The sequence below is a fragment of the Neobacillus sp. genome, from assembly GCF_031988165.1.
Taxonomy (GTDB): domain Bacteria; phylum Bacillota; class Bacilli; order Bacillales; family Cytobacillaceae; genus Neobacillus; species Neobacillus rhizosphaerae.
Genome location: NZ_DALZYO010000006.1, coordinates 1 through 115343 on the forward strand (window position 1 = coordinate 1; position 115343 = coordinate 115343).

Genomic DNA, 115343 nt, shown 5'->3' on the forward strand with positions numbered 1-115343 from the left:
AGCGAACCGATGTTGACTTATCGTAGGGAGAAGAGCGAAGTACACTAGCCGATGGCGCCTGGAGCTGGACATTTCTCGAAGTCCAATGTTATAAATTCTTAAAATATGAAAAAGCAATCCCCCCATAATGGAAGAATTGCATTGAATTATTTCTGTTAAAGTTATAAAACTTTTGGTTCTTTTTTCACTGATTCATTGGCTTTATCTTTAGAGAAAAACCAGCCTGCTGCGGCAATTCCTACTAACACGACGTAAAAGCTCACCTTCCATTCAGTTGAATGCGCAAATTCCTCATTAAGAATCGATAATGCCGGATGTGAAAGTGTGTAGACGGCTAGCTTAACACCAACCCAGCCAACAATCGTAAAGGCGGCAATCTCTAGACCAGGCCTTCTTTCTAAAAGCTTTACAAATTGGTTTGCAGCGAAGCGCATAATTATTAAGCCAATAATACCCCCAGCAAAAATAACTAGGAATTTACCTCCATCAAGTCCACCGATATTTGGCAGTGGTGTATCTGGAAGCACAACCGCCATCGCTACGGCAGCAAGAATGGAATCGACCGCAAAAGCAATGTCTGCCACTTCCACCTTTAAAACCGTCGACCAAAAGCCACTATGTTTTCGAACTTCTTTTTCCTCTTTTTCCTCCTCTTTTCCTTTTATAACCTTTCGAAAAACATGATTGCCGGCCATAAATAACAAATAAAGAGCTCCCACAGCTTGAACCTGCCACACATCAACTAAAAACGAAATCACAAACAAAGAAGCAAAGCGGAACACAAACGCCCCTGCTAATCCATAAAACAATGCCTTTTTCCGTTCCTGTTCAGGTAGGTGCTTCACCATAATCGCGAGTACCAAGGCGTTATCAGCTGCTAAAAGCCCTTCCAATGCCACCAGAATGATTAAAACCCATCCGTATTCAAGTAACAGAGTTAAATCCATAAATAATTTCCTCCTCAATAATAGGTGTTTTTCTAAAATACTCCTTTTACCCATAAAAATAGGCCTTTACTGATTACAGTAAAGGCCTAAAAAACGCAGAAAAGACCTTTACTGTAGTGTAAAGGTCTTGCTAACAACGTAATGTTGCCAATAAAGCCGGAGAAAGATTTCTCGAAATGACGACTTTATTGTAGCAGCTACTCCCCTTTAAAAAGGAAATATTTTATTACTATTACTATATTATACTCTTAATCCGATGTCAATGTCAGTTTAGCAGATAACCATTATAGTTCATAGACCCTAGCATATTTTTTTTCAAGATACTCGGCAAGGTAGTCAGCATTTAATTCCTCACCTGTTACCCTAACGATCAATTCATTCGGAGTGTAAAGCTTTCCGTACTGATGAATATTTTCCTTTAACCATTCTTGAATCAAATCGAACCTGCCACTTTCGATATGGTGAGAAAAATCAGGAAGATCTTTTTGAATCGTACGAAGAATTTGCGCAGCATAGAGATTACCTAGTGAATAAGAAGGGAAATAACCAATGCCCCCAAACGACCAATGTACATCCTGCAATACACCAACTGTGTCATTGCTTGGTGTAATACCTAGGTAATCCTGCATTTTCTGATTCCATATCACCGGAAGGTCTTTCGCTTCAATCTCTCCCCCAATTAAAGCCTTTTCAATTTCATATCGGAGCATAATATGAAGATTATAGGTTAACTCATCTGCTTCCACACGGATAAATGAAGGCTCTACTGTATTAACGGCACGGTAAAACTCCTCAATAGAAACATTTTCTAATTGCTTTGGAAAATACTCTTGGAGCTTAGGGAAAAAGAATTTCCAGAATTCCATGCTCCGTCCGACCATATTTTCCAAAAATCTTGATTGTGATTCGTGAATTCCAAACGAGGCCCCCCTTTGTAGCACAGACTCTTCATATTCCGGATTTACATGCTGCTCATATATTCCATGTCCCGCTTCATGAATGGTTCCAAAAAGGGCGGAACGGACATTTTTTTCTAAATAACGGGTGGTTAACCGCACATCTCCAATGTTAACCGTTTGAGCAAATGGGTGAACCGTTTCATCTAAACGTCCTGCTTCCATATCGAATCCAATGATTGGCAAGATAAAACGGTTAAACTCTTTTTGTTTTTCAATTTCGAACGATTGGTCAAAAACTTCAACCTGTGTTGGTTTTCCATATTGTTGAATCCGCTCTAATAGTTTTACACTTGATTCTCTTAGTTTAGCAAATAAGGGATCTAATCTTTTCACCGTTAAACCTGGTTCAAATTCATCCAGCAGCGCATCATACGGATGGTCCTCGTATCCATAGATTTCAGCAAATTTTCTTTTGAAATCAACTATTTTTTCTAAAGCAGGCAGGTAGTGAGCAAAATCATTGTTCTCCCTTGCTTCTTCCCAGGCATCATTCGCCTGCGCTGTTAAAATACTGTATTCCTGAAAAAGATTAGCTGGAATGCTTTTAGATTTTTGGTAGTACTCTTTGTACTCTCTAACCTTTGCTTTAGTCACACCGTCTAATATCTCGAAATTTTCCGGGGAAGATAATGTTTCTAAAAGATTGCCCATTTCCTGTGAGACCGAGAGCTTAAACACTTCTGTCCTCAAGGTTCCGGTTGCCTTGGCAAAAACACTTCTCCCTTTTTTCGGTGCCATAACCTTTTGATCCCAATCCACTAACCCTATGATACTTGAATAATGAGTAATTTTTTCATCAATTGCCTTAAATTGTTCCAATGCCTTCTGTACAGTTGCATTAATCATTTTCTGTTTCAAATGTAGACCCCCTATTCTTTATTCTGTTCTCTAACGGATGTTTGTTTATGAAACAACTACATCCCTTTTTGATTATAAGTTAAAAATTCAAATAAGGGAAAAAATTAGAAAAATTTTCATTAGACAAAAATACTCCATCAAGAAAAAGAATGTCGATTACGTATCAAAATATACGATTCTAGTTTTCGTCTACTTCTAAGATGGCTAACCTGTATAAATTTAACATATTTATGTAAACACTAAAATTTAATAAAAAGGATGTGGAATCATGATGGAGAAACAAAAAAAGAAACCTTCCCATTTTTCCTTTCGAATGAATTTACTTTTTTTCAGTGTGTTTTTGCTATTCTCTATACTTATTTTACGATTAGGGTTTGTTCAAATAGTTTATGGGGAAAATTTCAAAAGGGATTTGGAAAGAAAAGAAGAGTTTACAATCAGTAATCCGGTTCCTAGAGGACATATGTACGATCGTAAGTTCAAAGTGATTGTCGATAATAACCCGAAAAAAGCGATTACTTTTACAAATGAAGGATTTAGCCAAAAGGAAATGCTTGTAACAGCTGAGAAATTAGCCAAGTTGATTAGTAAAAACACGGACAAGGTGACGGAAAGGGACATGCAGGATTTTTGGATAATGAAGCATCCGATGCTTGCCAACGAAAAAATTACTCTAAAAGAAAAAGACTTGTATGATGCCAAAAAAATAACTGACAAAGATCTTTATAAGTTAAAATTGGACCGAATCACCAAGGACGAATTAGGTCTATCTGATGAAGAACTTGAGGTGCTAGCGATTTATCGGGAAATTAGCAGTGGATATAAATTCACACCACAAATCATAAAAAATGAAGATGTTACAGAAAAGGAATTTGCGGTTGTAAGCGAAAATCTTCAATTCCTCCCTGGGGTTGATACCACAACCGATTGGGAACGGTCCTATGGTTTCGGAAATACTTTGAGATCCGTATTAGGGAAAGTGACAAAATCTGACGAAGGGCTTCCTGCTGAGCAATTGGATTATTATTTGGCACGAGGTTACAGCCGAAACGATCGCATTGGAAAAAGTCAGCTGGAACTACAGTATGAGGATGTTCTTCATGGTAATAAATCAAAAATAAATAGTAGTACAAATAATATGGGGAATGTCATTGAAACAAAGCAAATTACCAATGGAAAAAAGGGTAAGGATCTGGTCTTAACGATTGATATGGATTTGCAAATGGCGATAGATAAGATTGTCGAAGAAGAGCTTTGGACCGCAAAGAAATCACCAGGTACTAACCTAACAGACAGAGCCTACGTCGTCTTGATGGATCCACGAACAGGTGAAGTCTTAACGATGTCAGGAAAAAAAATCGTTAAAAACAACGAGACTGGCGCATCAGAAATGGTAGATGACGCACTCGGAACCTTTACCACTACATATAACGTTGGTTCTGCAGTAAAGGGGGCAACCATTTTAACCGGTTATAAAACAGGAGCAATATCTCCTGGTACTCCATTCGATGATGCCGGGATAAAAATAAAGGATACCCCGCTTAAAAAGTCATATGCATATTTAGGAAAATTAAATGAAATCGAAGCATTAAAGAAATCTTCCAATGTTTATATGTTTCAAACGGCGATTAAAATTGGAAAAGGGCGATATGAATTTGATCAGCCATTGAGTTTTAGTAATAAGAAGGCCTTCGAGGATATTAGGAACTCCTTCTCATCCTTTGGTCTTGGAGCAAGAACGGGAATTGATTTGCCAAATGAACAGACCGGATTTAAAGGTCAAAGTAAACTGCCCGGTTATTTGCTCGATCTTGTCATCGGTCAATACGATACCTATTCGACGATGCAGCTAGTCCAGTATGTTTCAACCATTGCAAATGGCGGCTATCGAATGCAGCCGCATGTGGTGAAACAAATCCGTGAGCATGCATTTGAAACCAATGAACTTGGAACGGTCGCCGAAGAAATCCATCCTACCGTCCTTAATACGATTGATGTTAAGAAGCAATGGATGAATCGTGTCCAAATTGGCTTTAAAAAGGTGATGCAGGAACCAGGGGGAACTGCTTATAAATTCTTTGAAGGTGCCACTTACTCACCTGCAGGAAAAACGGGGACGGCCGAAGCCTTTTATGATGGTCCCTTTCGCAGTAATTATGGTAAGGAGCCGCCTCCTGTTATGAATTTAAGCCTAGTAAGCTATGCCCCAAGCACAAATCCCGAAGTAGCTATGGCCGTTTTGGTTCCTTGGGCATACGAAGGAACAGTAGATAACCGTGCAAGTCTCAAGATTGGCCGTCGGGTTATGGATACCTATTTTCAATTGAAAAGTCAATAACAGAAATGGAATTGGGCGCCATGTTCGGCGCCTTCAATTCTTTTTTAACACTGATTTCACAGCTTTCTCAATTTCGATATAGCTCGTGCAGCGGCAGATATTCGATTCCAGCCACTCTTTAATGGTTATATCATCGGCATCTGGATACTGCTCTATCAATGAGTGGCAGTTCATGATAAAACCCGGTGTACAATAGCCGCATTGAAAGGCAAAATTTTCGATAAACGCCTGTTGAATGGGCGTTTGTTTCAGTCCTTCAATCGAGGTTATCTTTTTCCCCACCGCCTCCACGGCAAGCATCAAACATGATTTCATCGGCCAACCATCAACATTCACCGTGCAGGCACCGCAATCACCATTTAAACACCCAGGTTTTGCTCCGGTTAACCCAAGCTTCCCCCTTATGGCATATAATAGGGTATCGGCAGACCTGACTGTAACAATTCGACTGTCACCATTTATATCCAACATAATTGTATGAGATTTCACGTTCTACTCTCCCCCCAAATAAGAAGCTATCTAACCCTCACGCCATCCAATGCTGCCAACACATCCAATAACAAATTTTTGAGCACAAAGAGTCTATATTTTGCCGATCCCTCGACATCCTCTAAGATGGGCGTTGGCATTACCGCAAGAGCCCTATCAATTCTTGCTTCAACCGACTGCCCCCTGTTATTTAAGGAAGCCTCTACCTCCTTGGAGCGAAATGGAAAAGGACACAACCCACTTATAGCAACACGTATCTCCCGATCAATTTTCAATGCAGTCATCGTAATCAACGGGTATCCAGTTTCCCATTGCTGACGGCGTTTGACACTAAAATAGGGTGCTCCAATAAACTGGGTCGCAGTTGCTACTTGAACAAGAAATTCACCTTTCTTCAACCTGAGCTGTTCTTGAAAGATCTCATTAATTGGGATGATCTTCTCTCCATCTGGGCCAATAATTAATACGTGACTGTCTGCTAGTAAAAACGGCAAAACGGCTTCACGGTAAAAAATCTGTGCACAAATATTTCCGCCTAAAGTTATTTTTACCCGGGCTGTATGGTCAGCAACTTCGCTAACCGTTTTCGTTAATAAAGGAAAAAGATTGGCTTCCTCAATTCTTGTAAGGGAGAGGCTACTCCCTAGGAGCAAATGATCTCCACTTACCTGCATCACCTTACATTCTGCAATATCCTTAATATCTATGACGGCTTCGGTATAAGCCAAATTGATTCTACCTAGGGTAATTAATTCTGTTCCACCTGAAAAAAACATTGGCTGTTTGCCTTGCTGGTCTAAATACTGATATAAATCGACGGCCTCCTTCATTGTTGCAGGCGTATAATAATCAAAGTTAAAAGGCAGCATTACTAGTTCGCCTCCTTTGCCTTCCAAATCAACTTGCCCTGCCTGTCACCTTTTCGAGCGACTCCTTGCGGATAACACCCTTACCAATTACCTCCATGGTCACCCCCCCTACCTATTAATGAAGCCCAAATATCAAGCAAATCCTGATAATCCTCATTCGTATCGACATCAAAAAAAGACAAGTCTTTCTCCGATTCCATTCGTTTACCGCTAAATTTATCAGCACCTCGAATCAAATCCCTTGCACCTTGATCCCCCTCTAATTCAGTAATGATGGGAAACAAGCAGTTCGAAAAATAGACAGGAGGCTTCGGAATTCCTCTGTGCAAATACGAAATATAGGCATAGTCTTGAAAAGTTCGAGATTCATCCACTAATTTATTTATCATTTCAATGGTGACAAAAGGCTGATCCGCTAGCAGAACCACCACCCCTGTTGCCGCTAAATCCTCCGCGGCCTTCACCCCTGCTTTAAGCGAAGCACTTTGCCCTTTATCAGCATCCTCACATGCTAACACTCGCAAATTTTTTCTTTTTGAAAAAGGAGTCAACCAGCGAAGCGAATCTCCCTTTCGAGTGACGGCGATAGTGACATCCAGCCATGATTCAAGCGCCGCCCGTAATGCCATACTACCCAAATAATGATTAGCTAATGGTAAATTCAACTTCTGACTGCCCATCCTGCTGCTCTTCCCTGCAGCAAGATAAATACCGACTAATCTGAAATTGTCCATAAGAGCTCCACTCTTTCATGCACTGGCTTTCTCCATACTTCAATCATTTCAGCCATAATACTCACTGCAATTTCAACTGGACCTTTTGCTCCAATCGCGACACCTATTGGTGAAAAGATTGAACTTGGAATATGGTCAGGATTAAGTAGTTTTTTTGTTCTTTTCCTTGGACCTAGAACACCTAAATATCTAATATTCTCGTTTAATAATGACAATAATATTTCTTGATCCCTTAGAAAGTGATGCGACATGATTACCACAAAATCATAGGGTAAAAAAGATATTTGTTTTAAAAGCGCATCTGGAAAGCCAACGATAATCCTGTCCGCCGTTGGAAAGTGTTGTTTCTGACAATACTCTTCCCGCCAATCGCAGACGGTTACCGAAAACCCCGTTTCTGCGGCTAATGATACAAGGGGGCGAGCATCGGGCCCTGCCCCGAAAACAATCAACCGTGGCTTGGGCTGGTACGTATGCTGATAAAAGGTCAATGCCCCATCTGCCATAATTCCGCTTTTCAAGGTGAATTCGGTAACAGGAATTGGCCCAGACCAATTTCCAAAGGCTTCACCTTCCTCCTCAATAAAAACATACTCCCCCAATTTATCTAGTTTTTTTAAACCTATCACAGGTTTATTTCTATCCAGTAATCTTTTTACTAATAGAAAATCCTCTGTTAATTTTTCCGTAACCAGCTCAAGTAAAATATCAATCGTTCCATTACAACCTGCGCCCTGACCCCAGCCCATATCGTCTTCCTCAAACATGTCATATTGAAGGATTATAGCCTCATTCTTTTGAAATACCTCCGCCGCTCGTATCGCTAAATCTGTTTCTAGGCAGCCGGCACTTAACAAGCCAGCGTGGCTTCCATCTTCAAAAAACATCATCGAAGAGCCTTCCCTTTTATATGCAGACCCTTTCACACCAACGATCGTCGCTAACACCTTTTCCCCTGGGTGTGCCATTACGTCTAACATTTGATAAAAATCCTCCACGCTGCTCCCCCACCTCAAACACAAAAATTCCTACCATATTTATATTAATGAGGAAGCTATTCCTAGAATGACTAATTTTTCATGAACCGATTACATAAAATTATTAATATAAAGATCTGAAGGGGGGGTTATGATGAAATTGACAGAATTTAAAGACCCACTGCCAATTCCTCCAGTATTAAAACCAACGTGGAAATCAGGAGAATATACGTATTATGAAGTAACTATGAAGGAAACACAGCAATTGCTACATAGTGAATTACCTGAAACAACAATTTGGGGATATGAAGGGATATATCCGGGACCAACCATTGAAGTAGAAACAGGGGAAAGAGTATATGTAAAATGGAAGAATGGACTGCCTAAAAGACATCTTTTACCAATTGATCACACTGTACATGGTGCCGAAAAGGAGAAACCAGCTGTTCGCACCGTTGTCCATCTTCATGGCGGAAGAACAGAGCCCCATAGTGATGGTTACCCTGATGCATGGTTCACAAATGGATTTGCAGAAAAAGGTCCTTTTTTTCAAAAAGAAATTTATCAATACATTAATCAGCAAAGTGCAAGGGCGCTCTGGTACCACGACCATGCCATCGGGCTGACTCGATTAAATATTTATGCAGGACTGGCAGGATTTTATTTCATCAGGAATAGCCATGAACGTTCATTCAATCTCCCTAGCGGTCCTTTTGAAGTCCCATTACTGCTTCAAGATCGATCATTTCATGTAGATGGTTCATTATCGTATCCAGAACAGCCGGAAAACAATGGTTCTGGCATCTATCCGTCCATTATTGCGTCTTTTTTTGGTAATACAATTGTTGTCAATGGGAAGGTGTGGCCATTTCTTGAGGTAGAACCGAGGAAATATCGATTTCGACTATTAAATGCGGCAAATGCTCGCTTTTTTCGTTTGACCCTTGATTCAGGTCAGTTGTTCTATCAAATCGGAACAGATAGCGGTTTTCTTGAACGCCCGATTGGAGTAGGCTCATTACTGCTCGCACCTGCAGAACGACTGGATGTCATCATTGATTTTTCTAATATGGAAGGAAAAGCAATTGTTGTGAAAAATGATGCCCCGACACACTTCCCTAATGGTGATCCAGTTGACCCCAAAACGACTGGAATCGTCATGGAGTTTCGAGTATCGCAGTCTCTTTCGGGCATTGATACGAGCGTCATCCCTGCCTATATGGGGCCAATTAAATGGATGCACGCAAATACTGCCCAAAGGCAGAGATTTCTAGAATTAAGTGAGGAAAAGGACCAATTTGGAAGATCGCTTTTTCTACTTGACAAGAAAACCTGGGATGACCCTATCACTGAAAATCCGCTTGCCCACTCAACCGAGATTTGGAGTTTTATCAACACGAATGAGGATGATCATCCTATTCATGTTCATCTTGTTCAATTTCAAATTCTTGAGCGACGCGCATTCAATGTTGAATATTATAAAAAAACGAAGAATATCAAATATACAGGAGCACCAATTCAGCCAGATTTTTCCGAACGTGGTTGGAAGGATACTGTAAGATGCCCTCCAGGTCTAGTTACCAGCATCATCATCTCGTTTTTTCCTTACACCGGGCAATATGTTTGGCATTGTCATATGTTAGAGCATGAAGATTATGAGATGATGCGGCCTTACCGGGTGCTTCCGCCACCATGACTAGATTTATGTAGGGATTCCTAAAGACTTATTATTTGATAACTATTTCTTAAACTATTAATCTTTCTTTCATAGTTTGTTCATATTTATTGGTTAAGATATAAACAGGTTCACAGATGAACCTTTAACCTCCGCCCCCCTTTATATAGATTAGTTTGAATGCCCGGCATAATGGCCGGGTAATTTTTTGTTCTATTGTCATCTGTACTCCCAACAAACATTGTCAATAACAAAAGAATTCAGCATTGCTGTAAAACAAAAATGATTTCAATGTCCCAAATAATTTTTAATTAATTTGATTTTTTTGCGAATTTCGATATACGATTATTAAATTAATTAGGAAAATAAACAGCATATAGAGACCATATAAACCAATAGAATAAAGCTTATTGCTGTTAAATGATGCTCCTGCATAGGACAAAATGAGAATATTAGGGATCTTCCCAATTGTAGAGGCGGAGAAAAAAGTGAGCCATCTGACGTTACTTAATCCACAAATAAGATTAACAACTGACGCTGGGATAATGGGAATAAACCGGCAGGTCAAAATAGCCATAAAGGAATGACGATTCAAAAATCCTTGATACTCCTGAACTTTCGGATATTTTACTATCTTTTCCTGGGCAAAATCCCGAAAACCAAACCTGCTTAAAAAGAAGAAGCCCATCGTTCCTGCCATCGCTCCCGCCAATGAAATGGCCACTCCCTGTGCCACACCAAAGACAGCACCAATTATTCCCGCTAATATGGGAAATGGAATAATAGGAAAAAAGACACAAATCGCAACCAATAACATGCTGAGATAAATGGATATGGTTCCACCTTGTTTAATAAGAAAGATCAATTCATCCTTTTGAAAAAAACCAAACACAATAATCAAAAGGACTAAACTAAAACTAATTAATTTTTTCATCGTCTCTCTCCTTTTCCTATTAGCGAAAAAATCTATTAAAATGCGGTTCTAGCACCAAGGTATCTTGGTTTCCAATAGGAATTTGTCATGTCTGCAATCGACACACCTGATGACCCGGCCTGAATGAATTTGTTATTCCCTAAATAAATTCCCACATGAGACGCCCCAGCAGCGTATGTTTCAAAAAAGACAAGATCGCCAGGATTGGGGGTAGCACTAACCTTTAATCCAGACCACTGTAAAGCAGCTGTTCGTGGAATAGTGATTCCCACTTTATTAAACACATAGCTGGTAAATCCACTGCAATCAAAACCCGCAGGAGTATTTCCTCCCCATAGGTAAGGTGTCCCAATATATTTATTTGCTTCGTTCATCACCAATTGTGCCTTTGAAACTGTTTTTACAGAGGACTTTACCAATAGCCTATGTCCCACATATATAGTATCCGAGGTTAATCCATTTAAACTTTTTATATCTGTTACAGTAGTACCATACGTTTTAGCAATTCCTGATAAAGTATCGCCGGAATTTACCAAATAAGTAATAGCTGTATTACTGGAATCAGGTGTGGCAGTTGTTTGTGTTTCATGGCTGTGTGGCGCGAGTAATGATAGTTTCTGATTTACATAGATGGTGTCAGTGGTTAGCTGATTCCATAACTTTACATCAGTAATTGATACTTGTTTTGCTTGCGAGATTTTCCAAAGGGTGTCGCCTGGTTGGACTGTATAAATATTCTCATGTGCACTTGCTGACCCTGCAAAAGTGGAAATCAGGATTCCTGCGACTGTAGTGGCTGTCAGTAGATGTTTTTTCATAGATTGTAGCTCTCCTTTGATTCGTAGTTGTTAACTCCATCATAAGGAGATTTCTAATCTATTAAAATACCAAAGTTATGGCTTACAAGGAAATAATTCCCTCACTCAGGGATGAAATCATTCATTTAACAAATATTTAACGGTGCCAGTCCTTGTCATTAAAGGTCTATTACGGATTCCTCTAAATATTCTCTTCTATTTTTCCATTCAGTTTTAACATAATTGTAATAATTAAACATTTTATAGATTCACACCAATAGTTCAATAATCCCTTCTTGTAATGTAGAAATATTGTAACAAACCATCCATGCACTGGAATCTGACAAATTTATAATAAACCTATAGAAACATTTTAAATAGTTTTTAAAATAATAATGAAGTTTGGTGATGATGATGGAAGGAATCGGTAAAGGACATCCACACGCTATGGGTAATGGCCCTCATGGACATGGAATGGGAAAAGGAATCGACTATGATGTTAACCCATTTATCGTTATTTGGGAAGTGACGCGTGCTTGTCAACTTAAGTGTGTTCACTGCCGTGCAGATGCACAATTGACACCAGACCCAAGAGAGCTGACACATGACGAAGGAATCAATCTAATTGATCAAATTTATGAAATGGATAATCCAATGCTTGTGTTTACTGGTGGAGATTGCATGATGAGGGAAGATCTTTTTGATCTTGCTGATTATGCAATTAAGAAAGGTATGCGGGTTTCCATGACACCTAGTGCCACTCAAAATGTAACAATTGAAAAAATGAGGATGGCAAAAGAAGTTGGTTTATCACGTTGGGGCTTCAGCCTAGATGGGCCAACACCAGAAATTCACGATCACTTCCGTGGAACTCCTGGTTCATTCGAGCTTACACTTGAAAAAATTAAATACTTAAACGAGCTTGAAATGCCGCTACAAATCAATACGGTTATTTCTCGCTATAATTATGACTCACTTGAAGAAATGTCAAAACTTGTGGGTGAAATGGGTGCAGTCATGTGGTACATCTTCTTGCTTGTGCCAACTGGCCGTGGACAATTAGATGCTTGTATTACACCTGCTGAACATGAAAAAGTTTTCCGTTGGTTGTATGAACTAAGCAAAACGGCACCATACGATATTAAAACTACGGCAGCACAGCATTACCGCCGCGTTGTTCTTCAGGAGAAAACGCGCGATCATTTAATTGATAAAGGTGAAATTCATTACGAAGATACAATCACAACCGATTTTGCTTCGATGCATGATGGCTTAAAACGTGCACCAAAAGGAGTTAACGACGGAAACGGCTTTGCCTTCGTTTCTCATATCGGTGATGTTTTACCAAGCGGCTTGTTGCCAATTGTAGGCGGGAACATTCGTGACACTCCGCTTGCGGAAATTTACCGCGAATCAAAAATATTTAAGGAGTTGCGCCAGCCAGACAACTATAAAGGAAAATGCGGTGTTTGCGAATATAATAAAATTTGCGGCGGTTCCCGCTCAAGAACCTATGCGGTTACTGGCGACTATTTAGAGAGCGAACCATTCTGCGTTTATATTCCGCAGGCAATGAGAAATAAAGAAGCTGCTCCGCTTGTATAAATATTAGAAGGAAATAGGCATTCCAACTTGTTGGAATGCCTTTTATGATTAAGAATAAAATCCTTGAAGCAGCAATAAGTTCAGCCAAGGGAACTAGAAAAAGCTTTTCTATCATTCCTTTGATTTTCACCGTCTTTCTTATTCAATTAAACCAGTATCTTCAATTTGCACTTTAGATCTCACCATAAATTTGATGGTTGGGTAGATTCGTTTCCACTCTTCCCAATCATCGTTATTGAAATGACGGGAACGGTAGCGGAGGCCGAATCCGATAGGATCGAGATTTGCTTTTTGGATTTTCACAAGGAGTTTCTCAATTTCCTTGTTTAACGATTTTTCAGCGATTTTTTCATAGTCGGATAATTTTTCATTTGTTACACGGCGAGTTGCTTCTTCTAGTATCCCCTCAACCGAAACATGTACCTTTATATAGGGAGCTTTACCTTTAGGAGTATGGATTTTATATTTCGTTTTCACTTTTTGTGTATCAATAATGATAACTGTTTTTCCTTTGGTAACTCTATTCGCACTTTTTTCCTCACGATTTCTTAAGAAATTTAGAATCTTTGTCTCTTCTGGTTTAAGTACCAACTTCATCTGGCTTTTATTATAGAGGCCAACCGTGTTTATTTCAAAAATTTCCTTTTCAGCTTTAATAATCGGCAGGAGCGGATCTAAGCCGCGTTCACTTAATCTATATTTAAAATCAAATAGATACTCCGAAATGATATATGGGGTCTCAGACCCATCCCTCCCTAACGCTAGGAACAATGCATTTGAAGGGATATACTCTGATTTAGGTTGTACCTTTAATACTTCTAATGCACTTGGTTTACCAATGGCCACCCAGGCAATTGATTGGATATCTCTTCTTCTAATAAACCAATAATTGATCCCGGAATTACCCTTTTGGTTAGCAACCTCGTCACCAAATACAATGACTTTTGCATGACTGAAATCAATCTCTTTATCCACTTTTGTTTTAATAATTCGTACCGCTTCAGACATAGTATCTGCATTTTCCGAAACAATCATGAATTGAGTGGGATTATTCTTTGATGAACTTGGAACAGCAAATTTAAGGCTGACGAGGTATTTCTTAGAGCTATTCTTGGCAGTATCCACACCGATACTTACAACAAAAAAACGCTTATCAATGTCTTTAAAGCCGCATCCATTTAACAACATTACAGAAAGGAGAACGAGTACAAGCGATTTCCAATTGTTAATGGATTTCAAGCTGTCCGCCTCCTTGCCCAAATGAAAAATATTACAACCAAAAAGATTTCAAACCCAAGACGAACAATCATCCAATAAACGGTTATTTTATTTAACAGAATTGTATTTAGAAAAATAACACCTGCAACCGAACAACCCGCATAGAAAATAAGAATCAGCAAATTCTTTTTTTTACTTATTTTTTCCTTAAAGGTTCCCTTAATTAATTCAAACGAAACATGCCAATGGACTGAGATACTAATAAGAGTAATACTCATGTAAAACATTAAAAATAAGAAGATTACTCGTTCTATCGGACTATAAGCTAACCGGAGTGAATCTGCTGTTGAAATCCACGGATACTGAAATTCTTGTGCACCGTCTGACCCGTGAAAACCAATCGGAATGAAGAAGGTAGTAAATAAATTGAATATCCCCAAAAGGAAAATAGCAAAAAAATTCCAAATCTTCAATCTCCCCTTAATCAGCCGATTAAAAATAATCAGGTTGGTGTAACCAGAAAAACAATACGTAGCCGCAGCGATTGATTTTAAGCTTGGCCTTTCAAATATATGGGTACCAACTTCGAGCATTGAATCCCAGCTAAGGTAATCATTTGTAAATGCCTTAAAAATAATAAAAGCGATTAATGGCGTATTGAGGAATAGAACAATTTCCAGAAAATACATAACCCTATCGGTAGGGAGCTGGATAATTAGAAAAATCGCTGCTAAATATATAACAAGCAAGGCTATCTTTGGCATTTCCGGATTAATAAATCGATCTAATATATCGATAAATCCAACCAAGGTTATCAGACCAGCCGTGAACCATATCCATTGAATACTGCAAAAATGAATGATTTTTAACCAGCGGTGCTTTGAATTGGCGATTATTTCTGGCATCCCTTGTTCGGGAAACTTATTGAAAGTAGTGCTTAATAAATAATTCAGTGCAACGCCAATCGGAATGGCGATTAACACCCCCATTACGGCACCTTCATAACGGTATTGGATTAAAATATTTGGCACAAAGATGATAACATTAACAAGCATATTTAATAACACTAAGTATAAAAAATATCGGTTCAAAGCCCTCCCCTCCTCAATTTCCTACTATTCTTTACTTGGTTTGCTTTGAATTATAGTTAGAAACGGCTCACCGAAGCTATCAAGTTTAACCATATAGGCGAGGAGCATAAAAAAGCCTATTACGACGCCAACCAATCCGAATATTGTTGCTAATAATAAAATAAAGTATTTCAACACTCTAATAGTGAAACTAAAAGCGTTAATCGGCACGACAAAGTTAGAAATAGCCACAAACGATACAATCACAATCATAATATTACTAACAAGTCCAGCTTCTGCAGCAGACTGTCCTAATATCAAACCACCTACGGTTGTGGCTGTAGGACCAATGGCTTTTGGCAGACGGATACTCGCCTCAGTTAAAAGCTCCATCATAAATAACATTAACAGCACTTCAACAAAGGATGGATAAGGGATACCCGTCCGACTTCCAGCAATTGACATAGCTAGATGAACCCTAAATAGCTCAGGATTATAGCTGGATACTGCCACATATAAACCTGGAAGAATCATGCTTATGTTAAAGGCTGTATATCGAAGGATTTGTAAAAATTTAGCAATCCAATAAGTTTGATAAATATCCTCCATTGAGGACATCAAATCCTTCATGACTGTCGGTAGAATTACAGCATAGGAAGAGCCGTGAACTAAAAGGACGACTTTACCAGAAGCTAAATTTACCGCTACTCGATCAGGTCTTTCAGTAACTAGCATCAAAGGAAATAGTGCCCTGTTGGATTTTTTAATAATATCGAACAGTTGCTCCCCTGTTTGGAACATATCGATATCGATAGCATCTAAAAATTTTTTGACTCTTTTAAGAGTATCTGGATCAACAAACTTTGTATCATGTAGAATCATCACCTTTGTTTTGGAAAGATTACCTACTGTTGTTGATTCCACTTTCAATGAAACATTTGGATAACGTTGGCGGATAAGCCCAAGATTAACGGGTAAACTCTCACTAAATCCCGCTTGTGGACCTTGAATAGTTGTCTCAACGGTTGTATCCATAACTGCATTATTTCGGTCCATTTTACAATCAAATAAAAAAACGAAATCCTGATAAAAAAGAATGGCTACCCCTCTCATTACCACATCAATCGTTTTTTGTTCACATTCATATTCGCTTGCCTTGGGGTGTGATTGCAGGAAATCTAAAAATTCCTTTGAACTAGTTATTTCAAAAAAAGGCTTAAGAACGTTTTCGAGCAAGACCGCTTCATCACTAATTGACTTAATATAAAGTACTTCCATATATTTTTCTTTTGTATGATTCTCTTTAAAAACCAGGTCTTCCGGCTGTTGTAACTTATGTATGAGACTTTCTTTTATTGATTGAACATTATTAGTTGGCATTTTTCTACCTCACAGGCATGCTTCTTTCATCTTAGTTTCCTCGATGGTTGGAATTTTATTCTAGAAAATTAGATTCCACTGGAGTTACTGTTAAGAGAGCATTTTTCTTCTGATTATGTTTAAATTATTTAGATAATGTCTTTTTATCTATCTTAAATAATTAAAGATTGTAGGGAGTTATATGTTAAGAACGATTGCTATCAAAAAAAATAATCAACTTGTGAAGGACATAGACATTGTGCAATTGGTATCAGGTGATTTCAAGTGGTACTGGATAGATTTTAATCAACCTACCGACAAGGAAATCGAATATCTTAGGGATCCGCTATCCTTCCATCCTCTAGCGATCGAGGATTGTATCCATCATTTGCAACGTCCAAAGATTGATTACTATGAAGACTATGCCTTTTTTGTAACCCAGGCATTGAACCAAAAATCAATTAAAAGAGAAGAGATTAATTTCTTTCTCAGCCGAAATTATATTGTTACGTTTCATCATAAACCTTCGACTGAAATTGACGACGTTTGGAATCGTTTTAGTCAATCTGCAAATGCCAATCAATGGGACCCATCCCACGTCTTTTATCATGTTCTCGATAAAATGGTGGATAATTATTTTCCATTAGTCAATCAAATTGATGATAAGTTAAATGAAATTGATGAGAATTCAAAGGGAAGATCGATGGAGGCTTTGCTTAGGGATTTATTCGACACAAGGCATGACCTTTTATCTTTAAGGCATACGATTTCACCGATGAGAGATCTTTTGTACAGAATTCTTAATTCACAACGATTAACTAGTATTCAAGGGAAAATAGTCTATTTCTCTGATATTTATGATCATTTGCTTAAATTAACGGAAATGATTGAAGCAAGTCGGGAACTTACCACCGATATACGCGATAGTTATATTTCCATCAATTCTAATGAAACGAACCATGTCATGAAAGTCTTGACGGTCATCACGACAATCTTTATGCCACTAACCTTCATTGTTGGTGTTTATGGTATGAATTTTACTCATATGCCCGAACTAACGTGGAAATACGGATATTTCGCGGCCATGATCCTCATGTTTTTAATCGGAGTAGGAATGACAATTTGGTTTACTAAGAAAGGGTGGTTTAAATAGTGAAAAGACTAGCCATGCGAAATGGCTAGTCTTTTTTGAAAGTCCTATTCCCAATCTTGATAGTCAACTGTTCCTCCAGTTAAATCGATCGTGTTCCGCTCTCCCTTATAATAGGTCTTCCCATCTTTTTCAAAAATCAAATTTTCATACGTAAACACCTTTTGTCCGTTTGGCAGATGAATCACAACCTTTTGTCCCAATTTCTCAGTTGGTGCTTCAATTTTTATGGTGGTCTGATAATAATAACGAAAAACGAAAAAGCCCATTGCAAGAATCATGCACGCTATCATGAAAAAAAATAGACCCTTCCATGAGGATTGCCTCGGCTTATTTTGATATAGTTCTACTCTGGTCAATTTTTCTCCTCTCACTTGTCATTTTTGGGCAAAATTTTTAGCACTCCTTATTTTTCAAATAGTTTGAATAATAACATTTATCTCCAATGAAAGAAGGATTTAACCATTGCTACATCAAATTTCATCATTAGATAACCTATGCACTCAAACTTAAAAAGTTGACCAAAACAACAAAAACGATTATTGACATGAACTTTTCAATTAGCTGTATAATAGGAAAGAATGAAAATTCAGAAAGGGGTACATAAAGTGGCTTATATAAATACAGAAGAAACCATGAAATTATTAACGAATTTAGTTTCCATTCCGAGCCCTTCTGGCAACACAAATGAGGTTATCACCTTTGTCGAAAAATTCCTTGCAGAACTGCAAATTAAAACAATAAGGAACCGAAAAGGTGGTTTAATAGCTACAATTGAAGGAAAAGATTCGAGCAGACATCGGATGCTGACAGCCCATGTCGATACACTTGGCGCGATGGTAAAGGAAATAAAATCTAGCGGCAGATTAAAAATCGATTTGATTGGTGGTTTTAAGTACAATTCAATTGAGGGTGAATACTGTCAAATTGAAACAAGCGCAGGCAAAAAATATACAGGAACCATCCTAATGCATCAAACTTCTGTCCATGTATATAAGGATGCTGGAAAAGCCGAACGAAATCAGGATAATATCGAGATTCGGATTGATGAAAAAGTACATACAGCCGAAGAAGTCCGCAAACTTGGTATCGAAGTAGGTGATTTTGTTGCGTTTGATCCCCGGGTAGAAGTAACTCCAAGCGGTTACATTAAGTCCCGACACTTAGATGACAAAGCGAGTGTGGCCATTCTCCTGCAATTAATCAAACAGCTTAAAGCGGAGAATATTATCTTACCTTATACAACTCACTTCCTCATTTCGAACAATGAAGAAATTGGCTACGGTGGCAACTCCAATATTACCCCAGAAACAGTTGAATACTTAGCTGTAGATATGGGGGCAATGGGCGACGGACAATCCACAGATGAATATACGGTTTCCATCTGTGTAAAGGATGCGAGCGGTCCTTATCACTATGAATTACGGAAAAATTTAGTGCGCCTGGCTGAAGAAAATAATATTGAATTTAAACTAGATATTTACCCTTTTTATGGTTCAGATGCATCTGCAGCCATCCGTTCAGGGCATGATATTGTTCACGGCCTCATCGGTCCAGGAATTGATTCATCACATGCCTTTGAAAGGACACACAAGTCATCAATCGAAAATACAGCCAAACTTTTATATCATTACCTTCAATCTGATTTAATTTTATAAAAACAAGTGAACTGGTCAACCACTTCACTTTTTGTTCAATAATTAGACAAAAAAAACTCAATAAATGCTCTATAGGGCCCAGATAAGATGAATATTATTCAAGACCGATTGGACATCCGTCGGTCTTTTTTTAATTTGATTTTATGGGTGAAAGTGAAATTTTAATTATTTTTAATCATATTTTAATTGCATCAAACTAAAAAGCACATTATGATAGTTAAGGCAGTTAAAAGGGAAAGAAATGGCAAAATGAGAGTTCTTCTGACTCAAAATTCCTTTATTTTTTCTTATTTGTTAAGAAATTGGACTATTTACAACAATACTTCTTTGGGGGTTAAACCGCCATGATTAAAAGATTACTAGTTTTTTTTACTAATCAAAAGCTAAAGTGGATGGGCCGATTTGTTTACTATTTGCTTATTCTTCTTTTATTATTTTTTATGTACGGATTTAACGATGCAAGCGCAGGGTCCTATATTTACAACGATTTTTAAGGGGAGGAAACCAATATGAAACTGTTAGAAACAATAAGAAACACAGCAGTTACACTTCCGGAAACATTAGCATATATTTCTCCTTCAGAAGAAATCACTTATGGTGAACTTTGGAGAAAATCAGAACAAGTTGCTGCTTATCTATTAAAACAAAATAATGAAAGACATCTGCCAGTCCTAGTTTATGGTCATATGGATGCATCCATGATTAGCTCCTTCCTAGGCTGTGTAAAGGCAGGACTACCCTATATTCCTGTAGATACCTCGATTCCAATCGAAAGAGTAATAAAAATTATTAATAGTTCACAAGCTGGATTGGTTATCAATGCTTCCGGGCAAGAGATGGGGATGGATAATCCCACAGTTTCTGTTGTGAATTTTGATAAAATCTTGGAAAATCAAGAAACTAAAGAGCCAATTGATCCGTCTAATTGGGTATACGGTGAAGAAAATTTTTATATTATTTATACATCTGGAAGCACAGGAAATCCAAAAGGTGTGCAAATATCTGCTAAAAATTTGCAGAGCTTTGTCGATTGGATGGTTAAAGATTTTCCAATAACGGGCAATCTTCGCTTTTTAAATCAGGCGCCATACTCGTTTGATCTTTCTGTCATGGACCTTTACCCTGCGCTTGCTACAGGTGGGACCATTTTTGCGATAACAAAGGAAATGATTGAAAGACCTAAACTTTTATTTGAAGCATTAGAAAAATCGAGGACCCAAGTATGGACTTCGACTCCCTCTTTTGTCCAGATGTGTTTAATGGATCCAACGTTTACACAAGAACTATTGCCTGAACTTAGCGTGTTTTTATTTTGCGGGGAAATCCTGCCAGTTGCGATTTGCCGACAATTAATGGATCGGTTCCCTAAGGCAAAAATATTTAATACCTATGGACCTACAGAAGCAACGGTAGCTGTCACTTCAATTGAAGTAACAGCTGAAATATTAGCAACGTATCAGAATCTCCCAATTGGTAAACCAAAGGGAGATACACATATACTATTTATTGATGAAAATGGCTTAGCGGTCCAGCCTGGAGAAAAAGGTGAAATGATTATTGTTGGTCCAAGTGTAAGTAAAGGTTACTTAGGGCAACAATCGCTAACCGAAAAGACCTTTTTTCACTATGAAGGTGAACAGGCATATCGAACTGGTGATGCCGCCTATATCAATCAGGAGGGGTTAATTTTTTACAAAGGCCGGATTGATTTTCAAATAAAACTTCATGGCTACAGGATGGAATTAGAAGAGATTGAATACCATATTTCCAATTCAAAATATGTTAAATCAGCTGCAGTCGTTCCTGTCTATCAAAATGACAAAATTGACTATTTACTGGCGGCGATAATCCCTTCAAGCCATGAGTTTGAAAAAGAATATCAATTAACGAGCGCAATAAAGAAAGAACTTTCTGAAGTAATTCCCTCTTATATGATTCCGAGAAAGTTCTCCTATTATGAAGAACTTCCGATGACACCAAACGGAAAAATGGATCGAAAAAAATTCAGGGAAATGGTATTACAATGACACCATATGGTTCTTTTACATTCTTTTTCATCCTTGCGGTTCTTTTAGCACCAACGGTTATTCTTGGTTTAAAGGGAAAAAGATTTCATACCTATAATATGTTTGTGACGATTATTGCTTTAGGGATCATTTTCTCGTCATCCATTAATCAAGCTGTCGCCTTAATCGTATTTACAATTTGGCAAGTTGTTCTAATAAAGGTATATATCGCCTATCGAAAAAAGAACAATGGGAACACGATCTTTTATTTTGCAGTTATCCTTTCGATCCTGCCATTGGTCCTTTCGAAGGTGCTGCCTTATTTTTCAGTAGTAAATTTTGTTGGCTTTCTTGGTATTTCATATTTAACTTTTAAGGGTACGCAATTAATTATGGAAACAAGGGATGGACTGATAAAAAAGGATCTACCCCTATCCCGCTTACTCTATTACATTTTATTTTTCCCGACTATCTCATCGGGTCCAATCGACCGTTATCGCCGTTTTGACAAAGAATTGGAAGTTGGCATATCAGGGGAACAATACCAATTATTGCTTTATGAAGGAATCAACAAAATTTTTCGCGGGTTTTTATATAAGTTCATTATCGGCTATTCAATTAATCACTTTTTTATCACCAATCTAAGATTTATTGCACACAGCCATTTTGAGAATCAACTTTATTATATGTACGCTTATAGTCTTTACCTCTTTTTCGATTTTGCGGGGTACAGTGCTTTTGCGATTGGTATTAGTTATATTATGGGCATTAAATCACCAGAAAACTTTAATAAGCCGTTCCTTAGCCGGAATATTAAGGACTTCTGGAATCGCTGGCACATGAGCCTATCCTTTTGGTTCAGAGACTATGTGTATATGCGATTCGTCTTTTGGATGACCAAAAAGAAATGGATTAAAAACCGTAACCTCCTCTCCAACCTTGGCTATATTTTACTGTTTTTATTAATGGGAATATGGCACGGCTTAGAGGTACAATATATAATTTATGGGGTGTACCACGCATTATTAATGGTAGCTTACAATTCATTTGAACGGTTTAATAAAAAGCACAAATGGTGGCCACAAAATAAGGTTACACATATTATTGCTATTATTATTACCTTCCATGTTATTTGCTTTGGGTTTTATATTTTTTCAGGACAATTATTTCATAAAGGAGTTTGATCACTATGGATTTCAAAAAAGAGGTTATATCTTTACTAGCTGAAATTTGCCAGGATGATATTGTAAAGGAAAATCCAGATATTGATTTATTTGACGCTGGTTTATTAGATTCATTCGGGACAGTTGAATTACTCGTTCAAGTCGAAGAACGTTTTGGCATACTTGTTCCGATCACTGAGTTCGATCGTGACATCTGGAACACACCTAACAACATCGCTATTCAATTGGCTGATATGCAATGAAAAAAGCTGTATTCTCACCCATTATCCTAGCCTTTCTTGTTATGGTTATTTTGGTAGTGATACCAAATAAATGGATTGAGAGTATGATTCCAAAATCCAGAGTCACTCAGGCTGCAACAGAATTAAATCCATTTATGTTTCAAGGTAAATATGTTCAGCAAAAAATGCTGGAGGATCAACAATTTTTGCCAATATATGGATCATCTGAACTAGCAAGACTTGATCGTTTCCATCCGGCAAATTATTTTAAAGAAACAGGAGAAAATTTTACCCCTTTTCTCATTGGCCGAGGTGGAACGGAATCATTAATTCATTTATTAAATTTCTCTGAACATACTAGTAAGCTTAAGGGAAAGAAAATTGTTTTCGTCTTGTCGCCACAATGGTTCCAGCCGAATGGGACTGACGAATCCCATTTTGTTCCTAATTATTCATCCCTACAAGGATACGATTTTGCTTTTAATAAAAGGATTGATCCAACAATCAAGAGAAAAGCAATACATCGGCTGTTGAAATTTTCACCCATTAAAAACGACCCACTTCTATCAATCATGTATAAAGCAGAGATAACCGATAATCTTTGGACCAAAAGAAAGGCAGCGCTAGTTCGGCCTATTGCCTTTGCCTATCGTGAATTGATGGTGAAAAAGGATCTTTATTATACTTTGGTAGGCGGCATTCCTCATAAGAGGGAGTTCAGCTCAAAGGTAAGGAACAAAACCTGGGAAGAATTAGCTGATCAAGCCAATCATTATGGTAAAAGAAGATCAACAAATAATCAATTTTATGTAACTAATGGCCAATATAATAAAATTCGAAAAATGGTACCGTCATTAAAGGATAAAAAATCAGGAGCATCCTATGGTAAGTCTCCTGAATACAATGATTTCCAATTGGTGCTTGACCTTCTTAAACAGTCAGGGGCAGAACCATTATTTATTTCTGTTCCAGTGAACGGAAAATGGTATGACTATACTGGTTTTCCTAAAGAAGGCCGTACCGCGTATTATGATCGTATAAAGAAGCAAATCGAGTCCGAAGGTTTTCAAATTGCTGATTTTTCCAATCATGAATATGATCCATACTTCATGAAGGATACTATTCATATTGGCTGGAAAGGCTGGGTTTATACCGATAAGGTAATAAAGGATTTTTATGAGGGTAAAAAAATAGATGTTGAAGTTGTTAGGGCAAGATAGCCCTAACAACTTTATTTTTTCATTTAGAATGTTTTAATAGCCTTTTTATAAAAATTTAATATTTATTGGTTATACTACCATTAAATTGATTATGAAAGGTGTGTGATTAAAATTATTCAATCTTCACCATCGACTAAAAAATCTGGTTTTTTATCCAATATTATTCCTAATCCAAAAGAACGAAAAATCATTATTCTATTTTCTCTGGTTACGATAATTTTAATTATTACTGGGATAATAGTAATCTTTCTTAATCGCCAGCAATTGTTTGCTCAAGATTTTCGACATTACAAAGGGATATTTAAACAATTTGGTTCCATTTCAAGAATTGGTTATTTTTCCGTTTTGTCCATTTATCCGATTTATCTATTATTAAAATCTAAAAAGATAAAGAATCTTCATTTAGGAGATTTTCAGGCTAAAACTCCTCTTCAATTCCTTGCTAAACTGGCTAGGAAATGGCATGTTCCTGTCGCTCTCATATCAACTGGTATCGTTGCACTGCACGGACTTTTAGCCATTATCAGAGGATTTAAATTTAACTTTACCTATTTATCTGGTATCGCTTCAATGGTTATTTTGTTATTTCTCATCTTAATGGGTTTAAAGCGCTTTAAGAGAGTAGATCATCAATGGCATTTTAAACTAGCCATCGGCTTTTTAATTCTATTTATGATTCACGCAACATTCGCTTAATCAAAGTAGAATAATGTTGTACAAAAAGTTATAATAAACTTGATGATATTATTCGTTTTGGGAGATGAAAAAATGTTTTCAAATATTGGTGTACCTGGATTAATTTTGATCCTTACTGTTGCCTTAGTCATTTTTGGACCGAATAAACTCCCTGAAATTGGACGTGCTTTTGGTAAATCACTCCGTGAATTTAAAAAAGCAACCGAAGGAATCGCTGAGGATATTAAAGAAGAATTAAAAGAAGATATAAAAGAAGTAAAACAAGATAAAATAGAGTTGAAGAAATAATAATTTATTAATAATTCCTAAGAAAGAGCCAATTCCAGAATTAGAATTGGCTCTTTCTTCTACCGTTATTCCTTTTTTAACATTTCTTTTATCTGTCGATTATGCTGTTTGGTTTGAACCAATAGTTGGTTTAAAAGAACCTTTGCTTGTTTTTCGTCTTTTTTCCCAACTGCAATTCTTAAATCATGGAACGTTTTCCAATGCCCCATTTCTTTTCCACCATGTGCCTTTTTAATAAATTCCTCTTTCGTTAACTTACCTTCATCAAATTGCTTTTTTAGCTCTTCCATTTTGGCCAACTTCGCTTTTTTCCACTGTTCCCGTTTTCCGGCATTTTCCGGACTCATCCATTCTTTGCTGAGAGTTTTCTTTTCAGCAAGAACCTTAGTCCATTCGGCCTTTTTATCAGGAGAAAATTGGTCAACCCATAAAAGAAGTTTTTGCTCTTTTTCAGCCATATGAGATTGCCAATCTCTATGCATATTATGATGGTGCTTGCCTTCCTGACAATCACAAGGTGCATTTTCCGGATTCCCCCCCTTGGTGTTAGGCAGTTTACCGTTTGCTTCAGAAAAACCAGGAACTGATACTAAAAACCCCAGGGTCAATAATAACATTTTCATCTTCATAAATTCACCTTCCATACTTCATGATTAGAATATCATTTCAATTTTTTTCGGCACGAAATTATCATTCCCCTTTTTCAAAAAAAAATTTACCAATTTGACAAAATTTTAGTGATAAAATACTTGAGATTTTATTTTAATTATCGTATCCTATGAATATAGAAGATATGTGAAATATTTCACAAGAAAAAAACAAGAGCATATGCTCTAATTTTTAAGTACACAATTGTGAAATGCTTCACAATATAAATCGTAGAATATACCTATTATTAGGTGTTAGGAGTGGGGAGTTATGACAAAGCCAAAAATTGTGATCCTTGGTGCAGGCTACGGGGGATTAATCACAAGTAAAAGCCTAGAAAAATTATTAAAATCTGGTGAAGCCGATGTTACCTTAATTAATAAACATGATTATCATTACCTTACAACACAGCTTCACAAAACAGGAGTGGGCACAGCTGCAGATCGTCAGATTGCGCTCTCAATTCCTGAACTAATCAATTCTAACAAAACACAGTTTCTTAAAGCATCCGTATCTTCGGTAGATATCAAAAGCCAAGTTGTGCACCTTGAAGGCGGGGATACGATTAACTATGATTATTTATTAATTGCACTTGGATTTGAGGTTGAAACGTTTGGTATTCCTGGTATAAAGGAAAATGCGTTAGAAATCCGAAGCTTTAGAAGTTCAAAAGCTATTTATCATCATATCATTAATCAATTTAACCTTTATAAAGAAGATCATGATCCTTCACGACTAACCTTTGTCGTTGCTGGCGGCGGTTTTACTGGAATTGAGATGCTCGGAGAATTGGCTGATGGCTTGCCTAAATTATGTAAAGAGCACGATATTCCATTTGAAAAAATAAGAATTGTTGCCATAGAGGCTGCACCATCTGTGATTCCGTTTTTCCCTAAGCAGTCCATTCAATATACAATGGACGTTTTGGAAAAGCGAAATATTGAATTAATCACTGGAACGAAAATTCTTGAATGTACTCCTGAAAAAGTTGTACTTGAAAAAAATATTGAAGTTCCTACAAGGTCATTAATTTGGTCATGTGGTGTAAAAGGAAACACGATAGTTCATCAATGGGGGTTACCAATTGTTAAGGGCAAAATCGCAGTAGATTCTTATCTTCGCGTTAAAAGCATGAACAATGTCTTTAGTATTGGCGATTGCTCTTTATTTTTGAAAGATGAAAAGAATGCTTTAGCACCAACAGCACAAGTGGCCCTTCAACAAGCACCTTTGTGTGCGAAGAATATTGTTTCTACCATACGAGGTGAATCGTTAAAAGCATTTGAATATCACCATAAGGGTTCAGTTGCCTCAATTGGTCTGATGGCAGCTGTTGGGAAAGTAGGTAATTTCCGCTTATCCGGCTTATTTGGAGCATTTATGAAGCAAGTTATTGAGGCCCGCTACCTGTTTAATCTTGGCGGCCCATCTCTTATAATTAAGCAACACGTTGGTGTTAGCCGTGAGCAAATAAAAGTTACGGTAAAACAATAACGAAGATTGTGATAAAAGTGTTTTTTCACTGTCGGCAGGATTTCCCTCCCCCTGCCCACCAATTGATTAGAATTATCCCTAATAGCACACGCCTTACATCCCCTACCTATAAGGCGAACAGCCCTATTCCGATTATATGGAATTGGGCTGTTTTTTTAACTGCATTTAATTATTTCCACTCTAAAAATTCAAGACGATTACCAAATGGGTCGAATAGATGAATTCTGCTTGCTCCCGGGAGATTGTCGTCGCTAGTAAAAGCAACCTGCTTCTCGCTAAGATAAGTTTTTAATTCTTCGATATTTTCAACCACAAATGCAGGATGAGCTTTTTTGGCTGGTAAAAATGGTTCTTCTACCCCAATATGAAGTTGAAAAGTCCCGAATTCAAACCAAACCCCACCCCGTTTCTTTAATTCCTCTGGCTTTTCAACCTCTACTAGCCCGAGGATTCCGGCAAAAAATTCTCTGGCAGCTTCCTCACATTCCTTTGGCGCGGCAAGTTGAACATGGTCAATTTTTTTCAATGTAAATGCCATTTTTCACCCTCCTTTTTTCTTTCTACTCAACTATTTTATAAAATTTATAATTTTCTATCAAATACAAGTGCCGATTTACCGTATCTTTTCTTTAATAAACGTCTTTCTTAGTAAAGACAAAAAATGAAACGAATAAAGCGACTGCCCACCAAACGAACAATACCATCATCGAGAATGAGAGATTCATTCCCTCTATTGGAGGAGCCGTTCCTTTCATATAATCAGTTAACCGCAAATTAACCATAAAAAAATATTTGGCAGATTCCCATGAGGATACCATATTACTCAAAATAGCCCCAGAGATTAAGGCAGCGAGCATTACTCCCATTCCTGCAGCAGTACTACGGATTAATACAGATAGCATGAAGGATAATGTCCCCACTACAATAGCCACAAACCACACAAGCCCAAAATCCATTAACAAAAACTTCCACAGGCTCAAAAGTTTAACTTCTGAGGTGTTTAACCCTGAGTCCGTTACATTAAAACCGGTTAAGATTGGTGCGCCCCAGCCTTTATATCCAAATACCACTCCTGAAATTATATAGGACAGTATACCTGCTATCGCAATGACCAATGAAATCGCTAAGCAAAGGGTGAGATATTTACTTAATAATACCTTCCACCTTTTCACCGGCCTCGTCAACAACAGCTTAATCGAACCAAGACTGTGCTCCGACGAAACCAAATCGCTGGCGATGACCATAACCATTAATGGGATGAATAAATCGATGGAGCTTTCCAAGAAAATTCTCATAAACGTTGGTGCACCCGGCTCAGTGGGATTGATATCATGGTCAAGATAGTATTTTTGTTGCTGTAGGGATATTTGCAGCTGTTTCTTCCATTCGTCAGTCATTCTGCTACTACTTAATCGATTAGTGGTATCAACAATCTGTTGTTGTAAAATGGTTCTCCAATCACTCGTTCCGAGTTTTTCACGTTGTGTTTGGACTTGCTTGTATTGTGCATATGTAAATAACATTACGAGAACGCCTATGATAATCGCTATCACAATTAGACGCTTTTTGGCGATTAACTTCATCATTTCATTTTGAATCAGCTTATTCAATGGTATCACCCCCCGTTAATTCGAGGAACAAGTCTTCGAGCACAGGCATTTTTCGATTGATTTCAATAACCGAAACACCCGCTTCAACCAGTTGTTTATTCCATTCTGGTGTTTTCTTCTCATCGAACGCTGTCAAGATGGTACCATCCTCTTTTTCTTCAATTGTTGTCAATATGCTTAAAACCTGTTTTCCTTTTTCAAAAGGAGAAAGGCGCCAAACCACTCGTTCCCGATTTTCAAGCAGATGCTGGACGGTGTCAACACGAATAATCGTCCCTTTTGAAATAATGGCTACCCTGTCACATAGTAATTGTATTTCACTTAATAAATGACTTGAAACAAGGACGCTTAGCCCTTCCTTTTCTGCCAGAAAACGAATAAATTGTCTCATCTCTCGAATTCCTGCCGGGTCTAGTCCATTAGTCGGCTCATCGAGAATTAGCACCTTGGGTTCACCTAAAAGTGCCTGGGCAATTCCGAGTCGCTGTCGCATTCCAAGTGAATAGGTTTTTACTTTATCATGAATTCTTTCTGTTAAACCCACGAGTTCAGTTACTTCGCTAATTCGTTCTTCCCTTACCCCTTCAATCATCCGAGCAAAATGGAGAAGATTATTATAGCCAGATAAATATGGATATAATTCTGGATTTTCAACGATACAACCAAGGTTGCTCATTGCTTCCTGAAAATCCTCTTCAATATTGAATCCACAGATGTGGATATCACCTGATGTTGGTTTGATAAGACCGACAATCATACGAATCGTGGTTGTTTTACCGGCACCATTTGGACCTAAGAATCCAAATACTTCACCTTCTTGTAAATCAAAAGTTAACCCTTTAATGATTTCTCTTTTCCCAATTTCTTTTTTAATATTTTTAACTGATAACGTAATTTTTTTCTCCATCGATTTCCTCTCCTTACCAGGTGAGCAATGAGGCCACTCTTTCGGCAATTAAACGATATCCTTTTGAATTTGGATGAAATTTGTCGGTATATAAATAATCATTCACTCTTAATTCAAATAAGTCAAATGTTGGTACAAATACGATTTTAGGATAGATGGCACTTACTTCTGCACTATCATAATTCCATTGACGAACGACCTTTGACATTTCTTTTCCCTGATCTAATTCAATAAATGGGTTATACAATCCAATGAAAAACACATTAGCATTGCTATTGTATTTGCGAATTTGGTCAAAAATATATTTCAAGTTATCAAGATACTTTTTTTCAATCGTTGCAATTTCATCTGTTTTAAAATCTGATAATCCTTGACCCCCGCGGAACAAATCGTTGCCACCAATCGTCACCAATACGATATCTGCCTTTTGAATCTGACGACCAACTTCTGTTTCCTGCACTTGACTTCGAAGTTGATCAGATCTTTGACCAATAATACCAAGGTTGGTAAGCTGTACTGGACGCTTTGTTTTATCCTTAATTTCATCAATTAAGTCACCGACATAGCCTTTTCCCGTTTCATCACCTGTTCCTCTAGTTAATGAATCACCTAATGCCACAATGGTTAATCCTTTTTTATTTTCAACCTTCTTGCTAACCTTTGCCTCGGGAACTTTCTCCGGTTTTCCAGCATAATATTCACCGACTGCCCAGCCAAGCCCGATAAGCCAGAGGAGGCAAAATAATACGGCTATGGCAGTAATCGAACGTATGACATTTTTATTCATGAAATTCATCCTTTCTGGCCTTTTCTTTAATTTAATCATAGTTAAGATTTGAATCAAACTTTCAACTCCTACATATTACTACAAATACTTTAAGGTTCGAAATTTCTTAACATTTCCAGGGATGATAAAAGGAATCCACAAGTGGATTCCAGATTATGTTCGTACCGATGATTCTTTCCTATTGGATTGGACAACGGATCGGCATGCCCTTTTTTTTCCTGATTTAAATGTTTAATTGGTATTTTATCCTACCTTAGCTAATCATAGTAATTTATTTATGATAATTCATGATGAAATTCAGAACAAAAGGCGCAAGCGCCCGTTTAGCGGCGTATGGACTGGAGCGCTCCAACTGAGATAAAGGAAACACGAAGAGCGATAGCGATTCGATGTTGACTTATCGTAGGGCGGAGAGCGAAGTACACTAGCCGCTGGGCGCTGGAGCTGGATTCAGAGAACTATTTCAATTTATCCACAATTAATTATTTTATAATTTCCTATACAACAAAAAAAGCCAGCTTTCTGTTAGAAGCCGGCTTACTGTTTCTTATTCTTCTAAATTCCCCTTAGGTCCAAAGAATTCAAAATGAATTCTTCCGTCCTTAACTCCTAGTTCTAATAATGAGCGATTAACGGTTTTCATAAAAGGAACCGGTCCACAGAAATAAAAATCTGCATCCTTGATGGACAATTTCTCTTTCAGCCATTCGCGTGTTACATAACCTTCAACATCAAAGCGATTGTTCCGTCGGTCCTCTTCAGTAGGCGAATCATAGTAGAAATAGGAAGTTACGTTTTCAAGTTCAGACAAATCCTCTACTTCTCCTCTTAGTGCATGAACATTCCCATTTGCAGCTGCATGGACGAATGTAACACTACGTTCTGGCTGAATTTCAACAACAGTTTTTAACATGCTCATCATTGGTGTTAAACCTACTCCACCACTAAGTAACACAACAGGAGTATTTTTCTCCGTATCTAAAACAAAATCACCTGCAGGGGCACTTACTTTTAAAACATCTCCAACGTTCACACCATCATGTAAATAATTGGACACCATTCCATCAGGATTTACGGTTCCTGCCTCTCTCTTAACACTGATCCGATAATAATCCTTACCAGGAGCATCAGAGAGGCTATATTGGCGAATATGTGTGTACTTTTCACCTACAATTTCTAGTTTAATACTAATATATTGACCCGGGATAAAATCAGCAATTCCCCTATTATCCTTAGGCATTAAGTAGAAAGAGGTAATAACATCGCTTTCGACCACTTTTCGGTCCACAACGAAGTTGCGGAAACCGTCCCAGCCTCCCTGCTTATTCGCCGCTTCATCATACATTTCTGCCTCAACACTGATAAAGGCATCAGCGATTACAGCATATGCTTGTCCCCAGGCATCAATGATTTCATCTGTTGCTGCTTCTCCTAACACATCCTTAATCGCTAATAAAAGGTGTTTACCAACAATTGGATAATGTTCAGGCTTAATTCCAAGACTTCTATGTTTATGAGCAATTTGTTTTACCACTGGAAGAATCGCTTCAAGATTATCAATATACATGGCAGCGGCATATACCGTTCCTGCAAGTGCTTTTTGCTGTCTGCCTTGTTTTTGATTGGCATGATTAAAAATATTTAATAATTCTGGATGGTTCCCAAACATCAATTGGTAAAATCGAGTGGTAATTGTTTCTCCATGTTTTTCTAGTACTGGTACCGTTGATTTAATGATTTCAATTGTTTTTTGATTTAACAAACTAAACACTCCTTGTGTGTTTTTACTATGTGCATAGTGATTATATGAAATTTAACGCAATGGATAAGTGATTTAAATCACATATTGTTATTTTTGAATAATTTGATCTAAACCAATCATCCTGAATTTCTATGAAATCGAAGATGTTATTGCTTTTTACCAAAAAGAAACCTCATTGAAAATTAGGTTTCTAACTGGGGATTCCTTTAGATTTCACCTTCTTTTTCAACCACAAAACTTCACAAAGTTTTCATTTTTCAACATGACAAATATAACTAGTAGGAAAGTATTCATTCTTGTATTGTTGAATCTGGTTAACAAGACAACATGACCTCGGTCATTATTTATGTAATGAATAAACGAACATGTGTTACGGGCACTATTTAGAGAATTCTACTGAAGGAAGAGGATTAATATGAACAATGCAAAAATTGCGTGGATTACCGACACAACGGCTTCGCTCAGCAAAGAATTTATTGAGCAGCATCAAATACATGTTATTCCCTTGCACGTTGTCATTAACAATGAATTCTACAAAGAAACGGTTGATATTACTGAACAGGAATTTTATGAACGAATGAAAGATGAAGAAGGGAAATTCCAAACCTCCCAGACGTCAATTTCAGACTTTGTGGATCTTTATAAGGAGTTAAAGGAAAACTACGATTTTGGTATCGCCATTCATGCTTCTAGTACTTTAACTGGTACCTATCAATCATCGGTCATGGCTGCTGAGATGGAAGACTTTAAACTGTATGCCATTGATTCACAAACAGGTTCTTTCCCACTTTCATTTTTAATAAAAAAAGGCATTGACCTAGTAGAACAAGGGCTTGATGTTAATAAAGTGGTTACACAATTAAAGGGATTACGCGAACACACTCGATTGTATTTAGTTCCATCAAATCTAGATCAGCTTCAGAAAAGCGGTCGAGTATCCGGAGGTCAAAAAATATTAGCTTCTCTTTTTAATATCAAGCCGATTTTATCGATTGAAGAGGGAGCAGCAAGGATTAAAGATAAAGTTCGTACCGAAAAAAAGGCCATAGCCTGGCTGGTAAATAAATTAAAAGAAGACCTTGAAACAAAAACGGTCAGTAAAGTAGCCATCGTCCATGCTAATGACCTTAAAAAAGCAACCGAGCTTGAAAAATATATTAAGGAAACACTTCCAAATTTAGAAACAGAAATCTTGATGCTAATAACCGTTGCCGGTGTCCATACAGGTGTTGGAACACTAGGACTTTCCTGGGTTTGTGAATAAAAAACTAATATCGATGGCTTAAAGGCACATGAAAGTTTATGTGCCTTTTTCATTTTTTAAAAAAATATCAAAAAATGTTATTTTATGGTACTATCAAAATATGATTGTACTCTTAATGCGATTGCTAATAATAATGTAGAAATGGATTGGAAAAGATGAAGAAAAAGAAAAGAATGATATCAACACTTGGTTTTCTAGTGGCTTTTGGAGTGATCTATGTTGGCCTGCTGCAATTTAAAATAAGTCAGTATAGCCATGTGGAAGCACCAAAGAACGCAGATTATTTAATCGTGCTTGGGGCAAGAGTGAAAGGTACGGTCCCTTCACTGGCATTTGCTAGCAGAATTAATGCCGCAGCTGCGTATTTAAAGAAAAACAAAGAAACACTCGTCATTGCATCAGGAGGAAAAGGTCCTGGAGAAGAAATTTCTGAGGCGGAATCAATCAAAAGAGAACTAGTAAAGCAAGGGATTGGTGAGTCGAGGATTATTTTAGAGGATCGTTCCACTGATACCTATGAAAATATTAGTTTTTCAAAAAAGCTGATCCCACAAGATGCTAACCTCGGACTTATCGTTACTAATAATTTCCATCTCTATCGAGCGATTTCAATTGCCCGTGATCAGGATTTAGCTGTGAATGGACTACCGGCAAAAACCCCATTGAAGGCAGTGTTCAAATCCTATACCCGTGAATATTTGGCGATTACAAAATTCTACTTGAAAAGATATCTCCTTGATTGAAAGAAGAGCTCGACCTCCTAGTCGGGCTCTTCTTTCATTTATCACTTTATTTTTGCATATATACATGTATCGCGAATTTCTTTGCCATCTGCAGAAGTACCATCATTTTTTAAAATTCCTTCTAAAACAAAACCTAATCGTTCAGGAATAGCTTTACTTCTTATATTTCTAGGATCACAGCGAATCTCAACCCTTCTTGCTTTTAACTCACTGAAAGCAAAATTCATGATTCCCTCTACTGCCTCAGTCATGTAGCCTTTTCCAGTATATCTCGTATCAATCCAATAACCAATTTCAAACTTTGGCACATCCCAGTTGATTCTATGTAAACCAGAAGAACCGATGAATTCTCCTGTTTCCCGATTGAATATGTGCAGTCTTAAATCCTCTCTGATTAAAAACTTGGCGTGTGCGTCCCGAATATTTGCCTCTACATCCTGTTGTATTTGTTCTTTGTGTGCAAACGGCAGCCAAGGCTTCAGTTCATTTAATGATGCCTGAATTGCCTTATATACCGCTTTCCCATCTCCAGGCATTGGCTTTTGTATGAACAATCTCTCAGTATAAAACTCTTCTGGAAAATCATTTAGGATCGGTTTCATAATCTTTTCCTCCTCTGATAGTAATACATTCGCTAGAATTATTGAAAATCCTTTACACTTTGGGAGCAAAAATAATTTGACTATAAAAACCTTTTCGCCTATTCCTTTCGAAAAAAATGAAGGTTTTGATAAAAAAGTCTTTGTTGAAGGCTGTTTTCGCAAATATTGTTGCTTTTTTTACTAAATCTGCCTATTTCCATTGATTCGGATGGCAATTTTTATTCTCTTCATGATTATAAATGCGAAATCCCCCAATTTTTCTCTAAAAAGAGCTTGCTATATTTAGCTTATTCAGGGGTTTTGTTGCTTTATCAGCGACTTTTTATGATATATCAGCTAATCGAAGGGTAGTTGTCAGATCATCCATACATTTCAATAAAAGTAACAATCTATGAAAAAAGAGCTTTGTTGAAATATTGGTTTATAGAGGTCTGCTTCTACGCTACCCTATCCATGGAAAAACAGAGAATCTGGTCACTTAGATTGGGGATAGGCGACCGTAAAGGTGATTAAATCTCTGGTCCAATTACCATAAACAAAAATAATAATTAACAGAGTCAAAAAAGACTCTTCCAGTATGGAAGAGCCCTGTCAAAAAGTTATTTTTAGTATGCTTTTGCCCAATAAACCATTTGTTTCGCGTCTTTTCCGCAGCAAACACATTTATCTGAGACCTGTTCTTGCTCAAATGGGATACATCTTGATGTTGCTCCTGTATCTTCCTTGATTTTTTCCTCACAGGCTAATTCGCCGCACCACATCGCTTTGATAAAACCAGGTTTTGCTTCTAGAGTTTCTTTTAATTCCACAAGGTTTTCAGCAATTGATGTTCTTTCTTCACGATGCATTAATGCTTTGTTATATAAATTTGATTGAATGTCATCCAATAATTCCACAAGCTTTGTATCTAATTGCTCTAAAGGAACGATTACTTTCTCAAGGGTATCTCTTCTTACCAGCACAACCTGTTTATTTTCGATGTCTTTTGGTCCCACTTCAAGTCGGACTGGGATTCCCTTCATTTCGTATTCGTTGAATTTCCAGCCTGGCTTTTTATCACTTGCATCAATATTGACACGTGCAACCTGTCCAAGCGACTTCTTCAAATCATAGGCAAAATCAAGGACCCCTTCTTTATGCTGGGCAATCGGCACAATCATGACTTGAGTTGGAGCTGCTTTTGGTGGAATCACAAGTCCGCGGTCGTCACCGTGTACCATGATTAAGGCACCGATAATCCTTGTTGTAAAGCCCCATGATGTTTGATGCACATATTGCAGTTTTCCTTCTTTGTCGGTGTATTGAATTCCAAACGCCTCGGCAAATCCAGTACCAAAATGGTGAGAAGTACCTGATTGCAGTGCTTTACCATCATGCATTAAGCTTTCAATCGTGAAAGTTGCTTTTGCACCAGCAAATTTCTCCTTCTCCGTCTTTTGCCCTTTTACAACTGGAATAGCAAGAATCGTTTCACAAAGTTCAGCATAAACATTCAGCATCTTAATCGTTTCTTCCATGGCGTCCTCATCAGTCGCGTGGGCTGTATGTCCTTCCTGCCATAAAAACTCTAAGGTACGAAGGAATGGACGAGTTGTTTTTTCCCAGCGGACAACATTTGCCCATTGGTTATATAGTTTTGGTAAATCACGATACGAATGAATGATATTACTGTAATGCTCGCAAAAAAGAACTTCTGACGTTGGGCGGACAACCAATCTTTCTGCTAATGGTTCAGACCCACCATGGGTAACCCATGCTACTTCAGGTGCAAAGCCTTCAACATGATCCTTCTCTTTTTGCAGCAAGCTTTCTGGAATAAATAATGGCATATAAACATTTTCATGCCCAGTTTCTTTGATACGGTGATCAAGTTCATTTTTAATATTATCCCATAAAGCATATCCGTATGGACGGATGATCATCGAACCGCGAACACTTGAATAATCAATTAAATCTGCTTTCGTAACTACATCTGTATACCACTGGGCGAAATCCTCGTCCATCGCAGTGACATCTTTTACAAATTCTTTAGCCATTTTTTGACACCTCATTATTTTTTTGAATATAAAAAGGCCTTGATCCTAAAAAGGGACCAAGGCCTGGCGGTACCACCCTAAATTCATAAAGCCATTGCTTTATACTCTTTCCATGATAACGGACTTTATCCGCATGTATCTTCAATTTAATCCGATACAGAACTCGGAGGCAGGTTCAAATGATCGTCTTAAGAAACCTCGCACCAGTGGTTTCCTCTCTTGGTAAGACATTTTCAATTTACTAATCCCCGTCATTGTTTCAATAGTATTTTTTGAAAATTATATAGTTCCCAAGTTCAAAAGTCAATTCTATCGTGGAAAATTTTTATCAATTGCCTCAAATACTCACCATTCTCCTCTTTAAACTAAACAATAAGTAGGTTAAAATGCAATTATTAGAAAAAACGGGGTGATGTGCATGAAGAAAGATGAAAAGAATGAATTCGAGCAAGAGGAAGAAGAAAAAGAATTTTTACTTGATTACATCAAAATGCAAAATGAAGCCCTAAAGAGAATTTATAAAAATACACTTGATAAAGAAATAGATAAATAGCCTTCTCCCAATATTCTTCCTGAACAATTATCTTCAGCAAGATTCATAAAAAATTCATATTAATCACGTAATATACAAATTTGAATTGGGTATTTGCATTTATAATACTCTTATGTTGTTTATTTTATTCAATCTATTAAATTCACATAAGAGGAGCTATAAAATGACAGTTTTTTCGATTATTTCAGCAGCGATCGTTGCTATTGGCACCGGTTATTCTATTTATCTTGTATACCATAATAAAGATAAACTGACGAACCTATCAGGAATTATGATCAGCATGGTTATTGCGGTCATAACTGGACTTCTTTCCGGTAGTATCACCGGAATTCTCTCTGGTGAGATGTTTCTAGTCGTTGGTGTTAGTATGATTATTGGTTTTGTGATTGGATTCTTAGCTGGACATCCCGTCGGAATTTTGGCCATCCTCATGGGATCTATTTCTGGGTTGATGGGCGGAATCATTGGCGCAATACTTGGTGTCTTTATCCAATTTATCAATCCGACAATTTTGTTGGGTATTTTATTAGGCTTTTATGTGGTCATTATTGGATTCGTGATAGCGTTTATTTTCGTGGAAACGAACAATAAATTTACCCTTGATACAGAAGAGCTTTCGCCTTTTGCCATTATTGCAGGAGGAGTTGTGATTGTATCTTTGTTTTTATTTATGTATAGCAGTGATATGGTCAAAATTCCTGGTAAAAATGATTCAGCTCAAGCACAAACACAAGTTAACCAAGATGCAAGCGGTTCAACCGCTGATAAAACGGAAGTGGATGTTACGAAAGAAAGTACTCCAAAAATCAAGATGCAAGTCACTAATAAAGGGTACACTCCTAACGTACTCCGCGTAAAAAAAGGTGTACCAGTGGAACTTGAAATTGAAAATCCCGGTAATAATAGCTGCTTTTCAACCTTTATGATGCCAGATTTTAATTTAAACAACATCAACCTTAAAACCGGTACAACGAAATTAACCTTTACTCCTGATAAAACAGGCGAATACACCTTTAGCTGTGGTATGAAAATGTATAAAGGAACAGTTATTGTTGAATAGAAAAAAAAGGAAATCATCATTTGGATAGAAATATTTCACATGCATATTGAAGCCAAAATAATAGCTGCCGATGATTCTCGGCAGCCTATTTTTTAGTTTGATATTCCCTCTAGGTCATCGTTCTGACGGTTCTTTCTCTTCCTCTCCGCACGGAGAACCTTTATCGATAAATAAATACCTGAACCAGTTAGAAAAATCATCGCAATGGCAGCTAAGTCCATTATCCACTTAATGTTTGTATTGCCAATTCTTCCTTCGTGGAGGCTACGAATAGTGCCTAGCATTCCTTGAGACTCCCGTGCTCGAAATCCTCCGTTAAAATTTCCGTTGCCGCCAAATCCTCGCTGGCCCTGAAATTGTCCACCTCCATTAAAACCATTCTGTCCCTGCCACTGACCATCAGTTTGGCCGTTAGCTTGGCCTGAATCTGGTGTCGTTCCTTGGGTAGCTTGTCCTTGATTAAATTGTCCCGGTTGGAAATTACCTCTTCCCACTTCAATTTGTGATTGACCAATTAACCACGGCTCATTCATCAACAATCCAGTCACAGACTCGATAAAAATTAATACGGAAGCAATTAAGCCGATCCATAAATGTGCCTTTCTCATTTTTTTCATTAATATATTTCTCCCTTCAGATATTCATGGTGCACAACATTTGTTTGTGCCATTGATACACTCATTATGAAAGGAATTCCTTAAGATTTTCTTAAAAAAAGAACCCAAAATTAACTTTTTTGGGCTCTTGGAAAAATTATTTCAATTGTTGTTCCCTGACCAATGGTGCTTTGGACCTTCGTTTTTCCGTGGTGTTTCTCAATGATCCATTTTGCAATCGATAATCCAAGCCCTGTTCCTTCTGCGGCAGTCCGGGCTTTATCACTTTGATAGAAACGATCAAAGATTTTTGTTATGTCTTTTTCGGGTATGCCAATTCCATTATCTTTAACCTGAAGATAAATCGAAGAGTGACTTTGTGTACATGAGAGAAGGATTTCTCCGCCTTCCTTCGTGTATTTCATGGCATTGTCCAAAAGAATAACAATCAACTGGTGAATCCTTTCTTTATCTGCCAAAAATCTAACAGGCTCATCTGCATCTAAACGTAACAACTTTTCTTGATACATGGCTATTTCTTCGTAATCTTGAATAATTTCTTTTAAAAGCTCGTCTAGTTGGAAAATATCCTTCTTCATTTCAATTTGATCAGAATCAGATCTAGCTAGTGTTAACAAATTTGTAACCAATTTAGAAAGACGTCTCGATTCCTTTGAAATCGTTGAAACATCTGTAATCTTTTCTTGGATTGTTGCTGCTGGAGCACGGAAAAGCAAATCTGTTTTGGCTTGGATAACCGCCAGTGGTGTTCGTAACTCGTGCGAGGCATCAGAAACAAACTCCTGTTGCTTTTGCCAGGCATTCTTAATCGGGACGAGCGCCCTGCCAGCTAAGAAATATCCTGAGGCTACCGCACAAAGTACCCCAACACCACAGCCAATCAGCATGATTAATAAAAGCTGATCCAATAATTCCTGTTCTGAATTCACATTGCGAATGAATTGATAAGTTAATTTCCCATATACCGGATGTTCGACTTGGAAGGCTAAATACCGATAAGAGAAATTTTCTACTTTAATATCTTGAAAAGTATCTATTTTTTGGGGCTTAACGATCTTTTCGTTACCCTGAAAAATGGCTGATTCACGGTTTGGCTCAACTATATGATCCTTATCCCATAATAATATCATGATCCTTGGATCTCTCTGCATGAATCTTGGACCTGGTCCAGCATCATTTACACCTTGTCTCGTCAAGGACTGCTGTTTTTGATAAGCTGATTCAAGTAACGACTGGTTAACATTCTTATATAATCTATTCTCCGTATAAATATAGATGATGCTCCCAAGGATACTGATTAAGATAATAAACACAAGTGAATTTAAAACTGTAAGTCGGATATGTGTTTGTCGAAACATTTGCGACTCCTATTCTTCATTCAGCATATAGCCTACTCCACGTATGGTTTTAATATCGGCATGATAGCCAAACGGTTCTAATTTTTTGCGGAGATGGTGCATGAACACTTCAACAATGGCAATGGTTGTATCAGAGTCAAAGCCCCAAACACGATCATAGATTTGCTCTTTTGTTAATATGGCTCCTTTATTTTGAATCAGGTATTCCAACAATTCATATTGCTTGGAGGTAAGTTTAATCGGCTCGCCATCAACGAGAATATCTCGTTCCTTCCCCAAGAGTTCTATCCCTCGAAATTGAATCGTTTGATTGGTTGTTAAGCTCCCACTTCGTCTTAACAGCGCGCGGATTCGCGCTTTTAATTCGGCAGCCTGAAAGGGTTTTACTAAGTAATCATCACCGCCACTGTCTAATCCTTTTACACGATCCTCTAAAGAATCTCTTGCAGTAAGGAACAGAACAGGAATTTTCAAGCCTTCCTTTCGAATCGTCTGTAATACTTCAAAGCCATCGATTTCCGGAATCATCACATCTAAAACTAAACAATCATGTATGTTTTGCATCGCCAAAAAAAGAGCATCCTCTCCGTTCGATGCTTGATCCACCTCAAACTCGTCCGACAATAACTGTACAATGGATTCCAATAATGGAAGATTGTCTTCTACCACTAATAAACGCATCTCTACCTCTCCCTTAAAAGGACTACGATAATTTTAATTATATAGCAAACAAAGCGGCCGCGACAGGAGCGTTCCGCTGTTTAATATTTTATGCATGTCTCAATGCTTGAATCGGGTTTAATTTCGAAGCTTTATTGGCAGGAAATACTCCAAATACAATTCCGACGATAACCGAGAAGATAAATGCTAGCAAAATAACAGATGTCGAATAGGTTACTGTTAAGCTCAATGCCGTTGAAATGATTTTACCAAGCCCAATTCCGGCAAGAATTCCAATTATTCCTCCCATCGAGCTTAAGACGGCTGCTTCGATTAAAAATTGCAACAGAACATCCCGCCTTTTGGCACCAATTGCCTTTCGGATTCCAATTTCCCTCGTCCGTTCGGAAACGGAAACGAGCATGATATTCATAATTCCAATTCCACCGACGAGTAAGGAAATCCCTGCGATTCCACCTAACATCATTGTCATTGTTTGGGTAACGGAGCTCATAGTGTCCATTAAATCCTTCTGATTGGTAACGGTATAGGAATCACTTTTATTTGGAAACATCGATGCCATTTTCATTTCAACCTCAGTCATCACAAGATCCATTTGCTGCTCGCTTTTTCCTTGAATATATACCTGATTAATATTTGTTGTTTTTACTAATCTTTCTCCGGTACTAAGTGGGACGATTACTACATCATCACCGCTTTGGCCAAGTGAACTGCCTTTTGAGGCCAATACACCCACTATTTTGAAAGAAGTCCCATCCACCTGAATATATTGACCAACAGGATTATCCGTTCCAAAAAAGGTAGCGGCTGTATTTGCGCCAAGAACTGCTATTTTCTGTCTGTACTCGATGTCAAGGTCAGTCAAAAATCGCCCTTGACTAACCTTTGCATCACGAACAGAAGAGTAAGCCCCGGTAGTTCCTGTTAAGGTTACTTGGGAAGACGTTCTATCCTTTTTTACATTGACTCGACCTGAAATGACCGGCGCAATGGCCTTTACACCACTCAATTTACTTAAGTCGCCTATTTTATCTTCCGTTAATGCTAAATCTGTTCCAAAGGTATTTACCGTTAATAGGTTTGTACCTAATTGGTTAATTTGATTGGTAACATTAGTAGCCGACCCCTGTGCTATGGACACTAAAACAATTACCGAAGATACACCAATAATAATTCCCAGCATCGTTAAAATCGATCGGAGTTTATTGCTTTTAATACTGCGAAGTGCCATTTTAATAGATTGAAATATTCTCATGGAGATCCCCCCCACTCTCAAAAAGCTGGCCATCCTGGATACTAACCATTCTTTTTGCTTGTTTTGCGATGGATAAATCATGTGTAATTAATATAATCGTGTTTCCTGCTTCATTTAATTCGTTCATAATTTGAAGGATTTCCTTACTTGTTTTGCTATCAAGTGCTCCTGTAGGCTCGTCAGCTAGCAGAATGGAAGGACTTCCAACAAATGCTCTTGCAATGGCGACCCGCTGTTGTTGACCGCCTGACAGCTGGGTTGGCAAATGACCGGCCCGCTCAGACAACCCTACCTTTGATAGAGCCTCTAAAGCAAATTCTCGGCGGGCTGCTGTTGAAGCCCCTCCATATAACAATGGCAGTTCTACATTTTCAAGCGCTGTTAATTTCGTTAAAAGGTTAAAATTTTGAAAAATAAAGCCGATTTTTTGATTTCGTATCTCTGCCAATTGGTTATCATTCATTCTTCCGATATCTTTTCCATCTAATAGATATTGACCTGAATCTGGTCGGTCAAGACAGCCTATCATATTCATCAAAGTGGATTTACCTGAACCGGAAGGTCCGATAATGGCTAAAAATTCACCTTTGTTAATATCCAATGAGACATTATTTAAGGCATGGACGGATTCACCACCAAGCTTATAGGTTTTCATAAGATTGCTTATTTTAATGATAGGGGTGCTCATTAATTACCACTCCTTCCAGTTGTGGTGCCACCAAATTGCCTATTTTCACCTCCAGTACTATTTCGGAACTGACGATTCATGCCTCCCATACCGCCAAATCCACCAAATCCACCTTGCATCATTTGTCCATTCGTTTTACTGTTTGCCAATTGTGGCAAGCGAATAACTTCTCCTTCTGTTAAACCTTCTGTGATTTCAACAAAGTCTTCATTAGCTAATCCGGTTTTAACCGTTTTCTGTTCCGTAGTAATATTTTGATTATTGGAGTCTGATGAAGCAACAATAACGAATTTTTGATTATTCATTGAATGAACCGCATCGACTGGGACATATAACGCATTGTCTTTACTTGCAGTTAAAATACTCGCTTCAGTACTCATCCCAACCTTTAAGTTACTTCCTTTATCAAAATGAATAGTCACATCAAAGGTAGAAACCCCATTTGCTGCTGAACCTTCATTAGCTATCGCTGTAACTTTTCCCACAAATGTTTGCTCGGGAAAAGCATTTACTTTTATCGTAACAGGTTGATTTAGTTTTATTTTCGAAATGTCTAACTCATCAATTTGTACTATTGTTTGCAAATCGTTGTAATTTGTTATATGGGCAACAACTTGGCCAACTGTCACTCGCTCTCCGGACGAAACTGATAGGGTAGTAATAATACCATCCATAGGTGCTGTTACCGGGTCACTTCCATCTGTAAATGTAATCAGTACATCCCCCTTCTTGACTTCTTCTCCAGCTGAGAAAAGTACCTCATCTACGTCATTATTATTAATATTCGATTTAACATCTTCACTTGTAACCGGCTGCACGGTTCCCGAGCCGCTTATTTTTACGTCTAGTTTCCCTTTTTGAACAACAGCAGTTCGAATTTGTGTTGTTCCTTGTTGGGCATTTGTTTTTGAACCATACCATTGGTATCCCACAAAACCAATTACCACTACACCAATAACGATAATAATCCACTTTTTCATGTTCACTTACTCCTTTTTGATCCAAGGGACCCGATGTTTTTTTTGAATAAGCCTATTATTAAATTCATTCCTTAACTTTTCCTTAAAAAAAAATTGAACCAAGTAATTAATTGACACTATTACTTAATCCGTTATATAGTTTAACAAGTGAATAGTTAAATGGTTTAACTAATTTTCCGAGGAGGTAAAAATCACAATGGACAACAAGATTATTCAAGAATTAATTGACCGCTATGTAACCGTTTCCTTTCAAGTACATAAAAAAGCCGAGTCGTTAATTAAAGGACAGCTTAGCAATGAATTGACAAACGATCAGCACTTCACATTAAGGTATATCCATCAGTCCGGGGAATGTACTTCGACGGAACTAGCGGATGCTTTTCAGGTGAATAAAAGTGCGATTACAGCGATTATCAATCGGATGGCCGACAGAGGACTGATTCTAAGGACGCGTGATGAAAACGATCGAAGAGTTGTTTATTTAACTTTAACCGATGAAGGGATTAATCTTTACCAAAATTGCCAAGAAAAAGTTACACTATTAGTCGAGTCGATTATTACGCAATTTAACGAAACTGAAATTACCACTTTTATCAATACTTATGAAAAATTGGCCCTGATATTGGACAACAAGAAACAGGAAGAATTGGGAGGAATTGAAAAGTGAGAGCGATAATTAAAGGAAAATGGATTATCTTAGTCGCTTGGATTTTCGTTATCACTACTCTTTTTATGGTAGCTCCGAATATGGAAACTCTCGTGCGTGAGAAAGGACAAATTTCCGTTCCACAAGGGTACACCTCTACGATTGCGCAAAAAATTCTTAAAGATGTACAGTCAAGTGAAAACAAAGGCAACTATTTGCAAACAGCACTCGTATTCCATAGTGATAAAAAGCTAACGAATGGAGATTTTTCGAAGGCCGAAAAAGCTGTTAAGCAGCTTGAAAAGAACAAAAATGAACTCGGCATTACTGAAATTCTTACCCATTTCAATCAGGAACAATTGAAGGGTCAGCTTGTGTCAAAGGATGGAAAAACGATCCTCGTATCGCTGAAAGTGACAGCAAATGGGCGAGAGGCAAAAGATATTTCAAAAGATTTATATCAAGTGATTGACCATGTCAAACTTGATCATTATTATACTGGCAGCTGGGTGATTAATGAGGATCTTGTTACTAATTCACAAGAAGGCTTGAAAAAAACCGAAGGCATCACTGTTGGATTCATTTTGGTTGTTTTACTCTTAGTATTTAGATCTGCTGTTGCACCAATTATACCGTTAGTGACAGTAGGATTCAGTTATCTTACCGCCCAATCCATTGTTAGTTTATTAGTTGATAACGTTAATTTCCCCATATCCACCTTTACGCAAATTTTCTTAGTCGCAGTACTTTTCGGGATAGGGACGGATTATTGTATTTTGCTTCTTAGCCGTTTTAAGGAGGAACTTGCTAAAGGTGAACATGTTATTGAAGCCATTATTACCACGTATCGAACTGCTGGAAAAACTGTTTTATTTAGTGGTTTTGCGGTTTTAATTGGATTTGCATCTATTGGTTTTTCAACCTTTCAGCTTTACAAATCGGCAGCAGCCGTTGCTGTTGGGGTTGCGATTCTGTTAATTGCCCTCGTTACAGTAGTTCCATTTTTTATGGCAGTACTTGGAAAAAAACTATTTTGGCCATCCAAAGGCAAACTTGAGCATGGTGATAGTAAATTCTGGGGATTTGCCGGAAAATTTGCACTAGCACGACCGTTGATTGCTTTAATCATTGTCGCCATTATTTCAGTTCCATTCTTATTCACCTATAAAGATCAATTATCATTTAATTCTCTTGAGGAAATAAGCGATGATTATCCTTCGATAAAAGGCTTCAATATCATTTCTGACTCCTTTGGCCCCGGTGAATCGATGCCGACGCAAATTGTCATTAAAAACGATGATAAAATGAACACATCCGACTATATAGCCCTTACTGAATCAATTAGCCAGGAGCTGAGTAAAGTAACTGCTGTTAAAACGATTCGTTCTATCACCCGCCCGACTGGCACTCCGATTGATGATTTTTACCTTTCAAAACAAGTGGGAAGTCTTGGGGACGGACTGGGCAAAGGAAATGATGGGATTAAAAAAATCAGAGACGGTCTTTCTGAAGCTGGCGGACAGATGGCCGCAAATCAGCCCAAAATCCAGGAAGCAACAAATGGAATTAGTCAGTTAATTACGGGGACGAACCAATTAAAAACGGGTATGGGTACCATTCAAGGTCATCTTTCAGAAATTGAACAGGGACTTAAAGGAAGTTCGAGTGGCACTACCCAAATTCGAAAAGGTCTTTTTGAAATCAAAACTAAATCTCTAGAGGTTTTATCGGGTAGTAAACAATTGATTGGGGGCTATAATAAAGTTAGCTCAGGGATAACGGCACTTAAAGAAAATTATACTGGGATTGCTCAAGATGTAGATTCATTAAACCAAATTTTACTAACAACGAATCAATCCTTTTCTAATCTTGAAAAAGATTATCATGATATCGGACAAAACCAAGACTATCAAGCTATTAAAAAAGTAATAAATGATTCACAAACAAACACAGCAATAATCAGAGAAAAATTGAAAGGATATAATGTTGGACTACAAGGTGCGATTGATGGAATTAATTTTACAAATAGTAAATTTGCAGAATTAACTTCCGGTCAAGAACAACTTGTAAAAGGTATGGAACAGCTATTAACGGGAATCGAAGAGCTCGAAACGGCTCTTAATAAAATGGAAAACGGTCAAGGAGAAATAATTTCTAAAGGGATACCTCAGGTTTCCGGCGGATTAGACGGCTTGAAGAATGGGCAGCAGCAACTCCTCACAGGCTTTGAAAACATGGGTAGCCAAATCTCACAGCTTTCAGACGGCCTAACCCAAAGTGCTGATGGGTTATATCAAGTATCTGATGGTCTTAATTCTGCCCAAGATTATCTGACGGATGTATCAAAGCAGAAACAAAACGGGTTTTATATTCCGCAGAACGTGCTGGATAGCAAGGATTTTGAGCATGCACTCAACGCCTATTTGTCCCAGGATCACAAAGTAATGACGATTGATGTCGTCTTTAATAATAATCCCTATTCCAATGAAGCAATTGATCGAATCCCAGAAATAAAGCAAGCAGTCAAACGAGCAATTAAGGATACTAAACTTGAAAATGCAAAAGTGGCCATTGGTGGTGTGTCTAGTATGCACAATGATCTTGAGATGATTTCCAAGGCAGATTATACACGGACCGTTGTGCTTATGCTTATAGGGATTAGTATCATTTTAATTATTTTACTTCGTTCTATCATTATGCCACTTTACCTAATTGGTTCATTAATATTAACCTACTATACTTCGATGGCAATAACAGAATCGATTTTTGTCCATTTATTGGGTTATTCAGGAATTAGCTGGGCCGTACCATTCTTTGCCTTTGTCATATTAGTTGCGCTTGGTATTGATTACAGTATTTTCTTAATGGACCGGTTCAATGAATACCGGCATTTACCGGTTGAACAAGCGATCTTGCAATCGATGAAAAAGATGGGCACCGTCATTATTTCAGCTGCCATCATCTTAGGTGGGACATTCGCCGCAATGATGCCATCTGGCGTTTTATCATTGCTCGAAATTGCTACAATTCTATTAATCGGTCTTGCCTTGTACGCATTAATTGTCCTTCCATTGTTTGTACCAGTCATGGTGAAAACATTTGGCACAGCCAACTGGTGGCCATTTAGAAAAAATAACGACCGGGTAAATCAACTTAATTAACGAATCGGCACGCTGACCCAAATCGGTCAGCGTGCTTTTTTTTCATTTATTCTTCCATAAAGATCTATTTATTATCGTAAAAAATTTTTAATATAAATGAAAATTGCAAAAATGAGTCGGAAGATTCTTTTTTTAGATAATATTCTGTTATATATTAATAATCAGAAAAATGATAAAGGGGGAAATTTATGGAACAGTTTGTTAAATGGCTCAGTGATATCATCTGGAGCCCGGCACTTATTTATTTATGTTTAGGGGTAGGTTTATTCTATTCACTTGCAACCAGATTTCTTCAAGTTAGACATATGAAAGACATTATTCCTTTGATGTTCAAAGGCGGGAAATCGGACGCGGGTATTTCATCCTTTCAGGCGTTATCACTGGCATTGTCCGGCCGAGTTGGAACTGGAAACATTGCGGGTGTTGCTACCGCAATAGCTTATGGCGGACCAGGTGCGGTTTTCTGGATGTGGGCAATCGCCTTCTTGGGTGCAGGATCAGCATTCGTCGAGGCCGCTTTAGGACAAGTCTACAAGGTAAAACAGGATGGCCAATTTCGCGGGGGCCCTGCCTATTACATAGAAAAAGGCCTAAAATTGAAATGGTACGCAGTTTTATTTGCGGTTGTTACTGTCATTGCCACTGGCGTGCTATTACCTGGAGTACAGGCGAATAGTATTGCATTAGGAATTAAAAACGCCTTCGGAATTTCACCTGCAATCACTGGGGCAGCTTTAGTTTTTTTCCTGGCAATCATCATCTTTGGTGGAGTAAAACGGATTGCCCGCGTTGCTGAATTCGTTGTCCCCTTCATGGCTACTGGTTATATTATCGTAGCATTAATCATTGTATTCTTAAATATTTCCCAGTTACCTGCTGTTTTAAAACTCATTTTCTCAAGTGCATTCGGCGCAGATGCTGCTTTTGGCGGAATTCTAGGTGCGGCAATTTCATGGGGAGTGAAGCGCGGGATTTATTCCAACGAAGCAGGTCAAGGAACTGCTCCCCATGCGGCAGCAGCAGCCGAAGTATCCCACCCTGCCAAACAGGGGATTGTTCAAGCGTTTTCCGTCTATATTGATACATTATTTGTTTGTTCTGCAACAGCGTTTATGATTCTGATTACGGGAATGTACAATGTTACGCCTGATAATGGAAAAGCGATTGTTACCACACTCGGCGATATGCAGCCGGGCCCTGGCTATACACAAGCAGCTGTTGAATCAGTAATGCCAGGTTTTGGTGCACCGTTTGTTGCGATTGCCTTATTATTCTTCGCCTTTACGACAATCATGGCCTATTATTATATGGCAGAGACAAACCTTGCCTATATTAACCAAAAAGTAAAACGTGTCTGGTCAGAATATATTCTTAAAGTAGCTATTCTTGGAATGGTATTCTACGGATGTGTGAAGACAGCAAAGCTTGCCTGGACGTTAGGAGACATTGGTGTAGGAAGTATGGCATGGTTAAATATTATCGCTATTCTCCTTTTATCAAAACCAGCCTTCAAGATATTAAGAGACTACGAAGCACAGCTTAAAGATGGGAAGGATCCAGTATTTGACCCTGTAAAGCTGGGCATTAAAGATGCAGATTTCTGGGAGCATGAATATACGCAGCCGTTGGAAGAAGAAAAAACAGGCTGATGCATAGAAAAGCGCAAGCGCCTTGGTCAGGGGCGTTTGGCCTGGAGCACTCCAACTGAGATAAAGGAAACACGGAGAGCGGAGCGCATCCGTGCTTGACTTATCGTAGGGCGGAGAGCGAAGGACACTAGCCCCTAGGCGCTGTAGCTAGACAATTCTCAAAGTTCATTGTTATTAATTCTGATAGTATAAGAAAGGGACTGACTTTCATCAGAAGTCAGTCCCTTTCTTTCTAATCAACTAAATAATCATAAATATGTTTTCCCATTTTATTCAGCGTTTGCTTTCCAGCATGTAAATCTTCTAGCTGGTCCATCAAGACTGACACAAAAGCGGTTTTCGCTCCATATTGAATCACTGCACAATCATGTTCCACTTTTGGAAGTTCACCCGTTTTATTGGCCACTAACACCTGATTATGATCCATCTGTGCCGGCAGCTTATCTTTAAACTGCTGGTTTCGCATGATTTCTAGCGCAATCAACTGACTATCCTTAGAAAGAACAGTCCCTTCCGTCATCCACTTCAAACATTGAACAATGTCTAGCGGGCTCGTATAATTGTCTCTTCCCTGCTCTATTGCCTGAAAGTCCATCATTTTTCGATTAAGTTCAGTCCGTGTTAGTCCAAACTGCCTCATAAAACGATTAATCACATTCATTCCCAATAGATCTATTAATAAATTTGTTGCCGTATTATCTGAGACAATAATCATTAATGTCATTAAGTCCTTTACTGTTAACAATGCATTAGGTGACAGGGTCTGCAAGACACCTGACCCGCCCACGATTGCTTCCTTTCCTATTGGGACAGGATCACTCTCACTCATCTTCCCATCCTCACATCGCCTTAGTGCTTCTATTAAAATAGGAATTTTGATCAAGCTTGCGGACTGAAACACATCAAGACCATTCACTTGAATTTGTTCCTCTCCAATCTCAATAACCAAACCTATCCGACCTTTTAATCCTTTAATTTCCTCTGTTATCTTTGCTTCTAGGATTTTCATGATTAAATCGTCACGGCAACCTGAGAATAATCGTGCCCGCCAGTTTTGTTTTTATTATATAGGTGACATGCTACAAAATGACCAGCATCAATTTCCTGCCAATTTGGTTTTTCTGTTGCACAAATTTCCATTGCCATTGAGCAGCGCGTTCTAAAAACACAACCGCTTGGTGGATTGATGGGGCTTGGTAACTCACCAGTTAATATAATTCGCTCCCGTTTATCCTCGATGTCAGGATCAGGAATCGGGATTGCTGACAGCAAGGCTTGTGTGTAGGGATGGAGAGGATTCTTATACAATTCCTTACTAGCTGTTAGTTCGACTAAATTCCCTAAATACATAACACCGATGCGGTCACTAAATTGCTTTACCATTGAAAGGTCATGAGCAATGAACAGATAGGTTAATCCTTTTTCCTGTTGCAGCCGCTTCAACAAGTTCACTACCTGAGCCTGGATGGATACGTCTAAGGCAGAGATCGGTTCATCGGCAATAATAAATTGGGGTTCTAGTGCGAGAGCACGGGCTATTCCAATCCTTTGACGCTGGCCGCCGCTAAATTCATGAGGATAGCGATTCGCATGATCTTTATTCAAGCCAACATCCTCAAGTAATTGATAAACTCGCTTCAAACGATCCTTTTTATTAGGATACAGACCATGGACCTCCATCGGTTCAGAAATGATTTCACTGACGGTTGATCTTGGATTTAGCGATGCATACGGATCTTGAAAAATCATCTGCATTTGCTTGTGAAAAGCAAACCGGTCTTTCGAATTTAAGCTGTGAATGTTTTTTCCGTTATACAAAACTTCCCCTTCGGTCCGATCATATAGACCAATGATTGTCCTTCCAGCAGTAGATTTTCCACATCCGGATTCACCCACAATTCCGAAGGTTTCTCCCTTATTGATATGAAAGGATACTCCGTCAACTGCTTTCAAGACCTCACCATGGCCCAAATGGAAATGCTTTTTCAAATTATTAACCTGTAATAATTTTTCCATCATTATGCCTCCGTCTCATGCCAGTAGCGCCTTGCTGCACAAAGCTCACGTTCATAAATCGTTCCTGCCAACAAAATAATCTCTACCGTTTTGCCAGTGTTTGGAGAGTGAAGTAGCTTCCCATTTCCGTAATATATGCCTACGTGATGAATACTTCCTTTCCCCTCTTCATGGGCAAAAAACAATAAATCACCTGGTTTTATTTCTGATAATGGAACTGTTTTTCCTGTATTTGCTTGATCATGGGCATCGCGGGGAATAATAAAGCCATTTGCCTTACACATCGAGTAGCTGAAACCAGAGCAATCATATCCATAACTGCTCATGCCGCCCCAAAGATAGGGTAGGCCAAGAAATTGTTCTCCTGCTGAAACAATATCGCTTCCCATCCCTTTATAACGTGCAGCCATTGTTTCAAATACAACAATATTTTCCCAACCTAACTCACCAATTCCTTTCGGAGTTTTGACGTATACCTTTGAATCCTCTTCATTAATGAGTGGCAGTGTCGTTTGAAACGATAGTTCTAAAATGTTTTCTCCAGATAAAATCGCTTTGGGACTTGTTACAACTACCACTGGTCCATCATGTAAATTCCACTCCGCTTCACTTCTAACCAATTGTGACTTTGGCACCCATCCAGGATAGCCGCTTTCATTTTTTGAAGACGGCTGGCTGGGAATAATGATATGTGCCCAATTCTCCTTTTCTTCCATCAGCAAGACCTCTTGACCGAATAAAACTTGCGTTTGGACAAGGTTGTCCTCACATAAACCTAGCCTTGTTTCATATGTTAAACCATGTAACCAAGCAGCCATATTAACGGGATTAGTTACGGCATCCCAATCAATATCCCTGGCCGAATCGAAAGATGTCCAAACTGTTGCAACCGGTACATTTACGAGCCATTTATCCAACAGAAACTCCCCCTTCAATAATTACCTCTTTAATCCCAAGACCAGACTCTGTTGGCATCGTGATAAATCTATTATTATATTGAATTCCCCCATCAATAATTTCCTTTGCAAGCATAAGCGGCGCATCAAAATCATAACGGGTAATATTTTGCTTACTTGCAGCAAAATGGGCTGCGGCTGTAATGCCAAGACGGGTTTCAATCATGCTGCCCACCATGCACTCGACACCACAAGTCTCGGCGAGCTGATTAATAATCTGAGCTTGATAGATTCCGCCCGCTTTCATCAGCTTAATATTAATTAAATCAGCACTTCTTGTTTTCAATACCTGAAAAGCTTGCTTTGGTGAAAAAACACTTTCGTCTGCCATAATAAGCGTAGAGACATTGTCAGTCACTTGTTTTAGTCCTTCAATATCGTCCGCTTTTACAGGCTGTTCCACCAATTCAATTCGTAAGCCGCTATCCTCCATTTTACGGATAGCGCGAATGGCATCCTTTGCGGTCCAGCCCTGATTCGCATCCAGTCGAATTTTGATTTCGTTACCAACCCGGCTCCTAACTTCGCGGATTCGTTCGAGATCGGTGCTAATATCATCTTTACCGACCTTTACTTTTAATACATTAAATCCTTGCTGGATGTAAGAAACAGCATCGTCACCCATTTCCTCCGGTCCATTCACACTTACGGTATAATCGGTCTCCAATTCTTTTTTGTGGCCCCCAAGGAATTGATAAAGCGGCAACTTGCAATATTGGGCAAGACAGTCATAAAGAGCCATATCGACTGCTGCTTTTGCACTTGGATTTCCTACTAAAATCGTTTTCAGGCCCTGAAAAATCATTTCATAGTTTAAAAGACTTTTCTTTTCTAAAAAAGGTTTTATTACATGGTGGATGGCGAATTCAATACTTAATAAACTGTCACCCGTGATAACGACGGTTGGGGGAGCCTCTCCCCAGCCTACGATTCCGTTATCACAGTCTATTTTCACTAATATAGCCTCGGCAGTTGTAACGGTCCTTAGTGCTGTTTTGAAAGGCTTAATAAGGGGGACAGCAACTCTAAATGTTTTAATTGTTTCAATCTTCATTATTTATCAGTCCTTTACATGATGCTGCTTTCGATAAATAGTCTTTTTTCAGCTGTGTTTAACTTCGCATTAACACCAAAAGGAATGGTAATATGCGGGTTGCAGTGACCAATTTGAAATCCACTTAGTGCAGGTTTGTTTGCTAGTTTTATATAATGACTGATGACTTCATCTAGTGTTAACGAAAGACTTCTTTTTGATGTACAGTCCCAAAAGTCTCCAAGGAGAATTCCGCTAGCCTCTTCAAGCTTACCAGCCATATAAAGTTGGTTCAGCATCCTGTCCACTGAACGTGGTTCTTCATTTATATCCTCAATAAACAAAAGCTTTCCTTTTGTGTCTATTTCAAACTTAGTACCAAGCGTACTAACTAAGAGGGACAAGTTCCCACCAGCAAGTTCACCCGTTGCTGCACCATCAACTAACACCTCTAATGGTGATAGTTGCTCAGTATAGGTCAACTCCGTTGGTTGAAACAATTGCAAAAATCCATCTTTTGATAATCGATGGGTATCTTCCTTTCCGATATCAGACCCCAACATTGGACCATGGAAGGTGACTAGTCCGGTTTCTTGCCTTATAGCTGTATGTAAAAAAGTAATATCGCTATAACCCCAAAAAATTTTCGGGTTATTTTTAATAATTTCGTAGTCAATGTTTGCTGCAATTCTTCCTGTTCCGTATCCCCCGCACGCACAAATGACTGCCTTAACCTCTTTGTCTAAAAACATTTCATGTAAATCCTCAAGTCTTTCTTGATCGGAGCCCGCTAAATAGCCATATATATTGCTAACATTTCTCCCTTTCTTGACTTTTAAACCTACCTCCTGTAAAAAACCGATTCCTCTTTCAAGATTATCTAGATTCGGCGGGCTGGCAGGAGCAATGACACCAACAGTATCTCCTTTTTTTAGGCGACTTGGCTTTACTAGATTCATCCTAAATTCCCCTTTCATGTTTTTAGGAAAAGGGATGTTCAAACGAACATCCCCTTCCCAGTTTTATTTTTTATCTGCCCACTTTAATTCTAAGTAACCAACTGGGTGACGAACGATTCCTGTTACCTGTTTATTTTGTAAGTACACCTGGTTGTAGAAGTGAATTGGAATAATTGGTGCTGCACTAAATAAAATCTTTTCAGCTTTATACATCATCTCAAACCGTTTCTTTTCATCTTTTTCATGTTTTGCATCTTTAATCAATTGATCAAATTCAGCATTGCTCCAACCAGTACGGTTCATTGGAGAACCGGTGATAAAATTCTCGATGAAGTTGATTGGATCAGCATAGTCAGCTAGGAATGAACTACGTGAAAGCTGGAATTTCAATGCTTTTTGGTCCTGTGCAAATACATTACTTTCCATATTCGCTAGTTTCACATCAACACCTAAATTTTCCTTGAGCATTTGCTGTAAGGCTTCGGCAATTTTCTTATGCGTATCACTAGTACTATAGGTTAATGTAACCTCAGGAAGTTTCGTATACTTTTCCTCTTCCATTCCTTTTTTCAAAAGCTCTTTTGCTTTCGCAACATCTGTTTTAATTAAGTCTCCATTTTTCTTACGGAAGTCTTTGCCGTCAGGGTCTTTAAATCCGTAGGAAACAAAGCCATAGGCAGGCTTTTCCTTATTGTTTGTGACATGCTCAACCATTTGTTTCTGGTCAACAGCCAATGCGAATGCCTTTCGGATATTCTCATTTTGGAAAGGCTCCTTTGTCAAATTAAAACGGTAGAAATATTCACCTGCTTGATCTTCTACCTTTACGTCGCCTTCTTTAAACAATTTATCGGCTAGCTCTGCTGGAACGGGAGACGTATCTAGTTCACCAGTTGTATACATCTGGTATTCAGTATTGGGATCATCAACCATAGCCCAATGCACTTTATCCACTTTCACATTTTTTGCATCCCAATATTTATCATTTTTGACCATTGTAAACTCACTGTCATGTTTCCAATCGGCTAATTTAAATGGACCATTAGCAACAAATGTGCTTGCTTCAGAAAACCATTTTGGATTTTCCTTTGCTACTTTTTCATTAATTGGGAAGAAACATGGATTTGAAATGACACTTAAGAAATAGGCCTGCGGGCTGATTAAGGTCACTTCGAAGGTCTTTTTATCTACAGCTTTTATCTTCACATCATCGGCAGAACCCTTTCCGTTGTTATAAGCCTCCCCGCCTTCAATAAAATAAGCTAAAAAGGCTGCTGGAGAACCGGTATTCGGATCTAATAACCGTTTCCATGCAAATACAAAATCTTCCGCCGTGATATCATCACCATTGGACCATTTTGCGTTGTCACGGATATGGAATGTATAGGTTTTTCCATCCTTTGAGACATCCCAGTTTTTTGCTGTCGCTGCTTTGGGCTGATGGGATTCATCTAATCGTGTTAGACCTTCCATTAAATTGTTCAAGGAATTCCACGATACAGCATCAAACCCTATTGGCGGGTCAAATGAAGTGGGTTCTTGCCCATTATTCATATAGAGAACCTTTTCTGTCTTTTCGTTAGTCTTTCCTTTTCCGTCATCCTTTCGCTCGCTTCCGGCATCCTTATTTGCTGTACAAGCCGCCAAAGCAAATAGCATCATAACGGCAATCAGCATGGTAGTAAACTTTTTCATCTTCTTCCCCCTAGTCATTATATTTATAAATAAACTTATGATGATGCCAATTTTTGCGCCCGTTCATCCTGCAACCAGCAATCTACATGATGCTTGTTGCTCATTTGTGTTTTAAACGGGTATACTCGTTTACATACTTCCATCGCAAATGGGCAACGCGCTGCAAAAGCACATCCCAGCGGCGGTGAAAATAAATCTGGAGGTGTGCCTGGAATTGGAATCAGCTCTTCCATTTCTATATCTAAGCGGGGGACAGATTGTAACAGCCCTTGTGTATATGGATGCTGTGGCTGATAAAAGATTTCTCTTCTTGTCCCTAATTCCACAATTCTCCCAGCATACATGACAGCAATTCGGTCAGCAACCTGTGCGACCACTCCTAAATCGTGAGTTATTAATATTATGGAGACTCCTGTTTTCTTTTGAATATCCTTAAACAACTCCAAAATTTGTGCTTGAATCGTTACATCTAGGGCCGTTGTCGGCTCATCAGCTATTAATACATCTGGCCGGCACACGAGCGCCATGGCAATGACAATCCGCTGCCGCATCCCTCCGCTAAACTGGTGCGGATACTGTTTTAGCCGTAATTCGGGATTAGGAATACCAACTAGTTTCAACATTTCTAGGGCAACCCTTTTCGCCTGAGTCCTTGTTAGTTTCTCATGCTGTACAATCCCTTCCATAATTTGCTCACCAATGGTAATGGTAGGATTTAAGGCCGTCATTGGGTCCTGGAAAATCATCGAGATATTAGCACCGCGAATTTTTCGCATTTCGTGTTCTTTTAATTTGATTAAATCATTGTTTTTAAAAATAATTTCTCCGCCGTGTATTTTACCAGGTGGTTCAGGAATCAATCTCATAATACTTTGGGAGGTGACACTTTTTCCACAGCCCGACTCTCCAACTATCGCTAGTGTTTCTCCTTTATGTAAGTCAAAGCTTACCCCTCGAACCGCTTTCACCTCCCCTCCATATGTTGAAAAGGATACGTGAAGATCCTTAATTTGAAGGATTTTTTCCATGCTGCTACCTCCTCAATTTTGGATCTAGGGCATCCTGGAGTCCATCACCTAAAACATTAAATGCAAACATCGTTAATGAAATAAATAAAGTCGGGAAGAACAAACGCCACCAGTATCCTGATAGAATCGTAGATAAGCCATCATTCGCCATAACACCCCAGCTGGCATGCGGTGCTTGAATTCCAAGGCCAATAAAGCTTAAGAATGCTTCGGCAAATATGGCAGATGGAATCGTTAATGTCATTTGAACAATAATCGGTCCCATTGTGTTTGGCAGCAGATTCTTCCGGATAATCCGGGCAGTTTTCGTTCCAAACGTTTTTGAAGCTAGTACAAATTCATAATTTTTAATTTGCAAGACCTGTCCCCGGACAATTCGCGCCATCCCAACCCATCCGGTTATCGAAAGGGCAACGATAATCGTGGTTAAACCAGGGTCAAGGACAACCATCACTAAAATGACAACAAGCAAATAAGGCAATCCATATAAAATTTCTACAAATCTCATCATAAAATTATCGGTTCTTCCACCCTTGTAACCTGCAAAGCCTCCATAAACAACACCTATAAGAAAATCAATAAGGGCAGCCATTAAACCGACAAATAGAGAGATTCGTGCACCGTAGCAGGTTCTTGTAAACACATCTCTTCCTAAATCGTCTGTTCCAAACCAAAACTTACTCGATGGGGGTAAATTCTGCATCGTTAACTTTTGTGTTTCAATCGAATGAGGTGATATCATCGGACCAAAAATGGCTAGAATCGTAAGAAAGAATAAGAAAACCATTCCAGCCATGGCTAATTTATTTTTTAAAAGCCGATACCAGGAATCCTTCCAGTACGATAAGCTAGGTCTCACGACTACATCTGCTTCTGAATTTCTCTTGATTAAAGGAACAAACCATTCATCAGGTACATCTGGCGAAATATTCTGTTTTTCATATTTGCGCAGTTCCATTATTTCGCCTCCTTTTTATGAAGCTTAATTCGAGGATCTAGCACTCCATATGCTAAATCCACTAATAAAAGCATAAATATCAAAATGGCGCTATAAAAGATGGTCGTCCCCATAATGACTGGATAATCACGATTATTGATGCTATCAACAAAATATTTCCCCATTCCAGGGATGGCAAATATTTTTTCAATAACAAACGTTCCTGTTAAAATACTTGCGGCTAATGACCCTAATACAGTTACTACTGGTAACAGCGCATTCCTTAATGCATGCTTAAAAACAATTTTGACTGGTGAAAGTCCTTTGGCTTTTGCCGTTTTTATGTAATCCTGGGTTAAAACTTCAAGCATACTTGTTCGGGTTAAGCGAGCGATAATCGCCATCGGTCCAGTTGCCAGTGCCAATATCGGTAATACCATATGTTTTGGACTAGACCACGTAGCTACTGGGAAGATTGGAATATTAACAGCTAACTGTTGAATCAAAAAAGTTGCCAATACAAAATTCGGAATCGATATCCCTAAGACAGCAATGCTCATTGACAGGTAATCAATGATACCATTATGGCGAAGGGCGGCGACCACACCTAAGGTAATCCCGGATATTATCGCAACAATCAACGTATAAAAGCCGAGTTCAAACGAAACGGGAAAGCCTCTTCCAAGCAAATCATTGACCGTTTGGGATGACTTTTTAATCGAAGGTCCCAAATCAAACTTGACCAGAGCCATTAAGTAATTGCCGTATTGAACTAAAAGTGGTTTATCGAGCTGATAGTAGGATTCAAGGTTTTTTTGGATTTGCTCATTTGTGGTCCTCTCTTCATTAAAAGGTGAACCAGGTACCGAGTGCATTAAGAAAAATGTCCCGGTAATGATGAGCCATAAGGTGATAATCATAGCAATCAATCGTTTAAAAAAGTAAGTTTTCATGCTCGACCACTTCCTAACAGAATGTTGTTCTCATCGCTAATTCGGTCATTACCAGCATTGCTTGGTACGCTTCTAAAATATTTTTGGCTTGAAAACGGACCGTTGTTGTTCCAGGGATAATCTCTGTTCCTGGCATTAAATTTGCCCACTCTGCTTGTCCATAGTTGGCAAATTCAATCCCTAGTAAAGGTCTATCAGGAGGAGTAAACGGTTTTATTAAACCTTTATTTTTAATTGCAAGAGCCGTTTTTTCTCTGAGGATCTGTCCGGCTTTGATCGGTGTTAACGATTTTGCTGCAGACCGAGAGATTGTCTCTTTCACAATCGCTGTTGTAATATTAGGAATAAGCTGCTCTGCCTCGATTGCCGCCCGGTCATCACCAGCAACCATTAAAACAGGGACATCATAATAACCTGCAACATAAGCATTAAATCCCATTTCACCAACAGCAACATCATTTATGTACATATTACGAACTCCAAAGATCATCGAATGCGACATAACTCCCTGTAGTGATGCCCGTGCATGATAGCCAACAAACATGGCACCAGCAAAAGACCCATCTAATCCTTGAACCATAGAAAATGGCTTAACATCACCAGTAATTAATTGTGTTTCTGGATGGAGTCTCTCAATTAATAAATTATTCATTTTCGAGTGACTATCATTTACAACGACTTCCTTACACCCTTCCTCAAAAGCAGTAGTGATGACATAATTGGCCTCGTCTGTCATGATTATTCTACTGCGTTCATAATTCAACTTGTCGGAATCAACGTGTGTATGGTCAACAAGTCCGGTTATTCCTTCCATATCAACTGAAATGTATAACTTCATAGACTTTCCCCTTTACAATTAATTCAAATTTTCTTTCTATTATAAAATAATATTTCTCTTTATTCAAACTCTTTATAAAATTGCGTTAATTATAGTATTATAGTCCCATCCCTGCTAATGATCAATTAATACATATTTTTTGAAACTTTTCATTTCAATACTCGTATTATTTAACAGTAGAAAAACAGATAAATATTTAGAAATTCGCCTTGAAGTTTTTCCCTTTTTAAAAAATAGATTTATAATGTACATATATACAATGGATGAGGAGTGAAAAGTGTGGGTGTTACTCTTAGCAAGGGGCAAAAAGTTGATCTAACAAAAGCTCACCCCGGCCTGCAAAATGTCGTTGTCGGGTTAGGTTGGAATGTAAGTCATTTAGGATCCAATTTTGATCTGGATGCCTCGGCATTTTTATTAGGGCAAACTGGAAAGGTACAAAGTGATCAGGATTTTGTTTTCTATAACAATCCATCAGGTGGAAATGGTTCGATTATTTATAGCGGAGACAACCGAATCGGATCAGGTGTGCGGGATGATGAACAGATAAGAATTGATTTAAACAGAGTTCCAGCCCATATTCACCGGATTGCCTTTACCATTACTATTCACGATGCCCAAGTTAAACGGCAAAATTTTGGACAAATTGCGGATTCGTATGTACGTATTTTTAATGAATTAACCAATGAGGAATTATTAAGATTTAACTTAGGAAAAGATTTTACTGTAGAAACGGCTATAGTATCGGCAGAACTTTATCGTCATAACGGCGAATGGAAATTTAATGCAATTGCCAGTGGATTTCAAGGTGGATTAGCTGCTTTATGCCGCAACTTCGGTGTCACGGTTGATGACCCGCCTGTAAGTGCACCATCAACACCACCGTTAGTGCAGCCGACTTATCAGCAAAGCCAAAGTAACCATAACTCTTTTCAACAAAGGAATTCGTACCAGCAGAATCAGCACCATCCTAATCAAAATAATCCTTTTCAGCAAAACCCAAATAGCTATAATCCATCCCAACAAAACCAATCTAGCCTGCCTTCATACCAGCAACCATCCTATGGTTATCCGGCACAGTCTACTTATCCTTCAACACCAAGTTCACAGAACACATATGGTGGAGATGATATTATTTGCCCGCGTTGCCATTCCTCAAATGTTCGAACAGGAAAAAAAGGATTCGGTCTTGGCAAAGCAGCAATTGGTGGGTTAATCCTTGGTCCTGTAGGCTTACTTGGCGGTTTTGTAGGGCAAAATCAACTTAAGTTAACTTGTAACAACTGTGGAAGCACGTGGTCCCCTTCACAAACGGATTATGCGGAGTGGGCAAATACTCAAAAGAGAAAAGCCCAAGATGTGTTCAATCGTTATAAAAGCCAAGATGTACTTGAGGCAGTGGTGGCAGGCTGCGCCCTAGTAGCAATGGCTGATGGTTACTTAGATGCCTCGGAACGGCAAAAAATGCTTGAATTTGTTCACCAAAGTGAAGAATTACGTGTTTTTGATACCAATAAAGTGATTCAAAAATTTAATATGTTCGTATCAAGGATGGAAAATGATCGAATGATGGGACGTGCAGAAGCATTCCGTGCACTGGGAAAAGTAAGGACAAAACCTGAGATTGCCCGGTTAATTGCCCGCTATTGTATTGCAATCGGCTATGCTGATGGAAATTTTGATAATAATGAAAAGCAAATGGTAGCAGACATTTGCCACGAGCTCGGCTTAAACCCTGCTGAATTCCTGTCGTAATAAATAATAAAAACCCTCCATTCAGATTGTAAGTAGTCCCGTTAACTTGGAATGAAAGCTAAATCACAATATAAATGTCATATGATTTTAACGACATAAACAACAGGTTAAATAACAATGTAATTATCACACAAAAACGCTTGGGGTCACTTCACTTTGAAGTGACCCCAAGCGTTTTTGAATTAAATGTGGAGTTCTTATTGAACTAAATCATGTTACTTTAAGTACAATCTTTAACAATCTATTCGTTTTGAGCAATTAATTCTTTTCGATGACTTTGTAATCAGAAAGTTTTTCAAGGAGTGCACCACACTTTTTACATTGGTTTTGATCTGGATTTATCTAAGTTAATTTTTCTCCTCCACAATAACCACAAACAAGAATTTTCATGATCTCACCTTGCAATATGAGTTAATTTCTCGTTTACTTTTTGGCATTATTATTATTATCAGAATTGAACCTAATTCTTAATCATATATTAATAAGAGGTGATTAAAATGGATAACCATCTTCAACAAACATTTGATATTAGTACTTTGAAAATTGGTGCGATGGTCAATGGTGGAGCTTTGCAAATTGGTTGTGGGGCTGGTAAAGCTCCACGAGTCTATCCTGTTGGATTTACTACAGTTGGAACTACATTAGTTCCTCTATCAGCTCCTCTACAATTTGCTGTCCCATTACAAGCATCAGTACGTCAGAAATTATAAGATTTGACCCTACTTTAGTTTAATTACCCTCTTTAAGTAAAAGACCTCTCCTAATGTATGACTTCCTGTTGGAAGTCATTTTTTTATTGTTAAGCTTCCTTTAAAAGGAATACATCCCCTTCAAATAGGAGTTTTTAGAACCTTCAACTATTCTGCCAATTAGTGCAATAAGAAAAAAGGGATAGCCGCAGCCATCCCAATCTTTCTCTATTGAACCTGTTAGCCATCCATGCAGCACAAAATCAGTGCTGTACCACAGAGAATGAAAATGGTTAGGAAGTGTCAATACTGATACTGACCTTAATCCAATCAACGGTAATCCATAGACTTTTTTAATTATCGCTCTCCTCTTTTTTTAACGATTCAGCAGGGTTTTCTTATGTATTGTCAATTTTTCTTTCTTGAAGAAACTTATTTTCATAGTAGTAGTTAATTATGCATCGGGACGATATGTGATGTTCTGGATTTGAGTTGAGCGAATTATTAGTTCTTGTAGTTGCTAAAACGACAAATAAGACGAAACCGACTAGGAATGTCATTTTTGTTTATAGACATATAAACATTCTTTTGAGATCTAGGTTTAGGTTCGCCTTGCAAAAGCAATTATATGTCCATCGATATCTGAGCCGTAAGCTACATAATCTCCCCAATTACGTATTTCTCCTTTACTAATTTCCATACCACCCAATTCAACTAGGTTACTTAAATATATATCAGGATCATTTACATAAATATATATTTCACTCCGTGGGATTCCTCTTGCATCCTTAGGATTTTGAATTTTACCATCTAATAACCTCACAATTCCATCTTCAGGCATGATTCCTAACGTAAAATTATTATTTAATTGAAACTCCGTCATACCAGGTACATCTAAATATGGTTTTAAACCTAGTAATTGTTCATAAAATTGCTTACTCTTATCTTGATCTTGCACATAAATAATCATGATAATTCTTTCTTCATTTGAAATAGTCAAAATAATCCCCCTAATTATTTATTATTTTAATGAAATTGAACATAAAAAAAGCCTTCCTTCTTGAAGTAATGCACCCTTTTAGTTCAAGAAGAACTGCTTTAAGTTAAATCGATTGTACTCCATCCAGTGGCTGCAATAGTATCTCTAAACTGTTGAAATGCGTTTTTAGATTCAAATTCAATTCGCGTAAAGGGTCTTGTAAAAAACTCAAAATAGGCAGGTTCTGCATCACTATCTCTTTGTCCAATGGTTTTGTCTTTTCTTATAACTTCTCGTATTTCATCATCCTTTAGGTTCTCAGTTCTTCTTCTGTACTGTATCCAGTTCTGATTGCATTCCTTAAAATCAATAATCCTAGACTCCCCTAATTCGTTAATGTACCTAACTCCCTCAACAGTAACACCTTGGATTTGTTTCATAACCACCCCTTTAATCCCTCTTCAGTTAGTGATTATGATATATTTCACCAAAAAGGTTTATTTCTCCTTCTTGAACAAACCTGATCCTTTAGTTGAATAACAAAAAAGATGGTCGCAACCGCAATCCCATCTTGAAGTAAAGCCCCCTATAGTTAAAGAAAGGCATGATTTATTTCCAACGTTAACTTGTTGTAGCGTTATCAATCAATTGTTTAAGTACTTTGACAGTTATTTCATATTCCTCGTTTGTAATACCCTGAAACAATTGCATTCTTGTTTTTTGTTGACCTTAGCTGAAATTGATTTATCTGCTTCTTTTAACCAATAACCAATAGGTTTTTCTCCTTTACTCATAGATACACCCCCAAAATGCTCCAAATTTAACAACCCTTTTCACTCTACTTTCTTAGTGTAAATTTTAATGGTATTTACCCACTTTTAACATCAGTCTTGAGGTTGATTGTTCATTGGGTTTAGAATTGATTAATTGTATTCCTTATTCAAGCTGACCCGTTAGTTTAAGTTCAAATGTTCACAATTTTTATACATTTTAACATAAAGTGCCATTGACCCTTCTCTTTTTTCACAATAAACTTAGAATTAATATAGCAAATACCGAAAAAATTAACACCCCAATTCACACGATGACAATAGATATTGTCACTTTGTTATTAGGTTATTTGCTATGCGATTTTATACTAATTTTCTTTATAAATGTTGCTATATCAACAAAAAAGCATACCAATAACTATGTTATTGATATGCTAATTTATAAGCTATTTAAAATGTTTCTCCTCGAAAACGGAACTACTTATTCCGATTGATGGAGGCTGTTTATTTTATATTTTCCAAGCTCGTTTATTCTCTACTCTTTTCGTCAAGCCCTTGGCATCCAATCTCTCTAAAAATGGAATCATGTATTTTCGAGATAATTCAAGTACATCTTTCGCATCTCCGACTTCAAACTCTAAACCTGTTTGGCTACGAAGTTTATCGACAGCTTCACTAAACACTTCTCCGTGATAGGCAAACTGCTCATCTAGCAGAACAAGCAATGATTGGTCTTCCAGAAATCTTTTTAAATCGAATTCTAGAATTTCCGGAATTCCAGCCTTTGAAAAATAGTCCTTTAGGTAACGTACCTTTAATCCATCCTTCTTCAATTCCTCGAGCATATTTTCTGTTCGCTTCTCCCAGCTTTTCGGAACATGGGGAACAAAGTCAGCAAGAGAGACAAATTGCTCTTTGCGCTTAAAAACACCCTTGTCCATTCCGTTTTCAACCACAAAATCAAGCAAAGACTTAGGGAATCTATTTTGCATAGATTGTAAAAGTTCTGCCTTATTTACACCAGGCTTCATTGAATGAGTAAGGTGGTAGTCCTGTAACCGATCAAAAATATCTTCTTCAATAGAATTGATTAACAGCTGAAGAGTATATTCCTTTCCATTGTAAAATACAAATTCCGCATCATTTAGTTGCTCAATTAATGTTGCTTCATCAAGAGCTGTCCGTTTTATCAACTCGTTTAACGGCAAGCTTTTCGCTTCTATCAAACTAGCTGTAATTCGTTCCTTAGGTGACCCCACTTTTTTCTTCTCTAGCTCTTCAATCGTTTGATTTCCAAATCGATACTTATTTCCACGGGGATCAATCACCCAGCCGCCACCAATAGTCTCTTGCGGGCTGGGCCTGCGTAAAATAAAGCGGTCGCCTCGCTTCGTAAGAATTTCTTCCTCGAGCCGTAGCTGACAAAGTATTTCACCATTTTCTTCTTCAATTTGGTTACGATCAAAGAACACAATTCGCCCCATTACCTCTGCCGTCCCAATATGAAGCTTAATCGGCATCCGCTGCTTGACCATATGTTCAAGATCCTCGACTACACAAATAGCAACATCTAATGTTTTCGTTACAATAAAATGCTCCGACGAGACAAGAACATCCCCGCGTTCTAAATCTTCCTTGGAAACATTCGAAAGGTTAATCGCGGTCCGCTGTCCAGCATAGGCCTTGCCAGCTTGTTTATGATGGACCTGAATCTGTCTGGCTCTTACCTCAAGCCCTTTTGGCATGATTTTTAGTGCTTGACCTTCCTCTACAGAACCTTCATATACGGTTCCACGAACAACCGTTCCTTGACCCTTAACCGTAAACACTTGGTCAATTGGAAGCCGGAATGCCCCCTTTGCATCCCGCATTTCTTGGTCTTTTAATGTTTTAATAATTAATTCTTTTATTTCCTCGATACCTTTGTTTGAAAGGCTATCAACGAGTACAAATGGAACATCCTCAAAGACTGTGCCGGTTAGCTCTTCTAAAATATCATCTTTAACAAGCTCAATAAATTCTTCGTCAACCCTGTCAATTTTCGAAATCGCGACTAAACCATTTTTCACACCTAAGAATTTTAAGATATCCAGATGTTCCTTCGTCTGCGGCATCACGCCTTCATCAGCGGCGACAACTAATACAACCAGGTCGATTCCGGCAACTCCGGCAATCATTTGCCGGATAAAGCGTTCATGTCCTGGAACATCTATAACAGATATTTGAATTTCAGTATCTTCATATAACGGTGCAAAACCGAGTTCAATCGAGATTTGCCGCTCCTTTTCCTCTTTTAACCGGTCCGTATCGACATTTGTTAACGCTTTAGTTAACGACGTTTTCCCATGGTCAATATGTCCCGCCATGCCAATCGTAAAATATCGTTTTTCCAAGATTGCCACCTTCTTAATCGTTTTACCATTCTACTGTAGCCTTTATGACTCATTTGTTCAAGAGAACATTTTTAGACAATGCTTTCTTTTCACGATTCCTCCACATTCATTACGTCCATAGTTTTCATTAGTGTGCTATGTTTATTAAAAGAACATTTTTACAACAAAGGAAGATTGCATATGCAAAAGATGGTTTGGTCAATGATAGCAAGTTTAATTCTCTTAGCAGCTTGTCAGAACAGCGAGCCAAAGAAAAACGAAGTAAAGCAAACACCCGAAAAACTAAAACAAACCGTTGAACAGAAAACAGACTCCACCTTTCCATATCCGAATTTGTTAGCTGAGAATGCCCAGTCCTATTCTCTTTTGGTTATTGGTGAAGAGGATGACAAAACACCCATTGAGAAAGACCAAAAAATCATCAAAAATGTCAAGAACATTTTGAGCTTACCTACAAAAGAAATGGCTCAAAAAGTTTATCCCAAGCTTGCCGTTAAGAGTAAATCAGCCTACATTCTCTTTGATAATAATGGCGTTGTTTATCAATCTAAGAACCTAAATGAACTAACTAGGTTCCTCCAAGAAAACCCAGCAAAATAACAAAAACCAGAACTTAGCTTCTGGTTTTTTATTTTTCCATTAATTCATTTCACACAAAAGAAGGAATTAGTGGGTGTACTCACAAACAAACCATTAACTACTGTCCTTTCAACAGGATTTGCAGTCCTCATTTTAGCCTTAAATGTTTGGTGGTTATCAAACCTTTTTGGCCTAACAATAAAGAATAATGAAAAACACCATCCTCAAAACGAAGATGGTGTTTTTTCAAATTTTGATCATTTCTTAAGGAGACTAGATGACCCCTACTGTACCTTCACCGCTTACTATGAGTTGTTCTGTATGCCCATTATATAAATCCCAAGCCCAATCTCGAACTCTGGAAGAATCCACAAACTTCCAATTTTCAAGGGTCTGAATCTCTTCTATTCCAAAAGCCAGTTTAGACAATCTTGTCATTAGGATATAGGAAGAATAGGGATGGGGAAAATTCGGGTCATGTTTAGCTTCATAAGAAAATTTCTTTAGCAATCTAATCGGTTTCGATTCATAAATTAGTTCAACCAGCTTGGCACGGTATTCCAAATCTTTTGGCTGCAAATTTGGAAAGCGAGAATAATCACTAAGATGCTGGGCCTCATGCTTTAAATAACTGATTTGGAACTCACTGCTATCTAGTTTCATTCTCTTATTCTTAGAGCCTTCATTTACAAAATAAAGTCCATCTTCTTTAGCCCAACCACCGGCAAATTTTTCACCAAATGTAGCAAAATGAATCCAGCTTTGCATAATGAAATTACTTAAGAAGTAAACCGTAACCTCCTGTGTTTGGTTTGGTAACTCAACCCTAAAGTTCTTTTTATTCGTTATCTTCCAAATATAGGGACCTCTGAACGGAGACGTCACACCACCTAAGAAACGATAGCCCTTTTCTTGAAAAATTCCCTCTAATCTCTCCTCGATTAAATCAAGGTTAGTGTTAAAATCTTTATCCGAAATTAATCCCACTAACGACTGTACAAGCCGGGTTTCCGCTTCTTCGACATTCCCTCTGGTTAAAACGGAAGTGAAGTATTGATTATAAGCTAATAAAACTTTTCTAATCCAGGGGTCGTCCGTTTTAAATCGATAAATTGGCTTTCCACCAAAAAAACGGTGATAATACTTGGATTCTAACTGCTGATATTTTTTACTTTTATTCGGCATCGAGCGAAGGTACTCATAGGCAGCCGTTACATCCCCAAGAAGACAATAAGCATAGAATTTGGACTCGTCCATCCTTTTCTCCTCTCATCCTTTATTGGCAATCTATCATTTGCAAATCCTTTATCAGCATTTCTTTTGAGCTTTCATCTTTTACTTTTTGCGCATATTCAAGTGCTTGTTGAGCTTGCTCCTTTGATAAATCATGACGATCTAATAAAGCATTGGCTCGGCTTAATGCCTCATATGCATAACCAATATAAAACGGCTCAATCTGGTTGTCTATACTAACTGACAGACAACGTCCGGCATAATAATGCGATCTTTCACCCAGTTCAGCAATTGCATATACTCTGGATAATTGCCAATAACCGATTGACAGATTTCTAGGAGTGTGACCCTCCACTTGTGTCCAATGCCAAAAAGAAACATGGGTAAGATGAATCATTTCCTCTTCCTCTTCTTTTGTTCTTTCATTAAGGTCCATTAGATCCCAGGTAGCATTAAAAGAGTTTATTGCTAGTTGTTTATGCGAGTATGTTGGAGTTTCATTAATTGTCAACTAGGTTCATCCTTCCTTTTTTCAAAATTACTAATATATAAACCTGGTACAACCTCAAGGTCACCTACTAATATAAAGCCATTTTTCAAGTAAAAACCTTTGGCAGGAGCATTATCCTTACCAGTTGAAACTTTGATAATTGTTAAATCCGGATGTTCTTTTTCGATATACTTAAATAAAGCTTCAGCAATTCCCTTACGAAAATGATTGGGATGGACAACCATCCGGCAAATTGTCAATTCTTTATTGTCGTATGTATAGGAGAGGGCACCAGCTAATTCCTCCCCTATAAAATATCCGAAAAAGGTTTCGCTACTTTCTAAGAGCTCCTCCATAGACTCCTTTAGTGGGGGGATTTCGAAAAAGTTGATTAATTTTGCTTCGACGAGATAAGATACTCTTTGCAGATTAAACAGATCCCTGACTAGATTCATATTTTGAAAATCAAGCTTTATTATCATGCTACTATTCCCTTCTATTATTAATTTCTCCCAACATACCTCAATTCTTCATTTCTGTGGAAAAGGGGCGGAGCGCCGCAAAAATGAATAACTTTAACCAGTTAGAGTGAAATACCCATTTCACTAGACGAAAGATGTGAAGTCTAGCTCTGCTCTCACCGCCTTTATTAGGTGACTACGGCTTGTTCTCTACATTTATTTCCATGGTTGGGTTGGGAGTTGAGGCTAATGATTGTTTTTTATGAAAAGCCATTATTTTTCATGAAATGTATATGTTTTACATTTGATTTATCTGTTACTATTAAATTAAAGTGAAAATATAATTATTGAAGATTTAAATAATAATCTTCATAAGTTCGATAAAGTTTAGGAGTTGTAAGTTTGAGAACATTACGATCAGTTATTTTGAAAATACTTTCATTTATTGCTCTTTTAATTGTAACAATAGGTATTTTTATATTCATTTCATTTATTCAAGTTATACTTTTTACGACTAGTGACTATATTATGTGGCTTACTAAATACCCTGCTTCAAGATTGGAATTTATTTATGAGTTATATATATTCTTTGTTTTTTTCTACTTTTTTAATAAGGATATAAGAAAATTAGTTTTAGTCTTCCTTAAAAAAAACAGGAAACTTTTTCTTCCTACATTTGGGGTATTTAATATCATATTACTCTATGCAATACTCACAAATGTTACAGTTGTTTCCAATAATAAAATCGTAGACCATTCTTTTCTTTCACCACAGGGCAAGGAATACAGCTTTAAAGATATTATTAAAATTACAGCAGGTGTATATGGAGAAAAACAATTTTTCGGTCACTCAAAAGGTGATTTTTTTTACATAATTGAATTAAACGACGGCACTAAAATTGATTTAGCTGCAACAGAATCCAGTGGAGCTAAAAATGATGAGGATTCCCGCTTTATTCTTGAAAAGCTTGATAATCAGTTTGTTAATATGGGTATTCCTAAAAAGGCAAGTATGGAAAATTTCAAATATTCCACAAAAAATTTAGATAAAATTTATACGGATAAAATTCGCATCATCTTAGAAAATACCCCTTGATACCACCCTGATAATAATGTGTCTAATAACCTTTCAATCGATCTAACACTACTTGGGTGAATTTCTCCAGTTCTTCATAGTTAGGTGAATGGGCTGAATTTTCAAAGGAAATCCATTCTTTACTCGGTGCTTCCAATTGGTCAAAGAATGCTTGTGTTGGGGCGTGAGGCACTGTTAAGTCATGTTTACCCATAATCATGGTAATCGGCACATCAACTTTTTGAATAATATTTTTCAAATCAAGTTCTCTTAATTCATTAATCATTGTTTTCATACTAAATAGCTGTCCTTTTAAATGGCTAATTGCATCGAAAAAGGTGTATTCTTTACTCTTAAGTAGCTTTCTGATGAATTCGTTTACTAACTTTCCGTCATGGGAGATACCGCCTCCGAATAACTCTAGATATTTCTGGTGTACCTTGTCATGTTTTAGACTGTTCCATGGTGGTTTTCCTATTTGTGTTAACTCTTTTATCGCCTTTTGGTCGTTTAATTCCGTTGCCTTTTTCAATATTAATTCGTATGACAATTCTTCAGTCGCTTTCATGCTAGCAACCTGAGCAACACCAAAATAGTGTGTAAAATGTTCAGGGTGCGTGTGAATTGCTAACAAACCCAGCATACTTCCCCAAGAATGACCTATTAAGAAAATGCCCTCTTTTTGATATGCTTTTTTCAAATAAGTTGTTACCTCAATCGTATCGGATAAAAATTGATCAACCGTCATCGTTTCCTTTGGAAGATTTTTGGAATATGATAATCCAGCTCCCCTTTGGTCCCAATTCACAACAATGAAATGTTTTTCAAGCTCTTGTTGATAATCTCTATTAAAACCAATTTGTGCTGCACCAGGTCCACCGTGTATCATTAACAATAACGGATTGTTTTTATTTTCCCCTCTTATTAACAGCCATTGGTCCACACCACCAATAGGAAGCTTCATTAATTCTGCTACTGAGTTACTACCTTCTATCTTTGGTGTATATCTTTTAAACATATAGGTTCCCCTTTTCCGAATTAGTTCTATTTTCTCATGCTCCGGCATTAAATTGAAGCTAAATGATTGATTTTCGGTAGGAGGTTAATAAATATATGGATGGAAATTATGTAAATATTATTTACGTTTAAAACGGCATCCATTTATCACTTTTTATCAGTTTACGTATTTCATTTTCAGTTTTAATCAAAATAAAACTCTCCTTAAAGTCTTAAATTTCAAAAAAATTCAAAAATCCTTGTTTACTACGTTGTTAATAAAAAAATTCTCTTTTCCACTTCCCAAACCCTTCTTCTTCAAAGAAAAATAAAAAGGCCACTCCTTTATTAGAGGAGAAAGCCTTGTCTTAATAATTAGTCATTGTTGTTATATTCCCTCTTTTCCTTCAAGTATTCCTTTTCACATTTTAACAGCTTATATTTAACAGCGTTACCTCCTTTCTTTTTCTTCTCAATAACTTCCCATTTAAAATTGTTGAGCTTTAAATGCACAGCGACATTCGTATTATCCGGCTGTTTATAAAGCAAATAGGCTTCCGAAGGTTTGACAAACAATGTAGGCTTACCGCGAGAGGCGACAATAAATTGTTTATGTAATGACTGGTAATACTCGTCTATATCTTTTCCACCATAGATAAGATTTGCTGCATCCAAATTTCTATCCGTTACCTCATGGTATGTATGATCATCAATATCCAAATTAAAACTTGAAATTATATCTTTCATTAACTCTTTATTGTAGTGCACATCTCGATTTTTCATATTTTCAATACATTCAGTTGATAGTCTGGGTAGTACATCAGCCTGGGCATTAAAGGAATTAAAACAAAGCGATACGTAAAGGCCTGCAATAATAAATGTTGTTTTTTTCATCAAAAAAAATCACCCCTAACAATGTATGAACATATTATTCTACATCACGGGATGATCTATACGATTTGAAAGTCTTTCATGAACTATAATTCAATATTTTTTATTATTCTTGCCGGATTTCCGCCAACCACAACATTATCGGGTACATCCTTTGTAACCACTGCACCTGAAGCAATAACGACATTATTACCTATTTTAACCCCAGGGTTAATAATTGCTCTCCCGCCAATCCACACATTATCACCAATTTGTACTGGAGCCCCAAACTCAACACCAGAAATTCTCTCGACCGGGTTCAATGGATGCGTTGCTGTATAAATGTGAACACCCGGTGCTACCATACAATTCTTACCTATCTGAATCTCACAAACGTCTAAAAAAACACAATCGAAGTTTGCATAAAAATTCTCGCCAACATGAATGTTGTAACCGTAATCACAACGAAAGTTTGGCTCTATGTATATATTTTCTCCTGTAGAACCAAACAATTCTTTTAAGAGTTCTGTCCGTTTAGCACCCTCTGTCTCTAATGTATAATTGAATAATCTAGTAAGTCTCCGTGCATTCTCACGATCTTTTACAAGTTCTGTATCGGCAGCCATATAAAGCTCACCGTTGATCATTTTTTCTTTTTCTGTTTTCATGATTCGGTCTCCTAAAGTTAAATTTTGCCTTCCAAATTATCAAACTTATCATAATTCCATTAAATGTACTTTTGTTACGATTTAAGGAGCAAAAGGGACAAAATATCTAAACATAAAACTTATGAACGCAAATACTGAAATCACACATATAGAAGCAAGATGTAAAAATATAAATAGGATTTTTATTTTTCCTTTGACAAAAAACGAGTAAATTAAACCAAATACTGGATTCAAGATTAAAAACGGTAAGGCAATTGCAATAAAAACCTTTCCAATCAGATGGATGATTTTTGAATCAAAACCTGCCAAATTTAGCAAACCCAATAATAAAATTGTCACAATAATCGTTGCAATCAGAGATGTAAATGAAACCTTTAAGGCATTTTTGAAAAAAACTTTCATAAAATACTCCTTTCCTACAGTGCACTATTTATTTATTCTCCAATGAGGAAAGGATCACCTCTTTATCCCATTATTTTTCCAGTAAAATAAAGAGCAAAAAGAATGGAATCTCCACTCTGGCCTTTGCCCTTTATTTTCAACCAACCCGCTTTTTTAATCGCCCGTAATACATCCATGTCCTGATTGAGAAACTACCAAAAGTCAAAATTGCTAACAACATAATAATCATGCTATAAATTTGCATTTTATCAACTTTTTTAATACTAATCAATTCTATGCTCAAACCTAAGTTTAAAATATAGGCAATAATTAATGGAAGGAACAAGCATGTATAGGCGATAGCAATCTTTCTGGCATGTTTTAATTGATTAGTTTTATCGCTATAAATTTCTGGCCGTTCTTCGTCCTCTGAATATTCACGGCTCCAGATCGACCATTTTTGTAATGATCCAATTGAGCTGAAAACATTTTTCCAGCCCGCATCTCTGTGGATATCAAAGTAGCTTTCATCGGCAATGTTCTGATAATCTGCACAATAACTTACCTTTCGCGGGTGCCCAATTAGAAAATGAAAGGTCGTTCCTGCTTTACTGACTCGGTAGAGATTATATCCTTCTTCCTCCATTTTTTCGAGCCACTGCTCTAGTTTATCCGGAGCATACATCCATCCAAGCTTTCTTTTTTTAACCAGTTGTCCGGAACTCTTTAACTGCTTTTCTTCCAATTTGGTTAATTTTTTTTCACCTTGAGTCTTCCCGAAAAATACATCTCTATTTATTTTTTCATTCATTAATTTTTTATTTGTCCGATGAATTTTAATTACAGAATAAAGTGAAAGTGCGAATGTGGCTATAACGGCACCAAAATATAAATAAGTGAAAATCCAATATGGACTTTCTTCAACCTCAACTTGGGAATCTCCAGAAAATAGAATTAGTCCAAAGATACTTAGAAAAAATACTGCCATAATTGAAAAATAGAATACTATACCACCGAAAATATACATAATGATTCGATTATGTTTAATAATTCCTTCCCGGACAGGGGAGGTTTTAATTTGCTCCAGTGGCTTTTCATTAACCGTTACAAACCAGTTGCCAGTCCGTAAAACCTTTGTCCATCCCTCTGCTATTAGCCCTTTCGAAAGTGACTCCCCTTGCATTTTATCGTACCCGATTCGGTACATTAGCTTCTTAGGCTCGCCTTGTTGAAAGAAAAAGCAACGTGTTACGCGATTGACCTTTACTAAAAAATAACCGTCTTCTGCCATTGACGAGAGCCATTTTTCTGTTTTTTGTACATCATAGCTCCAGAATGGCCTCAATACTTTTTTGATCATAAAAAATCCCCCTCAAATTTCAATGCATTCTGGTGCAGTTCCTTAAGTCTCTTAATCTCGGCTGTAATTAAACTTTTTCCTGTTTCCGTTACTTCATAAACCGTTTTTCTTTCCTCATCGGCAAATACCGTAATGATTCCATCTTTTTGCATTTTCGTTAACGTTCCGTATACGGTCCCCGATCCCAATAAGATTCTTGAGTTTGTAATGTCTTCTACATGTTTAACAATTCCGTAACCGTGGCGCGGTTCCGTTAGCGATAAAAGAATATAGAACGCCGTTTCTGTCATCGGTACATATTTTTTCAAGACTTTATCAATATCCAAAATCCTCACCTCCCAATTCTTGGTTCTATGTATGGTGAAATGGTTGAAACTATGTCATAAATAGATATGTCTCGTCATGACTATATCACGTTGTGACTTATTAATCAATACCTTAATTTCCAAAATATTCATGAGAAATGTTACTTAACGCTGAGGTAATCGAATATTTTTAAAAAGTCATGGTATAATTAAAAATATTGATTTTTCAGAAAATAAACATACCATCTTTTGGAAAAATCGTTTTGAAATGGGGGATGAAGTTTGAAATTTGACGTGATTGTGATTGGGGCCGGACTTGCTGGTTTAGTGGCAACTGCTGAACTTGCAGATGCAGGTAAGAAAGTGCTCCTATTAGATCAAGAACCGGAAGCATCTTTTGGTGGACAGGCATGGTGGTCGTTTGGTGGATTATTCCTCGTCGATTCACCCGAACAGCGAAGGATGGGCATCAAGGATTCCCTTGAACTTGCCTGGCAAGACTGGTTAGGAGCAGCTGGTTATGACCGAGAAGAGGACGAGGATTACTGGGGAAAAAAGTGGGCTGCGGCCTATGTTGATTTTGCTGCGGGTGAAAAGCGCAAATGGCTATATGAAATGGGAGTTCGTTTTTTTCCAGTGGTGGGCTGGGCAGAGCGTGGAGGTTACCTTGCAGAGGGGCATGGCAACTCTGTACCAAGATTTCACATTGTTTGGGGAACAGGCCCTGGAATTATCAAACCCTTCGAGGATCGAGTTCGTAGAGCGATGGAAAAGGGTCTTGTCGACTACCGTCCACGTCATCGTGTGAATGAATTATTAACGGAAAATGGTACTGTTATTGGAGCCAGTGGAAATATTCTCGTTCAAAGCTCCGCTGCTCGTGGAGAAGCAAGTTCACGTGAGACGATAGGAGATTTTGAGTTTCATGCTCAAGCTGTAATGGTTACTAGCGGTGGCATTGGTGGAAATCACGAACTGATTAGAAAAAATTGGCCGGCACGACTAGGCGATGCACCAAAAAAAATGATTTCCGGTGTTCCTGAACATGTAGACGGCCGAATGCTGGCCATCACTGAAAAGGCAGGTGGCCGAATCGTCAACCGAGACCGGATGTGGCATTATACAGAAGGCATTAAAAACTGGAATTCAGTTTGGCCAATGCATGGTATTCGTATTCTTCCAGGTCCCTCTTCCCTATGGATTGATGCAACAGGAAAGCGGTTTCCGGCACCGAACTTTCCAGGCTTCGACACATTGGGAACTCTTGAAGCCATTATGCAGACTGGTTTTGATTATTCGTGGTTCATTTTAACAAAGAAAATTATTGAAAAAGAGTTTGCCTTATCAGGGTCCGAGCAAAATCCTGACTTAACGGGAAAGAGTATTAAAAAAGTGTTAGGTCGCGTCCTTCCTGGCCCGACCGCTCCTGTAAAAGCATTCATGGATAAAGGTGAAGATTTTGTTATTGCCAATACTTTGCCGGAACTCATTGCCGGAATGAACAAGCTCACCGGTGAAAACTTACTCAATCTTGCTGACATTGAGCGGCAAATTCATGCTAGAGACAGAGAGATAGAAAATAAATTTACAAAAGATTTGCAAATAACCGCCATGCGCGGTGCACGGAATTATTTGGGCGACAAACTGATTAGAGTAGCACCTCCGCATAAGATTCTTGATCCAAAAATGGGTCCATTAATTGCTGTCCGCCTAAACATCGTCAGTCGAAAAACGCTTGGCGGACTGCAAACTGACTTATCCGGTAGAGTCCTAGATACATCTGGAAACCCAGTTCCGGGACTCTATTCTGCTGGGGAAGTTTCCGGGTTTGGCGGGGGCGGCATTCATGGTTATCGCTCCCTAGAAGGAACCTTCGTCGGTGGCTGCCTGTTTACAGGAAGGCAGGCTGGGCGTGCTCTTGCGAAGGAATTAGAGTAACATCCTTAAACAAGCGAAAAAGCTGTCTTAAAATGAAAAAATCACTTTACGGGAGTCCTTTCTCTTGGAGTTGATAGGTCAAAATGTTCATAATAGTACTCTTTTTTCATATGTCATTCTTATCAAATTAACCGCCATTTTCTCTTAAAATATAAAAAAGAGTATTCCCAATGACTCACCTTTATTAGGGACATACTCTTATTTTTTCTGAGGATTTAATTTGTAAACAGAAATTCCGTCTTACTACCAGCCTGATCTGCAATAACTTCGAGTCTGACATCCATTCTTTCTTTTAATTCCGGAACGTGTGAAATTATTCCGACCAAACGTCCGCTGCTCTGGATATCCATTAATGCTTCAATAGCTTGATCAAGTGATTCGGGGTCCAGCGTACCAAACCCTTCATCGATAAACATCGTCTCCAGTGATACCCCCCCTGCATAATTTTGTACAACATCAGCTAGACCCAATGCTAACGATAAAGATGCCTTAAAGCTTTCACCACCCGATAGGGTTTTAACGTGGCGTTCTTGGCCAGTATATTGGTCAAACACAAGTAATTCTAAACCACTTTGTGCATTTCCTTTAGACCGATCTGTTTTTCTTAATAACTGAAAACGTCCAGATGTCATTTTTCTTAAACGAACATTCGCTTCTCGTAAAATATCATCTAAAAAGGCAGCTAGTACATATCGTTCAAAGGTGATTCGGAAATTATTTTGACCCTTTGTTATCTCATATAAATGGCCAATAAGTTTGTAACGCTCCTCAAGCACCTTCATATTTTCATTCAATTGTTTCACCCGGCCATAAATTTCTTCGTTGTCCCGCTTTTTTACAAAAAGATCATTACGGTTTTGATTAAGTGCTTCAATTTCATGTCCCAGTTTTGAAAGCTCAACCTTCAATCCCTCAACATCCGGCGTTTTCACGTCTATCAAAAGCTCCGTTAATTCATTCAATCGGTCGGAAACCGAGCGCAATTCTTCACGATAGCTGCGGATTTCAGTCTCAAGACTTCGGATTTCTCCTTCACTAAGTTTAGAAGAAGCATACATACCATATTTTTCAAAGCCTTGCTCTGACAATTTATGAATAAAGCTTTCACGTTCTGTAGCAAGCTCCTGCTTTTTGTCGGTTAAGTGCTTTTCTGCATCTTGTAATCTTGCAGATTCATTGGAAAGCTTTTCTCTGACTTCCTGCAATTGCTTCTGTGCAACTTCAAGCTGTTTCACCAGTCTTTCATGCTGGTTTGTGGCAGCTAATAGTGCTTTTTCATATTCCGCTTCCGAACGAAGATTCTCAGGAATGACCTTCATCATTCTTGATAAATTCGTTTTCTTCTCTGTGAATTGCACCGTTAAATCTGTTACTTCAGCCGTAAATTGTTGAATCGATTTTTGTAAAGTTCCCCTTTCGGATTCTCTTTTATCTAGGTCAATTTTCACTTGGTCCAGTAGCTTCATCTGTTTAGCAAGGTCCGTCTGAATTTGAAGAAACGAGTTTTTGGCTGTAGCAACCTCTGTTTTGGCATAAAGTAAATCCGTTTCGGTAAAATCGGCCCGGTAGGTGCGAATTTCTTGCAGGATCTCTAATGCCGCTTCCTTTTGCGTTTTTTCAGCTGATTGGCTCTGGTAAAGCTTTGCTTCATCTGCAGACTTTTCCTTTTCCCATTTGGCAACCTGATCTTTCGCGGCCTTCATATCCTTTTCATTTGGAATCCTTTCATCGTGCTGTAATACAGGGGAGGGATGGTGTTCGGACCCACAAACTGGGCATGCTTCTCCCTCGTGAAGTCTTGAAGCTAGGAGTGTGGCCTGACCATGAAGCCATTTTCTCTCTAAATCCTCAACAAGTGCTTTCGCATCTATTAATCCCGCTGTTGTATTTTCATAACGCCCGGTTATCACCTTTAGATTTTGCTCTGTCGATTGATGACGAACAAATAGGGTTTCGTATTTTTCAAAGCGATCAAGTTCAGCTTGCAGCTTTTCAACCTGTCTCTCATTTTCTAAGTAGGTTAACTGTCCTTTTTCAATCTCGGACTTTTGTTGTAAAAGGGATTTCATCATTTCTTCATTTTGTTCAAAATTTCTTTCTGTGGTTTGCAGCTTTTCCTTAGTCGTTTTTAAGAAAGCCCCCTTCATTGCCGTTTCTTTTACCAAGGCAGCATAGGAATAAACATCCTCTTTGATCGTAACTAGATGATTCACTTCAGCAAGGGCTGCTTGCCGCTCATTTTCCCGTTCCATTTCTTTTTGCTGCTGCACCTCGTGCTGTTTAACAAGCCCGTTCAAGTTTTCTATTTTCACTTTTAAAGTATGGATATCTTCTGTCAGCTTATCAGAATCCCGCTTTAAGCGATGGCAAAGCTCCTCTTGCTGCACCAATATTGCGGCTTTTTGCGCTCTCTGCACCTGCTGTTCTTTTTCAACAATGAGATTCTTTTGAGATTCAAGATGTGCTTTTTGTTCTTTCAATTTTTCTTTTGCTTGTAGCTGTTTCAAAATCGCTTCAGCTTCAAACAGTTGCTCCTTTAACAGGTCTTGCAGCTGAAGTTTATCTTTAAATAGGTTGTTTAATTGTTCAAGCATGTCACCCATGGTGGCAATTTCTATTTGTAACAGCGGCATAATAATCGTGTCATTCACACTGTCAGCGTCAATATTGTCGCGGAGCTCACCATTTGTCATTGTATGAATGCGGCGAATGGCCTCATTTCGGGATTGAACCTGATCCTCAACTGACCGTTTCAGCTCAGTCGCTTCTTCCTTCAGCTTGTCTTCGACCATTTTATACAACTGAGTATGGAACAATCGCTGCAGAATTACTTCTTTATCCTTACTATCAGAGGTCAACAGCTTGCGGAATTCCCCTTGTGGAATCATCAAGATTTGCCGGAATTGGTTTGCATCAATTAGCATGATTTCCTTAATTTTTTCCTCAACATCATTGATTTTAGAGGCCAATAGTTTTTTCTCGCCATGTTCATCCCACATATACAACTCTGCTTTTGCTCCAAGCTGCGTAAAGCCTTCACCTTTGTCTTTTTTCTTCGGTTGCTGAGGTGATCTTGTAATCGAATACACCTTATTTCGTAAGGTAAAGTCAAGTGAAACCTCTGTTAATAGGTCATCGGCAGCAAATTGGCTTCGGAGTTCAGGGCCATTGCGATCCTCGCCACTTGCTTTTCCATATATCGCATAGGTTATCGCGTCGAATATCGTGGTTTTCCCAGAACCAGTTTTGCCAGAAATCACAAACATCGTGCGGTTACCTAGTTGGGTAAAGTCTATCGATTCACAGCCTGCATAAGGACCAAACGCCTGCATCGTAAGTCTTAATGGTTTCATTTCAACCCCTCCTCTCTAAGGACCTTTTCAATTACCGTAACCATTGCTTCTTTTTTATCCTTTGTAAATTCGGCGGTTGTCATTTCCGTGTAAAATTGTTCAAATAACTCAATCTCCGACTTTTTCTCACTTCGGATAGAGTTGAAGGATTGTTTTTTCTTCAAATCGGTAATATCCATTTTCCGTTCAAGATGGAGGACGTTTGGATAGACTTGACGCAATTTATTAATTGGATCGATTAAGGCACCCTCATCGAGTAAGGTAATTTTTAAATAGTCATCGATTCGTTCATTTTCATAAAAATGAGGATCAAGTAACTCCTCTAAATGTCCTTCTAATTCACGCATATCATGCTTCGGTGTGAGCGAACGGTATCGGTGAGTAAATTCCCCTTTTTCGTCCATTTCAATAATCGAGATGGATTTTCTTTGTTTTGCTTCGGAAAATGAATATTTTAAGAGAGAACCTGAATATTTCACTTTACTATGGTATATCGCATCGGGACTGTGAAGATGCCCGAGTGCTGTATAGGAAAATGGTTCGAACAATTCAGCACCAACACATCCCGAGCCACCTACAGATAATACTCGTTCAGAATCCGAAGTTTGACCGCCTAATACAAAGGCATGTCCAACTAAAACGTTCGGTTCATGTGGATTTAAAGTTTCTTCCATTTTGCCAATTAGAGCCTTCATCGCATCTTGATGGGAGTGAATAGAATCATCCTCGAGTAATTGGCGAACGACACCAGGCTCTGCATAAGGTACAAGATAGAAATTCACTCCATTAATTTGAACAGGGTTAAAGCTGTTTGTAAGTTTCCCTGATAGATAAAATTGGCTATGTTTATACCACGAGCTGCCAAACGAGAGTCGCTCTGCACTATCATGATTTCCAGCGATTGCAACAACAGGCGTTTTTAACTCTACATTGATTTTAAAAAGCATTTCATCAAGTAACTCTACTGCATCTGTTGGTGGCACTGATCGGTCATAAAGATCACCGGCAATGACCACTGCATCCGGTTTTTCCTCCGCGACGACCGTAACGAATTGCTCTAGTACTTCCCGTTGATTTTCCGTCATGTAGACGCCATGGACCAGCTTGCCTAAATGCCAATCGGCTGTATGGATAAATTTCATCTGCTTCACCCCAATTTTTTATTGCTGTGTTCTTCAATACTATCATTATAGCAAAAATACGATTTTCCACGAGCTGGAAAATCCTTAAAGATGGGCAATTAAAAGTGAAAAGTTACTGTTGGAAAACAACAAAAAACAGCCCGGAGCATAGTCCGGACTGTTATAATTAGTTTTTTTAAAATTACTTTTTAGTTACGTTAGCAGCTTGTGGTCCACGAGCTCCTTCAACTACTTCGAAAGAGACTTCTTGACCTTCTTCTAAAGTTTTGAAACCTTCTGTTTGGATTGCGGAATAATGAACGAATACGTCGTTTCCGTCTTCTGCTTCGATGAATCCGAAACCTTTTTCTGAATTAAACCATTTAACTTTACCGTTTTTCATGTGAAAAAATCCTCCTATTGGCTTACATATAAGCCATGTGTAAATTCACCAAATTACAACGTGATAGCTTTACCTTCATTTCCTTATCCAAACATCGGTTAAAACTTTGAACAAGCTTATTATATAAATCTAATCTCGTGCAACGGCTGAGTAAAATTTATCATTTTTCAGCCTAAAAGTCAATGAATGAACGGTTGACAAAGACCTACATAAATCTACATTTTTCAATAAAAACGAGTAGGAATTTAGGGAGTATCAAGTCCTCAAAAGGACAGTTTCCCAGTCCCTTTTGTCACATTTTGTAGAAAAGTATTATCCAATAAAAAGGCAGTATTTATGAATCTGCCTTTTTAGGTATTATTTTTCCACTTTGCGTATTTGGCGTTACAACGATATGTCTATCAATTTTTCCAAAACGGCATTTTAGCCCTTTAATGATGTCCTTCACAAGTAATTCCATACCGATATACGTTAACGATGGGAAATCAGCAAATAGCTTTTTAACCTCCCATTTAAGTTCATTCTTACCGCAAATGCTGTGCCGATTGATTTGCTCTACCTCTTCCTTAATAGTTGCCATTTTTATCTTTTGTTCCTCTTGCGGTAAAAGTGCCAGCTCATCCAACCGTTGCAAGAATTCCACTGATTTTTTAATTTTAGCAGCTACTTCATCATGAACTTCCTTACTAACGATGTTATGTTTGTATTTAAACTCATTTAATTGTAGTGCTGAATCGTAGGTGGCTCTAACAATATCCTCCCTAGTCATTTTATTTGTTTCATAGCTCAGCATATTTTTCCAAGATGGCTGTTTCATTGCCGCACGGAAATCTTCAAGCTTATGGCAGAATTTTTTATAGCCATATTTTTCTGGATTTTCAAAGGCTGGACTTCCAGGATCAAGAAATGGCGAAAGTGGTGCAACAAAATACGAAATCCGCATATCTTCACCACAATCTTTGTGAATAATTTCACAAAAATCAACATTTCTCATCGCACTGTTATAATCTTGATTAGGTATTCCCGTCATAAAGAATAAATCAATCTTCGCGCAGTTATGTTTTAGAGCATATTGGAGCATTTCAATTACCTTAGCATTTGTACATGGAAGTTTTCCATTATATTTACGAATATCTTCGTCGGCCGATTCGAGCGTAAGCTCAATACTATATTTAGGTATAGCATTGTTGAGCCGCTTAAAAAATTCCTCATCTGCGTAATTGAACAATTCGAAAACGATTTCGTTCTTTAAGTCCATTTTTTCTAATCCACTAAAGAATTCATTAACGTACTCTTGTCCGCCCTGCCTGATATCATTTAAAAGAAATATCGGAGCTCTGGTAAATCGTTGAATTAACGCGATATCCTCAAGCATTTTCTTTGGTGACCGCATTACCAACTTTTTCCGATTACAATTTAGCTCATAGGCATCCTTAGATCCTCCACAAATCAAACAATTATACGTACAACCTTTAGATGTCAAGATGGCCGTGTTCGGGTAGTGTAGCCACCCTTTGTAAGGTAAAGGATCTAATAGATTAAAATACTTAAAGACGGACCGAATGATATAACGATAGCCCGGTAAATTAAATTCATCCAGACTGTCAGGTATATAGGTCATCTCATTAAAATGGTAGGTATCTCCACGTTTCCAAGTTAGATTTGGAATATCAAAAAAACCGTCATTAGATTTATTTTCTAGCTTATTCAGAAGCATTAAGATGAGCTTTTCTGTTGTATCACCACGGATAACGAAATCGATACAAGGATATTCAATCAATTCCTTATGAAAATAAGTACTAGATAGTCCGCCGAACATTACTGGTGTATCGGGGTGATATTTCTTAATAATTTTTGCAAGTTCCACGCTACCATGTGCATGTGGGAGCCAATGGAGATCAATTCCAAACGCCTTTGTTTTAATTCTTCTGATTTTCTTTTCTACGTCAAAATTAGGATTTAATAGCATACGATTGGCAATATTAATAATCTTCACTTTTAATCCATATCGTTCTAGATAATCGCCGATGCTTGTTAATCCAATTGGGTACATTTCAAACACAGGTGAAGAAGGAACCACATCGCTAATGGGACCAGTAAACAACATCTCTTTCCGAAAATCATAAACCGTCGGGGGGTGCAACAATACCAAATCATACATATTCATTCACCATCCTAAAATACAATATCAAGTAACTCAACTATAATAGTAACCTATGTTTTAAGTAATTACTGGTTGAAATATTACAAAATAACGATAATTTCCAAAATGTTACAATAACCTCCTTTACAACATAAATATAGAAAAAACCGAAGAATTTATTCCTTCGGCATGGCTGGTTCCTCTTCATCCTCTTTAAACTTATCCAATATGGTTATTGTATCAACGAGATGATTGTTAAAAATTTGCTTTGCTACTGCTAGTAATTCAATAATCATCGGGTCCTTTAGTGTGTAAATGACCTTATTTCCTTCTTTCGTGCCTGAAACAATATTCTTCGCTCTTAAAATGGTTAATTGCTGTGATACAGCGGAACCTTCACTTCCAACAAGGGTTTGAATTTCGTTTACATTCTTGTCCCCTTCTGCAAGTAGTTCTAAAATACGGATTCTTAATGGATGTGCTAATGCTTTAAAAAACTCTGCTTTAAATCGTTGCATTTCCAAATTCAATTCATCATCACCTTTCTACTCTTAGAAAGTAGCTGTAAGCTTTTTCCTGCTACCTTCCACACTTTCCACAACTGATAGGTTTTTGCATTCTCTAAAGGCAAAATGTTTACACCCGAGGCATTTATTTTTATTTATTTGAGTTAGAGCATATTGAATGGCCTCTCCTGTGTGATCAAAAAAATGTTCCTCACCAATGATTTCAAGTAGGCCTGTCTTTTTCAAAACATTTTCCGGCTGAGAATTTAGACCCGATATTATCACTATACCATTTTTCGAAAAATGGTGAACAATCCTCGATAAATTCGCTTCACCTGTTGTATCAATAAAAGGAACTCTTCCCATTCTTAACAAGAGAATTTTTGGCCGATAATTAATGGTCTTCATGATTGTTTCTTCAAATGTAAGGGCCGCTCCAAAAAACAATGGGCCTTCCACATTAAAAATACTGATTTGCGGGCAGTCGTGTGTATCCGTAACCATCTCTATTTCAATCTTTTCGTGTTTAGTTTGCGGATTTGGCAGCGCTTTTTTAGTAACCAATACATCACTCATTCTCTTCGCAAACAGAATCGTAGACATGACAAGGCCTACTTCGACTGCAATAGTCAAATTGACAAAAACGGTTAATAAAAACGTGACCACAAGTACAAGCGAATCGGTTGATTTTGTTTTTAAAATATGGGCGAATACCTTTCTTTCACTCATGTTCCATGCAACAACCATTAAGATAGGTGCCATACTTGCTAATGGAATATACGAAGCATAAGGAGCAAAAAACAGCAGAATGAGTAATACAACTACCCCGTGAATGATTCCGGAAACAGGCGAAATAGCTCCATTTTTAATATTGGTTGCCGTACGGGCTATGGCACCGGTCGCAGGGATTCCTCCAAATAATGGGGTAATCATATTTGCAATCCCCTGACCGACTAACTCTTTGTTGCTGTTATGTTTACTATTTGTCATCCCATCTGCTACGACCGCCGAAAGAAGGGATTCTATACCACCAAGCATGGCAATAACAAATGCAGGCTTTAATAGTTTAATAAGTATCTCCATATTTATGGTCGGGATATGAATTTTCGGCAATGTACTTGGGATATCTCCATAGGCAGTACCGATTGTTGCTACTTGACTAGGGAAAAACACAGTTGCAATCAAGGTCGATACAATTAACCCTATCAGGGGGCCAGGAATCTTCGGAGCTATCTTTGGGGTGATTATAACGGTTCCCAAGCAAATAGCTGCCGTTAAAACACTAAAAATACTGGTTGAGTTAAGGTGAATAAAGATTTCTTGAATATTTCTAATAAATTCCTCATGCTTCTTTATTCCCTCTAAACCTAAGAAACTAGCTAATTGCCCGGTAAAAATCGTGACGGCAATTCCAGTGGTAAACCCAATTGTTACAGGTCTTGGTATATATTTAATCAATGATCCAAGTTTAAATATCCCCATCAATAGGAGAATAACCCCAGCCATAAATCCTGCAATGAGAAGATTTTCATAACCGTACGTCATCACAATACCAAACAAAATCGGAATAAAAGCTCCGGTTGGACCGCCAATCTGGTACTTTGATCCCCCGCATAGGGAGATGAGAATCCCGGCAACAATGGTCGTATAGATTCCATACTCAGGCTTCACCCCTGAAGCAATTGCGAACGCCATACCAAGCGGAATCGCGATGACCCCGACAATCAACCCTGCAAGGAGATCCTTTGGCAAGCTACTTAAGGAATAATGATGGAATCTTTTGTCAGTAAACATATTCATCCTTCTTATCTTTTTATTTTTGGCCGATAGGAAAGTAGAACTTTCCTATCAGGCATAAGTGCAACTACGCCTCTGTCTTCGCCTAACGGCTTGCCAATCGACGAGTTTTCTTTATATATCTGATTATTTGAATATATAGTAATAGCATTAAATAATCAAGACTTTTGTAAAAAAAAATCGCTTGTTCTTCCACGAAAATAATGTTATAATAATTGAGCGATGAGCTGAGTTGTGTAAGCCGAGGAACATTCCTAATGGAGCACACTATGTGGAGTGTGGTTCTTCGCCTCAATACGCAAAGGACGTCTGTTTTTACAGACGTCCTTTTTTATTTTAAATTAGCACTATTTTCATAAATTTTTTATAATGAATATAGGAATAAAATTTTTAACAAACGGAGGTATGGCTATGAATAACCATGAAATCGATTATCATATTTACGGCGATGACATGCAGTTCGTTGAAGTAGAGCTTGACCCGCAGGAATCGGTTGTAGCTGAGGCAGGAAGCTTTATGATGATGGAAGATGAAATACATATGGAGACTATTTTTGGTGATGGAAGCGGCACAGGAAGCGGGATAATGGGCAAATTGTTTAGTGCTGGCAAACGGGTTCTTACCGGTGAAAGCTTGTTCATGACTACCTTTACAAATACCGGAATGGGGAAAAAACACGTTTCGTTTGCATCCCCCTACCCTGGAAAAATTATTCCAATGGATTTAAGACAGTATGGTGGTAAAATTATTTGTCAAAAGGACGCTTTCCTTGCGGCAGCAAAAGGAGTCTCAATAGGAATTGAGTTCCAGCGTAAACTGGGTGTGGGCTTCTTTGGTGGTGAAGGATTTATTATGCAGAAGCTTGAAGGCGACGGTATGTGCTTTATTCATGCTGGAGGCACCATTATTAGAAAAGAACTCCTGCCTGGCCAATCCTTGCGGGTGGATACTGGATGCTTAGTAGCGATGACCAGCAATGTTCAATATGATATCGAATTTGTAAAAGGAGTAAAAACAGCGTTATTCGGTGGCGAAGGAATGTTCTTTGCCACGCTGCGTGGACCAGGATCGGTTTGGGTTCAATCTCTACCATTCAGTAGGCTTGCCAGCCGGGTATTTGCAGCTGCTCCTTCTCGCGGAGGATCAAAAGATGAAGGCAGCATGGCAAAAGGGATTTTTGATATGTTTAGCGGTGACTGATAATAAGTCCCTCATCAATACAAAAAAACAGGATCATCAAATCCTGTCAGGCTGTCGAAAAACCTTCGACAGCCTTTATTTTTTTGAACAGCCCCTTCCCTAAAAATATATGAAGTTTATCAATTTACTAAATCAAATTTTCCCTTGGATGGTATTTTCACAGGAAGGGCAACTTCTTTTCTATTCCGTTTCATTTTCATCGTCTGAATCCCTAAGATATTGTCCTCTAATTCTTTTTTTATCATATTGACAATCACAATAACCAAGAAGAAACCAAAAACAGGAGCGAAGACAATCCAAGGTGACAGGACAAACTCTGTAAAATTTTGGCCAATCAATCCGGCCCATTCATTAGATAAGGATGCCGGCTTTGGTCGATTTTCTGCATCATCATAACCAATAATCCCAGCCCGATTGAGTCCACCAAGAAAAAGTCCAAAAATACTTAACTGCATCGTAATCTGCAACGTACTTATAATCTGCTGAACGGTAAATAGAATACCATAAGAACGCATGTACGGCAGTAATTGTCTTCTTGCAATATGTAATTTTCCCGCTCCCAATAAGTATGAACTTTGGACAAACGAGGTTTTTAATAATTCATCCGTTATATCTGATGCAAAAAGCGTTACCGAAGGAAAACCGATAAATACTAAAATAATAAGTTGGTAAGTAACGATAGAGCTGATGGCAACATCGTTAGGAGCCCTGACAATTGGTACCATCAAAATAAACGCAATTAAAATGGACGGTATATACCGCATCGTTAAAAAAAAGTCTTTAAAATAACTTTTTAAAAATGGAGCCCAAAGTGATAAAAACATTCCAAATATTCCGCCCAAAAGAACCCTTAGGACAGCAACACCAAATGCAGTTATTAACGTAAATTTCGCACCATATAGTAAAAGCCAGTGCACGTCCTCACCATTACGGGTTGTTCCTAGCCAATGTTTTTCAGAAGGTGGAAACGGAGCCCTGTCAATTATTTTTCCATGTTCATCTTTAACTAAAACCTGTTGGTTAAAATCATTAGGTCCGTAATATGGATATAAACAACTCATTAATAAAAGGATTAGAAGCAAGATAGAACCAATGACTGTCTTTTTATAATTTCTCATAAACCAACGACCTCCTTTCCTTTAATCTGCTTTGAAATCAACCATCCTACTGCTTCAATCATCAACAGTGGAATAGATAACATCAATAAACAGGCTATTAGCGAAGCAAAATCCCCTCCGTGAAAAATAACCTTTTCAAATTGCTGGGTAAACCCGTTAATGTTAAACATAAATTCTACCAGATAAATATTTGATAATAATACCCATATGATGGTTCTTAACTGTAAAACTAAAAGTGGAAAAATATTGCGGATGATATGTACAAGTAATGTTCTTAATCGACCCATTCCTTTGGCTTTTACGTAGAGAACATATGGCTGATTTTGTTCCTCAATAATGACCCTAATGAGAAACTGTAATAATAAAAATAGCGGCAGGAAGGAGACTGTTACAATTGGAACAAAATAAGGTTTTACACCAAATAACCCGTAAAGCCGTAAAAACTTTAAACCCGTTGTTTTATAAAGTGTAATGACAAAAAACTGAAAAAGGAAAATTATCAGTAAATCCGGGACTGCTTCGAATAAATTGACGCCGCTTTTTAATCGATTACTAACTTTTTTCGGAGCAATCAAAATCAAAATAGCCATGACCATGGCAACAAGAATAATAACTGCTAAGCTGCCAAGGAGTATCGTCATAGTGTACTTATAACTTCCTGATATATCCAGTTCCTTAAAAAAGCTCAAGTACATAGCGTCCTTTATCTGTAGTAAATATTGAAAATCTGCCTTTACATTCTCCCAAAACATGTTGAAATTTACTTCCACTGAATCTTTTCCAATTCCTAATAATAAAGGAAGATTAAAAATAAAGAGAAAACCGGTTAAGATTAAAGCAAGTCTAATAATTGCACGTAACAACCACTTCATTTTTCCACCTCAAAAACTTTAATATCTATAGCTTAAGACCTTGCCCTTATTTTCATTGTAACAGATGTTTTTGCAATATTCTCTATTCTATTAGACGAATTGGGATAAGTAATGTTTCAAAAGAACTAAAAAAGCATGCACATTTTATGCATGCCTGGTTCTGCCTATTCTAATTCTAGCTTTTTAAGTTCTGTTAATACTTGCTCTCTTTTTAGATTATACGATTGCCACGGAGAGCTCTTTATCATGGCCTCATTTTTTCGCTCTTGTAAAATGGTTCGTAAATCCGGTATATTCTGATCTATTTTATTAAGTTCAATTAATCCAAGAACTCCAGTAGAAGATAAGCTATTGAGATAGTGAACATCAACTTTTCCACTCGTTTGATAGCGGTTTATATTTTCTTTCACAACGATTTTATCCAAATCGACCACTGTAATCGTTGTGTAATATATTAGAGAAGTAATAAAATAGAAGTGAAATAATGATAGCTTCTCCACCCAAATTTTCACCAATGTATAGGTGAAAATGACGGCCAGGAATATCATAAACGAATGGACAAGCACCCTGATGAATGAAAACCCATAAACCTCCTCATAAAGGTGTAACCTTAAAAAGGCAGAGCTTAACATTACCGAACTGGCTAATACTAGGATGGTTAACATGGTCTGAGTCATTCGCTTCATAACACTTGTGGTATGATTAACAAAGGTTAGGATAACAACGGTTATCGACAAATTAATAAGTGTTACAAACAATAGCTCAAAAAAACCTTTTCTAGCGTATTCTGCATAGGTATAGTCACCCTGTAATGTACCGCCAAAGAAATATTTAAATTGGACGAGTGTAAATAAAACATAAACCGTATTGATCACAATTAAAACTGTTAGTGTGATAATCGAATCGAGATGGACCACTTGAGTATCCGCTTGTTGCATCATCACTTTTATTTGTTTTTTGACAAGCACTTGCATGAATCCGAAGAAGGCAGCGGTGTAGATGAGAATAGTGATTAATCGGATGATCCCTTCTGCATCCAAAATGCGGAACCAATCTGGAATGCCGCCAATCATTCGTTCAAACTGAGTATCTGCCGAGATTAGCAATTTTAATACAATCAACAAAACTGGAACGGAAATCAACATCCCAATCAATATTTTTTTCCAGATTAATAATTTGTCCTCATCCACGCCTTGCTTCAAACCTTTTCCAAATAGTGCTGCAAAAGCTGCATTATACTTAATCGCTTCTAAAAGCCTTGAAAATAAATAGATAACAAAGACTGGTTTCGCCCATTGAAATTTTTTCGGACTGGTAACTAATACAAGATGAAAAATAATTAATCCTGGAATCACCATGATATTAAGAGCATAAAAAAGTATGTTATCGTTTAACAAATAACTGGTTGCTAGAAGCCATATACAACAAATGACAAGGTAGCCAAAGCGTTGATGTGAAAATGGGAAACGACGGTAACGCCACAAAAACACCGTATAAAATGCCATGACAAACACAATATAGGAAATCCCGATTTGTCCACGGAAAAACGCTTCTTCTGCTAGAATCCCAAGCAGCAGACAGAAGAATAAAAAGAGCCAATCCGCTTTACTAATTTTCATTTCCATTATTTCATCCCTCATTTGTGTAGATTTTCTATATATATAGTTTTACTAGGTATATAAGCAAAAAAAACTGCTCATATCGAGGCCTTCCTCCCCCAACGGTAGCCAATCCAGCTTACTGGGTAAAGGATGATGGTAAAAATGATACAAGCTATAATAAACGTTTTTGTTAATAATGGGGCGAACCAAGAATGCGGTATGATTTGAAAAACCGTTAGGAACATTAACATTAAATTTGGTATGAGTGAGAGTAAAAACGTCTTTCTAAGAAGCGTTCGTCCACCATGCCCGAAGCCTTTGCCAATTTCATAACCGAGTAATGCCCAAAAGAACATATACAAAAAGGCAATTAAGGTAGGGATTGCCGTTAAGTGATTCCAAATGACTGTCAACCATTCCCATTGAAAAAGATTGTGAGCGAGTGTTAAAAGACTGCCTCCCCCGAAAAAGAGGATATTTAACAGAATAAACATCCATTTCATATTACTCGGTGTAACAGTTAGCTCTGCTCTCCACAATTCAGCAATCTCTTCGGGTCTGCCAAGCCGTAAGACAATCCTTTCGCCAACCTCTTCCTCGTTCGTACTATTAAAAGATTCCAACAGAATTTCTTCAATATGTGACTCATACTCGAGAAGGATATTTTCTTTATCTGGATGGTTTCCTAGCCCGTTTGCAAGCTCGCTAAGAAACCTATTCTTCGGCCGTTCCATGCTTTGTTCTCCCTATAACTTTGTTCATTACTTTAACAAAGTCCTGCCATTCACGAGTTTTTTCACCCAAAAGTTCTTTCCCTGCTTTTGTAATTTGGTAATATTTTCGCGCTGGACCTTTTTCCTGCTCCTGCCAATAGCATTCAATGTACTCTTGCTTTTCAAGCTTGTGAAGTGCTGGATACAAAGTTCCTTCCTTTACACTCAAGCCATTATCACTCCGTTGCTCTAATTCTTTGACTAATTCATAGCCGTACATATCTCGCTCGTGTAATAATTGAAGCAAAATTAAGGACGTACTGCCCTTTACCAATTCACGGTTAAACATGATTATCACCTACCTAGAAATATTAGGTACATAGAAATTCTACATTTTTTATTTGACTTTGTAAAGAGGTTAAGGATTTTTTTTTACAAATTATAAGTAGTGACGATTTTGCAATCGCCACTACTAATTTAATTGCCTATTTCATATTTTTTCGATTATTTTTATGTTCAAGTTCAATATATTGATCCCTTTCCCCACCATCAGATAATTCTTCGGAAAATTCTTGTTTTGCCTCATCCCCTACTAACTCTCCTGCCTTGATTGTTTTTGGCGCTAAATTATTATTTGGTGCGGCCTGCTCATTCCATTTTCCCATTAAAATCACCTCTTCCACAATAGTTTTCCCTAACAATAAAATATTCTCCACTTCATAACAAAAAAACTCATACAACTTAAATGGAAAGAGTGTAGTAACTTTATTTAGCACTCACAAACAAGAGCAATTTTTCATATAATTTATTATCACTAAATAACTTCAGTAGATAAAAAGTGGAATTGTCCATTCCGATAGTTTTCCTAAATTCAAGAAAAACATAAGTATAATAATTCCATTTTTTCTTCATACTAAGGAAAAAAGATGAGGTGAAGAAAATGGGACTACTCAACTCATTTAATCAATGGAAAGAGACGCGCTATCAAAATCATGTCTCCAATATGAAAGACCAAGGCAAATGTCCTGATTGTCAGGGTCGAGGTTATACCGTTTACCCCTATAATGAATTTGCCTACTTTAATTCCTTTGAATGTTCAGGATGTCAGGGCAGCGGTCATTATACAGATTGGGAAGAAATAAGATAATCTCGAGAGGATGCAAACATAATTTCAAAAAATAAAAAAACCCTTCAATAAACCATCTAATCAGTGGTTCATGAAGGGATATTTTGATTTTAATAATGAAACCCTCTCCAGCTCAATTATTAACTACGCTTCTTTATAAGACCCTGGTAGGCCTTGGCTGTCCTTACCTCTACAGTAAGTGACCCTTTTCTGACAATTGCTTTTAATAAAATTGGTACACCTGAAGTATTTTTGAATCTAAAATCAAAACCTCCATAGGAAACCGTTGCATCTCTTCCTGTAGGAACATAGCCAACATGCAAAGAATGGTGATGCTTTTCTAAATAACTTACAGCTAATTTATCAACCGCATTAAACAATGTTGAAGATGTCTGGCAAATACCCCCGCCAATGCCCTCAACCAATTTTCCTTCAACCACTTCCTGTGCCTTTTGATACCCGTGCGCGGTATCACTCGGTCCTACTGTCGTATTAAACGAGAAGGCATCCTGGTTTCCAATAATAATATTATTGATTGCTTGTGCTGATAACTCAATATTTTTAGATCTTCCAACGACACTGCTATTAAAATGGGTAGTATAGGAAGCGATAACGACTTCGCCCAAATTTGCTGCCTCCTCAAGTTTATAACCACTTGCAGTGACATAAAGCGGTATTTCTACACTTCCGCCCTTATCTGAAGCCTTAAGAATTTTTTCAACTAACTCTGATTCATCCAGGATGGTTTGCGGTGTTCCTTTAATAACCTGACCATTTGCATCCAACTTATCAAGAATCATCCTCTTGTCATAACCAAGGGTTTCATTAGTCCCTTTGGCTAGTTCCTTTGCCCATTTTCCTATTTCCGCTTTATATTTTTCATTATCGATCCCAAATCCAATCTCCTTTGGAGTAAAGGTTTTAATCATATTTTTCGTATTTGGATCGATGATATTTACTATTACCGGCTTTTCTTCTTCTTTCTTCTTGGCTTCCTCCTTTTCCTTTTTCTTTTGTAGTTCCGTGGCCTTGACAGGATTTTCTTTCGTCGTTTGCTCGGCGCATCCAGTTAATCCTATTAAACTTCCTACTAATAATAGTGAAATTACCCATGTAAACTTAACCATTTTCCCCCAACTTTTCCTTTTTATCGTGAATCTTATAACATCCTTATATTTTTTAGACGCGTTCGGCTAGACATTAGTTTCAGTGTTTTACCTATTCTATTCCATTTTAATTTCCATTTTCCTGCTAAAAATAAAAACTAGTTCTTTTGCTTTATTTTATCTCAATGGAAAAATAAAAAATGATGGTTTTCGGATAAAATAAACTGGAAAATCTTAAATCTCCCTTCACAAGAGAAGAATAAATACTCTGATTACGTAAATAGTATAGTTAAGTTTGTTAAAATTTTTGGGGGTGTCCAAAATGTCTGTATATGTATATCAGACGTTTGTGATTAAGCAAAATAAATTCAAAGAGGGAATTGAAAATTTAAAAGAGATTAAAAAATTTCGAAATGAAAATTATGATCACAAGGTAGAATTATTAGCACCAGTTTCTGGGGGAGATCATACGTATGCACTTCTTTCTACTTATGAAGGATTAGCAGAAATGGAATTACAAAATAAAAGGATGTTCGATGATGAAGAATACTTAAAACTCATTGGTGAGTTTTTTCTCGAAAATATTGCTGAAGGAAGTATGTATACCCAAATTTACCGCAACATTTAAGAAAAGAAATAAAGTAGCGAATTTATAGAACATACCAAGGATTGGTTTGACCAATAATTCTTTTTCCTACATTCCTTTTTCCACACCTTACTCAAGGCCAATCGCAGTGATTGTTCTACCATTAAGCTATTTTTCCCTATATTCTATATGATAACTAGGAAAGCATTTAAAATATCGCATTTTGATAAACAAAAATTCGATATTCTTTTCATACTAGGTACACCTTTCCTTTACTTCCTTGATTAGACGTTGAAAGATTAATGAAGAAAACAGTTCTATACAATTGTTAGTTTTAAAGAGCCGCCTACTAGCGGCCCTTTCTCTATTGAGATGTTCTTTTTTTTAAAAGTTGCGTTTAATCTCTATCCAAGAGAGCCGCACCGGCAATACCTGGTTTAGTCATTTCATAAATATTCAAAATAAGATCTAACTCATCCTCACTTAGAACATCATACTTCAAGCATAATTCACGAACGGACTTTCCAGTTAAAGTTGCCTCTCTTGCAATGCGTGCCGCCACTTCATAGCCTAGATGAGGATTGACGGCAGTAATAATGCCAACACTTTTTTCTACATATTCTTTTAGTCGACCTTCATTTGCTTCAATACCAGAAAGACAGTAATCAGTAAAAGAACGGAATCCATTGTTCATAATGCTAATTGACTGAAGCAAGTTAAAGACTAACACTGGCTCCATGACGTTTAATTCCAATTGTCCTGCTTCAGAAGCAAGGCAAATGGTATGATCGTTCCCAATGACCTGGAAGGCAATTTGATTAATAAGTTCCGGCATGACTGGGTTTACTTTCCCCGGCATAATGGACGAACCAGGCTGACGAGCCGGAAGAGTAATCTCAGAAAGCCCAGCACGAGGGCCCGATGCCATCAACCGTAGGTCATTTGCTATTTTCGACATGTTCATCATACAAACTTTTAAAGCAGCAGAAACCTCGGTATAAGCATCGGTGTTTTGAGTTGCATCCACAAGATGTTCAGCATTCACCAATGGAAGCTCACTAATTTCCGCCAAGTGTTTGACGACATCTTTAATATATTTGGGATCCGCATTTAATCCGGTTCCAACCGCAGTGGCTCCCATATTTACTTCGAATAAATGACCTTTAGAATGTTGAATTCTCATCATATCCCGTTCAACAACACGGCTATATGCCTCAAATTCTTGGCCAAGGCGAATCGGGACAGCATCCTGCAGATGGGTACGCCCCATTTTAATGACATTCTCAAACTGCTTTGCCTTCGCTTTAAAAACCTTATGCATTGCTTTCATGGTCTCAAGCAATTTTTCAAGGAGCCTAAGTGTGGCAATATGTATCGCTGTAGGAAATACATCATTTGTCGATTGTGACATATTCACATGACTATTAGGACTTAAATGCATATATGCGCCTTTGTCATGTCCAAGCAATTCAAGGGCGCGATTAGCAATTACTTCATTTGCATTCATATTCATTGATGTCCCTGCCCCGCCTTGGATGGGATCAACGATGAATTGATCATGCCATTTACCTTCGATAATTTCATCTGCTGCTTGACTTACAACATTGCCAAGACCGCTATACAAACTCTTCGTATTCATATTGGCGATAGCAGCGGCTTTTTTAACCATTGCCAGTGCCTTAATTAATTCTTCATGAATGCGATAACCTGTAATCGGGAAATTTTCAACTGCCCTTAAGGTTTGTATTCCATAATAGGCATCAGCTGGAATCTCTTTTTTACCTAAAAAATCTTGTTCCACTCGTTTTGCGTCCATTACCATCTTTCTCCCATCCTTAGTAGCAAAGATTATTTCAATCTTCTATTAATAATGATTTTCTTCCCACAAAAATAATAACAGCTTATTTATATCCTGTCTCTCATTTACACTGTTATTTCATTAAAAATAAAAAAATTATTCCAAACCAGTGATGACCATTTTGATAAATAGAAATTATTTTCAATAAACCCAGGATTTACACTTAATTAAATATAAGAAAAAAATGCAAACTAGAATAAAACATTGGTGTCAGGCACCGTCAAATGTCTTTTCTTCCCATTGAGTAAATGATATGATATTGTCCGAGATTACTATATTACAAGGATGGATAAAATGAAAAAGCTCATTAATTTAGTTCTCATTTCTACTTTTTTACTTTCTGGTTGTAGTTTATTGGAAGCAAATGCTAAGTCGAACAAGGACGTAACGACAATCAAACATGAAGTAGTCGCTAAGGAACCTGATCAAAGTGAATCGCCGGAAGTTAACGATAACACTATATTCGATCCCAAAGGAACCATTTCATTTAGCCCACTCACTTATCAATCCACGAAGGTAACCATTACTACCATAGATAGAACGGAAAATGTGTCAGCAATAAATTACCATATATGGCGCACAGCTGATGGACAAGAAAGTATGAAGATTTTCTTGTCTAATCAAAAAGAAAATAATTATTCATTTATGTTCGATACGAAGGAGTTTTTGGACAAGCGTGGAGAATTTCAGGTAGAGGCATATGGAAAACTTGAAGATGGTAGAGAAGAACTGCTGGCTAAATCTGCTGTAACATTCCAACAACATGTACCAATCCTTATGTATCATGCCATTGATGAATATAAAGGTGAGGGCTTAAAGGACCTATTTGTTACGCCTGCCAATTTCGAGTTACAAATGAGGTATTTAAAGGATAAGGGTTATACACTTCTTACATTTGAACGTTGGGATGAAGTTAATAAAGTGAATAAACCTATACTTGTCACTTTCGATGATGGTATGAAAAACAACCTAAATGCATTTCGAATTCTTCAGGAATTGAAAGATGACCGGTTTCAACCAGCTGCAACAGAATATGTCATTGCTGGCTATATTGACAGTGGTTCCTACCGGCTGTCAACTGAGGATATAAAAGAAATGGTCAATTCCGGGATTTTTTCTATACAATCCCATACAATGTCGCATGCAGATTTGCCCAAAATAACTAATTATGAAGAAGAACTAAATGCTTCAAAGGAAAAAATTGAGCAAATTACCGGTAAGCCAGTTATTGCCATTGCCTATCCTTTTGGTCATTTCAATGACAAGGTCGTCGAGGAAACGAAAAAATACTATAAATTTGCAACCACCACCAAGCCAGGGCAGTTTATTGAAAAAGGCGAGTCCGATGAATTGCTACTTATGCACCGTGTGCGGATATCTAACTCCACTACAATTAATCAATTTGCTGCATTAGTCGAGTCAAGATAAGAACTATAGGATAACTTCATAATAGAAATAAAAGGTGTCGCAATAAAATCGTTAAAACGACTTATTGTGACACCTTTTTTCGAAAACTAGATTTTCACTCTTTTATTGCTATACAACGCAAGTCCCAAAGCTGTTAAATTACATAATACAACAACAGAAAGATAATAAAAAAGACACGTATAGATTAACTGAACAAATTTAAAGCCATATTATTAATGGCGGACTTAGACTAAATGAGAAATTAAGGTCAAATGAAAGTTTGATTGAATTTTTTCAAAAGTTGTCCAAATACTTTCCGTTCTTCATCGGGCCAATCCTTAAGCATTTCTGTTATTTTTTCCAATCGTGCCTGTTTAAACTCGTTTAATACCATTGTTCCCAGTTCAGTTATTTGTAAGGTGTAGGCCCTGCCATCCAGTGGATCGGGAATTCTGTACAAAAAACCCTTTTGCTCCAAAGCAGCTGCTTGCCTACTGATGGTTGAAATATCCAACTTGAATTCCCCTGCTAAAACTTTTACACCTGCAGCACCTTTAGAGACTATGTGACGGAGTAAAAGATAAGCAGAGCGATCAAGATTACCAATTTTTCGATTTGATGAAATCGAGGTTGAGCGGCGAATGAGAATGGATAATTCGAGTTCAATCATTTCCAGAGACTCTTCAAACATGTCTTAACTACCTCACAGTAATACGTATTTTCTAGTGCCTATAATATCACAATTACCAACTTTTACAAACACTTGAAATGATAAGCCTATTGACTAAGAAGAAAATAGTTGTATAATACAATCATATACTTTCATTATACAACCATTTTTTCAAAAACACAAAAGGAGACGAATGATGCAAGCACATGAGATTATGATAAGCCATGTTCACAAAGTAATGGAGAGTGATAATGTAAGATCCGTTATTGAAAAATTTATTGAATACCGAATCAGCGGTCTTCCCGTTGTTAACGACAGAAACGAAATCGTTGCTTTTGTAAGTGATGGAGATATCATGCGCTATATTGGCAGGCATGAAGATCGAATTGTAGATAGTTTCTACTATACCTTCGTCATAAAAGGGGATCAAGAAGAGTTTGAGGAACGAGAACAGCGTCTGTTGAATTTAAATGTTATGGAGATTGCAAAAAAGAAGATCTTTAAAGTTTCCTGGGATGAAGAAATAGAGAACATTGCGGCAATATTAGGGAAAAAACAAATCAAAAAAGTTCCGGTTGAACGGAATGGTGTATTGGTTGGAATCATTAGCCGCGGTGATGTAATTAGGAATTCCTTTAAAGCGTTATTGTAAAAACCAGTTTTTAAAGGACACGGAACTAAGGGAGAAATAAAACAAAAGGGGATAAAAGAATGCCATCAACATCTAACTCTGTTACGTCCTCACTGCAAAATTCAGGTGGATTGACTGAAAGGGCTAGCCTTTTTAGTCAATCCAAGGCAGTGTGGGCCGTTTTTTTTGCAAGTATTATCGCTTTTATGGGAATCGGTCTTGTAGATCCAATTCTACCTGCAATCGCCAAAAATCTAAATGCATCACATAGTGAAGTAACACTGCTGTTCACTAGCTATAATGCAGTTATGGCTGTTGCTATGCTTGTTACTAGTGCGATTTCTTCAAGGCTCGGCATTAAATGGACATTGCTCACTGGTATCATCATTATCGCGATCTTTTCAGCTTTAGGAGGATTATCAAATGGTATCTGGACACTTGTGGGACTGCGAGGTGGCTGGGGTTTAGGTAATGCATTGTTTGTTGCTACAGCTTTAGCCGCAATCGTGTCTCTTTCCAAGAGTGGAATCGGGAAAGCAATCATTTTATATGAAGCAGCAGTCGGACTTGGAATATCTGTTGGACCACTACTTGGTGGCTGGTTAGGAGCTATGTCTTGGAGAGGCCCATTTCTTGGTGTGGCAACATTGATGATTATTGCATTTATCGGTCTCCTTTTTTTAATGCCAAAATCCAATATTCAAAGCACTCTCCAACCAAAAATCTCTTTATTGGATCCATTTCGCGCCTTAAAGCACCGGTCCCTCTTGGTTTTAGGTATATCGGCTGCACTTTATAACTTTGGGTTCTTTACCTTATTGGCTTATGCACCTTTCGTTATGGGTTTAGATGAGCATGGATTAGGCTTTGTATTCCTTGGCTGGGGATTATTGCTAGCAATCACTTCTGTCTTTATGGCTCCCAAACTCCAGCAACGGTTTGGAACTGTAAAATCAATGTGTTCCATGTTAATCTTGTTTGCTTTGCTTCTACTTGCAATGGGAATCTGGACATCAACGCAATGGGTAATCATCGCTGCCGTTATTTTGGCCGGTGCCTTATTGGGAAATAATAATACCCTAATTACCACTGCCGTGATGAATGCCACCACGGTTGAACGATCAACGGCATCTGCCGCCTACAGCTTCCTTCGTTTTATTGGTGGTGCAATTGCACCATTTATGGCCGGAAAGCTCGCAGAAATTTTCAACCCCTCTGTTCCTTTCATTGTTGGAGCGGGTTTTGTTCTAGTATCAGTGCTATTTATTTGGTTCAATTACGAGCATATCAATCATGTTGATGAAGCGGAGTCAGCTCATTAAGTTTACCTTAAGGGATTTGTCAGAAGGCAGATCCTTTTGTTTTTTTAACTCAGGAGTCGATGCGAATGCTCAATGAATATCTCTTTTCTTAAAACGGCCACCCCGGACTTCAGTAATATCGGCAATAGCTAAAAATGCGGATGGATCGATTTCCTCGACGATGGTTGTCAATTTCGATTCTTCAAGTCTTGTAATAATACTGAATATCACCTTTTTATTGTCTCCGGTATAGGCACCTTCACCTTGAAGATAGGTAACACCTCTTCCTAACCTGGCGTTTACAGCGTCTCCAATTTCCTCTGCCTCGTCACTGATAATCCAAACAGATTTTGAATCTTCTAATCCTGCGACTACCACATCAATCGCTTTAGCTGCAATCACATAGGCCAATAATGAATACATAGCCCTGTCCCAGCTAAAAACAAATCCGGCCGCACCTAATATAAAAATGTTCATAAACATAATGATTTGGCCAACAGAAAAAGGAACTTTTTTATTTATTACTAAAGCAAGTATTTCTGTCCCATCTAAAGCTCCACCATTGCGAATAACGATCCCTACACCTATTCCGAGAATCATACCTCCAAATAAGGTGGCAAGAAGAATATCATCTGTAAAGGGAGGAATGGGATGAAAAAATGAGGTGAAAACAGATAAGACAATGATTCCATAAACAGTCGATATAGCAAACGTTTTTCCCAACTGTTTAAAACCCAAATAGACAAATGGTAAATTTAATATAAATAGGAAAATCCCCAGCTTCAGTCCAGTTAAATGGGAGAGCATAATGGATATTCCTGTTATTCCACCATCAATTACATGGTTTGGAACTAAAAATATTTCTAGCCCAGTGGCCATTAGAATTGCACCAATGGTTATGGCGATTGCTCGAATAATAACCTTTCCAAGGGGGAGTTTTCTATGTTGGGTTCTTTCTTTCTTGAGTTCAGTCAAATAATCACGCCTTTATATAAGATTGTATTTATTATTTCTAAGTTTTCTTCTTTTATGGAAGATATACAAGATTTTCTTTTAACTAATTATATCATAATTTTATTATTTGAACCAGAGTTCATGTTCACTTTTATGCTCCGAACGAACTGTTCTTCTTACTGTTCGCTTCAAAACTATTTTTATTCCTCCTAACTAGTAAAATTTTGAACTATTTTATGGTCATTTATTTTTAGCAGCAAGCAGTCCCTATTAGTCTTTTTTGTAGCGGGACCAATATAAAAGACGTGACACCTTTTGACTCAAACCTATCCATATCCAACTATAAAGTAAAGAGAATATCAAAATGATAAAAGCTGTCCAGATATTAAATGTAGGTGGAACGGTGGGACCCAAAATAGGAAATTGAAGGACATATAATAAGAATAGAATACCCATCGTTAAGGCAAGGCCACCAAATAAGGTGATTAACATCCAATTTCTCCACCATTGAAAAGCAGTCCCTAAGCTTACGCCTAATAATCCGGTTGTAAAAGGAAATATCAGCAGCTCACTAGGTTGCAAAAAGGATAAAAGCAAAATGGTTAAGAAATAGGACATTACCCCAATTCTAAGCGACATCCTAGTTGAAAGAAGAATCGGTAATGTAGCAAAGATGCTAAGAGCATAACCAAAACCGACTAAAACTCCTGCCGACTGCAGAATGGCTGCAATCGCGGCAAAAATGGAACCCCGCACTAATTTAGTTGTATTTGAATATTTTTTGGTCATCGATTGGATTTTTAGGTAGTAATGACTATTATCTCCACGCCCTTTCAAGATAAACACCCCCTGTTTAAGGTAATGCTCATGAAAAATAAAATATGCAGATATTTTTTTATTAAAACAAGGGATTTTTGAATAGTTGTTCATGGATAGTTTTTCTGATAGAGTTGATTATTTATTCATAAAAAACTATCATGAGCCTCAACTTAAACTGGTTAAAGTGATTCATTTTTGCGGCGCTCCGCCCCTTTTCCACAGAAAAGGATTCCTATATTCTCAAGGAACCCTTCCATTCTTGCTATGCATTTTTTCAACTAGTTATTTCCCCACCAATAACCCCAAAAACAAACCATTATATTTGATGCATACATGGATGCCCCATAAGCCCAAAACTGAATGGCTTTGTTTTCATCCTTTAGCTGAAGTAATTCATAATTAAATGTTGAAAAAGTGGTAAAGGCTCCGAGGAAACCAATGGATATGAAAATCATTTGATTCTCTGAAAAATAGTTTGCCCCATAAATGAATCCTATGGCAAAAGAACCCAACACATTTATGATATATGTGCCAGTTGGAATGGACAAGATCGTCCATTTGGAGAATAAAGTACTAAGAAAATATCGAAAAATGGCACCAATAAACCCTCCTGCTCCGATTATCAGAAGTTCTTTAACCATATTAGAGACTACTCTTCTCTATTTTCATGGCAATGGATTGTCCTAATTGGACAGAACAAAAACCACCTATTATCGTAATTGAGACATATATAGCACTTGTTCTAAGGCCCCATTCCATAAAAAGATCTAGCGCCTTCATACTGAATGAGGAAAAAGTAGTGAATGAACCTAAGAATCCTGTAGAAAATGCAATCTTAAATAATGAGGAGAATCGTTTCGAATTTAAGGATAAAAATAATCCAATGGTAAAACACCCCAGTAGATTAACTATTAATATCCCTGAGGAAAGAGGAAGAAAGGTTCGAGAAAACAATTGATCAAAAAGAAAACGCAGAATCGAACCAAGCACTCCCCCACATCCAACTGCGAAATATACCATTTTCATCACTTCTTTTTAAACTAATATATTCTCGTCATTCAAAGAAATGCTTAATGGTAGTAAAAAAATGTTTTCGAATCATAGGTTAATCATTGTCGCTATTAAACCACTCTTCTTCCCATTCATCCTCTTCAAATTCGCTGCACCATTTATAATTTCTTTTCTGAAAAGTAAGCACATAATTTTTCAACATTTTGTAGCGAATTAGTTTTTGATCTTGAGTTAATGCCCCGGACCAGGCGTACGTTTCTATCAAGTCAATATAATCCATGTAAATACGATGATAAATTTGATCTAGCCGTTTTTTTTGCGCTACAGTAAATGGAATATCCTTTGTGCAAGTTAAATCCGAATCAATGTTTCCCTTATGCATTTTTAAAGGATCAGATTCCTCATCTATATCATTTTTTTCCATCTGTTTTTCTCGAGGATTGGATTTTTTATCAGGATTATTGAATGGATTGGATTTTTTATTTTCATCTATACTTTCCTCTTCATTATTCTTTTCTATATAATGAGTTTCTGCAAAAGAAGGTAATTCCATTGTCAAATAGCTGATTAAAAAAAATAGGATTAGCACATATTTTTTTACCATCTAATTTCTCCTTCCTATAATCGTTAATGGCGTTCCACGCCACCATCTATTTATGGAACTACAATTCTTTTAAAGACCCAGCAACTTAAAAAAGGTGGTGTGAGCAAAGCACGCATTAACCATTCAAAGTAAAAAATGTATATTTTACGCTTAGGTTGGATATCCTAATCCGTTTTTGCAGAGCTCCGCCCCTATTCCATATAGGTAAAGTTGCATATCAACAACGACATGCAACTTTAATGTAATTCCTTAATCGTCTAAGTGGTCATCGTCCCCATCATGGTCATCGTCATGGTCATCGTCGTCCCCACCATGGTGAGAACCTTCTTTTTCGACTTCTAAAACTTGGCCAGACTTTGCATCAATTTCTACTTCGTAAATGGTCCCAGAGCTTTTTATTTTCACTTCATAGTGTTCTCTACCATCGTCCATTTCTAATTTGATACCCAAGACTTTACCTTTGACCTTTTTCAATGCAATTACTTCTGCATCTTTTTCTGAGATGCGATTTTTTGCTGCTTCTAATAACTGAACAGCGTTTGCATGACCTACCTGATAATTAGCACCATAGCTGATAGGTATTAAAAAGGCAAATAACAAAATTATCTTTTTCAATCTCTCACACTCCTTCATTTTTTATTATCTTGCGCTGGAGATAAAAACTTATTCATTTCAATTATTTTTTATAGGGAAAGACAATTTGTCCAAAAAAAGCTGACAAACTGGGATAATGCCGTTCCCATTTTTTAGTACTTAGCAAATAATACAGTAACTTAATGATTAGTAAGGGAGAGAGTGCCTTGGGATAAAAGGATTGTTCGGTTTTATGATACAATATTTCCAAAAGATTTTTAAAAATGGCCAGCCTTGGAGATTTAAAAAGTCCCATTCAAAGGAAAATGTATATATTAGTTGGGGACTTGGGATTGATAGGCCATTTTTTTTTAGTTCAAAATTTGCAATCAAAAATAAATCAATTACTATAACTGGATCACAAATCACGCACGATCATTCATGGCCAATTAAGTATTCAATCGTTAAAAAGAGCAAACTTGGTACTTCTATTAAATACTGTGATAGCGTTATTTTTTATGGAAATTATTCAAAGGGAGAATTCATTCACACTTTTAATATCCCCAGCGGTACAGATTATCAGTTAGAGGTTTTTAATCATTTCAAGTATCATTCAACTGGGAAGATTCAGATTACTCAAGATAGGAATCAATCTCCTTCCTAGTCATGAATCATAAATTGCCCTATTTAACGATAATAATTAAATTGCCCATGTCTGTAGGACAACTTCCGCATACCTTAAAAAGAGAATCACAATTAAAGGAGGAATTATCGCAATGTTTAGTTTAACAGGTGATGAAATTAGCCATTTTCTGTTAGCTATGGGATGTTTATTAGCAATGGCCCATTTATTAGGGTTCCTTGCGGAGCGTATATTCATTCCACGCGTAATAGGGGAAGTTGCGGCAGGCTTAGTGCTCGGTCCAACAATATTGGGACATTTTTTCCCAGATGCATTTAGGTGGATGTTTTTGGGGTTTCCTTATGAAGGGAAGTTATTTGGGCTCCTTTACCAATTAGGTTTACTATTGCTGATGTTTTGTTCAGGACTAAAATTCCAGACACGGTTTAATAAAGAGGATGCCAAAATCACCACCGCTTTAGTAATTGGTTCAACCATACCTGCTTTTATTGTTGGCTGGTTTGCCGCAGATATTTTCAACATCACACCATATCTAGGAACAGCTAACAATCCATTGGCCATCAAAATTGTTATTGCGATATCAATTGCCATTACCTCCATACCTGTCATATCCAAAATTTTCAATGACCTGGGAATTATGCATACTCGCTTTTCGAAAATTGTTATTGCCTGTGCTGGAATCCATGATATCCTCCTTTGGGTAGCTTTAGGATTTGCTACGGCCATTGCCAGCCAGGGAGCTGTCTTTACTGCTGGTACCGCAGTAAAGAGTGTAGGTATATCCTTTGCTTTTATTATTGGTACTTTTACGTTGGGCTACCTTCTCTTCAAACGCTTGACAATTATTAAACAGAACCTATTGTTTAGGTCGTCCAACCTAGGATACTTTTTATTTATCATGTTCATGCTTGCCTCACTTGCAGGCAACCTTCACGTGGAAGCGATATTTGGTGCATTGCTTGCGGGGATTGTCGCAAAAATGGCCTTACCTAAAATGGTTTCTGAACGACTAGAGCAAAATGTTTCGAATATTTCCTTTTCCTGGTTTATCCCAATCTATTTTGCAACTGTGGGCTTACAATTAGACCTCGTAAAACACTTTAACCCCCTTTTCTTCCTTTCTTATTTCTTATTTGCCACACTAACTCAGACCATAGCCGTTTATATCACTTCTCGTTTCATCAAGCAAGACCCATTTACAAGCTTTAACTTAGGGGTAGCCATAAATGACCGTGGAGGTCCCGGTATTGTGCTTTCTTCAGTAGCCTATTCCACGGGGATAATTAACCAAGAGTTATTCGCTATCCTTGTTATGCTGGCACTTGTTACCTCTTGGATTCCTGGAACCTGGCTCCGGATTGTTGTAAGCAAAGGATGGCGGCTAATGCCTGGGGATGAGAATTTGGTTCCACAACAGAGAAATGACGACAAAATCAAATCAATCAATCATCATAGATGAAGCTGGTGTAACCACGGCTTCTTTTTCTTTTAATGAAAAAATAAATAAGGATTGCTTTATGCAATCCCCATTCGGTTGATTATTTACATCTTAGTAAAAACCGCCACCACCGATAAAACTTGCACCGATGATTATAAGCAGGATGAATAAAACTACAACTAAGGCAAAGCCGCCGCCGCCACCGTAGCCTGCTGCACCATCCATTTAATCCACCTCCTAGTTGTTTCTGAATATCTTATGTAAAAGAATCATCTTGGTGTGGGTCACTCGTTAGATTTTTGGATTTGAAAAAATACGAAAAAGGCTGCACATAAAAAATTCCCATGGGCAGCATTCAAATTATTAATATTTTTCATTACCGGTAAAGATTTAAAAACTATTAAATTTTGTATTTTTCACTACTCATCAAAAGGTAAATAGTCGTTCAAGAAAAACCACACTAGTGAAAAAATCAATGTGTGGTTGGAGACTATCAACAAATTCGAAAAAATCGGATTTATGACATTAATGAAAGAACGGCAGAGGTTTCTCCTCTACCGTTCTCTGAAAGTTATTTCGAAGCTCTTTAATTTATAGATTCTTTGCTAACCCAGATGTTGGAAGAACTCCTTCAACTTCAGCATGTGGACGTGGGATGACATGAACTGAAATCAGTTCCCCGACACGCTGAGCTGCAGCTGCTCCAGCGTCAGTTGCTGCCTTTACAGCACCTACGTCACCTCTTACCATCACGGTTACCAGGCCCCCACCAACAAGTTCTTTACCAACCATGTAGACATTTGCTGCTTTCAGCATTGCATCGGCTGCCTCAATAGAGCCTACTAAACCTTTTGTCTCAATCATTCCTAATGCATCGTATTTCATTTTTCACACCTCTAAAATTTTTATTTGTGAATTTACCTTACAACTAGGTTTTACTTTTTACCAATTACTAAACAGCAACAGTTTATCCATGAACGTTTAGTGAAAATCACACCGTTTCAGGTTCTTTTACTACCCTTGTTTGTGGAAGAATAATTTCAACTTCAGCGTGTGGACGAGGGATAACATGAACAGAGATTAGTTCTCCAACCCGTTGTGCTGCAGCAGCTCCAGCATCAGTGGCTGCTTTTACTGCACCTACGTCACCTCTTACCATTACAGTTACCAATCCACCGCCAACATGTTCTTTACCGACCAAGTTAACATTTGCTGCTTTCACCATTGCATCGGCAGCTTCAACTGCTCCTACTAGACCTTTAGTTTCGATCATTCCTAATGCATCGTATTTCATTTTTCATACCTCCAAAGGTTTTATTTTATTAATCTAATTTTTGTTAATGAATTGACATTCATTGCGTTTGATTCATCTATATCGATATGGCACTCAAGTGCGGATGCGTCATTTGCCCTTACAGCCACATTATTGAATATGCCGCCGCGGGGTCCGTTAATTTCTATAGACACGACCTGTCCATCATGAACACCTAGATGCTTGGCATCTTCAGGTGTCATGTGTATATGCCTTTGTGCAACAATCAGACCTTCCTTTGTTTGAACAGAACCTTTAGGACCAATTATGGTAATTCCGGGTGTTCCCTGTAAATCGCCTGAAAGTCTTGGCTCTGTTACCACACCAAGCTTATAGCAATCCCCTTCAAGAATTTCCACCTGTGTTTTACTGCGTACCGGGCCAAGGATTCTAACCTTTTCAATCGCACCTTTAGGACCACAAATCGTTACCGTTTCCTTACATGCATACTGCCCAGGCTGCAACAAGTCTTTTAACTTGACCATTTGATAGCCATCTCCAAACAGGCTATTTAAATCTTCTTTGGATAAATGAATATGCCGATTAGAAACTCCGACAGGTATTTCATATGTATCCTTTTGCGCTTCTGTTGGAGTGAGATTTGCCTGCAAAGCCTCCATCAAAAGTTTCAGCACCTCTTCATGCTTGTCCAATTAGAACTACCCCCTCTTCATTGCACACACTAACTCATTGATCAGCCTTAAAAGCTGCTCATTATCAGAGTCGTTGAACTTTGGAGTATTTGAAGAAGAAGTATTTCCACTAGTACAAATTTGATCTACACAGTGGTTAACTGAAAGTTCAGGATAGTTGAATGTTGGGTCAGCAGAAGCTAATGTGCTGCAATCCTTCAATCCGTAAGCAACTCTCTTAATATTTATCAAGTGTATCGGGCTGACATTTTCAGAAACAGAGCTTCCACCCCATGTTCCGCATCCCAGTGTAAAGGCAGGCATCAGTCCAGTACTTGCTCCGGTACCTCCTTGTGTGCTCCCAGTATTAACTAATATCCGTGCTGCTGGCTTCTTGGCAAACTTCAGTACGATATCTCTATCCTCCGTATGAATGCTCATGCTGTGGCCAATGCCGTTTTGTAATAACTTAATACAAAGTTCACATGCTTCTTGCCAATCCTTTACTTTATAAAAAGCAAGTACGGTTGTCAGCTTTTCATATGATAGCGGATAATCAGGTCCTACGCCCTGCTGTTCACCTATTAAAACCTTGATTTCATCCGGAATCGAAAATCCTGCAGCAGCTGCGATTACCTGTGGTGATCTTCCAACGAACTTAGCATTCATGGCATGACCATTCTTAAACAATAATCTACAGACCTTTGTCGTTTCTTCCGGACTCATAAAGTAGCCGCCCTGCCTTTTGAGCTCAGCCACTACCTCATCTCGATTACTTTCTTCTACAATGATAGATTGCTCCGAAGCACAAATGGTTCCATAATCAAAGGTCTTACTGGCTAAAATATTAGTAACAGCTTGCTTAACATTGGCTGTTTTCTCAATATAGGACGGACAGTTACCTGCACCGACACCCAAAGCAGGCTTACCTGCACTATAGGAGGCCTTAACCAGACCAGGTCCGCCAGTTGCAATGATCATTTTGATATCTTTGTTTTTCATCAACTCATTGGTTGCATCCATGGTAGGCAATGAAATGCATCCGATAATGTTTGCAGGAGCACCGGCTTCTTCGGCAGCTTTATTCATTAGTTCAGCTGCCTTCAATGTACATTTGGCTGCAGATGGATGCGGAGAGAATACAATCGCATTCCGTGACTTAATGGCAATCATTGATTTATAAATAGCGGTTGAGGTTGGATTGGTTGAAGGGATAATCCCCATAATCAAACCAACCGGTTCCGCAATATCCATTACTTTCTCTGCTTCATTTTCTTGAATCACACCAATAGTCTTGATATCCTTAATAGATTCATACAAAATAGTCGAAGATAAATGATTTTTATATGTCTTGTCTTCCACTTTTCCAAAACCAGTTTCTTCGACTGCCATTTTGGCAAGAAGGACTGCATTTTCTCTAGCGATTTTTACCATATTGCGTAAAATCCTATCAATTTGCTCTTCCGTATATTCAGCAATTTGATCAGCCGCACTTTTCCCTAAATTGGCAAGATCCCTTACTGCTTGTATAGACCTTAAGTCATAATCAAAATTTTCCATTAGCTGATTCCCCCTTCCTTTTCCTATTCTATTAATCTAGTAATTTATTTTTAAAATGGTTATAGTATTTAGTTAACTCAGCAATCAACGTTTTCTTATCTGCCTTCGAAATCACTCTTCCTGATATTCCTATCTCCTTATATTCACGCGCCAAATTTCGAAGCTTCGTTACTTTAAGGCCGCCGAGAAACTCTAGGGCTTCTGGTAAACCATATCCAAGTATAATATTATCGATCGTCTTTTTTTCTATTTCTTCTACACTCATATCCAATGAGATTGTGCTTATTTCTTTAACAATTTTATCCCCAACTACAGCTTCCTCTTCAGGTTCAACTTTAATCGAATCAGATGTTGGGAAATCCGAATTTTCAAGCTGGTTCACTGATACGAACAACCCTTCAAGCTCCTTATCAGGGCGGGGAATTACATGTTGTGAAATCAGCAATGTGCTATTTATTTGCCTCACTGCTCCTGCACCAGCTTCTACAGCTGAAGTGACAGCAGATACCTCACCGGTAACAGCGATTGAAACAAGACCTCCCCCTACGTAAGTCTTTTCGATAAGGGTAACCTCTGCCGCCTTTAGCATGGCATCTGCACTTTCAATCGCTACAGTAAGTCCTCTTGTTTCGATTAACCCTAATGCTTGCATTTCACCACTCCTTAACTAGGCATCATGTCAGACCAGTTGGCTGGATATGTAGTATAAAATACTTTCGCCTTGTCAGGAGAACCCCAAACTACCTTAGAGCCTGACGGAACATAGAGAACATCTCCAGGATATGCAGTATAGGTTTTTCCATTAATGGTTATTGTCAAAGTACCTTCTATTACATAATCAATTTCCTCATAACACAATTCCCATTCAAAACTAGATTTTTCTATTGTTAAAAATCCAGCGCTCATCGAGGCATCATCTTTGCTAATCAATTCTTGATAGAACACTTTATTATTCGGATTACCTGTATCAAACACATCAAACCTAACTGAATTTCCGCGAACTAGCTTTAATCCCCCACTATCGCGTTCATCAAGATATGGAGGCACATGAACGTTATCAAACATTCCTTTTAAAAGTCCTTTATCCATCATCGCCTTAAGCACCGCATAGATCATATTACTGTCGATCTCACCACCGCAGCTTTTTACCGATTCAGGGGATTTAATTTCAGATATCTGCTCCTCTAACGAAAACTCCATGCCACAAACTTTAGCCGCATCCTTAGCTGCTGGGGTAATAATTGTATTTCTATCAATATAAAATACTTTCTTCCCTTGCTTATCCATATCCTCAACATCTTTCACGCAAATCAAATTCTTCATATCCTCACCTCCTTTCAGGTAATGGTTAATAGATTTTTAAAATAGACTGGTAGGAATCCAGCCCCTCTTGCTCCGACTATGCCGCCTTCTTTTACCAAATCTAGAGGACACCATTTCCATCACAAACATCAATTAAACTTACAATCTGCATCAATGATACCGACAACAACTGCGTCAACCGGAATAGCATCATCGCCTAGCATTTTGCGAGCCGATGAGCCAGTGGTGACAATTACCCTGTCCCCAATACCAGCACTGATAATATCTACAACAACCAGGCGCTGACCCTCATTGGTGCCCCCGATCACTTCTGCCAGCATAAACTTTAATCCGTTAAGTGAGTCTGCTTTTCTTGTTGCCCATACTGTATCAATCAGTTTTGCGGTTATCATTTAAATATACCTTCCTCCGACTTGCGTTTAATCTCTTGCATTGCTGCTTCAACAGAGGAGGTATCCCCAAAGATGGCAATTAAAATCATATTTTGAGGACAACTGCCTCTAACATCCGCTACCGTGACACCCACTGCCTTTTCAGCAATATCTGCTGCAAAAATCATTTCAATCATTCTGCCCTGCACCAGACCAACAGCATCAATACAATCCATTTTTTTAGTAATACCCGTTCCAATTCGCCGCATTAAAATATCGATCGTACCCTCTGAAGGGGATTTAATTATTCGAAACTCCATATCTACTCCCCGCCTATTCTTTGCCTTGATACCTGCAGCTAAGTGCTATTCCTAGAGGGGTGACAAACATTGGATTTTTCGGCTTATGAGTGTATATACCTGTCTTCTTTTCGATTATCTCTTCGATACCGTCTAAGCAGCAGGTTCCACCGACCAAAGATATTTCTTTTATGTCAAACCCCTTAATATGTTGGATAATAATAGAAGAAATCTTTTCTACCACGGGTTTTAATACAGGCAGCAATTCTTTATGGTTCCTGGCATCACGCTTATATTTTTCTGCTTCTGCAAAAGGTATTTTGTAAGCACCGGAAATCACCAATGAAAAGTGAGTACCACCTGTAGGCTCATCTACAACATAAACAACTTTTCCATCCTTCAGAATAGAAATACCTGTCGTACCTCCACCTATATCTACAACTGCTCCGTTCTCTATTTTGAGAACTTCATTTGCCGCTGTGGGCTCATCAAGTAAGTAGGTCAGTTCAAATCCGGCAGCCTGGACAACATTTTTTACGGCACCTGAATCCAAGGCATCTGTTCCAGGAGGAATTGCAGCCGCTGCATAGATTAATTCAGCTCCCAATTTCTGCTCAAGCTCTTTCTTTAAATCTCTAACAATATTAACCGCACCAATATAATCGACTACCATACCATCACGAACGACATCAGCATAACGATAAGCACCCGACACAGGTTGCAAATTTTCATCCAAAACGGCTAGAACGACACATGCCGTACCTAAATCAACTCCTGTGTAGTAAATAGAAGATTTACTCACTAAAGGATGTTCAATTGCCTTTTCAAAATCCCTTACAAGTTGATCACAGTATTGAAAAGTTAACTTTTCCTTTGACATTTTTCCCCTCCAACCGCTGAACAAATTAATTGAGAAAGGCTATTAATAATCTGATTAACCTTGCAAACAATTTCTTCGAACAGCTTTTTCTCTTCTTCACTGCTGCAACTGAGTTCTTGTGTAACCGGCTCAATTTCCTGCAGTGCGCAACGAAGCCTATGTAAAATGAGTATTTCTCTACCCTTTTCAAGCTGCATGTGAAAATCTGTAATTTCAAAACAATCATCTAGAGTAGCAGAAAAATTATTCTCATTTATCCCTGTACATTCACTGCAAGATAAATTTTCAACAGTACCTTTGATCTTCACTGTATTTTTTATACAAGAAAAATGTCTATTTAGTTTAAGCGTACTTTGTGCCAAACAGACATCTCTGCTCAACAGTTCTTCAACAGTTAGGAGAAACAAAGCATCTATGGATTTCAACAAGCTGTAAAGCCTCAACTTTTTCCAGTTATTCTTACTCTCAAGTAATTCAGCCGATTTCTTTGCTTTCACGGTCCTTGTACCGGAAGCATCATTTAGCATGTTTATCCCGCGATCGGTGAGAAACTGGCGTGCTCCAGGTGTGAGTCTTGCATCTGATTCCAAATCATAAGCAGTAAAAGGTTCTTTTTTATATAAATCCCGCAAATCACCCTCGGTAATAAACTTCATTTTCCTCCCTCATTATCTATACGAATAAAATCTCTTTTAAAGCATCTATGCCTTTACCACTCGGAACACTTACTTTATAGTAAGGATCTTCCACTCCAATCAGCCTCAGTTGTCGGATACATAGGTCCTCATTTTCTGGCATTACATCACTTTTTGTAATGACTCCAATTACAGGACATCTAAAAACCTTGGCAAAACCAGGTGAATACACATCCTTGCAGTTGGATTGATCCACTAAAATCAATACATGTGATGCATCCTGTACGGCTGAAATTAAATATTTGTACATCCAAGCATTTTCTATATAAGAACCGGGAACATCGATGGTGTTTTTTCCGTAAATAATGTTTTGTGTTTTTCTTATTGGTCTGTCATCATCATTTAATGCATTGACCAAAGTGGTCTTTCCACAACTTGTAGGTCCAATCACCATAATTCGTTTCTTTCTCATGTTCGTGTAATTGGGGTTGTCACAAAACCCAGCATTTTATTTAATGTTTCATTTACTGCTTCCAGTGCTGTTACGACACTTTGGACATCACCGCTAATCACTACCGATCCTGTAAAGCGATCAAGGAATCCAATTTCTACATCAGCCGTCTTGGTCGCAATATCAGCAGCAATAATGGAGGTTTCGTATGGTGTTATGGTTAGAATACCAATTGCTCCTTTTTCGTCTATTCCTAACCGTTCATAGATATCTGGCATTGGTGAAGCAATCACATGTGCAATCGTAACTTGTTTTCCCGGTACCGATTCTTGTATGATACGCTCTATCGCTTTTTCATTAAATGCTCCCATAATAATTACCTTTCAATCTATTTTCTTTTCTAAACTAAATGTCAGTGATTGATAACCATAACTGGGAAGTCATATTCCTTAAACCAATTCTCAATCCTTTTCATTTCCTCATTATTCAAGCTTGGATCCCCTGTCAGCGGATACTCTTTTCCTAACTGGTTGTACTTATTTACACCGAACTTATGGTACGGCAGTAAATCAATTCCTTTAAAGTTTTTATAGTTACGGAATGGCAGTAAAAACTGAATAACTCCTTCAATTGCCTCCTGGCTATCATTGATTCCTTTTAATAAAGGCATCCTTATCTTCACGTTATATCTGCGGGTAAGAAGCTCCTTTAGGTTGGTTAATATCAGTTCATTACGAACTCCTGTTAATTCAAAGTGACGCTCGGAATTAATGTGTTTGATATCATAAAGAAACAAATCCACAAACTCTGCAACTCTGAGAACAGATTCTAGTTTTGCATAGCCGCTGGTTTCAATTGCCGTATTAATCCCCTCTTGCTTACAAACCATCAGCAGATTCGCTGCAGCCTCAGGCTGCATTAATACTTCGCCACCGCCTAACGTAATGCCGCCGCCAGACATTTCATAAAACAATCTATCCTCTTCCACTATCTCAAAAAGTTCAGAAATAGTTTTCATACCACCAACAATAGATAATGCCGACTCCGGACAAATATCAGAACACTTACGGCAGCCAGTACAATCAATGTTGCGCGATACTTCATGTTTTGAGGTTTCTTTTAAAATACTGTGGATACCGACTGGGCAGACAGAAACACAGGAACCACAATCCGTACATGCGCTTCTTTTAAACATTACTTGATATTTTCGTTCGAGT

116 protein-coding genes and 1 other annotated feature (1 of these 117 running past the window's edge) are annotated in these 115343 nt (G+C 37.9%); of the genes, 32 read left to right on the forward strand and 84 right to left on the reverse strand.

Annotation, left to right across the window (positions count from 1 at the left end):
- Positions 1-161: 161 nt before the first annotated feature.
- Together RTR43_RS04700 and RTR43_RS04705 are read right to left on the reverse strand one after the other, a co-directional pair.
- Positions 162-947: a TerC family protein gene (locus RTR43_RS04700; protein ID WP_312470034.1), complete on the reverse strand. Its 786-nt coding sequence runs from the start codon at positions 945-947 to the stop codon at positions 162-164.
- Between the two features lie 284 nt (positions 948-1231).
- Positions 1232-2764: a carboxypeptidase M32 gene (locus RTR43_RS04705; RefSeq protein WP_312470036.1), complete on the reverse strand. Its 1533-nt coding sequence runs from the start codon at positions 2762-2764 to the stop codon at positions 1232-1234.
- Between the two features lie 271 nt (positions 2765-3035).
- Between RTR43_RS04705 and RTR43_RS04710 the strand changes: the two genes are divergently transcribed.
- Positions 3036-5102: a peptidoglycan D,D-transpeptidase FtsI family protein gene (locus RTR43_RS04710; protein WP_312470253.1), complete on the forward strand. Its 2067-nt coding sequence runs from the start codon at positions 3036-3038 to the stop codon at positions 5100-5102.
- 33 nt (positions 5103-5135) lie between these two features.
- On the opposite strand, the gene RTR43_RS04715 is transcribed toward RTR43_RS04710, so the two are convergent.
- The 4 genes from RTR43_RS04715 to RTR43_RS04730 all read right to left on the reverse strand — a co-directional run bounded on the left by RTR43_RS04715 (position 5136) and on the right by RTR43_RS04730 (position 8192).
- Complete coding sequence (locus tag RTR43_RS04715) at positions 5136-5573, reverse strand: (2Fe-2S)-binding protein (protein ID WP_312470255.1); 438 nt, start codon at positions 5571-5573, stop codon at positions 5136-5138.
- A 44-nt stretch (positions 5574-5617) separates the two neighbouring features.
- Positions 5618-6460: an FAD binding domain-containing protein gene (locus tag RTR43_RS04720; protein WP_312470038.1), complete on the reverse strand. Its 843-nt coding sequence runs from the start codon at positions 6458-6460 to the stop codon at positions 5618-5620.
- Between the two features lie 80 nt (positions 6461-6540).
- Positions 6541-7194 carry a nucleotidyltransferase family protein gene (locus tag RTR43_RS04725; protein ID WP_312470039.1) on the reverse strand — a complete coding sequence of 218 codons (654 nt, stop codon included), beginning with the start codon at positions 7192-7194 and terminating at the stop codon, positions 6541-6543.
- A complete protein-coding gene (locus tag RTR43_RS04730) occupies positions 7176-8192 on the reverse strand; it encodes an XdhC family protein (RefSeq protein ID WP_312470040.1) in 1017 nt (338 codons plus the stop codon). Before RTR43_RS04730 ends, RTR43_RS04725 begins: the two co-directional genes overlap by 19 nt.
- Before the next feature lie 133 nt (positions 8193-8325).
- On the opposite strand from RTR43_RS04730, the gene RTR43_RS04735 reads away from it, so the two are divergent.
- Positions 8326-9867: a multicopper oxidase family protein gene (locus tag RTR43_RS04735; RefSeq protein ID WP_312470256.1), complete on the forward strand. Its 1542-nt coding sequence runs from the start codon at positions 8326-8328 to the stop codon at positions 9865-9867.
- A 286-nt stretch (positions 9868-10153) separates the two neighbouring features.
- On the opposite strand, the gene RTR43_RS04740 is transcribed toward RTR43_RS04735, so the two are convergent.
- Both RTR43_RS04740 and RTR43_RS04745 read right to left on the reverse strand, forming a co-directional pair.
- Positions 10154-10780: a TVP38/TMEM64 family protein gene (locus tag RTR43_RS04740; protein ID WP_312470041.1), complete on the reverse strand. Its 627-nt coding sequence runs from the start codon at positions 10778-10780 to the stop codon at positions 10154-10156.
- Positions 10781-10815: 35 nt separating this feature from the next.
- On the reverse strand, positions 10816-11598 hold the full coding sequence (locus tag RTR43_RS04745; protein WP_312470042.1) for a C40 family peptidase: 783 nt from the start codon (positions 11596-11598) through the stop codon (positions 10816-10818).
- A 426-nt stretch (positions 11599-12024) separates the two neighbouring features.
- Here RTR43_RS04745 and RTR43_RS04750 point away from each other — a divergent pair, with 426 nt between their 5' ends.
- Complete coding sequence (locus tag RTR43_RS04750) at positions 12025-13182, forward strand: TIGR04053 family radical SAM/SPASM domain-containing protein (RefSeq protein WP_312470258.1); 1158 nt, start codon at positions 12025-12027, stop codon at positions 13180-13182.
- A 138-nt stretch (positions 13183-13320) separates the two neighbouring features.
- On the opposite strand, the gene RTR43_RS04755 is transcribed toward RTR43_RS04750, so the two are convergent.
- From RTR43_RS04755 to RTR43_RS04765, 3 genes are read right to left on the reverse strand one after another with little or no spacing between them, the layout of a single operon-like run.
- Positions 13321-14421: a Ger(x)C family spore germination protein gene (locus RTR43_RS04755; RefSeq protein ID WP_312470044.1), complete on the reverse strand. Its 1101-nt coding sequence runs from the start codon at positions 14419-14421 to the stop codon at positions 13321-13323.
- The gene (locus RTR43_RS04760; protein WP_312470045.1) at positions 14418-15491 is read right to left on the reverse strand and encodes a GerAB/ArcD/ProY family transporter; all 1074 of its coding nucleotides are present in this window, start codon (positions 15489-15491) and stop codon (positions 14418-14420) included. The genes RTR43_RS04755 and RTR43_RS04760 overlap by 4 nt, the downstream gene beginning before the upstream one ends.
- Positions 15492-15515: 24 nt before the next feature.
- Entirely contained in the window at positions 15516-16850 is a 1335-nt protein-coding gene (locus tag RTR43_RS04765; protein ID WP_312470046.1) for a spore germination protein, read from the reverse strand.
- A gap of 181 nt (positions 16851-17031) precedes the next feature.
- Here RTR43_RS04765 and corA point away from each other — a divergent pair, with 181 nt between their 5' ends.
- Positions 17032-17982, forward strand: coding sequence for a magnesium/cobalt transporter CorA (gene corA, locus RTR43_RS04770; RefSeq protein WP_312470048.1), 951 nt, complete (start codon positions 17032-17034; stop codon positions 17980-17982).
- Positions 17983-18026: 44 nt separating this feature from the next.
- Here the strand turns inward: corA and RTR43_RS04775 are convergent, their stop codons facing one another.
- Complete coding sequence (locus tag RTR43_RS04775) at positions 18027-18338, reverse strand: hypothetical protein (protein ID WP_312470049.1); 312 nt, start codon at positions 18336-18338, stop codon at positions 18027-18029.
- A 276-nt stretch (positions 18339-18614) separates the two neighbouring features.
- On the opposite strand from RTR43_RS04775, the gene RTR43_RS04780 reads away from it, so the two are divergent.
- From RTR43_RS04780 to RTR43_RS04815, 8 genes are all read left to right on the forward strand, one after another.
- Positions 18615-19637: a M42 family metallopeptidase gene (locus tag RTR43_RS04780; RefSeq protein WP_396954537.1), complete on the forward strand. Its 1023-nt coding sequence runs from the start codon at positions 18615-18617 to the stop codon at positions 19635-19637.
- Positions 19638-19981: 344 nt separating this feature from the next.
- On the forward strand, positions 19982-20131 hold the full coding sequence (dltX, locus tag RTR43_RS04785) for a teichoic acid D-Ala incorporation-associated protein DltX (RefSeq protein ID WP_264760422.1): 150 nt from the start codon (positions 19982-19984) through the stop codon (positions 20129-20131).
- 15 nt (positions 20132-20146) lie between these two features.
- Complete coding sequence (dltA, locus tag RTR43_RS04790) at positions 20147-21664, forward strand: D-alanine--poly(phosphoribitol) ligase subunit DltA (RefSeq protein ID WP_312470055.1); 1518 nt, start codon at positions 20147-20149, stop codon at positions 21662-21664.
- Positions 21661-22827 (forward strand): D-alanyl-lipoteichoic acid biosynthesis protein DltB, encoded by a 1167-nt coding sequence (gene dltB / locus RTR43_RS04795; RefSeq protein ID WP_312470057.1) that lies wholly within the window; start codon positions 21661-21663, stop codon positions 22825-22827. Before dltA ends, dltB begins: the two co-directional genes overlap by 4 nt.
- Positions 22828-22832: 5 nt before the next feature.
- Positions 22833-23069 (forward strand): D-alanine--poly(phosphoribitol) ligase subunit 2, encoded by a 237-nt coding sequence (gene dltC, locus RTR43_RS04800; RefSeq protein ID WP_312470259.1) that lies wholly within the window; start codon positions 22833-22835, stop codon positions 23067-23069.
- A complete protein-coding gene (gene dltD, locus RTR43_RS04805; RefSeq protein WP_312470059.1) occupies positions 23066-24268 on the forward strand; it encodes a D-alanyl-lipoteichoic acid biosynthesis protein DltD in 1203 nt (400 codons plus the stop codon). Before dltC ends, dltD begins: the two co-directional genes overlap by 4 nt.
- Before the next feature lie 102 nt (positions 24269-24370).
- Positions 24371-24964: a hypothetical protein gene (locus RTR43_RS04810; protein ID WP_312470060.1), complete on the forward strand. Its 594-nt coding sequence runs from the start codon at positions 24371-24373 to the stop codon at positions 24962-24964.
- Positions 24965-25036: 72 nt separating this feature from the next.
- The gene (locus RTR43_RS04815; protein WP_248733374.1) at positions 25037-25252 is read left to right on the forward strand and encodes a twin-arginine translocase TatA/TatE family subunit; all 216 of its coding nucleotides are present in this window, start codon (positions 25037-25039) and stop codon (positions 25250-25252) included.
- Between the two features lie 65 nt (positions 25253-25317).
- Here RTR43_RS04815 and RTR43_RS04820 read toward each other — a convergent pair whose 3' ends face one another.
- Positions 25318-25881, reverse strand: coding sequence for a hypothetical protein (locus RTR43_RS04820; RefSeq protein WP_312470062.1), 564 nt, complete (start codon positions 25879-25881; stop codon positions 25318-25320).
- Positions 25882-26170: 289 nt separating this feature from the next.
- Here RTR43_RS04820 and RTR43_RS04825 point away from each other — a divergent pair, with 289 nt between their 5' ends.
- Positions 26171-27394, forward strand: coding sequence for an NAD(P)/FAD-dependent oxidoreductase (locus RTR43_RS04825; protein WP_312470063.1), 1224 nt, complete (start codon positions 26171-26173; stop codon positions 27392-27394).
- 169 nt (positions 27395-27563) lie between these two features.
- On the opposite strand, the gene RTR43_RS04830 is transcribed toward RTR43_RS04825, so the two are convergent.
- The 5 genes from RTR43_RS04830 to hmpA all read right to left on the reverse strand — a co-directional run bounded on the left by RTR43_RS04830 (position 27564) and on the right by hmpA (position 32460).
- Complete coding sequence (locus RTR43_RS04830) at positions 27564-27932, reverse strand: VOC family protein (protein WP_312470064.1); 369 nt, start codon at positions 27930-27932, stop codon at positions 27564-27566.
- A 91-nt stretch (positions 27933-28023) separates the two neighbouring features.
- Complete coding sequence (locus RTR43_RS04835; RefSeq protein ID WP_312470065.1) at positions 28024-29004, reverse strand: ABC transporter permease; 981 nt, start codon at positions 29002-29004, stop codon at positions 28024-28026.
- A complete protein-coding gene (locus tag RTR43_RS04840) occupies positions 28997-29911 on the reverse strand; it encodes an ABC transporter ATP-binding protein (RefSeq protein ID WP_312470066.1) in 915 nt (304 codons plus the stop codon). The genes RTR43_RS04835 and RTR43_RS04840 overlap by 8 nt, the downstream gene beginning before the upstream one ends.
- Before the next feature lie 13 nt (positions 29912-29924).
- Complete coding sequence (locus RTR43_RS04845; protein WP_312470068.1) at positions 29925-30698, reverse strand: SGNH/GDSL hydrolase family protein; 774 nt, start codon at positions 30696-30698, stop codon at positions 29925-29927.
- 547 nt (positions 30699-31245) lie between these two features.
- Positions 31246-32460, reverse strand: coding sequence for an NO-inducible flavohemoprotein (gene hmpA, locus RTR43_RS04850; protein ID WP_312470070.1), 1215 nt, complete (start codon positions 32458-32460; stop codon positions 31246-31248).
- Between the two features lie 415 nt (positions 32461-32875).
- Here hmpA and RTR43_RS04855 point away from each other — a divergent pair, with 415 nt between their 5' ends.
- Both RTR43_RS04855 and RTR43_RS04860 read left to right on the forward strand, forming a co-directional pair.
- Positions 32876-33724 carry a DegV family protein gene (locus RTR43_RS04855; RefSeq protein WP_312470071.1) on the forward strand — a complete coding sequence of 283 codons (849 nt, stop codon included), beginning with the start codon at positions 32876-32878 and terminating at the stop codon, positions 33722-33724.
- 155 nt (positions 33725-33879) lie between these two features.
- Positions 33880-34467 (forward strand): YdcF family protein, encoded by a 588-nt coding sequence (locus RTR43_RS04860; RefSeq protein WP_312470072.1) that lies wholly within the window; start codon positions 33880-33882, stop codon positions 34465-34467.
- A gap of 41 nt (positions 34468-34508) precedes the next feature.
- Here RTR43_RS04860 and RTR43_RS04865 read toward each other — a convergent pair whose 3' ends face one another.
- Complete coding sequence (locus tag RTR43_RS04865; RefSeq protein ID WP_312470073.1) at positions 34509-35069, reverse strand: GNAT family N-acetyltransferase; 561 nt, start codon at positions 35067-35069, stop codon at positions 34509-34511.
- 605 nt (positions 35070-35674) lie between these two features.
- A complete protein-coding gene (gene proS / locus RTR43_RS04870) occupies positions 35675-37120 on the reverse strand; it encodes a proline--tRNA ligase (protein WP_396954534.1) in 1446 nt (481 codons plus the stop codon).
- Positions 37121-37153: 33 nt separating this feature from the next.
- Positions 37154-37369 (reverse strand) — a binding site (T-box leader).
- Between the two features lie 154 nt (positions 37370-37523).
- On the opposite strand from proS, the gene RTR43_RS04875 reads away from it, so the two are divergent.
- Together RTR43_RS04875 and RTR43_RS04880 are read left to right on the forward strand one after the other, a co-directional pair.
- The gene (locus RTR43_RS04875; RefSeq protein WP_312470076.1) at positions 37524-37658 is read left to right on the forward strand and encodes a hypothetical protein; all 135 of its coding nucleotides are present in this window, start codon (positions 37524-37526) and stop codon (positions 37656-37658) included.
- 163 nt (positions 37659-37821) lie between these two features.
- Positions 37822-38718: a cupredoxin domain-containing protein gene (locus tag RTR43_RS04880; protein WP_312470077.1), complete on the forward strand. Its 897-nt coding sequence runs from the start codon at positions 37822-37824 to the stop codon at positions 38716-38718.
- Positions 38719-38810: 92 nt separating this feature from the next.
- Here RTR43_RS04880 and RTR43_RS04885 read toward each other — a convergent pair whose 3' ends face one another.
- From RTR43_RS04885 to RTR43_RS04910, 6 genes are all read right to left on the reverse strand, one after another.
- On the reverse strand, positions 38811-39335 hold the full coding sequence (locus RTR43_RS04885) for a PepSY-associated TM helix domain-containing protein (protein ID WP_312470078.1): 525 nt from the start codon (positions 39333-39335) through the stop codon (positions 38811-38813).
- A gap of 110 nt (positions 39336-39445) precedes the next feature.
- Positions 39446-40693, reverse strand: a complete 1248-nt coding sequence (locus RTR43_RS04890) for a sensor histidine kinase (RefSeq protein ID WP_312470079.1) — start codon at positions 40691-40693, stop codon at positions 39446-39448.
- 9 nt (positions 40694-40702) lie between these two features.
- Positions 40703-41374: a response regulator transcription factor gene (locus RTR43_RS04895; protein WP_312470081.1), complete on the reverse strand. Its 672-nt coding sequence runs from the start codon at positions 41372-41374 to the stop codon at positions 40703-40705.
- 88 nt (positions 41375-41462) lie between these two features.
- Positions 41463-42629, reverse strand: a complete 1167-nt coding sequence (locus RTR43_RS04900) for an ABC transporter permease (RefSeq protein WP_312470083.1) — start codon at positions 42627-42629, stop codon at positions 41463-41465.
- A complete protein-coding gene (locus tag RTR43_RS04905; protein ID WP_312470085.1) occupies positions 42607-43317 on the reverse strand; it encodes an ABC transporter ATP-binding protein in 711 nt (236 codons plus the stop codon). The genes RTR43_RS04900 and RTR43_RS04905 overlap by 23 nt, the downstream gene beginning before the upstream one ends.
- Positions 43317-44297, reverse strand: a complete 981-nt coding sequence (locus tag RTR43_RS04910; RefSeq protein WP_312470086.1) for an efflux RND transporter periplasmic adaptor subunit — start codon at positions 44295-44297, stop codon at positions 43317-43319. Before RTR43_RS04910 ends, RTR43_RS04905 begins: the two co-directional genes overlap by 1 nt.
- Before the next feature lie 196 nt (positions 44298-44493).
- On the opposite strand from RTR43_RS04910, the gene RTR43_RS04915 reads away from it, so the two are divergent.
- The 3 genes from RTR43_RS04915 (at position 44494) to RTR43_RS04925 (ending at position 49753) form a co-directional block, all read left to right on the forward strand.
- The gene (locus tag RTR43_RS04915) at positions 44494-44964 is read left to right on the forward strand and encodes a MarR family winged helix-turn-helix transcriptional regulator (RefSeq protein WP_312470087.1); all 471 of its coding nucleotides are present in this window, start codon (positions 44494-44496) and stop codon (positions 44962-44964) included.
- Positions 44961-48104 (forward strand): MMPL family transporter, encoded by a 3144-nt coding sequence (locus RTR43_RS04920; RefSeq protein WP_312470088.1) that lies wholly within the window; start codon positions 44961-44963, stop codon positions 48102-48104. The genes RTR43_RS04915 and RTR43_RS04920 overlap by 4 nt, the downstream gene beginning before the upstream one ends.
- A 188-nt stretch (positions 48105-48292) precedes the next feature.
- The gene (locus RTR43_RS04925) at positions 48293-49753 is read left to right on the forward strand and encodes an alanine/glycine:cation symporter family protein (protein WP_312470089.1); all 1461 of its coding nucleotides are present in this window, start codon (positions 48293-48295) and stop codon (positions 49751-49753) included.
- Between the two features lie 232 nt (positions 49754-49985).
- Here RTR43_RS04925 and RTR43_RS04930 read toward each other — a convergent pair whose 3' ends face one another.
- The 10 genes from RTR43_RS04930 to RTR43_RS04975 form a co-directional block, all read right to left on the reverse strand.
- Complete coding sequence (locus RTR43_RS04930) at positions 49986-50762, reverse strand: serine hydrolase (protein ID WP_312470090.1); 777 nt, start codon at positions 50760-50762, stop codon at positions 49986-49988.
- Between the two features lie 2 nt (positions 50763-50764).
- Positions 50765-51772: an ABC transporter ATP-binding protein gene (locus RTR43_RS04935; protein ID WP_312470091.1), complete on the reverse strand. Its 1008-nt coding sequence runs from the start codon at positions 51770-51772 to the stop codon at positions 50765-50767.
- Positions 51772-52686 carry a C40 family peptidase gene (locus RTR43_RS04940; RefSeq protein ID WP_312470093.1) on the reverse strand — a complete coding sequence of 305 codons (915 nt, stop codon included), beginning with the start codon at positions 52684-52686 and terminating at the stop codon, positions 51772-51774. The genes RTR43_RS04935 and RTR43_RS04940 overlap by 1 nt, the downstream gene beginning before the upstream one ends.
- Entirely contained in the window at positions 52679-53779 is a 1101-nt protein-coding gene (locus tag RTR43_RS04945; protein ID WP_312470095.1) for a dipeptide epimerase, read from the reverse strand. The genes RTR43_RS04940 and RTR43_RS04945 overlap by 8 nt, the downstream gene beginning before the upstream one ends.
- A 14-nt stretch (positions 53780-53793) precedes the next feature.
- Positions 53794-54717: a S66 peptidase family protein gene (locus RTR43_RS04950; protein WP_312470097.1), complete on the reverse strand. Its 924-nt coding sequence runs from the start codon at positions 54715-54717 to the stop codon at positions 53794-53796.
- A gap of 63 nt (positions 54718-54780) precedes the next feature.
- Positions 54781-56412 (reverse strand): peptide ABC transporter substrate-binding protein, encoded by a 1632-nt coding sequence (locus RTR43_RS04955; protein ID WP_312470098.1) that lies wholly within the window; start codon positions 56410-56412, stop codon positions 54781-54783.
- Positions 56413-56447: 35 nt separating this feature from the next.
- Positions 56448-57440, reverse strand: coding sequence for an ABC transporter ATP-binding protein (locus RTR43_RS04960; protein ID WP_312470099.1), 993 nt, complete (start codon positions 57438-57440; stop codon positions 56448-56450).
- A gap of 4 nt (positions 57441-57444) precedes the next feature.
- Entirely contained in the window at positions 57445-58398 is a 954-nt protein-coding gene (locus tag RTR43_RS04965) for an ABC transporter permease (RefSeq protein WP_312470100.1), read from the reverse strand.
- The gene (locus RTR43_RS04970; RefSeq protein WP_248733396.1) at positions 58398-59330 is read right to left on the reverse strand and encodes an ABC transporter permease; all 933 of its coding nucleotides are present in this window, start codon (positions 59328-59330) and stop codon (positions 58398-58400) included. Before RTR43_RS04970 ends, RTR43_RS04965 begins: the two co-directional genes overlap by 1 nt.
- 13 nt (positions 59331-59343) lie before the next feature.
- Complete coding sequence (locus RTR43_RS04975; protein ID WP_312470102.1) at positions 59344-60168, reverse strand: M55 family metallopeptidase; 825 nt, start codon at positions 60166-60168, stop codon at positions 59344-59346.
- Between the two features lie 279 nt (positions 60169-60447).
- Between RTR43_RS04975 and RTR43_RS04980 the strand changes: the two genes are divergently transcribed.
- Positions 60448-61923, forward strand: coding sequence for a TerD family protein (locus RTR43_RS04980; RefSeq protein WP_312470104.1), 1476 nt, complete (start codon positions 60448-60450; stop codon positions 61921-61923).
- Between the two features lie 497 nt (positions 61924-62420).
- Positions 62421-62633, forward strand: a complete 213-nt coding sequence (locus RTR43_RS04985; protein ID WP_312470105.1) for a hypothetical protein — start codon at positions 62421-62423, stop codon at positions 62631-62633.
- 580 nt (positions 62634-63213) lie between these two features.
- Here the strand turns inward: RTR43_RS04985 and RTR43_RS04990 are convergent.
- The 4 genes from RTR43_RS04990 to selB form a co-directional block, all read right to left on the reverse strand.
- Complete coding sequence (locus RTR43_RS04990; RefSeq protein ID WP_312470107.1) at positions 63214-63612, reverse strand: VOC family protein; 399 nt, start codon at positions 63610-63612, stop codon at positions 63214-63216.
- A gap of 98 nt (positions 63613-63710) precedes the next feature.
- Positions 63711-64031, reverse strand: coding sequence for a hypothetical protein (locus RTR43_RS04995; protein ID WP_312470109.1), 321 nt, complete (start codon positions 64029-64031; stop codon positions 63711-63713).
- A 228-nt stretch (positions 64032-64259) separates the two neighbouring features.
- Positions 64260-64385, reverse strand: coding sequence for a hypothetical protein (locus RTR43_RS05000; RefSeq protein ID WP_312470110.1), 126 nt, complete (start codon positions 64383-64385; stop codon positions 64260-64262).
- Positions 64386-64870: 485 nt separating this feature from the next.
- Positions 64871-66754 (reverse strand): selenocysteine-specific translation elongation factor, encoded by a 1884-nt coding sequence (gene selB, locus RTR43_RS05005; protein ID WP_312470112.1) that lies wholly within the window; start codon positions 66752-66754, stop codon positions 64871-64873.
- Between the two features lie 180 nt (positions 66755-66934).
- On the opposite strand from selB, the gene RTR43_RS05010 reads away from it, so the two are divergent.
- Positions 66935-67354 (forward strand): hypothetical protein, encoded by a 420-nt coding sequence (locus tag RTR43_RS05010; protein ID WP_312470114.1) that lies wholly within the window; start codon positions 66935-66937, stop codon positions 67352-67354.
- Positions 67355-67606: 252 nt separating this feature from the next.
- Here RTR43_RS05010 and RTR43_RS05015 read toward each other — a convergent pair whose 3' ends face one another.
- The 3 genes from RTR43_RS05015 to RTR43_RS05025 are packed head-to-tail and all read right to left on the reverse strand — an operon-like array spanning position 67607 to position 69538.
- On the reverse strand, positions 67607-68590 hold the full coding sequence (locus tag RTR43_RS05015; protein ID WP_312470116.1) for a hypothetical protein: 984 nt from the start codon (positions 68588-68590) through the stop codon (positions 67607-67609).
- A gap of 19 nt (positions 68591-68609) precedes the next feature.
- Positions 68610-69077 (reverse strand): hypothetical protein, encoded by a 468-nt coding sequence (locus RTR43_RS05020; RefSeq protein WP_312470118.1) that lies wholly within the window; start codon positions 69075-69077, stop codon positions 68610-68612.
- Entirely contained in the window at positions 69074-69538 is a 465-nt protein-coding gene (locus tag RTR43_RS05025) for a GNAT family N-acetyltransferase (protein WP_312470119.1), read from the reverse strand. Before RTR43_RS05025 ends, RTR43_RS05020 begins: the two co-directional genes overlap by 4 nt.
- 381 nt (positions 69539-69919) lie before the next feature.
- Between RTR43_RS05025 and RTR43_RS05030 the strand changes: the two genes are divergently transcribed.
- Positions 69920-70612: a hypothetical protein gene (locus tag RTR43_RS05030; RefSeq protein ID WP_312470121.1), complete on the forward strand. Its 693-nt coding sequence runs from the start codon at positions 69920-69922 to the stop codon at positions 70610-70612.
- Positions 70613-70634: 22 nt separating this feature from the next.
- Here RTR43_RS05030 and RTR43_RS05035 read toward each other — a convergent pair whose 3' ends face one another.
- From RTR43_RS05035 to RTR43_RS05060, 6 genes are all read right to left on the reverse strand, one after another.
- Positions 70635-71609, reverse strand: a complete 975-nt coding sequence (locus RTR43_RS05035; protein WP_312470123.1) for an alpha/beta fold hydrolase — start codon at positions 71607-71609, stop codon at positions 70635-70637.
- A gap of 353 nt (positions 71610-71962) precedes the next feature.
- Entirely contained in the window at positions 71963-72481 is a 519-nt protein-coding gene (locus tag RTR43_RS05040) for a hypothetical protein (RefSeq protein WP_312470124.1), read from the reverse strand.
- Between the two features lie 83 nt (positions 72482-72564).
- Positions 72565-73125: a maltose acetyltransferase domain-containing protein gene (locus RTR43_RS05045; RefSeq protein WP_312470125.1), complete on the reverse strand. Its 561-nt coding sequence runs from the start codon at positions 73123-73125 to the stop codon at positions 72565-72567.
- Between the two features lie 81 nt (positions 73126-73206).
- The gene (locus RTR43_RS05050; RefSeq protein WP_312470127.1) at positions 73207-73527 is read right to left on the reverse strand and encodes a hypothetical protein; all 321 of its coding nucleotides are present in this window, start codon (positions 73525-73527) and stop codon (positions 73207-73209) included.
- A 136-nt stretch (positions 73528-73663) separates the two neighbouring features.
- Positions 73664-74866 (reverse strand): DUF2812 domain-containing protein, encoded by a 1203-nt coding sequence (locus RTR43_RS05055; RefSeq protein WP_312470129.1) that lies wholly within the window; start codon positions 74864-74866, stop codon positions 73664-73666.
- A complete protein-coding gene (locus RTR43_RS05060; RefSeq protein ID WP_312470130.1) occupies positions 74863-75192 on the reverse strand; it encodes a PadR family transcriptional regulator in 330 nt (109 codons plus the stop codon). The genes RTR43_RS05055 and RTR43_RS05060 overlap by 4 nt, the downstream gene beginning before the upstream one ends.
- Positions 75193-75453: 261 nt before the next feature.
- On the opposite strand from RTR43_RS05060, the gene RTR43_RS05065 reads away from it, so the two are divergent.
- Positions 75454-77109: an FAD-binding dehydrogenase gene (locus tag RTR43_RS05065; RefSeq protein ID WP_312470131.1), complete on the forward strand. Its 1656-nt coding sequence runs from the start codon at positions 75454-75456 to the stop codon at positions 77107-77109.
- 215 nt (positions 77110-77324) lie between these two features.
- On the opposite strand, the gene RTR43_RS05070 is transcribed toward RTR43_RS05065, so the two are convergent.
- The 6 genes from RTR43_RS05070 to RTR43_RS05095 all read right to left on the reverse strand — a co-directional run bounded on the left by RTR43_RS05070 (position 77325) and on the right by RTR43_RS05095 (position 86429).
- The gene (locus tag RTR43_RS05070) at positions 77325-80462 is read right to left on the reverse strand and encodes an AAA family ATPase (protein ID WP_312470132.1); all 3138 of its coding nucleotides are present in this window, start codon (positions 80460-80462) and stop codon (positions 77325-77327) included.
- On the reverse strand, positions 80459-81604 hold the full coding sequence (locus tag RTR43_RS05075; RefSeq protein ID WP_312470133.1) for an exonuclease SbcCD subunit D: 1146 nt from the start codon (positions 81602-81604) through the stop codon (positions 80459-80461). Before RTR43_RS05075 ends, RTR43_RS05070 begins: the two co-directional genes overlap by 4 nt.
- 181 nt (positions 81605-81785) lie before the next feature.
- Complete coding sequence (locus RTR43_RS05080) at positions 81786-81986, reverse strand: cold-shock protein (RefSeq protein ID WP_007083969.1); 201 nt, start codon at positions 81984-81986, stop codon at positions 81786-81788.
- Between the two features lie 334 nt (positions 81987-82320).
- Entirely contained in the window at positions 82321-84153 is a 1833-nt protein-coding gene (locus tag RTR43_RS05085; protein ID WP_312470150.1) for a TIGR04190 family B12-binding domain/radical SAM domain protein, read from the reverse strand.
- A gap of 152 nt (positions 84154-84305) precedes the next feature.
- Positions 84306-84659 (reverse strand): ArsR/SmtB family transcription factor, encoded by a 354-nt coding sequence (locus RTR43_RS05090; RefSeq protein ID WP_312470152.1) that lies wholly within the window; start codon positions 84657-84659, stop codon positions 84306-84308.
- Between the two features lie 21 nt (positions 84660-84680).
- Positions 84681-86429 (reverse strand): SulP family inorganic anion transporter, encoded by a 1749-nt coding sequence (locus RTR43_RS05095; RefSeq protein ID WP_312470154.1) that lies wholly within the window; start codon positions 86427-86429, stop codon positions 84681-84683.
- A gap of 414 nt (positions 86430-86843) precedes the next feature.
- On the opposite strand from RTR43_RS05095, the gene RTR43_RS05100 reads away from it, so the two are divergent.
- The gene (locus RTR43_RS05100; protein WP_312470155.1) at positions 86844-87632 is read left to right on the forward strand and encodes a TIGR00266 family protein; all 789 of its coding nucleotides are present in this window, start codon (positions 86844-86846) and stop codon (positions 87630-87632) included.
- A 119-nt stretch (positions 87633-87751) separates the two neighbouring features.
- Here RTR43_RS05100 and RTR43_RS05105 read toward each other — a convergent pair whose 3' ends face one another.
- The 6 genes from RTR43_RS05105 to RTR43_RS05130 form a co-directional block, all read right to left on the reverse strand.
- A complete protein-coding gene (locus tag RTR43_RS05105) occupies positions 87752-88750 on the reverse strand; it encodes an ABC transporter permease subunit (protein WP_312470156.1) in 999 nt (332 codons plus the stop codon).
- Positions 88747-89622 carry an ABC transporter permease subunit gene (locus RTR43_RS05110; protein ID WP_312470157.1) on the reverse strand — a complete coding sequence of 292 codons (876 nt, stop codon included), beginning with the start codon at positions 89620-89622 and terminating at the stop codon, positions 88747-88749. Before RTR43_RS05110 ends, RTR43_RS05105 begins: the two co-directional genes overlap by 4 nt.
- 164 nt (positions 89623-89786) lie before the next feature.
- Positions 89787-91247, reverse strand: coding sequence for a DUF4153 domain-containing protein (locus RTR43_RS05115; RefSeq protein ID WP_312470158.1), 1461 nt, complete (start codon positions 91245-91247; stop codon positions 89787-89789).
- A gap of 71 nt (positions 91248-91318) precedes the next feature.
- Positions 91319-91957: an HAAS signaling domain-containing protein gene (locus RTR43_RS05120; RefSeq protein WP_312470159.1), complete on the reverse strand. Its 639-nt coding sequence runs from the start codon at positions 91955-91957 to the stop codon at positions 91319-91321.
- Positions 91938-92285, reverse strand: coding sequence for a PadR family transcriptional regulator (locus RTR43_RS05125; protein ID WP_312470160.1), 348 nt, complete (start codon positions 92283-92285; stop codon positions 91938-91940). Before RTR43_RS05125 ends, RTR43_RS05120 begins: the two co-directional genes overlap by 20 nt.
- A 136-nt stretch (positions 92286-92421) precedes the next feature.
- Positions 92422-92601: a hypothetical protein gene (locus RTR43_RS05130; protein WP_248733435.1), complete on the reverse strand. Its 180-nt coding sequence runs from the start codon at positions 92599-92601 to the stop codon at positions 92422-92424.
- 275 nt (positions 92602-92876) lie between these two features.
- Here RTR43_RS05130 and RTR43_RS05135 point away from each other — a divergent pair, with 275 nt between their 5' ends.
- Entirely contained in the window at positions 92877-93083 is a 207-nt protein-coding gene (locus tag RTR43_RS05135) for a methionine aminopeptidase (RefSeq protein ID WP_312470162.1), read from the forward strand.
- A gap of 119 nt (positions 93084-93202) precedes the next feature.
- Here the strand turns inward: RTR43_RS05135 and RTR43_RS05140 are convergent, their stop codons facing one another.
- Positions 93203-94189, reverse strand: coding sequence for a VanW family protein (locus tag RTR43_RS05140; RefSeq protein WP_312470163.1), 987 nt, complete (start codon positions 94187-94189; stop codon positions 93203-93205).
- A gap of 301 nt (positions 94190-94490) precedes the next feature.
- On the opposite strand from RTR43_RS05140, the gene RTR43_RS05145 reads away from it, so the two are divergent.
- A complete protein-coding gene (locus tag RTR43_RS05145) occupies positions 94491-94796 on the forward strand; it encodes a hypothetical protein (RefSeq protein WP_312470165.1) in 306 nt (101 codons plus the stop codon).
- A 355-nt stretch (positions 94797-95151) separates the two neighbouring features.
- Here the strand turns inward: RTR43_RS05145 and aspA are convergent, their stop codons facing one another.
- Positions 95152-96570, reverse strand: a complete 1419-nt coding sequence (gene aspA / locus RTR43_RS05150) for an aspartate ammonia-lyase (protein WP_312470166.1) — start codon at positions 96568-96570, stop codon at positions 95152-95154.
- Between the two features lie 336 nt (positions 96571-96906).
- Here aspA and RTR43_RS05155 point away from each other — a divergent pair, with 336 nt between their 5' ends.
- A complete protein-coding gene (locus tag RTR43_RS05155; protein ID WP_312470168.1) occupies positions 96907-98040 on the forward strand; it encodes a polysaccharide deacetylase family protein in 1134 nt (377 codons plus the stop codon).
- A gap of 247 nt (positions 98041-98287) precedes the next feature.
- Here RTR43_RS05155 and RTR43_RS05160 read toward each other — a convergent pair whose 3' ends face one another.
- Positions 98288-98710, reverse strand: a complete 423-nt coding sequence (locus RTR43_RS05160; protein ID WP_312470170.1) for a MarR family winged helix-turn-helix transcriptional regulator — start codon at positions 98708-98710, stop codon at positions 98288-98290.
- 175 nt (positions 98711-98885) lie between these two features.
- On the opposite strand from RTR43_RS05160, the gene RTR43_RS05165 reads away from it, so the two are divergent.
- Together RTR43_RS05165 and RTR43_RS05170 are read left to right on the forward strand one after the other, a co-directional pair.
- Positions 98886-99341 carry a CBS domain-containing protein gene (locus tag RTR43_RS05165; protein ID WP_312470261.1) on the forward strand — a complete coding sequence of 152 codons (456 nt, stop codon included), beginning with the start codon at positions 98886-98888 and terminating at the stop codon, positions 99339-99341.
- A 59-nt stretch (positions 99342-99400) separates the two neighbouring features.
- Positions 99401-100642 (forward strand): MFS transporter, encoded by a 1242-nt coding sequence (locus tag RTR43_RS05170; protein WP_312470171.1) that lies wholly within the window; start codon positions 99401-99403, stop codon positions 100640-100642.
- 69 nt (positions 100643-100711) lie between these two features.
- Here RTR43_RS05170 and RTR43_RS05175 read toward each other — a convergent pair whose 3' ends face one another.
- The 6 genes from RTR43_RS05175 to RTR43_RS05200 form a co-directional block, all read right to left on the reverse strand.
- The gene (locus RTR43_RS05175; RefSeq protein ID WP_248733451.1) at positions 100712-101596 is read right to left on the reverse strand and encodes a YitT family protein; all 885 of its coding nucleotides are present in this window, start codon (positions 101594-101596) and stop codon (positions 100712-100714) included.
- 249 nt (positions 101597-101845) lie between these two features.
- The gene (locus RTR43_RS05180) at positions 101846-102412 is read right to left on the reverse strand and encodes a hypothetical protein (RefSeq protein WP_312470173.1); all 567 of its coding nucleotides are present in this window, start codon (positions 102410-102412) and stop codon (positions 101846-101848) included.
- A gap of 260 nt (positions 102413-102672) precedes the next feature.
- Positions 102673-103035, reverse strand: a complete 363-nt coding sequence (gene crcB / locus RTR43_RS05185; protein ID WP_312470174.1) for a fluoride efflux transporter CrcB — start codon at positions 103033-103035, stop codon at positions 102673-102675.
- A 1-nt stretch (position 103036) separates the two neighbouring features.
- On the reverse strand, positions 103037-103420 hold the full coding sequence (locus tag RTR43_RS25610) for a fluoride efflux transporter FluC (RefSeq protein ID WP_396954535.1): 384 nt from the start codon (positions 103418-103420) through the stop codon (positions 103037-103039).
- 79 nt (positions 103421-103499) lie between these two features.
- Positions 103500-104009, reverse strand: coding sequence for a DUF2680 domain-containing protein (locus RTR43_RS05195; protein ID WP_312470176.1), 510 nt, complete (start codon positions 104007-104009; stop codon positions 103500-103502).
- Positions 104010-104258: 249 nt separating this feature from the next.
- Positions 104259-104624, reverse strand: coding sequence for a PepSY domain-containing protein (locus tag RTR43_RS05200; RefSeq protein WP_312470177.1), 366 nt, complete (start codon positions 104622-104624; stop codon positions 104259-104261).
- A gap of 734 nt (positions 104625-105358) precedes the next feature.
- Between RTR43_RS05200 and RTR43_RS05205 the strand changes: the two genes are divergently transcribed.
- Positions 105359-106684 (forward strand): cation:proton antiporter, encoded by a 1326-nt coding sequence (locus RTR43_RS05205; RefSeq protein ID WP_312470179.1) that lies wholly within the window; start codon positions 105359-105361, stop codon positions 106682-106684.
- 90 nt (positions 106685-106774) lie between these two features.
- Here RTR43_RS05205 and RTR43_RS05210 read toward each other — a convergent pair whose 3' ends face one another.
- The 14 genes from RTR43_RS05210 to cutD all read right to left on the reverse strand — a co-directional run.
- Positions 106775-106888, reverse strand: coding sequence for a YjcZ family sporulation protein (locus RTR43_RS05210; protein WP_312470180.1), 114 nt, complete (start codon positions 106886-106888; stop codon positions 106775-106777).
- 366 nt (positions 106889-107254) lie between these two features.
- Positions 107255-107548 (reverse strand): ethanolamine utilization microcompartment protein EutM, encoded by a 294-nt coding sequence (eutM, locus tag RTR43_RS05215; protein ID WP_312470181.1) that lies wholly within the window; start codon positions 107546-107548, stop codon positions 107255-107257.
- A 106-nt stretch (positions 107549-107654) separates the two neighbouring features.
- Positions 107655-107957, reverse strand: coding sequence for an ethanolamine utilization microcompartment protein EutM (eutM, locus tag RTR43_RS05220; protein ID WP_312470182.1), 303 nt, complete (start codon positions 107955-107957; stop codon positions 107655-107657).
- Between the two features lie 20 nt (positions 107958-107977).
- Positions 107978-108595, reverse strand: a complete 618-nt coding sequence (locus tag RTR43_RS05225) for a phosphate propanoyltransferase (protein ID WP_312470263.1) — start codon at positions 108593-108595, stop codon at positions 107978-107980.
- A gap of 39 nt (positions 108596-108634) precedes the next feature.
- Positions 108635-110167 carry an acetaldehyde dehydrogenase (acetylating) gene (locus RTR43_RS05230; RefSeq protein WP_312470183.1) on the reverse strand — a complete coding sequence of 511 codons (1533 nt, stop codon included), beginning with the start codon at positions 110165-110167 and terminating at the stop codon, positions 108635-108637.
- A gap of 31 nt (positions 110168-110198) precedes the next feature.
- Positions 110199-110819 (reverse strand): BMC domain-containing protein, encoded by a 621-nt coding sequence (locus tag RTR43_RS05235; RefSeq protein ID WP_312470184.1) that lies wholly within the window; start codon positions 110817-110819, stop codon positions 110199-110201.
- An 11-nt stretch (positions 110820-110830) separates the two neighbouring features.
- Positions 110831-111490, reverse strand: coding sequence for a cupin domain-containing protein (locus RTR43_RS05240; RefSeq protein WP_312470186.1), 660 nt, complete (start codon positions 111488-111490; stop codon positions 110831-110833).
- Between the two features lie 128 nt (positions 111491-111618).
- A complete protein-coding gene (locus tag RTR43_RS05245; RefSeq protein WP_312470188.1) occupies positions 111619-111882 on the reverse strand; it encodes a EutN/CcmL family microcompartment protein in 264 nt (87 codons plus the stop codon).
- Positions 111879-112181, reverse strand: a complete 303-nt coding sequence (locus RTR43_RS05250; RefSeq protein ID WP_312470190.1) for a BMC domain-containing protein — start codon at positions 112179-112181, stop codon at positions 111879-111881. Before RTR43_RS05250 ends, RTR43_RS05245 begins: the two co-directional genes overlap by 4 nt.
- A 13-nt stretch (positions 112182-112194) precedes the next feature.
- The gene (gene eutJ, locus RTR43_RS05255; protein WP_312470192.1) at positions 112195-113040 is read right to left on the reverse strand and encodes an ethanolamine utilization protein EutJ; all 846 of its coding nucleotides are present in this window, start codon (positions 113038-113040) and stop codon (positions 112195-112197) included.
- Positions 113022-113696, reverse strand: coding sequence for a cobalamin adenosyltransferase (locus tag RTR43_RS05260; RefSeq protein WP_312470194.1), 675 nt, complete (start codon positions 113694-113696; stop codon positions 113022-113024). The genes eutJ and RTR43_RS05260 overlap by 19 nt, the downstream gene beginning before the upstream one ends.
- 16 nt (positions 113697-113712) lie before the next feature.
- Positions 113713-114129, reverse strand: coding sequence for a EutP/PduV family microcompartment system protein (locus tag RTR43_RS05265; protein ID WP_312470196.1), 417 nt, complete (start codon positions 114127-114129; stop codon positions 113713-113715).
- A gap of 14 nt (positions 114130-114143) precedes the next feature.
- Positions 114144-114497, reverse strand: a complete 354-nt coding sequence (locus RTR43_RS05270; RefSeq protein ID WP_312470197.1) for a BMC domain-containing protein — start codon at positions 114495-114497, stop codon at positions 114144-114146.
- A 41-nt stretch (positions 114498-114538) separates the two neighbouring features.
- Positions 114539-115343: the 3' portion of a choline TMA-lyase-activating enzyme gene (cutD, locus tag RTR43_RS05275; RefSeq protein ID WP_312470199.1), read on the reverse strand. Its footprint extends 149 nt past the window's final position; the window shows 805 of its 954 coding nt (coding positions 150-954); its start codon lies beyond the right edge, outside the window; it ends in the stop codon at positions 114539-114541.

Excerpts from the sequence above, each read along its gene's own strand:
- RTR43_RS04700 (WP_312470034.1), bottom strand. The coding sequence starts at position 947 with ATGGATTTAACTCTGTTACTTGAATACGGATGGGTTTTAATCATTCTG.
- RTR43_RS04710 (WP_312470253.1), top strand. The coding sequence starts at position 3,036 with ATGGAGAAACAAAAAAAGAAACCTTCCCATTTTTCCTTTCGAATGAAT.
- RTR43_RS04715 (WP_312470255.1), bottom strand. The coding sequence starts at position 5,573 with ATGTTGGATATAAATGGTGACAGTCGAATTGTTACAGTCAGGTCTGCC.
- RTR43_RS04720 (WP_312470038.1), bottom strand. The coding sequence starts at position 6,460 with ATGCTGCCTTTTAACTTTGATTATTATACGCCTGCAACAATGAAGGAG.
- RTR43_RS04725 (WP_312470039.1), bottom strand. The coding sequence starts at position 7,194 with ATGGACAATTTCAGATTAGTCGGTATTTATCTTGCTGCAGGGAAGAGC.
- RTR43_RS04735 (WP_312470256.1), top strand. The coding sequence starts at position 8,326 with ATGAAATTGACAGAATTTAAAGACCCACTGCCAATTCCTCCAGTATTA.
- RTR43_RS04740 (WP_312470041.1), bottom strand. The coding sequence starts at position 10,780 with ATGAAAAAATTAATTAGTTTTAGTTTAGTCCTTTTGATTATTGTGTTT.
- RTR43_RS04745 (WP_312470042.1), bottom strand. The coding sequence starts at position 11,598 with ATGAAAAAACATCTACTGACAGCCACTACAGTCGCAGGAATCCTGATT.
- RTR43_RS04750 (WP_312470258.1), top strand. The coding sequence starts at position 12,025 with ATGGGTAATGGCCCTCATGGACATGGAATGGGAAAAGGAATCGACTAT.
- RTR43_RS04765 (WP_312470046.1), bottom strand. The coding sequence starts at position 16,850 with ATGCCAACTAATAATGTTCAATCAATAAAAGAAAGTCTCATACATAAG.
- corA (WP_312470048.1), top strand. The coding sequence starts at position 17,032 with ATGTTAAGAACGATTGCTATCAAAAAAAATAATCAACTTGTGAAGGAC.
- RTR43_RS04780 (WP_396954537.1), top strand. The coding sequence starts at position 18,615 with ATGAAATTATTAACGAATTTAGTTTCCATTCCGAGCCCTTCTGGCAAC.
- dltX (WP_264760422.1), top strand. The coding sequence starts at position 19,982 with ATGATTAAAAGATTACTAGTTTTTTTTACTAATCAAAAGCTAAAGTGG.
- dltA (WP_312470055.1), top strand. The coding sequence starts at position 20,147 with ATGAAACTGTTAGAAACAATAAGAAACACAGCAGTTACACTTCCGGAA.
- dltB (WP_312470057.1), top strand. The coding sequence starts at position 21,661 with ATGACACCATATGGTTCTTTTACATTCTTTTTCATCCTTGCGGTTCTT.
- dltC (WP_312470259.1), top strand. The coding sequence starts at position 22,833 with ATGGATTTCAAAAAAGAGGTTATATCTTTACTAGCTGAAATTTGCCAG.
- dltD (WP_312470059.1), top strand. The coding sequence starts at position 23,066 with ATGAAAAAAGCTGTATTCTCACCCATTATCCTAGCCTTTCTTGTTATG.
- RTR43_RS04815 (WP_248733374.1), top strand. The coding sequence starts at position 25,037 with ATGTTTTCAAATATTGGTGTACCTGGATTAATTTTGATCCTTACTGTT.
- RTR43_RS04820 (WP_312470062.1), bottom strand. The coding sequence starts at position 25,881 with ATGAAGATGAAAATGTTATTATTGACCCTGGGGTTTTTAGTATCAGTT.
- RTR43_RS04825 (WP_312470063.1), top strand. The coding sequence starts at position 26,171 with ATGACAAAGCCAAAAATTGTGATCCTTGGTGCAGGCTACGGGGGATTA.
- RTR43_RS04830 (WP_312470064.1), bottom strand. The coding sequence starts at position 27,932 with ATGGCATTTACATTGAAAAAAATTGACCATGTTCAACTTGCCGCGCCA.
- RTR43_RS04840 (WP_312470066.1), bottom strand. The coding sequence starts at position 29,911 with ATGGAGAAAAAAATTACGTTATCAGTTAAAAATATTAAAAAAGAAATT.
- RTR43_RS04845 (WP_312470068.1), bottom strand. The coding sequence starts at position 30,698 with ATGAATAAAAATGTCATACGTTCGATTACTGCCATAGCCGTATTATTT.
- RTR43_RS04855 (WP_312470071.1), top strand. The coding sequence starts at position 32,876 with ATGAACAATGCAAAAATTGCGTGGATTACCGACACAACGGCTTCGCTC.
- RTR43_RS04860 (WP_312470072.1), top strand. The coding sequence starts at position 33,880 with ATGAAGAAAAAGAAAAGAATGATATCAACACTTGGTTTTCTAGTGGCT.
- RTR43_RS04865 (WP_312470073.1), bottom strand. The coding sequence starts at position 35,069 with ATGAAACCGATCCTAAATGATTTTCCAGAAGAGTTTTATACTGAGAGA.
- proS (WP_396954534.1), bottom strand. The coding sequence starts at position 37,120 with ATGAGGTGTCAAAAAATGGCTAAAGAATTTGTAAAAGATGTCACTGCG.
- RTR43_RS04875 (WP_312470076.1), top strand. The coding sequence starts at position 37,524 with ATGAAGAAAGATGAAAAGAATGAATTCGAGCAAGAGGAAGAAGAAAAA.
- RTR43_RS04880 (WP_312470077.1), top strand. The coding sequence starts at position 37,822 with ATGACAGTTTTTTCGATTATTTCAGCAGCGATCGTTGCTATTGGCACC.
- RTR43_RS04885 (WP_312470078.1), bottom strand. The coding sequence starts at position 39,335 with ATGAAAAAAATGAGAAAGGCACATTTATGGATCGGCTTAATTGCTTCC.
- RTR43_RS04890 (WP_312470079.1), bottom strand. The coding sequence starts at position 40,693 with ATGTTTCGACAAACACATATCCGACTTACAGTTTTAAATTCACTTGTG.
- RTR43_RS04895 (WP_312470081.1), bottom strand. The coding sequence starts at position 41,374 with ATGCGTTTATTAGTGGTAGAAGACAATCTTCCATTATTGGAATCCATT.
- RTR43_RS04900 (WP_312470083.1), bottom strand. The coding sequence starts at position 42,629 with ATGAGAATATTTCAATCTATTAAAATGGCACTTCGCAGTATTAAAAGC.
- RTR43_RS04905 (WP_312470085.1), bottom strand. The coding sequence starts at position 43,317 with ATGAGCACCCCTATCATTAAAATAAGCAATCTTATGAAAACCTATAAG.
- RTR43_RS04910 (WP_312470086.1), bottom strand. The coding sequence starts at position 44,297 with ATGAAAAAGTGGATTATTATCGTTATTGGTGTAGTGGTAATTGGTTTT.
- RTR43_RS04915 (WP_312470087.1), top strand. The coding sequence starts at position 44,494 with ATGGACAACAAGATTATTCAAGAATTAATTGACCGCTATGTAACCGTT.
- RTR43_RS04925 (WP_312470089.1), top strand. The coding sequence starts at position 48,293 with ATGGAACAGTTTGTTAAATGGCTCAGTGATATCATCTGGAGCCCGGCA.
- RTR43_RS04930 (WP_312470090.1), bottom strand. The coding sequence starts at position 50,762 with ATGAAAATCCTAGAAGCAAAGATAACAGAGGAAATTAAAGGATTAAAA.
- RTR43_RS04935 (WP_312470091.1), bottom strand. The coding sequence starts at position 51,772 with ATGATGGAAAAATTATTACAGGTTAATAATTTGAAAAAGCATTTCCAT.
- RTR43_RS04945 (WP_312470095.1), bottom strand. The coding sequence starts at position 53,779 with ATGAAGATTGAAACAATTAAAACATTTAGAGTTGCTGTCCCCCTTATT.
- RTR43_RS04950 (WP_312470097.1), bottom strand. The coding sequence starts at position 54,717 with ATGAATCTAGTAAAGCCAAGTCGCCTAAAAAAAGGAGATACTGTTGGT.
- RTR43_RS04955 (WP_312470098.1), bottom strand. The coding sequence starts at position 56,412 with ATGAAAAAGTTTACTACCATGCTGATTGCCGTTATGATGCTATTTGCT.
- RTR43_RS04960 (WP_312470099.1), bottom strand. The coding sequence starts at position 57,440 with ATGGAAAAAATCCTTCAAATTAAGGATCTTCACGTATCCTTTTCAACA.
- RTR43_RS04965 (WP_312470100.1), bottom strand. The coding sequence starts at position 58,398 with ATGGAACTGCGCAAATATGAAAAACAGAATATTTCGCCAGATGTACCT.
- RTR43_RS04970 (WP_248733396.1), bottom strand. The coding sequence starts at position 59,330 with ATGAAAACTTACTTTTTTAAACGATTGATTGCTATGATTATCACCTTA.
- RTR43_RS04975 (WP_312470102.1), bottom strand. The coding sequence starts at position 60,168 with ATGAAGTTATACATTTCAGTTGATATGGAAGGAATAACCGGACTTGTT.
- RTR43_RS04985 (WP_312470105.1), top strand. The coding sequence starts at position 62,421 with ATGGATAACCATCTTCAACAAACATTTGATATTAGTACTTTGAAAATT.
- RTR43_RS04995 (WP_312470109.1), bottom strand. The coding sequence starts at position 64,031 with ATGAAACAAATCCAAGGTGTTACTGTTGAGGGAGTTAGGTACATTAAC.
- RTR43_RS05000 (WP_312470110.1), bottom strand. The coding sequence starts at position 64,385 with ATGAGTAAAGGAGAAAAACCTATTGGTTATTGGTTAAAAGAAGCAGAT.
- RTR43_RS05010 (WP_312470114.1), top strand. The coding sequence starts at position 66,935 with ATGCAAAAGATGGTTTGGTCAATGATAGCAAGTTTAATTCTCTTAGCA.
- RTR43_RS05015 (WP_312470116.1), bottom strand. The coding sequence starts at position 68,590 with ATGGACGAGTCCAAATTCTATGCTTATTGTCTTCTTGGGGATGTAACG.
- RTR43_RS05025 (WP_312470119.1), bottom strand. The coding sequence starts at position 69,538 with ATGATAATAAAGCTTGATTTTCAAAATATGAATCTAGTCAGGGATCTG.
- RTR43_RS05035 (WP_312470123.1), bottom strand. The coding sequence starts at position 71,609 with ATGTTTAAAAGATATACACCAAAGATAGAAGGTAGTAACTCAGTAGCA.
- RTR43_RS05040 (WP_312470124.1), bottom strand. The coding sequence starts at position 72,481 with ATGAAAAAAACAACATTTATTATTGCAGGCCTTTACGTATCGCTTTGT.
- RTR43_RS05045 (WP_312470125.1), bottom strand. The coding sequence starts at position 73,125 with ATGAAAACAGAAAAAGAAAAAATGATCAACGGTGAGCTTTATATGGCT.
- RTR43_RS05050 (WP_312470127.1), bottom strand. The coding sequence starts at position 73,527 with ATGAAAGTTTTTTTCAAAAATGCCTTAAAGGTTTCATTTACATCTCTG.
- RTR43_RS05055 (WP_312470129.1), bottom strand. The coding sequence starts at position 74,866 with ATGATCAAAAAAGTATTGAGGCCATTCTGGAGCTATGATGTACAAAAA.
- RTR43_RS05070 (WP_312470132.1), bottom strand. The coding sequence starts at position 80,462 with ATGAAACCATTAAGACTTACGATGCAGGCGTTTGGTCCTTATGCAGGC.
- RTR43_RS05075 (WP_312470133.1), bottom strand. The coding sequence starts at position 81,604 with ATGAAATTTATCCATACAGCCGATTGGCATTTAGGCAAGCTGGTCCAT.
- RTR43_RS05080 (WP_007083969.1), bottom strand. The coding sequence starts at position 81,986 with ATGAAAAACGGTAAAGTTAAATGGTTTAATTCAGAAAAAGGTTTCGGA.
- RTR43_RS05085 (WP_312470150.1), bottom strand. The coding sequence starts at position 84,153 with ATGAATATGTATGATTTGGTATTGTTGCACCCCCCGACGGTTTATGAT.
- RTR43_RS05095 (WP_312470154.1), bottom strand. The coding sequence starts at position 86,429 with ATGTTTACTGACAAAAGATTCCATCATTATTCCTTAAGTAGCTTGCCA.
- RTR43_RS05100 (WP_312470155.1), top strand. The coding sequence starts at position 86,844 with ATGAATAACCATGAAATCGATTATCATATTTACGGCGATGACATGCAG.
- RTR43_RS05105 (WP_312470156.1), bottom strand. The coding sequence starts at position 88,750 with ATGAGAAATTATAAAAAGACAGTCATTGGTTCTATCTTGCTTCTAATC.
- RTR43_RS05110 (WP_312470157.1), bottom strand. The coding sequence starts at position 89,622 with ATGAAGTGGTTGTTACGTGCAATTATTAGACTTGCTTTAATCTTAACC.
- RTR43_RS05115 (WP_312470158.1), bottom strand. The coding sequence starts at position 91,247 with ATGGAAATGAAAATTAGTAAAGCGGATTGGCTCTTTTTATTCTTCTGT.
- RTR43_RS05120 (WP_312470159.1), bottom strand. The coding sequence starts at position 91,957 with ATGGAACGGCCGAAGAATAGGTTTCTTAGCGAGCTTGCAAACGGGCTA.
- RTR43_RS05125 (WP_312470160.1), bottom strand. The coding sequence starts at position 92,285 with ATGTTTAACCGTGAATTGGTAAAGGGCAGTACGTCCTTAATTTTGCTT.
- RTR43_RS05130 (WP_248733435.1), bottom strand. The coding sequence starts at position 92,601 with ATGGGAAAATGGAATGAGCAGGCCGCACCAAATAATAATTTAGCGCCA.
- RTR43_RS05135 (WP_312470162.1), top strand. The coding sequence starts at position 92,877 with ATGGGACTACTCAACTCATTTAATCAATGGAAAGAGACGCGCTATCAA.
- RTR43_RS05140 (WP_312470163.1), bottom strand. The coding sequence starts at position 94,189 with ATGGTTAAGTTTACATGGGTAATTTCACTATTATTAGTAGGAAGTTTA.
- RTR43_RS05145 (WP_312470165.1), top strand. The coding sequence starts at position 94,491 with ATGTCTGTATATGTATATCAGACGTTTGTGATTAAGCAAAATAAATTC.
- aspA (WP_312470166.1), bottom strand. The coding sequence starts at position 96,570 with ATGGACGCAAAACGAGTGGAACAAGATTTTTTAGGTAAAAAAGAGATT.
- RTR43_RS05155 (WP_312470168.1), top strand. The coding sequence starts at position 96,907 with ATGAAAAAGCTCATTAATTTAGTTCTCATTTCTACTTTTTTACTTTCT.
- RTR43_RS05160 (WP_312470170.1), bottom strand. The coding sequence starts at position 98,710 with ATGTTTGAAGAGTCTCTGGAAATGATTGAACTCGAATTATCCATTCTC.
- RTR43_RS05165 (WP_312470261.1), top strand. The coding sequence starts at position 98,886 with ATGCAAGCACATGAGATTATGATAAGCCATGTTCACAAAGTAATGGAG.
- RTR43_RS05170 (WP_312470171.1), top strand. The coding sequence starts at position 99,401 with ATGCCATCAACATCTAACTCTGTTACGTCCTCACTGCAAAATTCAGGT.
- crcB (WP_312470174.1), bottom strand. The coding sequence starts at position 103,035 with ATGGTTAAAGAACTTCTGATAATCGGAGCAGGAGGGTTTATTGGTGCC.
- RTR43_RS25610 (WP_396954535.1), bottom strand. The coding sequence starts at position 103,420 with ATGAAAATGGTATATTTCGCAGTTGGATGTGGGGGAGTGCTTGGTTCG.
- RTR43_RS05195 (WP_312470176.1), bottom strand. The coding sequence starts at position 104,009 with ATGGTAAAAAAATATGTGCTAATCCTATTTTTTTTAATCAGCTATTTG.
- RTR43_RS05205 (WP_312470179.1), top strand. The coding sequence starts at position 105,359 with ATGTTTAGTTTAACAGGTGATGAAATTAGCCATTTTCTGTTAGCTATG.
- RTR43_RS05210 (WP_312470180.1), bottom strand. The coding sequence starts at position 106,888 with ATGGATGGTGCAGCAGGCTACGGTGGCGGCGGCGGCTTTGCCTTAGTT.
- eutM (WP_312470181.1), bottom strand. The coding sequence starts at position 107,548 with ATGAAATACGATGCATTAGGAATGATTGAGACAAAAGGTTTAGTAGGC.
- eutM (WP_312470182.1), bottom strand. The coding sequence starts at position 107,957 with ATGAAATACGATGCATTAGGAATGATCGAAACTAAAGGTCTAGTAGGA.
- RTR43_RS05225 (WP_312470263.1), bottom strand. The coding sequence starts at position 108,595 with ATGGAGGCTTTGCAGGCAAATCTCACTCCAACAGAAGCGCAAAAGGAT.
- RTR43_RS05230 (WP_312470183.1), bottom strand. The coding sequence starts at position 110,167 with ATGGAAAATTTTGATTATGACTTAAGGTCTATACAAGCAGTAAGGGAT.
- RTR43_RS05235 (WP_312470184.1), bottom strand. The coding sequence starts at position 110,819 with ATGCAAGCATTAGGGTTAATCGAAACAAGAGGACTTACTGTAGCGATT.
- RTR43_RS05240 (WP_312470186.1), bottom strand. The coding sequence starts at position 111,490 with ATGAAGAATTTGATTTGCGTGAAAGATGTTGAGGATATGGATAAGCAA.
- RTR43_RS05245 (WP_312470188.1), bottom strand. The coding sequence starts at position 111,882 with ATGATAACCGCAAAACTGATTGATACAGTATGGGCAACAAGAAAAGCA.
- RTR43_RS05250 (WP_312470190.1), bottom strand. The coding sequence starts at position 112,181 with ATGGAGTTTCGAATAATTAAATCCCCTTCAGAGGGTACGATCGATATT.
- eutJ (WP_312470192.1), bottom strand. The coding sequence starts at position 113,040 with ATGTCAAAGGAAAAGTTAACTTTTCAATACTGTGATCAACTTGTAAGG.
- RTR43_RS05260 (WP_312470194.1), bottom strand. The coding sequence starts at position 113,696 with ATGAAGTTTATTACCGAGGGTGATTTGCGGGATTTATATAAAAAAGAA.
- RTR43_RS05265 (WP_312470196.1), bottom strand. The coding sequence starts at position 114,129 with ATGGTGATTGGACCTACAAGTTGTGGAAAGACCACTTTGGTCAATGCA.
- RTR43_RS05270 (WP_312470197.1), bottom strand. The coding sequence starts at position 114,497 with ATGGGAGCATTTAATGAAAAAGCGATAGAGCGTATCATACAAGAATCG.